The 115,343-nt window shown below is 64.9% G+C and carries 92 protein-coding genes and 1 pseudogene (1 of these 93 cut by a window edge); 41 read left to right on the top strand and 52 right to left on the bottom strand.

Annotated features, from left to right (window positions below; translation table 11 throughout):
- The 6 genes in view from F3J44_RS04050 to F3J44_RS04025 are tightly spaced (at most 9 nt apart) and all read right to left on the bottom strand, a layout consistent with a single transcriptional unit that may run on beyond the window.
- Positions 1-1,625: the 5' portion of an AMP-binding protein gene (locus F3J44_RS04050; RefSeq protein WP_167270732.1), read on the bottom strand. It extends 55 nt beyond the left edge of the window; only the first 1,625 of its 1,680 coding nucleotides appear in the window; the start codon lies at positions 1,623-1,625; its stop codon lies beyond the left edge, outside the window.
- On the bottom strand, positions 1,622-2,167 hold the full coding sequence (locus F3J44_RS04045; protein ID WP_167270730.1) for a hypothetical protein: 546 nt from the start codon (positions 2,165-2,167) through the stop codon (positions 1,622-1,624). The genes F3J44_RS04050 and F3J44_RS04045 overlap by 4 nt, the downstream gene beginning before the upstream one ends.
- Positions 2,164-2,418: an acyl carrier protein gene (locus tag F3J44_RS04040; RefSeq protein ID WP_167270728.1), complete on the bottom strand. Its 255-nt coding sequence runs from the start codon at positions 2,416-2,418 to the stop codon at positions 2,164-2,166. Before F3J44_RS04040 ends, F3J44_RS04045 begins: the two co-directional genes overlap by 4 nt.
- Positions 2,419-2,427: 9 nt before the next feature.
- Positions 2,428-2,700 (bottom strand): phosphopantetheine-binding protein, encoded by a 273-nt coding sequence (locus tag F3J44_RS04035; protein WP_028632001.1) that lies wholly within the window; start codon positions 2,698-2,700, stop codon positions 2,428-2,430.
- Positions 2,669-3,487 (bottom strand): 1-acyl-sn-glycerol-3-phosphate acyltransferase, encoded by an 819-nt coding sequence (locus F3J44_RS04030; RefSeq protein WP_167270726.1) that lies wholly within the window; start codon positions 3,485-3,487, stop codon positions 2,669-2,671. Before F3J44_RS04030 ends, F3J44_RS04035 begins: the two co-directional genes overlap by 32 nt.
- Entirely contained in the window at positions 3,463-4,179 is a 717-nt protein-coding gene (locus F3J44_RS04025) for a beta-ketoacyl synthase chain length factor (protein WP_167270724.1), read from the bottom strand. Before F3J44_RS04025 ends, F3J44_RS04030 begins: the two co-directional genes overlap by 25 nt.
- 313 nt (positions 4,180-4,492) lie before the next feature.
- Between F3J44_RS04025 and F3J44_RS04020 the strand changes: the two genes are divergently transcribed.
- Positions 4,493-5,266 carry a ParA family protein gene (locus tag F3J44_RS04020; protein ID WP_167064590.1) on the top strand — a complete coding sequence of 258 codons (774 nt, stop codon included), beginning with the start codon at positions 4,493-4,495 and terminating at the stop codon, positions 5,264-5,266.
- 92 nt (positions 5,267-5,358) lie between these two features.
- On the opposite strand, the gene trxC is transcribed toward F3J44_RS04020, so the two are convergent.
- From trxC to betI, 7 genes are all read right to left on the bottom strand, one after another.
- A complete protein-coding gene (gene trxC / locus F3J44_RS04015; protein ID WP_167270722.1) occupies positions 5,359-5,793 on the bottom strand; it encodes a thioredoxin TrxC in 435 nt (144 codons plus the stop codon).
- A 131-nt stretch (positions 5,794-5,924) separates the two neighbouring features.
- Complete coding sequence (selO, locus tag F3J44_RS04010; protein WP_167270720.1) at positions 5,925-7,385, bottom strand: protein adenylyltransferase SelO; 1,461 nt, start codon at positions 7,383-7,385, stop codon at positions 5,925-5,927.
- Between the two features lie 78 nt (positions 7,386-7,463).
- On the bottom strand, positions 7,464-10,772 hold the full coding sequence (gene mscK / locus F3J44_RS04005; RefSeq protein ID WP_167270718.1) for a mechanosensitive channel MscK: 3,309 nt from the start codon (positions 10,770-10,772) through the stop codon (positions 7,464-7,466).
- Between the two features lie 34 nt (positions 10,773-10,806).
- Complete coding sequence (locus tag F3J44_RS04000; protein WP_167064579.1) at positions 10,807-12,549, bottom strand: potassium/proton antiporter; 1,743 nt, start codon at positions 12,547-12,549, stop codon at positions 10,807-10,809.
- Between the two features lie 260 nt (positions 12,550-12,809).
- A complete protein-coding gene (betA, locus tag F3J44_RS03995) occupies positions 12,810-14,507 on the bottom strand; it encodes a choline dehydrogenase (protein WP_167064576.1) in 1,698 nt (565 codons plus the stop codon).
- Positions 14,508-14,585: 78 nt separating this feature from the next.
- On the bottom strand, positions 14,586-16,058 hold the full coding sequence (betB, locus tag F3J44_RS03990) for a betaine-aldehyde dehydrogenase (RefSeq protein ID WP_167064573.1): 1,473 nt from the start codon (positions 16,056-16,058) through the stop codon (positions 14,586-14,588).
- 38 nt (positions 16,059-16,096) lie between these two features.
- A complete protein-coding gene (betI, locus tag F3J44_RS03985; RefSeq protein ID WP_167064570.1) occupies positions 16,097-16,753 on the bottom strand; it encodes a transcriptional regulator BetI in 657 nt (218 codons plus the stop codon).
- 477 nt (positions 16,754-17,230) lie between these two features.
- On the opposite strand from betI, the gene F3J44_RS03980 reads away from it, so the two are divergent.
- Entirely contained in the window at positions 17,231-19,234 is a 2,004-nt protein-coding gene (locus tag F3J44_RS03980) for a BCCT family transporter (RefSeq protein ID WP_167270716.1), read from the top strand.
- Positions 19,235-19,326: 92 nt separating this feature from the next.
- Positions 19,327-23,961, top strand: a complete 4,635-nt coding sequence (locus tag F3J44_RS03975; RefSeq protein WP_167270714.1) for a dermonecrotic toxin domain-containing protein — start codon at positions 19,327-19,329, stop codon at positions 23,959-23,961.
- Between the two features lie 28 nt (positions 23,962-23,989).
- Here F3J44_RS03975 and F3J44_RS03970 read toward each other — a convergent pair whose 3' ends face one another.
- The 4 genes from F3J44_RS03970 to gpmI all read right to left on the bottom strand — a co-directional run bounded on the left by F3J44_RS03970 (position 23,990) and on the right by gpmI (position 29,260).
- Entirely contained in the window at positions 23,990-24,769 is a 780-nt protein-coding gene (locus F3J44_RS03970; RefSeq protein ID WP_167270712.1) for a divergent polysaccharide deacetylase family protein, read from the bottom strand.
- Positions 24,770-24,778: 9 nt separating this feature from the next.
- Complete coding sequence (locus F3J44_RS03965; protein ID WP_167270710.1) at positions 24,779-26,110, bottom strand: S41 family peptidase; 1,332 nt, start codon at positions 26,108-26,110, stop codon at positions 24,779-24,781.
- A gap of 79 nt (positions 26,111-26,189) precedes the next feature.
- Positions 26,190-27,497, bottom strand: a complete 1,308-nt coding sequence (locus tag F3J44_RS03960) for a murein hydrolase activator EnvC (RefSeq protein WP_167270708.1) — start codon at positions 27,495-27,497, stop codon at positions 26,190-26,192.
- 227 nt (positions 27,498-27,724) lie between these two features.
- Positions 27,725-29,260 carry a 2,3-bisphosphoglycerate-independent phosphoglycerate mutase gene (gene gpmI, locus F3J44_RS03955; RefSeq protein ID WP_167064552.1) on the bottom strand — a complete coding sequence of 512 codons (1,536 nt, stop codon included), beginning with the start codon at positions 29,258-29,260 and terminating at the stop codon, positions 27,725-27,727.
- Positions 29,261-29,466: 206 nt separating this feature from the next.
- On the opposite strand from gpmI, the gene F3J44_RS03950 reads away from it, so the two are divergent.
- Genes F3J44_RS03950 through secB form a run of 3 tightly spaced genes read left to right on the top strand, consistent with a single transcriptional unit; the run spans position 29,467 to position 30,661 of the window.
- Positions 29,467-29,880 carry a rhodanese-like domain-containing protein gene (locus F3J44_RS03950; RefSeq protein WP_167064549.1) on the top strand — a complete coding sequence of 138 codons (414 nt, stop codon included), beginning with the start codon at positions 29,467-29,469 and terminating at the stop codon, positions 29,878-29,880.
- A 1-nt stretch (position 29,881) separates the two neighbouring features.
- Positions 29,882-30,136, top strand: a complete 255-nt coding sequence (grxC, locus tag F3J44_RS03945) for a glutaredoxin 3 (RefSeq protein ID WP_167064546.1) — start codon at positions 29,882-29,884, stop codon at positions 30,134-30,136.
- 39 nt (positions 30,137-30,175) lie between these two features.
- On the top strand, positions 30,176-30,661 hold the full coding sequence (gene secB / locus F3J44_RS03940) for a protein-export chaperone SecB (protein ID WP_167064543.1): 486 nt from the start codon (positions 30,176-30,178) through the stop codon (positions 30,659-30,661).
- 164 nt (positions 30,662-30,825) lie between these two features.
- On the opposite strand, the gene trmL is transcribed toward secB, so the two are convergent.
- Positions 30,826-31,287 carry a tRNA (uridine(34)/cytosine(34)/5-carboxymethylaminomethyluridine(34)-2'-O)-methyltransferase TrmL gene (gene trmL / locus F3J44_RS03935; protein WP_167064541.1) on the bottom strand — a complete coding sequence of 154 codons (462 nt, stop codon included), beginning with the start codon at positions 31,285-31,287 and terminating at the stop codon, positions 30,826-30,828.
- Between trmL and F3J44_RS03930 the strand changes: the two genes are divergently transcribed.
- Positions 31,286-31,723, top strand: coding sequence for a hypothetical protein (locus tag F3J44_RS03930; protein WP_167270707.1), 438 nt, complete (start codon positions 31,286-31,288; stop codon positions 31,721-31,723). The genes trmL and F3J44_RS03930 overlap by 2 nt on opposite strands.
- 439 nt (positions 31,724-32,162) lie before the next feature.
- Here the strand turns inward: F3J44_RS03930 and ntrC are convergent, their stop codons facing one another.
- The 3 genes from ntrC to glnA all read right to left on the bottom strand — a co-directional run bounded on the left by ntrC (position 32,163) and on the right by glnA (position 36,461).
- Complete coding sequence (gene ntrC / locus F3J44_RS03925) at positions 32,163-33,599, bottom strand: nitrogen regulation protein NR(I) (RefSeq protein WP_167064536.1); 1,437 nt, start codon at positions 33,597-33,599, stop codon at positions 32,163-32,165.
- The gene (glnL, locus tag F3J44_RS03920; protein ID WP_167270706.1) at positions 33,596-34,681 is read right to left on the bottom strand and encodes a nitrogen regulation protein NR(II); all 1,086 of its coding nucleotides are present in this window, start codon (positions 34,679-34,681) and stop codon (positions 33,596-33,598) included. Before glnL ends, ntrC begins: the two co-directional genes overlap by 4 nt.
- A 373-nt stretch (positions 34,682-35,054) precedes the next feature.
- Positions 35,055-36,461 carry a type I glutamate--ammonia ligase gene (gene glnA / locus F3J44_RS03915; RefSeq protein ID WP_167064530.1) on the bottom strand — a complete coding sequence of 469 codons (1,407 nt, stop codon included), beginning with the start codon at positions 36,459-36,461 and terminating at the stop codon, positions 35,055-35,057.
- Positions 36,462-36,953: 492 nt separating this feature from the next.
- On the opposite strand from glnA, the gene thiI reads away from it, so the two are divergent.
- Positions 36,954-38,408, top strand: coding sequence for a tRNA uracil 4-sulfurtransferase ThiI (gene thiI / locus F3J44_RS03910; protein WP_167270705.1), 1,455 nt, complete (start codon positions 36,954-36,956; stop codon positions 38,406-38,408).
- A gap of 128 nt (positions 38,409-38,536) precedes the next feature.
- The gene (typA, locus tag F3J44_RS03905; protein ID WP_167064524.1) at positions 38,537-40,357 is read left to right on the top strand and encodes a translational GTPase TypA; all 1,821 of its coding nucleotides are present in this window, start codon (positions 38,537-38,539) and stop codon (positions 40,355-40,357) included.
- Positions 40,358-40,605: 248 nt separating this feature from the next.
- Here the strand turns inward: typA and F3J44_RS03900 are convergent, their stop codons facing one another.
- Complete coding sequence (locus F3J44_RS03900) at positions 40,606-41,010, bottom strand: YkgJ family cysteine cluster protein (RefSeq protein ID WP_003249225.1); 405 nt, start codon at positions 41,008-41,010, stop codon at positions 40,606-40,608.
- A gap of 186 nt (positions 41,011-41,196) precedes the next feature.
- Here F3J44_RS03900 and F3J44_RS03895 point away from each other — a divergent pair, with 186 nt between their 5' ends.
- The 3 genes from F3J44_RS03895 (at position 41,197) to F3J44_RS03885 (ending at position 45,470) form a co-directional block, all read left to right on the top strand.
- Entirely contained in the window at positions 41,197-43,647 is a 2,451-nt protein-coding gene (locus tag F3J44_RS03895; protein ID WP_167064517.1) for a glycogen/starch/alpha-glucan phosphorylase, read from the top strand.
- Between the two features lie 212 nt (positions 43,648-43,859).
- The gene (locus F3J44_RS03890; protein ID WP_167064514.1) at positions 43,860-44,870 is read left to right on the top strand and encodes a class 1 fructose-bisphosphatase; all 1,011 of its coding nucleotides are present in this window, start codon (positions 43,860-43,862) and stop codon (positions 44,868-44,870) included.
- A gap of 3 nt (positions 44,871-44,873) precedes the next feature.
- On the top strand, positions 44,874-45,470 hold the full coding sequence (locus F3J44_RS03885) for a DUF924 family protein (RefSeq protein WP_167064511.1): 597 nt from the start codon (positions 44,874-44,876) through the stop codon (positions 45,468-45,470).
- 120 nt (positions 45,471-45,590) lie between these two features.
- Here F3J44_RS03885 and F3J44_RS03880 read toward each other — a convergent pair whose 3' ends face one another.
- Positions 45,591-47,483: a methyl-accepting chemotaxis protein gene (locus F3J44_RS03880; protein WP_167270704.1), complete on the bottom strand. Its 1,893-nt coding sequence runs from the start codon at positions 47,481-47,483 to the stop codon at positions 45,591-45,593.
- A 225-nt stretch (positions 47,484-47,708) separates the two neighbouring features.
- Between F3J44_RS03880 and bamE the strand changes: the two genes are divergently transcribed.
- Together bamE and F3J44_RS03870 are read left to right on the top strand one after the other, a co-directional pair.
- Positions 47,709-47,963 (top strand): outer membrane protein assembly factor BamE, encoded by a 255-nt coding sequence (gene bamE, locus F3J44_RS03875; protein WP_043212571.1) that lies wholly within the window; start codon positions 47,709-47,711, stop codon positions 47,961-47,963.
- Positions 47,960-48,532, top strand: coding sequence for a lipocalin family protein (locus F3J44_RS03870; protein ID WP_167064505.1), 573 nt, complete (start codon positions 47,960-47,962; stop codon positions 48,530-48,532). Before bamE ends, F3J44_RS03870 begins: the two co-directional genes overlap by 4 nt.
- A gap of 79 nt (positions 48,533-48,611) precedes the next feature.
- On the opposite strand, the gene F3J44_RS03865 is transcribed toward F3J44_RS03870, so the two are convergent.
- Complete coding sequence (locus tag F3J44_RS03865) at positions 48,612-49,976, bottom strand: formimidoylglutamate deiminase (protein WP_167270703.1); 1,365 nt, start codon at positions 49,974-49,976, stop codon at positions 48,612-48,614.
- Between the two features lie 144 nt (positions 49,977-50,120).
- Here F3J44_RS03865 and hutC point away from each other — a divergent pair, with 144 nt between their 5' ends.
- From hutC to hutG, 7 genes are all read left to right on the top strand, one after another.
- A complete protein-coding gene (gene hutC / locus F3J44_RS03860; RefSeq protein WP_205299689.1) occupies positions 50,121-50,831 on the top strand; it encodes a histidine utilization repressor in 711 nt (236 codons plus the stop codon).
- Positions 50,828-51,397 (top strand): HutD family protein, encoded by a 570-nt coding sequence (locus tag F3J44_RS03855; protein WP_167064496.1) that lies wholly within the window; start codon positions 50,828-50,830, stop codon positions 51,395-51,397. The genes hutC and F3J44_RS03855 overlap by 4 nt, the downstream gene beginning before the upstream one ends.
- Positions 51,398-51,775: 378 nt before the next feature.
- A complete protein-coding gene (gene hutU / locus F3J44_RS03850) occupies positions 51,776-53,449 on the top strand; it encodes a urocanate hydratase (protein ID WP_167064493.1) in 1,674 nt (557 codons plus the stop codon).
- A gap of 69 nt (positions 53,450-53,518) precedes the next feature.
- Positions 53,519-55,051 (top strand): histidine ammonia-lyase, encoded by a 1,533-nt coding sequence (gene hutH / locus F3J44_RS03845; RefSeq protein ID WP_167270702.1) that lies wholly within the window; start codon positions 53,519-53,521, stop codon positions 55,049-55,051.
- 132 nt (positions 55,052-55,183) lie between these two features.
- A complete protein-coding gene (locus F3J44_RS03840) occupies positions 55,184-56,575 on the top strand; it encodes an amino acid permease (RefSeq protein ID WP_167270701.1) in 1,392 nt (463 codons plus the stop codon).
- Positions 56,576-56,590: 15 nt separating this feature from the next.
- Complete coding sequence (gene hutI / locus F3J44_RS03835) at positions 56,591-57,796, top strand: imidazolonepropionase (protein WP_167270700.1); 1,206 nt, start codon at positions 56,591-56,593, stop codon at positions 57,794-57,796.
- Between the two features lie 10 nt (positions 57,797-57,806).
- Entirely contained in the window at positions 57,807-58,616 is an 810-nt protein-coding gene (hutG, locus tag F3J44_RS03830) for an N-formylglutamate deformylase (protein ID WP_167064481.1), read from the top strand.
- A 108-nt stretch (positions 58,617-58,724) separates the two neighbouring features.
- On the opposite strand, the gene F3J44_RS03825 is transcribed toward hutG, so the two are convergent.
- A complete protein-coding gene (locus tag F3J44_RS03825; RefSeq protein ID WP_205299660.1) occupies positions 58,725-64,220 on the bottom strand; it encodes a dermonecrotic toxin domain-containing protein in 5,496 nt (1,831 codons plus the stop codon).
- Positions 64,221-64,370: 150 nt separating this feature from the next.
- Here F3J44_RS03825 and pip point away from each other — a divergent pair, with 150 nt between their 5' ends.
- The 7 genes and pseudogenes from pip to F3J44_RS03790 all read left to right on the top strand — a co-directional run bounded on the left by pip (position 64,371) and on the right by F3J44_RS03790 (position 73,157).
- Complete coding sequence (gene pip, locus F3J44_RS03820) at positions 64,371-65,342, top strand: prolyl aminopeptidase (protein ID WP_167064478.1); 972 nt, start codon at positions 64,371-64,373, stop codon at positions 65,340-65,342.
- Positions 65,339-65,776, top strand: a complete 438-nt coding sequence (gene dtd / locus F3J44_RS03815) for a D-aminoacyl-tRNA deacylase (protein ID WP_167064475.1) — start codon at positions 65,339-65,341, stop codon at positions 65,774-65,776. Before pip ends, dtd begins: the two co-directional genes overlap by 4 nt.
- Before the next feature lie 368 nt (positions 65,777-66,144).
- A pseudogene (locus F3J44_RS03810) lies at positions 66,145-67,563 on the top strand (glucan biosynthesis protein G); the annotation flags it as partial.
- A 205-nt stretch (positions 67,564-67,768) separates the two neighbouring features.
- Positions 67,769-70,342: a glucans biosynthesis glucosyltransferase MdoH gene (gene mdoH, locus F3J44_RS03805; protein WP_167064472.1), complete on the top strand. Its 2,574-nt coding sequence runs from the start codon at positions 67,769-67,771 to the stop codon at positions 70,340-70,342.
- A gap of 246 nt (positions 70,343-70,588) precedes the next feature.
- The gene (locus F3J44_RS03800) at positions 70,589-71,389 is read left to right on the top strand and encodes a transporter substrate-binding domain-containing protein (protein ID WP_205299659.1); all 801 of its coding nucleotides are present in this window, start codon (positions 70,589-70,591) and stop codon (positions 71,387-71,389) included.
- Between the two features lie 78 nt (positions 71,390-71,467).
- Positions 71,468-72,430 (top strand): amino acid ABC transporter permease, encoded by a 963-nt coding sequence (locus F3J44_RS03795; protein ID WP_167064469.1) that lies wholly within the window; start codon positions 71,468-71,470, stop codon positions 72,428-72,430.
- A gap of 10 nt (positions 72,431-72,440) precedes the next feature.
- Positions 72,441-73,157: an amino acid ABC transporter ATP-binding protein gene (locus tag F3J44_RS03790; RefSeq protein ID WP_240158238.1), complete on the top strand. Its 717-nt coding sequence runs from the start codon at positions 72,441-72,443 to the stop codon at positions 73,155-73,157.
- A 74-nt stretch (positions 73,158-73,231) separates the two neighbouring features.
- Here the strand turns inward: F3J44_RS03790 and F3J44_RS03785 are convergent, their stop codons facing one another.
- The 11 genes from F3J44_RS03785 to ubiE form a co-directional block, all read right to left on the bottom strand.
- Positions 73,232-75,175 (bottom strand): methyl-accepting chemotaxis protein, encoded by a 1,944-nt coding sequence (locus tag F3J44_RS03785; protein WP_167270699.1) that lies wholly within the window; start codon positions 75,173-75,175, stop codon positions 73,232-73,234.
- Positions 75,176-75,442: 267 nt separating this feature from the next.
- Positions 75,443-77,359, bottom strand: coding sequence for a methyl-accepting chemotaxis protein (locus F3J44_RS03780; RefSeq protein ID WP_167270697.1), 1,917 nt, complete (start codon positions 77,357-77,359; stop codon positions 75,443-75,445).
- Positions 77,360-77,459: 100 nt separating this feature from the next.
- Entirely contained in the window at positions 77,460-78,167 is a 708-nt protein-coding gene (locus F3J44_RS03775; RefSeq protein ID WP_167068291.1) for a 16S rRNA (uracil(1498)-N(3))-methyltransferase, read from the bottom strand.
- Entirely contained in the window at positions 78,164-78,955 is a 792-nt protein-coding gene (gene tatC / locus F3J44_RS03770; RefSeq protein ID WP_167068294.1) for a twin-arginine translocase subunit TatC, read from the bottom strand. The genes F3J44_RS03775 and tatC overlap by 4 nt, the downstream gene beginning before the upstream one ends.
- Positions 78,952-79,320 carry a Sec-independent protein translocase protein TatB gene (tatB, locus tag F3J44_RS03765; protein WP_167068297.1) on the bottom strand — a complete coding sequence of 123 codons (369 nt, stop codon included), beginning with the start codon at positions 79,318-79,320 and terminating at the stop codon, positions 78,952-78,954. The genes tatC and tatB overlap by 4 nt, the downstream gene beginning before the upstream one ends.
- Before the next feature lie 3 nt (positions 79,321-79,323).
- The gene (locus F3J44_RS03760) at positions 79,324-79,596 is read right to left on the bottom strand and encodes a twin-arginine translocase TatA/TatE family subunit (RefSeq protein ID WP_167068300.1); all 273 of its coding nucleotides are present in this window, start codon (positions 79,594-79,596) and stop codon (positions 79,324-79,326) included.
- Between the two features lie 104 nt (positions 79,597-79,700).
- Positions 79,701-80,036 (bottom strand): phosphoribosyl-ATP diphosphatase, encoded by a 336-nt coding sequence (locus F3J44_RS03755; protein WP_167068303.1) that lies wholly within the window; start codon positions 80,034-80,036, stop codon positions 79,701-79,703.
- A 1-nt stretch (position 80,037) separates the two neighbouring features.
- Positions 80,038-80,430: a phosphoribosyl-AMP cyclohydrolase gene (hisI, locus tag F3J44_RS03750; RefSeq protein WP_167270695.1), complete on the bottom strand. Its 393-nt coding sequence runs from the start codon at positions 80,428-80,430 to the stop codon at positions 80,038-80,040.
- Between the two features lie 72 nt (positions 80,431-80,502).
- Entirely contained in the window at positions 80,503-82,125 is a 1,623-nt protein-coding gene (gene ubiB, locus F3J44_RS03745) for a ubiquinone biosynthesis regulatory protein kinase UbiB (RefSeq protein ID WP_167068311.1), read from the bottom strand.
- Positions 82,122-82,745 (bottom strand): SCP2 domain-containing protein, encoded by a 624-nt coding sequence (locus F3J44_RS03740; RefSeq protein WP_167270693.1) that lies wholly within the window; start codon positions 82,743-82,745, stop codon positions 82,122-82,124. Before F3J44_RS03740 ends, ubiB begins: the two co-directional genes overlap by 4 nt.
- Positions 82,745-83,515, bottom strand: coding sequence for a bifunctional demethylmenaquinone methyltransferase/2-methoxy-6-polyprenyl-1,4-benzoquinol methylase UbiE (gene ubiE, locus F3J44_RS03735; protein WP_167068316.1), 771 nt, complete (start codon positions 83,513-83,515; stop codon positions 82,745-82,747). Before ubiE ends, F3J44_RS03740 begins: the two co-directional genes overlap by 1 nt.
- A 124-nt stretch (positions 83,516-83,639) precedes the next feature.
- On the opposite strand from ubiE, the gene F3J44_RS03730 reads away from it, so the two are divergent.
- The 3 genes from F3J44_RS03730 to F3J44_RS03720 all read left to right on the top strand — a co-directional run bounded on the left by F3J44_RS03730 (position 83,640) and on the right by F3J44_RS03720 (position 85,227).
- A complete protein-coding gene (locus F3J44_RS03730) occupies positions 83,640-83,915 on the top strand; it encodes a polyhydroxyalkanoic acid system family protein (RefSeq protein ID WP_167068318.1) in 276 nt (91 codons plus the stop codon).
- A 108-nt stretch (positions 83,916-84,023) separates the two neighbouring features.
- Positions 84,024-84,443: a phasin family protein gene (locus F3J44_RS03725; RefSeq protein WP_167068320.1), complete on the top strand. Its 420-nt coding sequence runs from the start codon at positions 84,024-84,026 to the stop codon at positions 84,441-84,443.
- A gap of 10 nt (positions 84,444-84,453) precedes the next feature.
- Entirely contained in the window at positions 84,454-85,227 is a 774-nt protein-coding gene (locus F3J44_RS03720) for a phasin family protein (protein ID WP_167270691.1), read from the top strand.
- Between the two features lie 107 nt (positions 85,228-85,334).
- On the opposite strand, the gene F3J44_RS03715 is transcribed toward F3J44_RS03720, so the two are convergent.
- The 14 genes from F3J44_RS03715 to gshB form a co-directional block, all read right to left on the bottom strand.
- On the bottom strand, positions 85,335-85,949 hold the full coding sequence (locus F3J44_RS03715; RefSeq protein WP_167068324.1) for a TetR/AcrR family transcriptional regulator: 615 nt from the start codon (positions 85,947-85,949) through the stop codon (positions 85,335-85,337).
- 13 nt (positions 85,950-85,962) lie between these two features.
- On the bottom strand, positions 85,963-87,645 hold the full coding sequence (phaC, locus tag F3J44_RS03710) for a class II poly(R)-hydroxyalkanoic acid synthase (RefSeq protein ID WP_167270690.1): 1,683 nt from the start codon (positions 87,643-87,645) through the stop codon (positions 85,963-85,965).
- Positions 87,646-87,700: 55 nt separating this feature from the next.
- Positions 87,701-88,552 (bottom strand): poly(3-hydroxyalkanoate) depolymerase, encoded by an 852-nt coding sequence (gene phaZ, locus F3J44_RS03705; protein ID WP_167068328.1) that lies wholly within the window; start codon positions 88,550-88,552, stop codon positions 87,701-87,703.
- A 62-nt stretch (positions 88,553-88,614) separates the two neighbouring features.
- On the bottom strand, positions 88,615-90,294 hold the full coding sequence (gene phaC, locus F3J44_RS03700; protein WP_167270689.1) for a class II poly(R)-hydroxyalkanoic acid synthase: 1,680 nt from the start codon (positions 90,292-90,294) through the stop codon (positions 88,615-88,617).
- Between the two features lie 354 nt (positions 90,295-90,648).
- Positions 90,649-91,026 carry a gamma-butyrobetaine hydroxylase-like domain-containing protein gene (locus tag F3J44_RS03695; protein WP_167068333.1) on the bottom strand — a complete coding sequence of 126 codons (378 nt, stop codon included), beginning with the start codon at positions 91,024-91,026 and terminating at the stop codon, positions 90,649-90,651.
- A 227-nt stretch (positions 91,027-91,253) separates the two neighbouring features.
- Positions 91,254-92,600, bottom strand: coding sequence for an ATP-dependent protease ATPase subunit HslU (gene hslU, locus F3J44_RS03690; protein WP_370526457.1), 1,347 nt, complete (start codon positions 92,598-92,600; stop codon positions 91,254-91,256).
- A gap of 74 nt (positions 92,601-92,674) precedes the next feature.
- A complete protein-coding gene (hslV, locus tag F3J44_RS03685; protein WP_027920652.1) occupies positions 92,675-93,205 on the bottom strand; it encodes an ATP-dependent protease subunit HslV in 531 nt (176 codons plus the stop codon).
- A gap of 221 nt (positions 93,206-93,426) precedes the next feature.
- A complete protein-coding gene (locus F3J44_RS03680; protein ID WP_167068337.1) occupies positions 93,427-94,698 on the bottom strand; it encodes a dihydroorotase in 1,272 nt (423 codons plus the stop codon).
- Positions 94,695-95,699, bottom strand: a complete 1,005-nt coding sequence (locus tag F3J44_RS03675) for an aspartate carbamoyltransferase catalytic subunit (RefSeq protein ID WP_008099987.1) — start codon at positions 95,697-95,699, stop codon at positions 94,695-94,697. Before F3J44_RS03675 ends, F3J44_RS03680 begins: the two co-directional genes overlap by 4 nt.
- A 13-nt stretch (positions 95,700-95,712) precedes the next feature.
- Positions 95,713-96,231: a bifunctional pyr operon transcriptional regulator/uracil phosphoribosyltransferase PyrR gene (gene pyrR, locus F3J44_RS03670; protein WP_167068340.1), complete on the bottom strand. Its 519-nt coding sequence runs from the start codon at positions 96,229-96,231 to the stop codon at positions 95,713-95,715.
- A 55-nt stretch (positions 96,232-96,286) separates the two neighbouring features.
- Positions 96,287-96,724, bottom strand: a complete 438-nt coding sequence (ruvX, locus tag F3J44_RS03665; RefSeq protein ID WP_167068342.1) for a Holliday junction resolvase RuvX — start codon at positions 96,722-96,724, stop codon at positions 96,287-96,289.
- Positions 96,724-97,293 (bottom strand): YqgE/AlgH family protein, encoded by a 570-nt coding sequence (locus tag F3J44_RS03660; RefSeq protein ID WP_167068344.1) that lies wholly within the window; start codon positions 97,291-97,293, stop codon positions 96,724-96,726. Before F3J44_RS03660 ends, ruvX begins: the two co-directional genes overlap by 1 nt.
- A 234-nt stretch (positions 97,294-97,527) precedes the next feature.
- Entirely contained in the window at positions 97,528-98,433 is a 906-nt protein-coding gene (locus F3J44_RS03655; protein WP_167270688.1) for an energy transducer TonB, read from the bottom strand.
- A gap of 91 nt (positions 98,434-98,524) precedes the next feature.
- Complete coding sequence (gene gshB, locus F3J44_RS03650; protein WP_167068350.1) at positions 98,525-99,478, bottom strand: glutathione synthase; 954 nt, start codon at positions 99,476-99,478, stop codon at positions 98,525-98,527.
- A gap of 298 nt (positions 99,479-99,776) precedes the next feature.
- Here gshB and pilG point away from each other — a divergent pair, with 298 nt between their 5' ends.
- The 7 genes from pilG (at position 99,777) to F3J44_RS03615 (ending at position 109,277) form a co-directional block, all read left to right on the top strand.
- Positions 99,777-100,178 carry a twitching motility response regulator PilG gene (pilG, locus tag F3J44_RS03645; RefSeq protein WP_167270687.1) on the top strand — a complete coding sequence of 134 codons (402 nt, stop codon included), beginning with the start codon at positions 99,777-99,779 and terminating at the stop codon, positions 100,176-100,178.
- Positions 100,179-100,225: 47 nt separating this feature from the next.
- Positions 100,226-100,591: a twitching motility response regulator PilH gene (pilH, locus tag F3J44_RS03640; RefSeq protein WP_167068356.1), complete on the top strand. Its 366-nt coding sequence runs from the start codon at positions 100,226-100,228 to the stop codon at positions 100,589-100,591.
- Positions 100,588-101,142: a chemotaxis protein CheW gene (locus F3J44_RS03635; RefSeq protein ID WP_167068359.1), complete on the top strand. Its 555-nt coding sequence runs from the start codon at positions 100,588-100,590 to the stop codon at positions 101,140-101,142. The genes pilH and F3J44_RS03635 overlap by 4 nt, the downstream gene beginning before the upstream one ends.
- A gap of 11 nt (positions 101,143-101,153) precedes the next feature.
- Positions 101,154-103,214, top strand: a complete 2,061-nt coding sequence (locus F3J44_RS03630) for a methyl-accepting chemotaxis protein (protein ID WP_167068362.1) — start codon at positions 101,154-101,156, stop codon at positions 103,212-103,214.
- A 9-nt stretch (positions 103,215-103,223) separates the two neighbouring features.
- Positions 103,224-108,113 (top strand): Hpt domain-containing protein, encoded by a 4,890-nt coding sequence (locus tag F3J44_RS03625; RefSeq protein WP_167270686.1) that lies wholly within the window; start codon positions 103,224-103,226, stop codon positions 108,111-108,113.
- Positions 108,106-108,579: a chemotaxis protein CheW gene (locus F3J44_RS29760; protein ID WP_167270685.1), complete on the top strand. Its 474-nt coding sequence runs from the start codon at positions 108,106-108,108 to the stop codon at positions 108,577-108,579. Before F3J44_RS03625 ends, F3J44_RS29760 begins: the two co-directional genes overlap by 8 nt.
- An 80-nt stretch (positions 108,580-108,659) precedes the next feature.
- Positions 108,660-109,277 (top strand): hemolysin III family protein, encoded by a 618-nt coding sequence (locus F3J44_RS03615; RefSeq protein ID WP_167068374.1) that lies wholly within the window; start codon positions 108,660-108,662, stop codon positions 109,275-109,277.
- Positions 109,278-109,282: 5 nt separating this feature from the next.
- Here the strand turns inward: F3J44_RS03615 and F3J44_RS03610 are convergent, their stop codons facing one another.
- Both F3J44_RS03610 and F3J44_RS03605 read right to left on the bottom strand, forming a co-directional pair.
- Positions 109,283-110,005, bottom strand: a complete 723-nt coding sequence (locus tag F3J44_RS03610) for a 16S rRNA (uracil(1498)-N(3))-methyltransferase (RefSeq protein WP_167068377.1) — start codon at positions 110,003-110,005, stop codon at positions 109,283-109,285.
- A 156-nt stretch (positions 110,006-110,161) separates the two neighbouring features.
- Entirely contained in the window at positions 110,162-111,568 is a 1,407-nt protein-coding gene (locus tag F3J44_RS03605; protein ID WP_167270684.1) for an adenosylmethionine--8-amino-7-oxononanoate transaminase, read from the bottom strand.
- A 278-nt stretch (positions 111,569-111,846) separates the two neighbouring features.
- Here F3J44_RS03605 and F3J44_RS03600 point away from each other — a divergent pair, with 278 nt between their 5' ends.
- From F3J44_RS03600 to F3J44_RS03590, 3 genes are all read left to right on the top strand, one after another.
- Positions 111,847-113,631, top strand: coding sequence for a flavin monoamine oxidase family protein (locus tag F3J44_RS03600; RefSeq protein WP_167270682.1), 1,785 nt, complete (start codon positions 111,847-111,849; stop codon positions 113,629-113,631).
- A 267-nt stretch (positions 113,632-113,898) separates the two neighbouring features.
- Positions 113,899-114,450 carry a cytochrome b gene (locus F3J44_RS03595; protein ID WP_167270680.1) on the top strand — a complete coding sequence of 184 codons (552 nt, stop codon included), beginning with the start codon at positions 113,899-113,901 and terminating at the stop codon, positions 114,448-114,450.
- A gap of 37 nt (positions 114,451-114,487) precedes the next feature.
- Positions 114,488-115,063, top strand: coding sequence for a YceI family protein (locus tag F3J44_RS03590; protein WP_370526458.1), 576 nt, complete (start codon positions 114,488-114,490; stop codon positions 115,061-115,063).
- The last annotated feature ends 280 nt before the right edge of the window (positions 115,064-115,343 follow it).

The raw sequence follows: 115,343 nt of genomic DNA, 5'->3' as shown, positions 1-115,343 counted from the left end.
CAGGTGAAGGCGAAATACAGTTTGCCGCGCTCGGTGTCCAGGCGCAGGGTCAGCGCCAGTTCATCGCCCGGGCGCACCAATTGCTGAAACTTCAGCACTTCCATGCCGGCGAAGCGGCGTTCACCATCGAGCAGCTCAGCGGCCAGGGCGATGGCCCAGTCGATTTGCACCACGCCCGGCAGCACCGGGGTTTGCGGGAAGTGCCCGGGGAAGCAAGCCAGGTCCAGCGGCACCGCCAGGCGCAGGTGCAGTTCGCCACCTTCGCGGCGTTGCTCCAGCACCTCCGGGGCCAGGTTGCGCTGGGCCAGCAGCAGGGCTTGCAAGGTGGCCTGGGGCAGCTTGCCCTGGCTGTTCAGCGGCAGCTGGCGCAGCAGCCGCCAGCGCCGTGGCAGGGCCAGTGCTTCGCAGTGCCCGGCCAGGTGGGCGCGCAGGGTTGCCACCAGTGCCCGGCGGCCCTGGTTACGCAGTGCGTGCAGGCCTGCCGCAGTCGGCACCAGCAGGGCGCCAAGGTAGGCACGGCCTTCCTCGATCATGCCCAGGCGCGCCTCGGCGACCCATGGGTGACTGCACAGGGCTTGCTCCAGCATGGGCAGGGAGATGCGTTTTTCTTCCAGCTTGACGATGCGGTCCAGGCGCCCGAGCAGGCGAAAGTGCCCGGCTTCGTTGAACTCGACGGCATCGGCGCTTTGCTCGACCTGCCCATCCGGCAGGTAAGGCGAGGCGATGCGCAGGGCGCCTTGTTCATCCTGGCTCAGTTGCACCCCGGCGAACGGCTGCCACAGGGCGTCGCCTTGGCGCCAGGCGATGCCACCGGTTTCCGAACTGCCGAGAATTTCCGTGGGCCACTGGCCCAGGCGCTGTTGCAGGCGTTCGGCGGCCTCGGCCGGCAACTCGCCGCCTGAGGAAAACACCTTGCGCACCGGGCCCAATGCCGGCCAGTCGAGGTTGTCGCCCATGCGCTTGAGCAGCGCCGGGCTGGCAACCCAGGCAAATGCCGGGTGTTCGCGGCTGGCGCGCTGCAGGTCTTCGGGGAACGGCAGCTGCCGACGCTCGAAGCCGCGCCCGGCGCACAGCGGCCAGAGCACACGGAACAGCAGGCCGTAGATGTGCTGGGTGGCGACGCTGCCGATGATCCAGGCATTGCCCAGGGTGTTGCCCCACAACTGCTCCAGGGCAGTCACCTCGTTGGCCAGCTGGCAGAGCTGCTTGTCGATGCGCTTGGGTTCGCCGCTGGAGCCTGAGGTGCACAGGCTGATGCGGCAGTGCGCCAGGTCGAGGTCGGCGGCTGGCAGGGCGGTGCCGAGCAGGCTTGCCAGCGTGGCGTCGCCTGGCTGGTCGCTGAGCCACAGGTCGACCTGCGCCTGCCAGCGCGCGCGGGTGGCAGGCTGCAGGTCGGCGGGCAGCAGCACTTCAACACCGGCACGCCAGGCGCCCAGCAGGGCGGCGGCCAGTTGTGCGGCATCGTCCAGGTGCACGGCCAGGCGCGTGATACCGCGCTGGCGCAGGCCGCCGGCCAGTTGCAGGGCCTGCTGGCAGAGTTCGGCGTGGCCCAGGGCCGGCGCCTGGGTCACCTGGCGCGGCGCATCCAGCGGGCGCAGCAGGTGTTCGAGGTTGATCCAGTTCATGAGCGTCCTCGCACACGTTGTCTTATCAGCCATTCGATGGCGAACAGCAGGCCCATCACGGCATAGGCGATCACGCCGTTGTACAGGGTCCAGCAGCTCAGCGGCGCCCACAGCGTCAGGGCCGCGGCGATCAGGCCGTTGAGCAGGAAGAACAGGCTCCACACCTGGGTGACCCGGCGTGTGTAGCGCACTGCCCGTGGTGGCAGGTCAGGGTCGCGCAGGCGCGCCAGGCGTTCGGCCATCGGCATGCCATGCAGCAGGCTGGCGCCGAACAGGGCCAGCATGAAGGCGCTTATCAGCACCGGGTACCAGCGCAGCAGTTGCGGGCTGTCGGACAGCCCCAGCAGGGCGCAGAAGGCCAGGGCGGCCACGGCCATCCACAGGCTGCCCGGGCGGCGCGGCGCGCTCAGGGCGCGGGCCAGCCACAGGGCGCCCAGCAGCAGGCCGAATTGCCAGGGGGCGAAATGGGCCATGCCGAAATGCACCGCGAACGGATACAACAGGCCGGCCAGCAGCAGGCCGAGGCCGATCAGGCGTTTCATGCCGCCGGGGATACCAGGCGGAACACCGCCTCGACCACGTCATTGACGGTACGCACCGACTTGAAGTCGTCGGCGGCGATTTTCTTGCCGGTCTGGCGCTTGATGTGGTCGATCAGGTCGACGGCGTCGATGCTGTCGATTTCCAGGTCCTGGTACAGGTTCGATTCCAGGGTGATGCTGGCCGGCTCCAGTTCGAACAGTTCGACCAGGGCGTCGCGCAGGATGTTGAAGATGTCTTCACGGGTTTGCATGGTGCGGTCTCAGGCGGCCTGACGGGCAGTGACGAACGCCGCCAGGGTGGCGACATTGCTGAAATGGTTGCGGGTGTCCTTGGCGTCGGCATCGATCTTGATGCCGTAGCGTTTCTGGATGGCCAGGCCGAGTTCCAGGGCGTCCACCGAGTCCAGGCCAAGGCCTTCGCCGAACAGGGTCTGTTCATCGTCGATGTCCTGGACGCTGATGTCCTCCAGGCCCAGGGCGTCGATGATCAGCTGTTTGAGGTCACGGTTCAGGTCTTGCTGTGGCGCGCTCATCGGCGGCGAGCTCCTTGGTAAAGTAATTGTGCAGGTAGTCGTTGAGCAGGCGCGATGCCTTCGGCGCCGGGCCCAGGGCGGCAAAGGCCTGGGGGTCGATGTCGGCGCCGACCTTGAGGGTGAAGTGCACGCGGCGGCTGGGAATGCGGTACCAGGGTTCGTTCTTGGTCAGGGTGGTGGGGCTGACCTGGATGGTCACCGGGGTGATGATCTTCGCACCGCGCAGGGCAATCGCGGCGGCGCCACGATGAAAGGCCGGCGCCTGGCCTGGCGCGGTGCGCGTGCCTTCGGGGAAAATCACCAGCGGCTGGCCCTGGCGCAGCGAATCGACGGCGGTGTCGAGCATGTCCAGGCTGCCGTCGTTGCCGATGTACTGGGCTTCGCTGACTGGGCCGCGGGTGAACGGGTTGTCGAACAGGCTCTGCTTGACCACGCAATTGGCCTGGCGCACCAGGCCGATGAGAAACACCACGTCGATCAACGACGGGTGGTTGGCGATGATCATCTGCCCGGGCCGGCCCAGTTGCTCGGCGCCGTCGATCTGGTAGGTGAGCACGCCGGCGGCGCGCATGAAGCGCACGAAACGCCAGAACAGCCAGCTGATGGTGCGCCGTGCGCGCTGGCGATGGCGCTCGGCGCCACCGGGCAGGCAGGCCAGCAGCGGGAATACCAGCAACCGCAGGCACAGCCCGCCCAGGCCGAACAGAAAGAAGCTCGCGGCGGTGGCCAGCAAACGCCAGTAGTAGGCATCGCGTGGCCTGCTCACGGCTGCCGTTGCCAGTTCCATGTCCGACGCTTCCCTGTGTGAGTGAAGGAAGTGCAGCCGGTCAGCATGGCTTTGAGCCAGCTGAGGCCGTGGGGCAATTCCAGTGTGGGGTTGGCAGGCGCCGCTCCGGGCGCCAGTTGCCATTGCTTGCCCGGGGTCAGCAGCAGGCCGAGGGCATAGGCAAAGGGCACGTCATCGATCCACGGGCTGTAGGCCTCGGGGGGCAGCTCCTCGGTGATGATCAGCAGTACGGCGGGTGCGCCTTCGGCCAGCAGCGCTGCCGCTTCCAGCACGCCATGCTCGAAACCGTCGCCGGTCGCGGCCAGGGCGGTCATTTCGCAGGTGGCGCCGCGCAGGATCGACCACAGGCCGATTACCGCGTTGTGCACCGACAGGCTGAACTGGGTGGGCGACAGTGGCTGGCGTGCGGCCAGTTCGCTCAGGATCGAGAAGGTGCGGGGCGTTTCACCGTGGCGCGAGACGAACACCAGTGGCAGTTGCGCGTGGCCTTCGCTCAATGGCCAGCCCACGGCAAAGGCCATGCGCGCCAGGTGGCTGAGGCGACGGCGTTGCATGGCGGGCAGAAAGCTTACGTCAGGCGCGGTGGCGTCGCTGCTCGCAAGGTACTGGCCATTTGCCCAAGACTGCCAGTCGGCAGGCGCCGAGCGGCCAGGGGCCCAGGCGCGCCATTGGCTGATATCGAAGGTAATCACGGTGCTTTCTTACTTCCCGCCCTGAGGGACTTCCATGCCGAGGGAATGACTCGGCGTAACGCTGACAGGGTTGGCGCATTCATCGAGTGGCGCGCATTATCCCGGTGCCGCGCCCATGTATCAATGCATACTGTTTCAATCAGACATTACCTTCACGGCGACATGGCATTCTCTTAAGACGATGTACGCATTTTCCGACAACCGGTCAGGGCAAGGTTGTCGGTCAGGCCGGCGCGATCTTGAGTGAAGAATGCTGGCCAATGCTGCCGCCGCGCCACATACTCGGGCATTCGTTGATACACGGAGGTCAATCATGCGGCGCGTGGTGTTCAATCAGAAAGGTGGCGTGGGCAAGTCGAGCATCGCTTGCAACCTGGCGGCAGTCAGCGCCAACGAAGGCTACCGGACCCTGCTGATCGACCTGGATGCCCAGGCCAACTCGACTCAGTACCTGACGGGCCTGACCGGCGACGACATCCCCATGGGCATCGCCGATTTCTTCAAGCAGAGCCTGTCCACCGGCCCGTTCAGCAAGAAGAACAAGGTGGATATCTACGAAACCCCGTTCGACAACCTGCACGTGGTTACCGCCACCTCGGAGCTGGCTGACCTGCAGCCCAAGCTTGAGGCCAAGCACAAGATCAACAAGCTGCGAAAGCTGCTGGACGAGTTGGACGAGGACTACGACCGGATCTACATCGACACGCCGCCGGCCCTGAACTTCTATGCCGTTTCCGCGCTGATCGCTGCCGACCGCGTGCTGATCCCCTTCGACTGCGACAGCTTCTCGCGCCAGGCGCTGTACGGTTTGCTGGCGGAAATCGAGGAGTTGAAGGACGACCACAATGAAGACCTGCAGGTCGAGGGCATCGTGGTCAACCAGTTCCAGTCCCGCGCCAGCCTGCCGCAGCAGATGCTCGATGAGTTGCTGGCGGAGGGCCTGCCGGTGCTGCCGGTGTACCTGGGGAGCTCGGTGAAGATGCGTGAATCGCACCATGCCAGCTTGCCGCTGATTCACCTGGAGCCGCGGCACAAGCTGACGCAGCAGTTTGTCGAGTTGCATTCGTTGCTTGAGGAGAATGGGTGAGTTTGGCTCGGCAGTTTCAGCGCCTGTGAAATCGAGCGCCGCCCGCGCGGCGCTCGATCTCGCAGGCGCCAAAACCCCCAAGGCGTACGCCCCTAAATCCCCTGACTACGCAACCACTCCAGCAACGACTGCAGGGGAAACGCCCCAGCCTGGCGGCTGACTTCGCGGCCATTCTTGAACAGGATCAAGCTGGGGATCGAGCGGATACCGAGTTGGCCTGCGAGGTTGCGGTTGGCTTCGCTGTCGAGCTTGGCCAGGCGGCAGCGGCCGCTGAGCTGGCGGGCGGCCTGCTCGAAGGTGGGGGCGAAGGACTTGCACGGGCCACACCAATCGGCCCAGACATCGACCAGCAGCGGCAAGTCGCCCTTGACCTGGCTGGGGTAGCTGGCCTCGGTGAGTTCGAACGGGGTACTCAACACCACGCTCTGTTTGCAGCGGCCGCATTTCGGCGCATCGCCCAGGCGGGCAGCAGGCAAACGGTTAAGGCCGTTGCAGTGGGGGCAGGGGATTACCAGTAGGTCGGACATTTCATCTCCAGTATGGCTATCACGGATCCCTGTAGGAGCGGGCTTGCCCCGCGAAGCAGGCGGCGCGGTGGATGGCACCAGCTTCGCCGGTGTTCGCGGGGCGAGCCCGCTCCTACAGTTTCAGGTGTCAATCAGGACGAGCAACTGATTTCCAGGTGTTTGCCCCACTCCGGCGGCCGCTCGGCATAACCTTGCATCCCCGGCTGCTCCTCGAACGGCTTGCTAAGCACCTGGTGCAGCCGCCGCACTTCACTGTAATCCCCCGCCTCGGCCGCTTCGATGGCCTTCTGCGCCAGGTAATTGCGCAGCACATACAGCGGGTTCACCGCATGCATCCGCTGGCGGCGGCCTTCGCCATTGCCGGCTTCACGCTCGCAGCGGGCCTGGTAATCCGCCCCCCAGGCATCGAAGCCGGCCAGGTCGACGAAGTCGTTGCGCACGCTCTGCAGGGCCTCGGCAACCGGCTTGTCGCCAAGCTTGCGGAAGAACAGGTTGTAGTCCACGCCACCGCTCTGCATGCGCTGCAGCAGCTGTTCGACCAGCGCCATGTCCTCGTCTTGTGCCGTGGTCAGGCCCAGGCGCCGGCGCATCAGGTCGAGGTAGTGCGCCTGGTACAGCGGCAGGAACAGGCCCAGCGCTTCCTTCAGCGGCTCCACCTCGATGACTGTGGTCAGGGCCTGGGCCAGGGCGCTGAGGTTCCAATGGGCGATCGGCACCTGGTTGGCGTAGCTGTAGCGGCCACGGTCATCGGAATGGTTGCAGATGAAGTTGGCGTCGAAGTCGTCGAGGAAGGCGAACGGGCCGAAGTCGAAGGTGATGCCGAGGATCGACATGTTGTCGGTGTTCATCACGCCGTGGCAGAAGCCGTAGGCCTGCCAGCGGGCGATCAGCTCGGCGTTGCGCTCGACGATGGTGCGGAACATCGCCAGGTACGGCTGTTCGGCGTCGCGGCACTCGGGGTAGTGCTCGCCCAGCACATGGTCGATCAACACCCGCTGCTGCTCGGGCTGCTTGGTGTAGTAGAAGTATTCGAAGTGGCCAAAGCGCACGTGGCTCTGCGCCAGGCGGGTGAGCATGGCGGCGCTTTCACGGGTTTCACGCCACACCGGGGTGCTTGAACCGACCACGCACAGGGCCCGGCTGCTGGGAATGCCCAGGGCATGCAGGGCCTCTGAGGCCAGGAACTCGCGGATCGACGAGCGCAGCACGGCGCGGCCATCGCCCATGCGCGAATAGGGTGTTTGGCCGGCGCCCTTGAGATGCAGGTCCCAGTGTTCGCCCCGGTCGTTGAGCACTTCGGCCAGCAGCAGGCCGCGGCCATCGCCCAGGCGTGGGTTGTAGGAGCCGAACTGATGGCCGGAGTACACCATCGCCCGCGGGTCGGCCTCTTCCCACAGCTTGTGGCCGCTGAACAGCTCGGCGAACAGTGGCTGTTCGGCCTGGGCGGGGTCGAGGTCGAGCAGGACCATGGCCGACTCGCTCGCCACCACCAGGCGCGGGTCGGCGATTGGCTCGGGCAGGACCTGGGTGGAGAACGCATCGCCCAGGCGGGCGAAGCGGTTGTCGAAGCTGAGTTGGTCGAGGGCTTTCACGGGGCCGGCTCCTGGGTATCGGTGGCAAGGGGCAAAGCCCTCGCAGCATTCTGGGCGTTCATGCCCTATGGAGTCCACCTACACGGGCGGGGTGCCATCCGATTTCGGCTGTTCCATCGGGATCAACTGCTGCTTGCCAGCCTTGGTGTCCATCAGGAACACCTCCACCTGGCGCACCGAAATCTTGATGTTGTGCGCCTTGAACTCGCGGTTGATGTAGCGGTTGAGCTCATCCAGGGTCGGGTTGCGGTCGCCCAGGTCGCGCACGTGCATGCGCAGTTCATGGTCCAGCGAGCTTTCGCCAAAGTTCAGGAAGTACACGATCGGCTCCGGGTCCTTGAGCACCCGTGGGTTCTCGTGGGCGCCCTTGAGCAGCAGCTCGCGCACCAGGTCCAGGTCTGAGCCGTAGTCGATGCCCAGCTTCAGCGTCACCCGGGTAACCGTGTCGGTCAGCGACCAGTTGATCAGTTGGCCGGTGATGAAGGTCTTGTTGGGGACGATGATGTCCTTGCGGTCGAAGTCGGTGATGGTGGTGGCGCGGATGCGGATCTTGCTCACCGTGCCCGACAGGTTGCCGATGGTGATGGTGTCGCCGATGCGCACCGGGCGCTCGAACAGGATCATGATGCCGGAGATGAAGTTGGCGAAGATCTCCTGCATGCCGAAGCCCAGGCCCACCGACAGCGCGGCCACCAGCCACTGCAGTTTGTCCCAGCTCACCCCGAGGGTAGACAAGGTGCTGACGATGCCAACCCCGACGATGGTGTACGACAGCAGGGTAGTGGTGGCGTAGGCGCTGCCCTGGGCCAGGTTCAGGCGCGACAGCACCAGCACCTCCAGCAGGCCCGGCAAGTTGCCGGCCAAGGCGAAGGTGATGCCGACGATCACCAGCGCGCCAAGCAGGTCGCCAAGGCTGATCGGCACCATGCTGGCGGCAGCCCCGGTGCCGCTGGTGTATTCGTACAGGGTGAAGTTGTTGAGGTAGGCGAATACCGAGATCAGGTCCGACCAGACCCAGTACAGGCCAGCGATGAACCCGCCGAGCAGGGCCAGGCGGATCAGGCGCAGCGACTGCTGGTTGACCTGCTCGATGTCCAGGGTCGGCTCTTCGGTGACCACTTCGCCATCGAGCCCTTCCTTGGCCGCCGCACGCTTGCTCAGCGCCCGCTGGTAGGCCAGGCGCCGCGCCGCCACCGACAGGCCGCGAACGAACGCCGCCTCGATCACCAGCCAGAACATCAGCAGGTACAGGGTGTAGATCAGCCGGTCGGTGAGTTTCAGCGCGGTGTAGTAGTAGCCGAAGCACACCGCCACGAACAGGGCGATGGGCAGGGCGGTGAAGGCTACCCCCACTGCCTTGCGGAACAGTGAGGTGTCACGGTGCGCCGGGCTGCTGAGCAGCAGGCGGCTGAGCAGCCAGGCCATCAGCGCGTAGCAGGCCAGTACCACGCCAATGCCGAGCACGTCGTCGGCCAGCGCCGAAGGCTGGTGCTCGGCCACCGCCACCACGCCCACCAGGAACAGCACCACGGTGCCCAGGCGGCGCACCCAGCCGCGCAGGAACTCGACCTGCGGCTTGTGCCAGCGGAAGTGAATTTCCGCCACGCCGCCCGGGGCGAGGATGCGGTAGGCGGTGTAGAACACTAGCCAGGCCTGGGCCAGTTGCCACAGGGCCGCGCCAAGGTTGGCGTTCTGCCCGCGGGCGTCGATCTGCAGGGCGTAGCTGCACAGGGCCAGGCCCAAACTCACCGGCATCGCCAGGAGGATGTTGATCAGAATCGCCTGGGGCGTGTGCCACTGGCTGTCGCGGCGGAAGTGGCCGATGTCCTGGTGCACTTTGCCCAGGCGTTGGTACAGGTACTTGCGCCGCCACAGCAGGCCGCCGATCACCAGCAGCAGCGGCAGGAACAGCAGCGGGCGCTGGATCAGGCCATCGGCCAGTTCCGAAATGCCCGAGCCCCAGGGCAGGCTGGCGACCTGGTCGGCGAAGCGCTCCGGCACGTAGCGCAGCCAGTCCCAGTCCAGTGGCTTGTTGCTGGGAATCCAGAACATCTGCTCGTCGAGGGTGGTGCGCAGGCCTTGGGCGGTGCCGAGCAATTGCTTCTGGTTGAGCTGCAGGGTGATCGATTCGTTGAGCAGCGCCGACAGCTCGCGGTTGAGCCGTTCCAATAGGTCGCTGCGGGTGATCGCCACTTCCAGCAGTGCCTTGCGCAGGGGCGGGGTGACGTCTTCCTGCGGCTGGCTGGCCAGCAGCTTGTCGACATAGGTCACCGGGTTGCTCATCTGCTCGCGCTGTTGGTTGACCTCGAACTGGTACAGGCGAATGTCGGCGATCTGGTCGGCCAGGTCGCGGTCCACGCGCAAGTGCGGCAGGGCCTGCTTCTGCTTGTAGAGGATCTTGGACAACAGCAGGCTGCCCTTGAGCACGCTGATCTGCTCGTCCAGCGCCTGGTCGGCCTGGGTCAGGCTGTCGAGCTGCTGCTTGGTGCGCAGGTTCTGCTGGGTCAGTTCGTTGAGGCGGTCGGTGCTCTTGAGCAGGTAGTCCGACAGCTTGAGGTTGGCCGCGCTCTCGCTGGCCAGCAAGGTGCTGCCGCCGGCTTTCTGCGCCTCGATCGACTGCTGGGTAACGGTTTGCTGGGACTGGGCCAGGCGCTTTTCGTTGATCAGCGTCTGCAGGTCCTGGATTTCCTGCTCCAGGCGCGCGGCGCGTTCGATCAGCAAGTCGTGGCGGGCATTGCCCAGGTCCTGCAGCAGGCCGTTGCCGGCCAGTTCCTGGCGGCGCAGCAGGGTCAGGGCATTGAGCGAGGCCAGTTCGGCATTGAGCTGGTTGCGCTGGTCGGCGTTGACGGGCTTGCCGCCGTCCTTGCCGCTCTTGAGGATGTTGTTGATCTGCTGGGTGCGGGTCTGGTTGCCGCTGATCTCGGCCTGGGCGCGCTCGGGGCGGGTCTGGGAATTGATGATCAGGCTGTTGGCTTCGGACAACGCCTTCTGCAGCTCACCCTGCAAGGTGTTGCGCTCGCTGAGCAGTTGCTCCAGTTGCGGCACCGTGAGGTTGGCATAGCGCTGGGCCACCGGTTGCGGCTTGCTGTCCTTGAGCTTGGCCAGCTCCTTCTGGCTGTCGGTGGTTTCCTTGGGGGCGCTGGCCAGTTGCTGCTTGAGCGCGGCCAGCTTGCTGTCGCTGTCATCCTTGCTGGCCAGCAGCGCCAAGGTCTGTTCAAGCACCTGCTGCAGGGCCTTCTGGTCGGCTTCGGGCAGCTTGCGCTCGGCGATCTTGTCGAGGCTGTTCTGGATGCTGGCGGTGGTCGGGGCTTCTGCCGCGGTGGCGGCAAAAGAGAGGGACAGGCACAGCCCGAGCAGGGCTGCGCGAAGGTGCACGCGCAGGGACATAGGCAGACTACTTAGGATCGGGCGAAAACGCAGTTTAGAGGAACAATCCTGGTCCGGGTCGCGTTCCTTCGGGGAATCTGACGCCCACTTTCTGGATCTTGTTCCCGTCCATGGTCGCCACGGTCCAGATCGTGCCATGCCATTCGACCTGGTCACCTACTACTGGAGCGCCTCCGACCTTTTGTCGGATGAACTGCGCCAGCGGCATTTTTGCGTCCAGGCCATCGAGTTTCAGGCCATAAAGTGCTGCCACTGCGCCCAGCTCGGCATCGCCTTCGAGCACGAAGTCGCCGAAGAAGCGCAGGTCCAGGCCACGTTGCGGCGCCTGGCTGAACAGTTTGCCCAGGGCCGGCAGGTTGTGTTCATGGCCGATCACGCAGAGCATGTCGCCCACTTCCAGCACGGTACTGCCGGAGGGGTGCAGCAGTTGCTCACCGCGAAACAGCGCGGCGATGCGCGTGCCTTCGGGCATCTTCAGTTCGCGCAGGGCGGCGCCGATGCACCACTTTTCCGCGCCCAGGCGGTAGACGAACAGCTCCCACTCGCTGGTGATGTGCACCTCAAGCGCAGAACGGGAAATCGGCGCCGGGTCCGGCGGCACGGTCACTTTCAGCAGCTTGGCCATCCAAGGCAGGCTGGTGCCCTGCACCAGCAGCGACACCAGCACGATGAAGAACGCCAGGTTGAAGAACAGCTGGGCGTCGGGCAGCCCGGCCATCAGCGGGAACACCGCGAGGATGATCGGCACCGCTCCGCGCAGGCCAACCCAGGAAATGAAGCCCTTCTCGCGGCCATGGAAGGCCTTGAACGGCAGCAAGGCGGCCACCACCGACAGCGGCCGTGCCACCAGGATCATCCACAGGGCCAGGCCCAGCGCCGGCAGGGCGATGGGCAGCAGGTCGTGGGGCGTGACCAGCAGCCCCAGCACCAGGAACATGCCGATCTGGGCCAGCCAGGCCATGCCGTCGAGCATGTGCAGGATGCCGTGGCGGCTGCGGATCGGCTTGTTGCCCAGCACCAGGCCGCACAGGTACACGGCGAGGAAGCCGCTGCCGTGCAGGGCGTTGGTCAGCGAGAACACCACCAGGCCGCCGGCCACCACCAGGATCGGGTACAGGCCGCCGGCCAGGTTGATGCGGTTGACCAGTTGCAGCATCAGCCAGCCGCCACCCAGGCCCAGCAGGCTGCCGATGCCAAACTCGCGGACCAGGTGGGTGAGCAGGCTCCAGTGCAGGCCGGTCTGGCCGCTGGCGATCATGTCGATCAGGGTGACGGTGAGGAACACGGCCATCGGGTCGTTGCTGCCCGACTCGATTTCCAGGGTGGCGGTTACCCGCTCGTTCAGGCCCTTGCCGCCCAGCAGCGAGAACACCGCCGCAGCGTCGGTGGAGCCGACGATGGCGCCGATCAGCAGGCCCTGGATCAGGCTCAGGTTGAACAGCCAGGCGGCCACCAGGCCGGTCAGCGCGGTGGTGATCATCACCCCCACCGTGGCCAGCGACAGGGCTGGCCACAGGGCCACGCGGAAACTTGCCACCCGTGTGCGCAGGCCGCCGTCGAGCAGGATGACTGCCAGTGCCAGGTTGCCCACCAGGTAGGCGGTGGGGTAGTTGTTGAAGATGATGCCGCCACCATCGACACCGGCAACCATTCCCACGGCGAGGATGATGACCAGGATCGGGATGCCCAGGCGCGAGGACAGCGAGCTGACCAGAATACTTGCACCCACCAGCAATGCGCCGATCAGGAACAGGCTGTTGATGGTGCTGGCATCCAAGGGCAGGTACTCCGGGTGGCGCGGGAAAGGGACTTGGCCAATTGGCTTTCGCTTTTGACATGGCAAGTCGCGTGCCAATCGATTCTAACCTGATGAATTGGCAGCATGTAAAGCGTTTCTGCAGATGAAAAAAAGGCACCGCGGTGGGTGCCTTTTCTTGTGCTGCGCGGGAGGGCCTGTTCGCGAGCTTTGCTCGCTCCTACGGGATTGACGCAGGCCCGGTAGGCGCGAGCGAAGCTCGCGAAAAGGCCAGGTCGGGCTTACGCCTGCTTCACCTCACGCATCGCCTTGCCCTTCACCGGTGCACCGTTGGCCACGTAGTACTTGGCCGTGCTGCGTGCCAATGGCTTGCGGCCACGGATCTTGTCCGAGATTTTCTCGGCGATCATGATCGTGGTGGCGTTGAGGTTGCCGGTGATGATGATCGGCATGATCGACGCATCCACCACACGCAGGCCCTTCATGCCGTGTACGCGGCCTTCGCCATCGACCACCGCCATGTCGTCGGTGCCCATCTTGCACGAGCAGGACGGGTGGAACGCGGTTTCGGCGTGCTCGCGGATGAACTTGTCCAGTTCCTCGTCGGTTTGCACGTGCTCGCCCGGGCTGATCTCGCGGCCACGGTACGGGTCCAGCGCCGGCTGGGCCATGATTTCGCGGGTCAGGCGGATGCCGTCACGGAATTCCTGCCAGTCCTGCTCGGTGGCCATGTAGTTGAACAGGATGCTCGGGTGCTGGCGCGGGTTCTTCGACTTGGCCTGGATACGCCCACGGCTTGGCGAACGCATCGAGCCCATGTGCGCCTGGAAGCCGTGTTCCTTCACGCCGTTGGAGCCGTTGTAATTGATGGCCACTGGCAGGAAGTGGTACTGGATGTTCGGCCACTCGAACTCAGGGCGGGTGCGAATGAAACCACCGGCCTCGAACTGGTTGCTGGCGCCGATGCCGGTGCCGTTGAACATCCACTCGGCGCCAATGGCCGGCTGGTTCCACCACAGCAGCGACGGGTACAGCGACACCGGCTGGGTGCAGGCGTACTGCAGGTACAGCTCAAGGTGGTCCTGCAGGTTCTCGCCAACGCCTGGCAGGTCGTGCACTACCGGGATGTCGAGGCTTTCCAGCAGGGCACGTGGGCCAACGCCGGAGCGCTGCAGCAGCTGTGGCGAGGCGATGGCGCCGGAGCTGACGATCACTTCCTTGCGGGCACGGGCTTCGACGCGCTCTTCGCTGTCGCCAACCAGGTAGGTCACGCCAACGGCGCGCTTGCCGTCGAACAGCACGCGGTCGCTCAGGGCATGGGTGACGATGGTCAGGTTCGGGCGCTTCTTGGCTTGGTCCAGGTAACCGCGGGCGGTGCTGGAGCGGCGGCCGTTCTTGGTCACCGAACGGTCCATCGGGCCGAAGCCTTCCTGCTGGTAGCCGTTGAGGTCTTCGGTGCGTGGGTAGCCGGCCTGCACGCCGGCTTCGACCATGGCGTGGAACAGCGGGTTGTTGCCCGCCTTGGGCGTGGCCACGCTGACCGGGCCGTCGCCGCCGTGGTAGTCGTTCGGGCCGATGTCGCGGGTTTCGGCTTTACGGAAGTACGGCAGGCAGTCCAGGTAGGTCCAGTCTTCCAGGCCTGGCAGCTCTGCCCAGCCGTCGAAGTCCATGGCGTTGCCGCGGATGTAGCACATGCCGTTGATCAGCGACGAGCCACCCAGGCCCTTGCCGCGGCCACATTCCATGCGGCGGCCGTCCATGTGCGGCTCTGGGTCGGTTTCGTAGGCCCAGTTGTAGCGCCGGCCCTGCAGCGGGAAGGCCAGGGCGGCTGGCATCTGGGTGCGGAAGTCGAAGCGGTAGTCGGGGCCACCGGCTTCGAGCAGCAGTACGCTGACGCCGGCGTCTTCGGTCAGGCGGGTGGCCAGGGTGTTACCGGCAGAGCCGGCACCGACGATGATGTAATCGTATTCTTGGGACACGGAAGTACCCTCGTGTTGGCGGTGAACAGGGAGCGGGAACGCCCGTGCGCAGCGGCACGGGCGTGGCGTGACAAGGCCTTAGAAGACCGAGTTGTAGCCGCCCAGCTCGACCTGGACCGACTTGATGCGAGTGTATTGAGCCAGCGAGCTGACGCCGTTCTCACGGCCCACGCCCGACTGCTTGTAGCCACCGACCGGCATTTCCGCCGGCGATTCGCCCCAGGCGTTGATCCAGCAGATACCGGCTTCCAGCTGGTGGATGATGCGGTGGGCGCGGGAAATGTCGTTGGTGCAGACACCGGCGGCCAGGCCGTAGTCGGTGTCGTTGGCGCGGCGGATCACTTCTTCTTCGGTTTCATAGGTGAGGATGCTCATCACCGGGCCGAAGATTTCTTCCTTGACGATGGTCATGTCGTCACGGCAGTCGGTGAACACGGTCGGGGCCACGAACGCACCGTTGGCGAAGGCGCCGTCGGTCAGGCGCTCGCCGCCGCACAGCACGCGGGCACCTTCTTCTTTGCCCTTGGCGATGTAGCCGAGCACGCTTTCCATGTGCTGGAAGCTGACCAGCGGGCCGAAGTTGGTGTTCTCGTCTTCCGGGTTGCCAACGCGGATGCGGGCAACGCGCTCGGCGATCTTGGCCTCGAAGGCCGCCTTCATTTCAGCCGGGATGAACACGCGGGTGCCGTTGGTGCACACCTGGCCCGAGCTGTAGAAGTTGGCCATCATGGCGATGTCGGCGGCCTTGTCCAGGTCGGCGTCGGCGCAGATGATCAGCGGCGACTTGCCGCCCAGTTCCATGGTCACTTCCTTGAGCGACGAGCTCGAGGCGCTGGCCATGACCTTCTTGCCGGTGGTGGTGCCGCCGGTGAAGGACACTTTCTCGATGCGCGGGTGCTCGGTCAGCCAGGAGCCGACTTCGCGGCCGCTGCCGGTCAGTACGTTGAACACGCCATTGGGCAGGCCGGCTTCGGTGTAGATCTCGGCCAGTTTCAGGGTGGTCAGGGAGGTGACTTCCGACGGCTTGAAGATCATCGCGTTGCCGGCGGCCAGGGCCGGGGCGGACTTCCACAGGGCGATCTGGATCGGGTAGTTCCAGGCACCGATACCCACGGTCACGCCCAGTGGCTCGCGGCGGGTGTAGACGAAGGACGATTCGCGCAGTGGAATCTGCTCGCCTTCGATGGCCGGCACCAGGCCTGCGTAGTATTCCAGCACGTCGGCGCCGGTGACGATGTCGACGTAGCGGGTTTCCGAGTACGACTTGCCGGTGTCCAGGGTTTCCAGCATGGCCAGCTCATCGTTGCGCTCGCGCAGGATGTCGACGGCGCGGCGCAGGATGCGCGAACGCTGCATGGCAGTCATCGCTGCCCAGACCTTCTGGCCGCGCTCGGCGCTTTGCACGGCCTTCTCGACGTCAGCCTCGGTGGCACGTTGCACGTGGGCGAGGACTTCGCCGGTAGCCGGGTTGATGGCTTCGAAGGTGGCATCGCTGCCAGCGTCGACGTAAGCGCCATCAATGTAGAGTTTTTGCGTTCCGAAACGGGCCATAGTGTCCTCGCAAGTGCAGTGTGTGGTTGGCTTGCGCGTCACGCTCCTGCCGGGTTGGCGTGGGCTGTGCGCGTTGGGTCAGCAGCCTGGTCGGTTGTGCCCAGGGTGTGCTGCTTAGCCAGTTGTAGATCCATGTATTCGTTAGCAATCCGTATCGCCTGGTCGGTGTCGAATGCATCACCCGACAGGGCACCACGCAGCCACAGGCCGTCGATCAGGGCCGCCAGGCCGCGGGCAGCCTTGCGCGCATGGTAGAGCGGCAGGGCGCGGCGGAACTGGCAGCACAGGTTTGAATACAGGCGGTGATCGTTGATCCGCTGCAACCTGTGCAAATCGGGCTGGTGCATGCTGGAAGCCCAGAAGGCCAACCAGGTTTTCATTGCCGGGCCGTTCACCTGGCTGGCATCGAAGTTGCCCTCGATGATCACTTTCAGGTGAGCGCGCGGGCTGTCGTCCGTCAGGGCCTGGCGACGTGCTCGAACGCCTTCGTTGAGCATGTTCATGATGTAACCCATCGTCGCTGCGATCAGGCCGTTCTTGTCCCGAAAGTAGTGACTGATGATGCCGTTTGACACACCGGCCAAACGGGCAATCAGCGCAATGCTGGCGTCCCCCAGTCCGACCTGATCGACCGCCTGCAACGTGGCTTCGATCAACTGCTGGCGGCGGATGGGTTGCATACCGACCTTGGGCATCTTGCTATCTCCTCAGGCCTGCGAGCAGACGACAGGCGGCTGACTCGGCGAAGGCCAGTCTATTTTGTTTTGATTGAACGTTCAATCAATAAAGAATAAGCTCTGCGACAATTTGTGCCATTGACAGTTTTTCAGGCGGTCGAGAAGGCACGGATTGACACCCCAGGAAATCGTGTAACCCCCGGAATACAAGGCGTTGACGGGCATCAGCGATGCGAAATGCAGATTCTGCCGTGCGGCCACTGGCCCTGCGACAGGCCCTTGGAGCGGGCGGGGTGATCTGTGGCGAATGCGCGCACCTCGCATGAGGTAACGGCATTTGCAGCAGGCCACCTGTCTGTTTTTTGCAACGTATCGATTCGGGATCACGGTTTCCAGGGTGCTTTTATAACACCTGATGCAGTGGGGATATTCCACCAATTGCTCGGGAAAGACTGATTAGCCTCCACAAGCCGTACTGCCCGGAGCATTCGTGCAATGAGTTCTGCCTCACTTACCAAGCCCCCCGCCGAGAGGGTACGGGTCAACCGCGTGGTGTTCTTCACCTCCGCGCTGATGATCCTCGTTCTGACTGCCTTGCTGATCGCTGTCCCCGAAACTGCCGGCCAGGTGCTGGGCGTTGCCCAGAAGTGGCTGACGCGCACCTTCGGCTGGTACTACATGCTGGTGATCTGCAGTTACCTGCTGTTCGTCGTGTACCTGGCCTTCTCCGACTACGGCAAGCTCAAGCTTGGCGGCAAGGATGACCAGCCAGATTTCAGCTACGGCGCCTGGGCCGGCATGCTGTTCTCCTCCGGTATCGGTATTTCGCTGCTGTATTTCGGCGCCTCCGAGCCGCTGGACCACTACTTCAACCCACCCGAGGGTACCCCTGCCAGCCTTGAGGCCGCGCGCCAGGGCCTGCAGCTGACCTTCCTGCACTGGGGCCTGCATGGTTGGGCGATCTACGCCCTGGTGGGCCTGGCCGTGGGCTATTTTGCCTACCGCCACAACCAGCCGCTGGCCCTGCGCTCGGCGCTGTACCCGCTGGTGGGTGAGCGCTGGGTCAAGGGTGCTGCGGGCAATGCCGTGGACATCTTCGGCATGTTCGTGACCCTGCTGGGCTTGGTGACCAACCTGGGCATCGGCTCGATGCAGGTGGCCTCTGGCCTGGAATACCTGTTCGGCATGGACCACAGCAAGACCAACCTGCTGGTGGTGATCCTGGTGATGGCCGGCGTTGCCACCGTGGCCGCGGTATCGGGCGTGGAGAACGGCATTCGCCGCCTGTCCAACCTGAACATCATGCTGTTCAGCGGCCTGCTGATCTTCGTGCTGCTGGGCGGCAACACCCTGCACCTGCTCAACGGCCTGGTGCAGAACGTGGGTGACTACCTCAACGGCATCGTGCTGAAAACCTTCGACCTCTACGTGTACGAAGGCGAAGCCGGCAAGTCCGAGCGCTGGCTGGGCCTGTGGACCGTGTTCTACTGGGCCTGGTGGATTTCCTGGGGGCCGTTCGTCGGCATGTTCATTGCCCGTATCTCCAAGGGCCGCACCGTGCGCCAGTTGGTCAGCGGCGTGCTGCTGATTCCGCTGGGCTTCACCCTGGCCTGGCTGTCGATCTTCGGCAACACCGCGCTGGACCTGGTGATCAACCAGGGCGCCGTGGAGTTGGGCAAGACCGCCTTGGAACAGCCCTCGATGTCGATCTACCAGCTGCTGGAGTTCTTCCCAGCCGCGAAGATCGTGATCGGCGTGGCAGTGTTCGTTGGCTTCGTGCTGTTCCTCACCCCGGCCGACTCCGGCGCGGTGATGATGGCCAACCTGTCGTGCAAAGGCGGCAAGGTCGACGAAGACGCCCCGCACTGGATGGTGGTGTTCTGGTCGGTGATCATCACCCTGGTGACCATCGGCCTGCTGTTCGCCGGTAACTTCGAAGCCATGCAGACCATGGTGGTACTGGCGGGCCTGCCGTTCTCGGTGGTGCTGGTGCTGTTCATGTTCGGCCTGTACAAGGCCATGAAGCAGGACGTGGCGGTGGAGCAGGAACGTGCCGAACTGGCCGCCCGTGGCCGCCGCGGCTTCAGCGAGCGCCTGACCCAGCTGGAACTGCAGCCGACCCAGGCCGTGGTGCAGCGCTTCATGGACAAGCAGGTCAGCCCTGCGCTCAAGGACGCTGTCGCACAACTGCAGGCACTGGGCTTCGAGGTGGAGTCGCGGGTTGGCCAGTCGCGCAACATGATGGGCCTGCGGGTGATGATGGACGAGGGTAACCCGTTCGTTTACGAAGTGAGCCTGGACGGCTACCTGGCCGCGCCAAGCGAGGCGCCGGTCGAGGGCGAACCCCAGGAGCGCCAGCGCTTCTACCGTGCCGAAGTGTACCTGCACGATGGCAGCCAGGAGTACGACCTGATGGGCTTTGCGCCTGAGCAGATCGTGCGCGATGTGCTGGACCAGTTCGAAAGCCACCGGCAGCTGCTGGGCCGGGTCTACAGCTAAGCCCTCGGGGGGCCAGGCATAACTATCTAGCCCCCTGCAGGCACTTGGCTGGGCGACCTTGGCGGAACATTCTCCGTCAAGGTCGCCCCGCCATGCCTGAATTCCTGCCTGCCGATTTCAAAACCCTCGTCGCGACCCAGTTCGCCACCCGCCCCACCTTGCGCGAGGTGCTGGCCCGGCGCTTGCTGGCCATTCTCGAACACACCTTGCCTGCCATCGCCAGCGTGCAGCCGCCGCTGGGCAGTGCCGAGGCGGTGACGCTGATCAGCCCCCATCCAACACAGCCGCATTGGGTCACCCAGCCGCTGGTGGACGTTGCCCTGCAAGCAGTGCTCGACCAGCAGGCACTGGGTTTCTCGCCCATTGCTGGCCGCGCCTACAAGATCGGCCTGGCTGCACCGCACCGGTTTGCCGGCGATGATGACTCGCTGGGGTATCTGGACCTCGGCAGCGCAGGCTCCGCGATCAATGAACTGCTGGCCGAGCTGCCGGTGTGGTTCCAGCAAGCCCAGGTCGACTACTGGAATGCCATGGGCAGCGCCGGTGTCAGCCGTGAGCGCTGGCTGCAGTTGGTGGTGAAGATGGCCCTGTTGCAGGGCCTGCCCCTGCAAGGCCTGGACGACCAGCAGCAGCGCTGCGTGCGCGGGCTGCTAAAGGGCGGCGACCAGGCACCCACGGTGTTCGCCGTGCAGGCAACCCTCACTGAGGGCGAACGGCGCCGCCAGGTTTGCTTGCCTGCTTTGTTGGTCACGGGCGAATGGGATGAGCGCGAAGTCATCCTTTGGTGCGCACCCTCGGGTGTGATCCGGGCGTTCGACACCCTCGATGCCTTCGCCATCGGGCTGCGTGACCAGTTGGCCGGGCAGTACCGCTTCGAGCACATGAGCTGGGACCGCTACGCGCTGCAAGGGGATGCCTTCGCCTACCAGGCCACGCTGATGCTCGAAGGCCTGTTCGAGCGCCTGGCGCAGGTGCCGTACCCGTTCCTGAAGGATGTGGAGCACCTGCAGCGGGTGTTCCTGGCCTTGAGCGACCCGTCGAGCCATTTCGTCGAAGGCTACTTGGCGCCCCCTGCCGCTGCGCTACCGGCGCCGCCTGGCCTTGCCCGCGCCCGGGCCGCTGACAGCTTCGCCTACCAGTCGGCCTTGTTGGCATTGGCCCTCGACCAACTGGATTCGGACGGCATTGCCGCCCTGGATGGCATTCCCGACCTGCACACCTATACCCGGCAGCGGCTGGCCGAGGCGATGCAGGCAGACCATGCACAGGCGGCACTCTACGACAGTGATGACCTGCTGCTGGAGCTTGCCATCGCCCGTGGTGTGCCAGGTGGCGCCGGGGTTGGCAGTGGCGGCGGTGAACCGCTGGAAAGCCTCGGCCAAAAAACCCTTACCCAGTTCGCCATCGGCAACCTGGGTTCGCTGCACGGCGCCTTCATCAAGGGCATTGCACACCGAACTGGCCGCCGGTTGCCGGGTTGGCTGAACGCCGACTACCTCAAGCGCCTGGTGGGCGAGGTCGACATCGGCGGCCATTACCCGCAAGCGGTGGCGCAGCAACTGGATGAGCGCAGCCAGCGCCCCGAGCGGGTGCGCCGCTTTGCCCGCGAGTGGCGTAGTGCGCTGGTATTCCTGGCGCTGGCGGCAAGGCTTGAGGGTGGCTTGAGTGAGGCGGGCTTGCAGGTCATCGTCGATTACTGCCGGGGCCACGTTGACCGGCAGACGCCGAACATCACGCTGTTCCCGCTGGCCTTCAAGCCACGCCAGGCATCCACCCGGCATGACCTGGTGCGTGGCGCCTACGTGGTGTTTTCGGCCGAGCCGCGCAGGGCGTTGCTGTATTGCCCACTGTTCGAGCAACCCGTGCTCAAGGAGTTCGCCAGCCTTGAGGCGATGCTGCAGGCCATACGCCAAAGCGATGTGCTGCAGCAAAGCCTGCTGGCCTGGATGGCGCCGGACGCACACAGCCTTTACGCAAACGGCGGATTCGCCGACCCCCACGTCGCCATCATCGGCATCGACCCCTACAACCTGCCCGAACAAGGAGCCCCGGCGCTGCTGGATGTTCAGCTCTGGCTGAGCCAGGTGGATGAAAAACTCTATGCTGCCAACCGCGACCTGCTGGTGGAGCTTGCCCAGTTGCAGTCGACCTCCACGGCCCGTAGCCGCTGGGCGCGCCTTGCCGAAGGCGCGTGGCTGCTGTTCGATACCGCGACGCTTCTGATTGGCGGGCCCGTGGCCAGCGTGGCCTGGCTACTGCAGCTGTTCAAGGGGTTGGACGATGACCTGCAAATGCTGGCAGGTCACGATGCGTTCGGGCGTTCGGCGGCGGTGGTCGATGTGTTGCTCAACCTTGGGCTGGCGCTGCTCCATCAGCGCCAGCCCACTGTGCCGGCGCTACCACCGGCGGCGGTGGACCCGGCCCGTCTTGTTCCGCGCCTGCCATTGCGCCCGGTCGTACCCGCCGCCCAGGTGGCGCAGGGGAAAACCGTGCTCGCCGGGGCCATGCCCCTTGCCGCGAGCCAGCTCGACCTGCGTTTCCGGGGCAACCAGGGGTTCAACTACCTGACGGCAGAGAACAAGCGCGAGCTGCAACGCCTGGCTGTGGCGGTCGCCCTCGAAGGCGTGGAGCCCATTGCTTCGGGGGTTCGCCAGGGTTTGCATGAAGTGGATGGCGCCTATTACCTGACCATGGCGGGCTTGACCTACCACGTGGGCCAGGTGGACGGCGGCATCAGGATATTCGATGGCCAGCAGCTGACCGGGCCCTGGTTGCAGTTCGAGGCCGGCGCGTGGCGCATCGACCGTGCCATGCGTGGCCTGGGCGGCATGCCCAAGCGGCGAGTGGAGCGCATGAAAGAGGCCAACATGGCCCTGCTGGAGTCGTTGCAATCCCGCGAGTCGCGCTTGTTGACCGAGCTGAACGACCTGGGCGATAACTTCGAGAAGCACCGAAGCTTCCTTAGAAAGTCCATTGAGGACTTGGATGCCTACCCAGGGGAGGCCAATGACGAGCGACACAGGATCCTCACCAACCTGATGAGGCAATCGCGCTTGCGGCTGCTCACTGACATGAAGCAACTGGTAGAAAAAGGCATCGCCCATGACGAGCTCGTCAGCCAGATCGCGGCCGTGGGGCGAGCACCGGTGAACATGCAGGAGGCGATTCGCCTGCAACGCAATGCCACTCGCCGTGATTTGATCGAACGTTGCGACCTGTACACCCAAGAGCTGAGCGAGCTGATTGCACAGGCGAACTTGCAGGGCCTGGGCGACAGCATTGCCGTGCTGCCGGAAACGGACGCGGAAAAACAGAGCTACCTGGACTATTACCAGCAAGTGGAAGCGGTAGTGGGTTGGCGCACTGAGCTGGTGAACCTGTCCGAGAAGTTCGATGCCTTGCTGGAAAGCACCCTGGGCGACCGCTCGGTGGTATTTAGGGATGAACAGACCGGGGAACGTATTGGCAAAGAGGCGTGGCTTGGGCAAATCATCGAAGAGCGCCGGCTGACCTCGGTCGACCAGCAGTTCGGCCTGTTGATGGACCTGGCCGAAGCCAGCCTGAACCGCCTGGCGCCGATCGATGAGCAGGTCTTGGTCGATTACGCCGACTACCTGGCCAGTGCCGAGCTGAAAAGCTCCGGCAGTGCCCATGGCGAGGTCGCGGCCCAGCCGGACTTGAAGGAGCGGGTCGATATCCTCTCCGGCGTCTTGCAGGATTACCAGCAGGCCGAAGCGATGAGCGACTACCTGGCCAGCCTGGGTGGGGAGGGTATCCGGCAGGCGCCGCTGGCCGCCTACCGCAAGGTGCTCAAAGGCCTGATGGACGCGATTCAGGAAGACCTGAACCAGGCCGTGCGCGAGCTCGAACTGGCCGAGCCGCGCCGGCCACGGGTGACGCTCTACGCCAGCCGTGGGGGCCGGCGCAAGGTGGTGACCACGCGCCGGGGCCATAAAGTGGTGGGTGAGGAAACCGATGTCGACGGCGAAACGGTTATCCAGCAGCTGGACTTTCGCAAGGCGGTGCTCAAGACCTTCCACCAGCATGACGGCCAATGGGTAGAGGACAGCGGCACATCACCGACCAGCCCGGAGCCCGCGCTTCCAGGCGACGACGCGCTAGGCGCGGCGCGGGCCGAGGGCCTGCTGGCACAAGTGGAACAGGTGATCGCCCTGGCCAGGCAGTACGTGAAGTCCGACGAGCCGCGCGGGTTGGAAACGGTCATCGACGGCCATATCGAAAAGCTCGCCGAGTTCACCGGCAAGCTGACGGTGGCCGCGCATGAAACCCTGCACGAGGCATTGAACGACGGCATCGACCGCTTGCGCCTGGCCAAGGACGACCTGCTGCGCGGCCTGTACCTCACGACCCGCCACCCGACGGCAGACAGCCTGCGCTTTCTGCTGCGCAGCGGCGAGGTGACGGTCACCCGCTCGGAACAGCGCAAACCGACCCAGGCCGGTGATTACCTGGACATCTATGAAATCCGCAGGCGCCCGGTGGGCAAGCAGGCCCAGGGCAGTGGCCTGTGGGAAGCGCATTTTCATTATCGGGCGCAAGCCACGCCGGCGCTTGAGTTCGACAAGGGCCACTTGAAAATCTGGTCCGAGCGCAAGCTGGGGCGCAACGCGCAAATGCGTGCTGCGCAAACCCGTAACGAGTTGCTGTTCATCTATCGCGGTGAACTGAAGGCCCAGCAGGTCGCGGACCTGTTCCCCTTCGCGTGAGTGCCGGTACGAGCCGCTGCTGCTCCCGCTAGCGCGGGGCGGCAGCGTTGCTGTAGCGCCCCTGGTGGCCGTGGGCGGGCATCGCCTGGTTGCCACGCTCGGCAATCATCTGCTGCAGGCGGATCAGTTCCACACCGTGGCGCTTGAGCTGCGGGATGGCCTGTTCCAGTACCGCCAGGGTCTGCGGGTAGGGGTGGCCGATCAGCACGGCCGAGCCCTGTTTGCGGGCCAGGGCAATGCCTTGCTGCAACTGCCCGGCAATGGCTTCGGGGGTGCGCACGTCATCAAGGAACACATCCCGCGACACGTGCGCCAGGCCGAGCGCCTGGGCCTCGGCGGCGGCGACCGTGGCGGCGCTGGTGCGGCTGTCGACGAAGAACAGGTGGCGGCGCTGCAGTTCTCCCATCAACCAGGTCATCGGCTCTCGCTGGGCGGTCATGCGGCTGCCCATGTGGTTGTTGATGCCAGCGGCGTAAGGCACCTTGGCCAATGCGGCGTCCAGGCGCCGGGCGAGCTCTTCGAGGGGAATTTCAGGGTGCCAGGCATAGGGGCCGGTGGCCGGGTCCATGGGCATGTGCAGGATCACCGTTTTGCCGGCCTTGTGGGCCTGGCGGGCGAAATCCGTGGCATGGGGGGTGTCGGGCATGATCGCCATGGTCACAGGCCCTGGCAGGGCGAGGGTACGGCTGTCACGCTCGGCGCTTTGGCCCAGGTCGTCGATGATGATGCTCAGGTAGGCCTTGCCGGCCGGCGCCGCTTGCGCGACGCCGGCCAACAGGCAGAACAGCAGACACAGCAGATAACGCATGGGGAAGTATCAGTCGCCTTTGGTGACGTTCAGGCCCTTGAGCAGGCTCAAGGCCTGGCTCAGCTGGTAGTCGCTGTCCTGCGGGCGCTCGGTACGCTTGCCGCTGCTGCCGGTGGGGCGGTCGGCGCCGCCGTTGCCGTTGCCCAGGTGGCCTTGCAGGTCGGCTTCCTTGAAGGTGTCGTTGTCGCTGGCATCGGTGGTCAGCTTGGCCGGGCGCACTTCGATGTCGGGAACGATGCCCTGGGCCTGGATCGAGCGGCCGTTGGGGGTGTAGTACAGGGCTGTGGTGAGCTTCAGCGCTCGGTCGTTGGCCAGCGGCAGCACGGTTTGTACCGAGCCTTTGCCGAAGCTGTCGGTGCCCATCAGCACGGCACGTTTCTGGTCTTGCAGGGCGCCGGCGACGATTTCCGAGGCCGAGGCGCTGCCACCGTTGATCAGCACCACCAGCGGCACGCCTTCGCTGGCGTCGGCGGGGTCGGCGGTGAAGCGCAGCTCGGAGTTGGCGATGCGGCCCTTGGTGTAGACGATCAGGCCCTTGGTCAGGAAGTGGTCGGCCACTTCCACCGCCGCCTGCAGCACGCCGCCTGGGTTGTTGCGCAGGTCCAGCACCAGGCCGCGCAGTTTCTTGCCGTTGTCCTTGCGCAGCTTGGCCAGGGCCTTGCCCACTTCCTCGCCAGTCTTGACCTGGAACTGGGTGATGCGGATGTAGCCGTAGCCGCTTTCCAGCAGTTGGCTCTTCACGCTCTTGACCTGGATCACCGCACGGGCGAGGGTCACGTCGAACGGGTTGCCGCCGTCACGCACCAGGGTCAGGGTGATTTTCTCGCCGATCTTGCCGCGCATCTTGTCGACCGCTTCGGTCATGGTCTGGCCGCGGGTAGGGGCGCCGTTGATCTTGACGATCAGGTCACCCGCCTGCACACCGGCACGGGACGCCGGGGTGTCGTCGATCGGCGACACCACCTTGATCATGCCGTCTTCCTGGCCCACTTCGATGCCCAGGCCGCCGAATTCGCCGCTGGTGCTTTCCTGCAGCTCCTGGAAGTCCTCGGGGCCCAGGTAGGCCGAGTGCGGGTCGAGGTTGCTGAGCATGCCCTTGATGGCGTTTTCCAGCAGGGTCTTGTCGTCAACAGGCTCTACATAGGCGGCCTTGATGCGGTCCATGACCTCGGCGAAGGTGCGCAGCTCTTCCAGTGGCAGCGGCGCCTTGGCGGTCACCTCGGTGGCCGGCACCGCGGCGGGCTTGGCGGCCTTGGCCGGCTCGGCAGCAACGGCCAGGGGAGCGCCGACCACCAGGGCGATGGTCAGGGCCAGCTGGGTGAGGCGAGGCGAGTGCAGCATGTCGAACGAACTCCTGATCCTGTAGGCGCTCCCGTGGGAGCATCGGCGCAGCGCCAGGCGCTACGCCGTCAATGTTGTGTCAGCCTCGGCACCACTGGGCAGGGTCGGTGGGGCGGCCCTGCTGACGGATGGCGAAGTACAAGCCTGCGGCGTCCTGGCCGCCGCTGTCGCCAACGGTGGAAATGGCCTCGCCGGCCTTGACGATGTCCCCGGCGCTCTTGAGCAGGCTCTGGTTGTGGCCGTAGAGGCTCAGGTAACCATTACCATGGTCGAGAATGACCAGAAGTCCAGCGCCGCGCAACCAGTCGGCGAACACCACGCGCCCGCCGTGCACCGCATGCACCTGGGTGCCGGGGCTGGCGCTGATCATCACCCCGTCCCATTTGGCGCGGGCATCGCTGCCGCGGGCATCACCGAAGCGTGCCAGTAATCGACCATTGACCGGCCATGGAAGTTTTCCCCGCGCCGCGGAAAATGCACCGCCGTAGCTGGCGCCGTCGCTGGAAACCATCGGGCCGAGGGTAGTGCGGGCCTTTTTCGGCGGTTCGGCGTCTTCTTTTTCCGCTTTGTCGGCACGGGCCGCCGCCAAGGCTTCCTGCTGGCGGCGCTTCTCGGCTTCCTGCTGGGCCAACAGGGCCTTCTTGCGCGCCTCTTCGGCTTCGCGGGCCTGGCGGGCGAGGGTTTCCTCGATGGTTTTGAGCACCTTGGCAAGGTCGGCCTGGTCTTGCTCGCGGGCCTGCAGCTTCTGGTCGTGGTCCTTGACGTCGCTGTTGAGCTTGGCCAGCACCTGCTGGCGCTTGCCGCGTTCGGCGTCCAGGGCCTGGCGGCGGCTGTCGAGGTCGGCGCGCTGGGCCAGCAGCTGCTCTTGCTGGCGGGAAATATCCTGCTCGACGTTGGCCAGCTGGCGCAGGGTTTCGTTGAAGGCCTTGAGCTGGTCGAGGCGTGCCTTGCTCAGGTAGTCGTAGTAGGTGAGGGTGCGGGCGAATTTCTCGGGGTTCTGCTGGTTGAGCAGCAGCTTGAGGTATTCCTCGCGCCCATTGTTCTGGTAGGCCGAACGGGCCTGGATGGCGATCAGCCGTTGTTGTTCAACGCGGGCGCTCTGGAGTTTTTTTTTCTCGGTATCAAGGCGCTCCAGCTCGCCCTCGGTCTTTTTTAGTGCTTGTTGCAGGGCCTCCACCTGCTTCTCCAGGTTGCCGATATCGGTTTCGGTGGCCTTGAGGTCTTTTTGTACGCCGGCTTTTTCTTCCTGCAGCTTGCCCAATGTCTTCTTGAGCTCGGCAATGTCCTGGCGGGTGGAGTCCAGTTGTTGCTGGGTCTGCGCGCGCTCGTCGGCGAAGGCCGGGCTGAGCAGGCAGGACAAGGCTAGTAGGATCAGGGCGCGTAGCATGGGGTTTGGCGTACCGGGGCTGGAGACCGGCCTAGTATGCCCGTGCGGGCAGGCAAAAAAAACGCCTCGCTGTGGGGACAGGGGGGCGTTTGTCTGGAATTCATGCGTGGGTGGGGCTGCTTTGCGGCCCATCGCGACTTGGCAGTCGCTCCTACGGGGGTTACGCGATTCCCTGGTAGGAGCGACTGCCAAGTCGCGAAGGGCCGCAAAGCGGCCCCGCTCCACAATCAACCGTCAACCAGAATCGAAGTACCGGTCATTTCCGAAGGCTTCTCCAGCCCCAGCAGCTTCAGCATGGTTGGCGCCACGTCAGCCAGCACGCCGCCTTCGCGGACCTGCACCTTGCGCTTGCCAACATAAATGAAGGGCACAGGCTCCGTGGTGTGGGCGGTGTGCGCCTGGCCGGTGCTTTCGTCTTCCATCTGCTCGACATTGCCATGGTCGGCCGTGATCAGCGCTTCGCCGCCGACCTTGTCCAGCGCCTCGACGATGCGCCCAACGCAGCCGTCCAGGGCTTCCACGGCCTTGACCGCGGCCTGGAACACGCCGGTGTGGCCGACCATGTCGCCGTTGGCGTAGTTGACCACGATCACATCGTAGCGCTGCTGCTCGATGGCCTCGACGATGCGGTCGGTGACCTCCGGCGCGCTCATTTCCGGCTGCAGGTCGTAGGTAGCAACCTTTGGCGATGGAATCAGGATGCGCTCTTCGCCTTCGAACGGCTCTTCACGGCCACCGGAGAAGAAGAAGGTAACGTGGGCGTATTTCTCGGTTTCGGCGATGCGCAGCTGGGTTTTGCCGTTCTTCGCCAGGTACTCGCCAAGCACGTTGTTCAGGCTGGCCGGGGCAAATGCCGCCGGGGCCGGGATTTTCGCCGAATACTGGGTGAGGCCGATGTAGGCGGCCAGCTTGGGCAGGCGGGCGCGGGGGAATTCGTTGAAATCGGGCTCGACGAACACGCGCGACAGCTCGCGGGCGCGGTCGGCGCGGAAGTTCATGAAGATCACCGCGTCGCCGTCTTCGACCTTCACCGCCTCGCCAATGCGCGTGGCCTTGACGAACTCGTCGCTCTCGTCACGCGCATAGGCCGCTTCCAGGCCGGCAACGGCGCTGTCGGCGGTGTATTCGGCGGTGCTGTCGACGATCAGGTTATAGGCGGCGCTGACCCGGTCCCAGCGGTTGTCGCGGTCCATGGCATAGTAACGGCCGATCAGGCTGGCGATGCGGCCCTTGCCGAGCTTGGCGAAGGTGGCGTCGAGCAGTTCGATGGACGATTGGGCACTGCGCGGCGGGGTGTCGCGGCCGTCGAGGAAGGCGTGCAGGTAGATTTTCTCGGCACCGCGTTGCACGGCCAGTTCGGCCATGGCCACCAGGTGGTCCTGGTGGCTGTGAACGCCACCGTCGGACAGCAGGCCAAGGATGTGCACGGCCTTGCCGTTGGCGGCGGCCTTGTCGACGGCGCCGGTGAGCACCGGGTTCTGGAAGAACTCGCCATCGCGGATGGCCTTGGTCACCCGGGTGAAGTCCTGGTAGACGACGCGCCCGGCCCCGAGGTTCATGTGGCCGACTTCGGAGTTGCCCATCTGCCCGTCCGGCAGGCCAACGTCCATCCCGGAACCGGAAATCAAACCATGCGGCTGGGTGGCGCGCAGGCGGTCGTAGACCGGTGTGTTGGCGGCGTAGATGGCGTTGTATTCGGGGCTTTCGCTATGGCCGAATCCATCCAGGATGATCAGGACCAGGGGTTTGGGCGTGCTCGTCATCAATCAAACTCACGGTTGTTCAAAGATGATAAAGACACGCATTTTAGGGCAAATGCGCCATCAGCGGCGAATAATCGTCCTGCTCACCGACCAGCGCGGGCCACCTGGCAACATGAAGGTACTTTTACAGCCGGCCAACCGGGCTTTGGTGGCACTGGGGGGCTGTGTATACTGGCCGGCATTTTCAATCGACTGGAACACCGCTGATGGTTGCTCACCTGATTCAATTCGCGACAGATCACTACATCCTGGTGGCGATCTTCGTTGTGCTGCTGGTCGCACTGCTGGTCAATGAAGTCCGCCGTGGTGGCCAGAGCCTGAGCAATGGCCAGCTGACCGCCCTGGTCAACGCCGACAAAGCCCTGGTCATCGACATTCGTCCTGCGAAGGAATACTCGGCCGGCCACATCGTCGGCGCGCTGAACATCCCGCAGGACAAGCTGGCCAACCGCATGGCCGAGCTTGAAAAGCACAAAGAAAAGACCCTGATCATCGTCGATGCAATGGGCCAGCAGTCCGGCACGATCTGCCGCGAACTGCTCAAGGCTGGTTACACCGCTGCCAAGCTGAGCGGTGGCGTTTCCAGCTGGAAAGCCGATAACCTGCCACTGGTGAAGTGATATGAAGCCTGTCATCGTCTATTCCAGCGACTACTGCCCCTACTGCATGCGCGCCAAGTACCTGCTTGAGAGCAAGGGCGTGGCCTTCGAAGAGATCAAGGTCGACGGCAAGCCCCAGGTGCGCGCTGAAATGAGCCAGAAGGCCGGCCGTACCTCGGTGCCGCAGATCTGGATCGGCAGCACCCACGTCGGTGGATGCGATGACCTCTTTGCCCTGGAGCGCGCCGGCAAGCTCGACGCGCTGCTGGCGGCCTGATTTGCACTGCATTCAAAAACATTAGGATAAGGATCTGCCATGACTGACCAACAGACCAACGGCGCTGCTGCAGAAGACAACAGCCCTCAGTTCTCCCTGCAGCGCATCTACGTGCGTGACCTGTCGTTCGAAGCCCCGAAAAGCCCGCAGATCTTCCGCCAGCAGTGGGAGCCAAGCGTTGCCCTGGACTTGAACACCAAGCAGAAAGCCCTGGAAGGCGACTTCCACGAAGTGGTGCTGACCCTGTCGGTCACCGTGAAGAACGGTGACGAAGTGGCCTTCATCGCCGAAGTGCAACAGGCCGGCATCTTCCTGATCGCCAACCTCGACGCTGCTTCGATGAGCCACACCCTGGGCGCGTTCTGCCCGAACATCCTGTTCCCGTACGCCCGCGAAACCCTGGACAGCCTAGTGACCCGTGGTTCGTTCCCGGCCCTGATGCTGTCGCCGGTGAACTTCGACGCCCTGTACGCGCAAGAGCTGCAGCGTATGCAGGAAGCGGGCGAAACGCCGACCGTGCAGTAATTTTTGCCGGTATTGAAAAAGCGCCTCTCGGGGCGCTTTTTTTGGTTTGGGAGCCGGCGCCGCGTGGGCGGCGCATCGCGAGCTTTGCTCGCTCCTACCAGGGTTTGGTACCCCCTGTAGGAGCGAGCGTAGCTCGCGATGCTCAGGCAAGGCCGTGCGCGATCTCAACTCCCGGCAAAGCCATTCTGCCGCCAGGCCTCATACACCGTCACCGCCACGGTATTGGACAGGTTCAAACTCCGGCACCCAGGCCGCATCGGCAGGCGCAGGCGCTGCTCGGCTGGCAGGCTGTCCAGCACTTCCGCCGGCAGGCCACGGCTCTCTGGCCCGAACAGGAAGGCATCGCCCGGCTGGTAGGCCACTTCATGGAAGGGGTGCGAACCCTTGGTGGTGAAGGCGAACAGCCGTGGATTGCCCAGGCTTTCCAGGCAGGCGGCCAGGCTCTCGTGGCGCTTGAGCGTGGCATACTCGTGGTAATCCAGCCCCGCACGGCGCAGGCGCTTGTCGTCCAGCTCGAAGCTGATCGGCTCGATCAGGTGCAGGGCGCAGCCACTGTTGGCGCAGAGGCGGATGATGTTGCCGGTGTTCGGCGGAATTTCAGGTTGAAAAAGGATGACGTGAAACATGCACGGCTCCAAGCATGAAGATGGTGACCATTCTACCCCTGAACCGGACGAGCGTTCGAAGGGCTGGCCACGTGTGCTGCTGTCGCTGGCCATTGTCGGCATGATGGCCGGGCTTATGATCGGCCGCCTCACCGCCCCCGAGGAGCGCGTGCTGGAGCAGGTGGAGGTGGTTCAGGACGGCCTGGACCTGTGGTTCAACGAGGCGCCCAAGCTGCATGGCGAGAACGTTGAAGGCACCGTGGCGCTGCTGTTCCAGGCCGAGGGCAAGGCCCAGCGCGGCCAGCTCGACGTGCAAGGCAAGCCGGTTGCATGGCGGGTGCAGAAGAGTGAGCAAGGGCTGCTGCTGACGGTGGTTGCCGCGCGCCCCCTGCACGGCCAATGGGCCGGTGCAGAGGACGCTGGGCGTTGGCGGGTGCAGGTGAGGCTGCACGAATAAAAGAGGGGATATCCCGGCCTGCCTGTACCGAGGTCCCCAAAAGGGCTTACAGCGAATTAAAGGGGGGATGGCCCGGCCTGCCTGTACCGAGGTCCCCGAAAGTGGCGTTACAGCGAATAAAAGAGGGGTCACCCGGCCTGCCTGTACCAGGGCCCCCGAAACTGGATATGTATTATCTATTGCAGGGGGCGTGCCAAGTTTTCAAAGCCCGGGAATACGGGGCTTTCAGGGCGATTTGGCCGGGGTTTGAGGGGATTTGTGCCTTGGGGAGGTGCACGGGGCACAGGATCGGTGCATCTGGGCAGAAAGGGCTGGGGCCGCTTCGCGGCCCATCGCGACCTGCGGTCGCTCCTACAGGAATATGAACGCCTGTAGGAGCGACCATAGGTCGCGATGGGCTGCGCAGCAGCCCCAGAGGTGTCACAGGTGACGCAACAGGTCAGTGGTCCTCACCCTCATCATCATCCCCGCCATCCACATTCATCCCCAGCTCCTTGATCTTGCGGGTCAGGGTATTGCGCCCCCAACCCAGCAACACCGCCGCATCACGCCGCCGCCCGGCGGTGTGCTTGAGGGCCGTCTCGATCATGATCCGCTCGAAGCTGGGCACCGCGCTGTCGAGCAGGTTCGACTGCCCGCGCGCCAGGGCCTGGTCGGCCCATTGGCGCAGCGCCTGCTCCCAGTTGGTCACCGGCGCCGCGTCCTGGGGCAGGTTCAGCAGCTCTGGCGGCAAGTCGCCGATCAGCACTTCGCGGCTGGACGCCATCACCGTGATCCAGCGGCAGGTGTTCTCCAGCTGGCGCACGTTGCCCGGCCACGGCAGGTTGCGAATGAACTCTTCGGTTTCCGGCTTGAGCAGCTTCGGCTCCACCGCCAGCTCCTGGGCGGCGCGGCCAAGGAAGTGGCGGGCCAGCGCCGGAATGTCCTCGCGGCGGTCGGCCAGGCGCGGGATATGGATGCGGATCACGTTCAGGCGGTGGAACAAGTCTTCACGGAACTTGCCCGCAGTGACCAGCGATTCCAGGTTCTGGTGGGTGGCGGCGATGATGCGCACGTCGACCTTCACCGGAATATGCCCGCCCACACGGTAGAACTCGCCGTCGGCCAGCACCCGCAGCAGGCGGGTTTGGGTATCGGCCGGCATATCGCCGATCTCGTCGAGGAACAAGGTGCCGCCGTCGGCCTGCTCGAAGCGCCCACGGCGCAGGTTGGCCGCGCCGGTGAAGGCGCCTTTCTCGTGGCCGAACAGCTCCGACTCCATCAGGTCCTTGGGAATGGCCGCCATGTTCAGGGCGATGAACGGCGAAGCGGCGCGCGGGCTGTGGCGGTGCAGGGCATGGGCCACCAGCTCCTTGCCGGTGCCCGACTCGCCGTTGATCAGCACGGTGATGTTGGAGTGGCTGAGGCGGCCGATGGCGCGAAACACCTCCTGCATCGCCGGCGCTTCGCCGATGATCTCCGGCGTGCGCGCCAGCACCTGGGGCACGTCCAGGCCTTGCTGTTCCTGGGCGTGCTGGTTGGCACGCTTGACCAGGGAGACGGCCTCGTCGACGTCGAACGGCTTGGGCAGGTACTCGAAGGCACCGCCCTGGTACGACGCCACGGCGCTGTCCAGGTCCGAGTGCGCGGTCATGATGATGACCGGCAGGCGCGGGTGGTGTTCGCGGATCTGCGCCAGCAGGTCGAGGCCGCTGGCACCGGGCATGCGGATGTCGGAAATGATCACGTCCGGCTGCTGCCGGGCCAGGCGGCCCATCACGCCATCGGCGCTGTCGAAGCTCTGGGTGGTCATGCCTTCCTGTTGCAGGGCTTTTTCCAGGACCCAGCGGATGGAGCGGTCATCGTCGACGATCCATACGGTTTCACTGCGGCTCATGAGGCGGTGGCTCCTTGTTCCAGGGGCAGGAAGATCGAGAAGGCGGTGTGCCCTGCGTGGCTTTCACACTCGATCAAGCCCTGGTGCTGGCTGATGATGTTCTGGGTAATGGCCAGGCCGAGCCCGGTACCGTCCGGGCGCCCGCTGACCATGGGATAAAACAGGGTGTCCTGCAGTTCCGCAGGAATGCCCGGGCCGTTGTCGATGATCTCGATACGGGCCGCCAGGCGATGGCGCACATGGCCGATGGTGAACTGGCGCACGGCGCGGCTGCGCAGGCTGATGCGGCCAAGGCGCAGCTCGTTCTGCGAGCTGATCGCCTGCATGGCGTTGCGCACGATGTTGAGTACGGCCTGGATCATCTGCTCGCGGTCGATCAACACATCGGGCAGGCTTGGGTCGTAATCGCGCACCAATGTGATGCAGCCCTGGCTTTCCGCCTCCACCAGGCTGCACACGCGCTCCAGCACCTCGTGGATGTTGGTCATGGCCAGCGACGGCAGTTTGTTCGAGCCGAGCATGCGGTCGACCAGGTTGCGCAGGCGGTCGGCCTCTTCGATGATCACATTGGTGTAGTCGCGCAGGCTTTCTTCAGGCAGTTCGCGCGCCAGCAGCTGCGCGGCGCCGCGAATGCCGCCGAGCGGGTTCTTGATCTCGTGGGCCAGGCCACGCACCAGCATCTTGGTGGTTTCCTGCTTGCTCAGCTGGGCCTCTTCCTTGGTGATGCGCAGCAGACGGTCACGCGGGTGCACCTCCAGCAGCAACAGGGTGGTGCCCTGGTGCAGGATTGGCGTCACGGCGTAGTCGACGGTGATGGTCTGGCCGGTCAGCGAGGTCAGTTGCGCTTCGCGCTTGGTGAACGGGTGCGCCTGTTCCACGGCCTGGCGCAGCGAGTTGAGCGCCTCGGTCGATTCGGTGAACAGCTCGCTGATGAACTGGCCGTGGCTGCGCTGGCCGCTGACGGCCAGCAGCATTTCCGCGGCCGGGTTCATGTATTCCAGGCGCAGCTCGGCATTGAGCAGCAGCGTGGCGGTGGTCAGGTTGTCCAGAAGCAGACGGTGCTGCGCATCGCTGATGGTCATAAGGCGTCGTTGACCTCTTTTGGCGCTTGTCAGGCATGGCGCGGCCAGGGCCGGGCGCGCGGAGGCTCCGCGGATGCCAGTCTCTTCACAAGAAACTGCAAGAAACAAACCAAGGCTCCGAAAAGAAGCGGAATTTTCCCATAAAGGCCTGAAATTGCGCAGATTCGGACCAGAATTCTCGGGTTAAACGTTTCACGTGCCTTTTTTTGGGGTGCATAGCAGGGCGCTCGCCTGCTGCATGCACCAATATAGAGCATAGAGGTTTCAGAGGGTTTAAGGCAGGAGGGATCTGAGGCCACAGAATGCAGAAACAAAAACGGCCTCCCGAGGGAGGCCGTCTTGATCATGCCGTCAGCGCAAGGCGCCGATCAGATCAGCAGCTGTAGTACAGCTCGTATTCCAGCGGGTGCACGAAGGTGCGGACCTTGATTTCTTCTTCGCTCTTCAGCTCGATGAAGGCATCGATGAAGTCGTCGGAGAACACGCCGCCCTTGGTCAGGAACGCACGGCCTTTGTCCAGCTCTTCCAGGGCCTCTTTCAGGCTGCCGCAAACCTGCGGGATGTCCTTGGCCTCTTCTGGCGGCAGGTCATACAGGTTCTTGTCGGCGGCGTCGCCTGGGTGGATCTTGTTCTGGATACCGTCCAGGCCAGCCATCAGCAGGGCCGCGAAGGCCAGGTACGGGTTGGCCGATGGGTCCGGGAAGCGGGCTTCGATACGGCGGGCTTTCGGGCTGCCGACGTAAGGAATACGGATCGAGGCGGAACGGTTGCGTGCCGAGTAGGCCAGCATGACCGGGGCTTCGAAGCCTGGAACCAGACGCTTGTAGGAGTTGGTCGACGGGTTGGTGAAGCCGTTCAGGGCCTTACCGTGCTTGATGATACCGCCGATGAAGTACAGGGCAGTTTCCGACAGGCCGGCATAGCCTTCACCGGCGAAGGTGTTCTTGCCTTCTTTCCAGATCGACATGTGCACGTGCATGCCCGAGCCGTTGTCGCCGTACAGTGGCTTCGGCATGAAGGTGGCGGTACGGCCGTAGGCGTCGGCAACGTTGTGCACGACGTATTTCAGGGCTTGTACTTCGTCAGCCTTCTTCACCAGGGTGTTGAACTTGACGCCGATTTCGTTCTGGCCGGCAGTCGCCACTTCGTGGTGGTGAACTTCGACGGTCTGGCCCATTTCTTCCAGTGCGTTGCACATGGCAGTACGGATTTCGTGGTCGTGGTCGAACGGCGGAACTGGGAAGTAGCCACCTTTCACGCCTGGACGGTGGCCTTTGTTGCCGCCTTCCACGTCAGCGTCGGACATCCACGAGCCTTGCTCGGAGAAGATCTTGAACATCGAGCCGGAGATGTCCGACTTGAACTTCACTTCGTCGAAGATGAAGAACTCAGGCTCTGGGCCTGCGAACACGGTGTCACCGATGCCGGTGCTCTTGAGGTACTCTTCGGCGCGCTTGGCGATCGCACGTGGGTCGCGGTCGTAGCCCTGCATGCTCGACGGGTCGACGATGTCGCAGGTGATGATCAGGGTCGGTTCTTCGGTGAACGGGTCCAGAACGGCGGTTTCGTCAACCGGCATCAGGATCATGTCGGAAGCTTCGATGCCTTTCCAGCCAGCGATGGAGGAGCCGTCGAACATCTTGCCGACTTCGAAGAAGTCTTCGTCCAGGCCATCACGCGCCGGCATGGTCACGTGATGCTGAACGCCTTTGGTGTCCGTGAAACGCAGATCAATCCACTTGACGTCATGATCTTTGATGAGTTGAACCGACTTCGACATGTTGTCCTCCGGATGGTCTAGAGCGCGGTGGGCCGCTGCTCTGGAAAAAGGGTGTTGCCGGGCGCGGATAGTCGGCCAAGCTTACCTGCCTCACAAGGGAGCAAATTGCATGCCAGTGCCCGAAAATGGCGAGGCCGGGATAAAAGGGGGCGTTTGCGGGCATTTGTCGGGCCATGCGTCAGGAAAAATGCACCCTTTGGATGCAGGAAAACAGAGCAAAGCACCAAAGTGGTGCGATGGTTTAGGTGCGTGCGTTCTTTGAGGGCCCTTTCGCGGGCAAGCCCGCTCCCACAGTGATTGTGCGAGGCTGGAATACAGTGCGGTCCTTGTGGGAGCGGGCTTGCCCGCGAAAGGGCAGGTGCAGGCACCACAAAATCCGGCGCCTGGCATTTATCTGAAACCTTCTGATCAAAAGTTGCTCAAATCCTGAGCAATTTCCGCTATAATTCGCGCCCCTCATTTTCGGCAGGCCCTGCGCGCGCTGTTAAACCAATGAAACTTATCGTCAAAGTCTTCCCAGAGATCACCATCAAGAGCCGGCCGGTGCGCAAGCGCTTCATCCGCCAGCTCGGCAAGAACATCCGCAACGTGCTCAAGGACCTCGATCCAGAGCTCGTGGTCGATGGTGTCTGGGACAATCTCGAAGTGGTCACCCGCGTCGAGGACGAGAAGGTCCAGCGCGAGATGATCGAGCGCCTTACCTGCACCCCGGGTATCACCCACTTCCTGCAGGTAGAGGAATACCCACTGGGCGACTTCGACGATATCGTCGCCAAGTGCAAGCAGCACTTCGGCCACCTGCTGGCCGGCAAGCGCTTTGCCGTGCGCTGCAAGCGCGGCGGCCACCACGACTTCACCTCGATGGACGTCGACCGCTACGTCGGCAGCCAGCTGCGCCAGCAATGCGGCGCCACCGGCATCGACCTGAAGGCGCCTGAAGTGCTGGTGCGCATCGAAATCCGCAACCAGCGCCTGTACGTGATCCACAACCAGCACAACGGCATCGGCGGCTACCCGCTGGGCGCCCTGGAGCAGACCCTGGTGCTGATGTCCGGTGGCTTCGACTCCACCGTGGCCGCCTACCAGATGATGCGCCGTGGCCTGATGACCCACTTCTGCTTCTTCAACCTCGGCGGTCGTGCCCATGAGCTGGGCGTGATGGAAGTGGCCCACTTCCTGTGGAAGAAGTACGGCAGCAGCCAGCGCGTGCTGTTCATCAGCGTGCCGTTCGAGGAAGTGGTGGGGGAAATCCTCAACAAGGTCGACAACAGCTACATGGGCGTGACCCTCAAGCGCATGATGCTGCGCGGCGCCGCGCACATGGCCGAGCGCCTGCAGATCGACGCGCTGGTCACCGGCGAGGCGATTTCCCAGGTGTCCAGCCAGACCTTGCCGAACCTGTCGATCATCGACTCGGCCACCGACAAGCTGGTGCTGCGCCCGTTGCTGGCCAGCCACAAGCAGGACATCATCGACCAGGCCACCGAAATCGGCACCGCCGACTTTGCCAAGCACATGCCGGAATACTGCGGCGTGATCTCGGTGAACCCAACCACCCATGCCAAGCGCCACCGCATGGAGCACGAAGAAAAGCAGTTCGACATGGCTGTGCTCGAACGTGCCCTGGAACGTGCCAAATTCATTTCCATCGACCACGTGATCGATGAGCTGGGCAAGGACATCGAAATCGAGGAAGTGGCCGAGGCGCTGCCGGGCCAGATCGTCATCGACATTCGTCACCCCGATGCCCAGGAAGACCAACCCCTGGCCCTGGACGGCATCGAAGTCCAGGCCATGCCGTTCTACGCGATCAACAGCAAGTTCAAGCACCTGGACCCCACGCGCCAGTACCTGCTGTATTGCGACAAAGGTGTGATGAGCCGCCTGCACGCACACCACCTGCTCAGTGAGGGACATGCCAATGTGCGTGTTTATCGTCCGACATAAGACGCCAGGGCTGTATGGCGGCAGCATCCGCCATCGCCCTCCCGACCGCCGGGCCCGCTGAGCCTAAAACCGTACATATTCGCCGCCTACACTAGGTGGCAACCGAATCCTCTGATCGAGATACAGTTGTGATCGAAAATCTGCGTAACATCGCCATCATCGCCCACGTTGACCATGGTAAAACCACCCTGGTCGACAAACTCCTGCGTCAGTCCGGCACCCTGGAGCGTAACGAGCTCAACGACGAGCGCGTCATGGACTCCAACGACCAGGAAAAAGAGCGCGGTATTACCATTCTGGCGAAAAACACCGCCATCAACTGGAACGGCTACCACATCAACATCGTCGACACCCCCGGCCACGCCGACTTCGGTGGCGAGGTTGAGCGTGTAATGTCGATGGTCGACTCCGTGCTGCTGCTGGTCGACGCCCAGGACGGCCCTATGCCGCAAACCCGCTTCGTGACCAAGAAGGCGTTCGAAGCTGGCCTGAAGCCAATCGTCGTGATCAACAAGGTTGACCGTCCGGGCGCGCGTCCTGACTGGGTTCTGGACCAGATCTTCGACCTGTTCGACAACCTCGGTGCCACCGACGAACAGCTGGACTTCAAAGTCGTCTACGCCTCGGCCCTGAACGGCATCGCCGGCCTGGACCACACCGCCATGGGCGAAGACATGACCGCCCTGTACCAGTCGATCGTCGACAACGTACCGGCGCCGGACGTTGACCGTGACGGTTCGTTCCAGATGCAGATCTCGGCGCTGGACTACAACAGCTTCCTGGGTGTTATCGGTGTTGGCCGTATCGCCCGTGGCCGCGTCAAGCCGAACACCCCGGTGGTCGCCATCGACACCAACGGCAAGAAGCGTAACGGCCGTATCCTCAAGCTGATGGGCCACCACGGCCTGCACCGCGTAGACGTCGAAGAAGCCCAGGCTGGCGACATCGTCTGCATCAGCGGTTTCGACGAGCTGTTCATCTCCGACACCCTGTGCGCCCCGGACGCGGTAGAAGCGATGAAGCCGCTGACCGTTGACGAGCCAACCGTTTCGATGACCTTCCAGGTCAACGACTCGCCGTTCTGCGGCAAGGAAGGCAAGTTCGTCACCAGCCGTAACATCAAGGACCGTCTGGACAAAGAGCTGCTGTACAACGTTGCACTGCGCGTTCAGGAAACCGATTCCCCAGACAAGTTCAAGGTATCGGGCCGTGGTGAGCTGCACCTGTCGGTACTGATCGAAACCATGCGTCGCGAAGGCTTCGAGATGGCCGTAGGCCGTCCTGAAGTGATCATCCGCGAAGTTGGTGGCGTGAAGCAGGAACCGTTCGAAAACGTCACCATCGACATCCCTGAAGAATCCCAGGGCAAGGTGATGGAAGAGATGGGTCTGCGTAAAGGCGACCTGACCAACATGGTTCCGGATGGCAAGGGCCGTGTTCGCCTGGAATACAACATTCCAGCCCGTGGTCTGATCGGTTTCCGTAACCAGTTCCTGACCCTGACCAACGGTGCAGGCATCCTGACTTCGATCTTCGATCGCTACGACACCATGAAGTCGGGCCAGATGTCCGGCCGTCTGAACGGTGTTCTGGTTTCGGTCGAGACTGGCAAGGCACTGACCTACTCGCTGGAAACCCTGCAGGCTCGCGGCAAGCTGTTCGTTGAACACGGCCAGGAGATCTACAACGGTCAGATCATCGGCCTGAACAGCCGTGACAACGACCTGGGCGTGAACCCAACCAAGGGCAAGAAGCTGGACAACATGCGTGCTTCGGGCAAAGACGAAGTCATCGCCCTGGTTCCGCCAGTTCGCCACACCCTGGAACAGGCTCTGGAGTTCATCCAGGACGACGAGCTGTGCGAAGTGACGCCTAAGTCGATCCGTCTGCGCAAGAAGATCCTGGACGAAGGCGAGCGTACCCGCGCTGCCAAGAAAGCCAAGAACTGAGTTAGCTCAGGCTGAATGAAAACGCCCCCGGTCGAAAGGCCGGGGGCGTTTTTTTTGGGCGGCGGTTTTTGTGTGGGATGGCACCGGCGGTGCCGGTGATCGCGAGCTGCGCTCGCTCCTACCGGTTTCGTGCTGGCCTGGTAGGAGCGAGCGTAGCTCGCGATGCGCCGCGTGGGCGGCGCTCGATATCCGCCACACCATCACAACCAAGGCATGCACCTGGTCGCCATCACTCAATTACGAGGCGATCACCGCCCAACCACCTTTGGCTTATATGCACAATACCCCGGCCGTGGCCCGACCTTGGGGTGGTTGCGGCAGGTATCCGGGCGTTTGTCATAAATGGTGCAAAGCCGGCTCTTGCGATCCAGGTACATGCAGTCATCGTTGCTCATCCGGGTCAGGGTGAAGATCCCCGACTTCTGGTTGAAGCGCTCGATGATGCCTTCTTTCTGCAAACGCTTGGCCACGTTCTTCGGCGGTTCGTCTTTCTCGAATTCGTCTACCACACCAATGCGGATCAGATCCTTGATCTTCACCTCCACCGGCAGGGTGCAACAGGTCGAATGGCAGCCATGGCACATGTTGCTGGTGTAACGCTGCCAGGTCTCCAGGCGGTCGACTTCGGCGGCGGCAATCAGGGTCGTTTTCATCGTTATGGGGGTGAATCACGGTCTTGGGGCGCGCGATCATACCGGAATTGCTCAATTTATGAACAACCTTTTGACCGATTGCACAAGGGCAGATGAAAACCGTGAACACAGCCTGTCGCTCCCGGTCCAAGCGTCTAGTCTCAACAGTCTCGCTCCGCTTTCGTCAAACTTGCCCGAGGATGCCGCATGTCCCAGGATGCCAAAGCACGTGACGCCGAAGTCGCGGATTTTCGCGCCGCCGTACTGAACAAGCTGACCTATGCGGTTGGCAAGGACCCGGACCACGCCTTCGACCATGACTGGTTCGAAGCCATCGCCCTGGCTGCGCGCGACCACATGGTCGACCACTGGATGGACCACACCCGCCAGGCCTACCGACGCAGCCAGAAGCGGGTGTACTACCTTTCCCTGGAGTTCCTGATTGGCCGGTTGCTCTACGACAGCCTGAGCAACCTGGGCCTGCTGGACATCGCCCGTGAAGCGCTGGAAGGCCTGGACGTCGACCTGGAGCGCATTCGCCTGCTCGAACCCGACGCGGCACTGGGTAACGGTGGCCTGGGCCGGCTGGCGGCCTGTTTCATGGAAAGCATGTCGACCCTGGGCATCGCCGCCCACGGCTACGGTATCCGTTACGAGCACGGCCTGTTCCGCCAGGCGGTGGTCGATGGCTGGCAGCAGGAACAGACCGAGAACTGGCTGGATTTCGGCAACCCCTGGGAGTTCGAGCGGGCCGAGGTGATCTACCCGATCAGCTTCGGTGGCAGCGTTGAAACGGTGCACGACACCCACGGCAAGCCGCGCCAGGTATGGTGGCCGGGCGAGACGGTGCGGGCGGTGGCCTATGACACCCCGGTGGTGGGCTGGCGCGGCGCCAGCGTCAACACCCTGCGCCTGTGGCGGGCGCGGGCGCTGGAAGAGCTGCACCTGGAGCGCTTCAACGCCGGCGACCACCTGGGCGCCGTGGCCGAGGTGGCCCGGGCCGAAAGCATCTCGCGGGTGCTGTACCCGGCCGACAGCACCGAGGCCGGCCAGGAGCTGCGCCTGCGCCAGGAATACTTCTTCGTCTCGGCATCGCTGCAGGACTTGCTGCGCCGCCACCTGAACATGCACGACAACCTGCTCAACCTGCCCGATGCGGCGGCCATCCAGCTCAACGACACCCACCCCTCGATCGCCGTGGCCGAGCTGATGCGGCTGTTGGTCGACCAGCACGAAATTCCCTGGGAAACCGCCTGGGAGCTGACCGTCGGCACCCTGGCCTACACCAACCACACGCTGCTGCCCGAAGCCCTGGAAACCTGGCCGGTGGCGCTGATGGAGCGCATGCTGCCGCGGCACATGCAGATCATCTACTTGATTAACGCCTACCATATCGATGCCCTGCGCGCCAAAGGCCTGCACGACTTCGACGTGCTGCGCGCGGTGTCGCTGATCGAGGAAGACAACGGCCGCCGTGTGCGCATGGGCAACCTGGCGTTTCTCGGTTCGCACAGTGTCAACGGCGTGTCGGCGCTGCACAGCAAGCTGATGAAGAGCACGGTGTTCGCCGAACTGCACAAGCTCTACCCGCAGCGCATCAACAACAAGACCAACGGCATCACCTTCCGACGCTGGTTGTACCAGTCCAACCCGCAACTGACTGAAATGCTGGTCGAAGCCTTGGGGCCGGAACTCAAGGACGACCCCGAAGGGCGCCTGGCGGGGCTGGTGCCGTTTGCCGAGAAGGCAAGCTTTCGCAAGCAGTTCGCCGCCCAGCGCCTGCACAGCAAGCGTGCCCTGGCCGGCATCATCCAGGACCGCCTGGGCGTCACGGTCAACCCGGAGGCGCTGTTCGACGTGCAGGTCAAGCGCATCCACGAATACAAGCGCCAGTTGCTCAACCTGTTGCACACCGTGGCGCTGTACCAGGCCATGCGCAACGACCCCGGCACCGACTGGGTGCCACGGGTGAAAATCTTCGCCGGTAAGGCGGCGGCCAGCTACCACCAGGCCAAGCTGATCATCAAGCTGGCCAACGACATCGCCCGGGTGGTCAACAACGACCCGACGGTGCGCGGCCTGCTCAAGGTGGTGTTCCTGCCCAACTACAACGTCAGCCTGGCCGAAAGCATCATCCCGGCGGCGGACTTGTCGGAGCAGATTTCCACGGCCGGCTACGAGGCCTCCGGCACCAGCAACATGAAGTTCGGCCTCAACGGTGCACTGACCATCGGCACGCTCGATGGTGCCAACGTGGAAATGTGCGAGCAGGTGGGGGCGGACAACATGTTCATCTTCGGCCTCACCGCGCAGCAGGTGGAAGCACGGCGCAAGACAGGTGACTTCGGCGCGAGCACGGCGATTGCTGCTTCCAGCCGCTTGCAAGACGTGCTGCAGGCGATCCGCAGCGGGGTGTTCTCGTCGGACGACCCGTCACGCTACGCGGGGTTGGTCGACGGCCTGGTGGGCTATGACCGCTTCTTGGTGTGTGCCGACTTCGATGCCTATTGGGACGCCCAGCGGCGGGTCGAGGAACTGTGGCACACGCCCCAGGAATGGTGGCGCATGGCGGTGCTGAACACGGCCCGGATGGGCTGGTTCTCGTCCGACCGCACCATTCGTGAGTATGCCACCGAGATCTGGAAGGCATTGGATTGAGGCGAGCCCCTTCGCGGGGCAAGCCTGCGTCTACAGGGCCTTGACTGTAGGAGCGGGCTTGCCCCGCGAAGGGCTGCACAGCAGCCCCAACCGACCACTGGCCGGGCCCTTGCTGAACTCAAGGCCCGAAGTCGAGTCTCTTTGCTCGCTAGCCCGCAACTCTCCCTGTAAACTGCGGGGGTTTATCTCCCCCAATCCTTTCGGAGCCATACATGTCCCGCGTTACCCTGAGTCGCTATCTGATTGAGCAGACCCGCAGCAACAATACCCCTGCCGATCTGCGCTTCCTGATCGAAGTGGTGGCGCGTGCGTGCAAGGAAATCAGCCACCACGTGTCCAAGGGCGCCCTTGGCGGCGTGCTGGGCAGCATGGGCACCGAGAACGTGCAGGGCGAAGTGCAGAAGAAGCTCGATGTCATTTCCAACGACATCCTGCTCGAAGCCAACGAGTGGGGCGGCCACCTGGCCGGCATGGCGTCCGAAGAAATGGACGACGCCTACCAGATTCCAGGCAAGTACCCCAAAGGCGCCTACCTGCTGGTCTTCGACCCGCTGGACGGCTCGTCGAACATCGACGTCAACGTTTCGGTCGGCACCATCTTCTCGGTACTGCGTTGCCCTAACGAGTACCTGAGCCAGAACGAAACCCTGAACGAAAAAGCCTTCCACCAGCCAGGTACCCAGCAGGTCGCCGCCGGTTACGCCATCTACGGCCCGCAAACCATGCTGATCCTGACCCTGGGCAACGGCGTCAAGGGCTTCACCCTGGACCGTGAACTGGGCAGCTTCGTGCTCACCCACGAGAACATCCGCGTGCCGGAAAGCACCGCCGAGTTCGCCATCAACATGTCCAACCAGCGTCACTGGGAAGCCCCGGTGCAGCGCTACGTGGACGAACTGCTGGCAGGCGAGACCGGCCCGCTGAAGAAGAACTACAACATGCGTTGGATCGCCTCGATGGTGGCCGATGTGCACCGTATCCTGACCCGTGGCGGCCTGTTCATGTACCCGCGCGATGCCCGCGACCCAAGCAAGCCGGGCAAGCTGCGCCTGATGTACGAAGCCAACCCGATGTCGTTCATCATCGAACAGGCAGGCGGTGCGTCCACCAACGGTTACGAGCGTATCCTCGACATCAAGCCGGAAAGCCTGCACCAGCGCGTGTCGGTGATTCTCGGCTCGAAGGAAGAGGTCGAGCGCGTCACCGCCTACCACAAGGAGTAAGTCATGCTCGCACCTTGGCAGCCGTTGCTGGAGTGGTGGTTCGGTTGGGGCACCAGTCCCCAGGCCGTGGCTGACGAGAAGAGCACGCTGTGGTTCGGCAAGCATCACGATGCCGAGGCCCAGGCGCTGTTTGGCGACCTGGTCGAGCACGCCCTGGCGGGCGGGCTGGACGAGTGGCAGCAGAGCCCGCAAGGCTGGCTCGGCTTGCTGATCCTGCTGGACCAGCTGCCGCGCATGCTCTACCGCGACACGCCGCGCGCCTTCGAGGGCGACCGGCGGGCGCAGGTGGTGGCCTTGCAGGGCCTGCAGAAGCACTGGGACTGCCAGTTGCTGCCGATTCAGCGGGTGTTCGTGCTGCTGGTGCTGGAGCATGCCGAGGTGCTGGACTGGCAGAACCTGTGTGTCGAGCGCTACCAGGAGCTGCTGGACGAGCAGCCGGAGGCCAACCAGCGCTTGTTCGCAGGCTTCCTCGACTATGCCGAGCAGCATCAGCGGGTGATTGCCCGTTTCGGGCGTTTCCCGCACCGTAACCTGGTGCTGGGGCGGCCGAGTACCAGTGAAGAGATGGACTTTTTGCTGGAGCCTGGGTCCAGGTTCTAGGGGCGGTGGGGCTGCTTCGCAGCCCATCGCGACCTTTGGTCGCTCCTACAGGGAATCGCATACGGCCCCTGGTAGGAGCGACCAAAGGTCGCGATGGGCCGCAAAGCGGCCCCAGCGTCCTCAAATCCTGAAACTGCCCACCAGGTGTTTCAACCGTTCGGCCTGGCGCTCCAGGTCGTTGCAGGCGCGCAAGGTGCTCTGCAGGTTCTGCACCCCTTCCTGATTCAGCGTATTGATCTCGGTAATGTCGACATTGATCGACTCGACCACGGCCGTCTGTTCCTCGGTGGCGGTGGCAACCGACTGGTTCATGCCATCGATCTCGCCAATGCGCACGGTCACGCTGCCCAGCCGCTCGCCGGCCTGGTTGGCGATGCCCACGCTATGGTCGCTGTGCTCGCGGCTCTGGTTCATGGTGCTGACCGCCACCTGGGCACCGGCCTGCAGTTCCTCGATCAGGCGCTGCACCTGCTGCGCCGATTCCTGGGTGCGGTGGGCCAGGTTGCGTACCTCGTCGGCAACCACGGCAAAGCCACGCCCGGCTTCACCGGCGCGGGCGGCTTCGATGGCGGCGTTCAGTGCCAGCAGGTTGGTCTGCTGGGAGATGCCGCTGATGACATCGAGGATCTGGCCGATGTTCGCCGTGTGGGCGTTCAGCGTCTCGATATTGCCGCACGAGTCGCTGATACGCGCCGACAGTTGGTTCATCACCTCGATGGTACGGCCCACCACCTGCTGGCCATCTTCGGCCAGGCCACGGGCTTCGCTGGAGTGTTGCGAGGCCAGTGCCGCGTTCTGGGCAATTTCCTGGGCGGCGGCGCCGAGCTGGTTGATCGCCGCGGCCACGCTGCTGGTGCGGCTGGACTGCTGGTCGGCATTGCTGATCGAGGCGTTCGACGCGCTCACCACCTGGGCCGCCACCGCATTCACCTGGCCGGTGGCCGAGGCCACTTCGCGGATCGAGGCGTGGATGCGCTCGACGAAGCGGTTGAACGACTGGCCGAGGCTGCCGAATTCATCCTGGGCGTGAATGGTCAGGCGGCGGGTAAGGTCGCCTTCGCCTTCGGCGATGTCATGCATGGCCCGGCCCATCAGGTGCAGGGGCTCCATCAGCACGCGAATCAGCACGCCGAGCAGGGCGATGATCAACGCCACGGCAATCAGTGTGGCAACGATGGCCGAGGTACGCAGTTCACCGAGCATGGCGAAGGCCGCGTCCTGGTCGAGCACCAGGGCCACGTACCAGTCGGCCGAAGGCACGCCGTCGACGTGAGTGAAGCTGATGAACTGCTTGTGGCCATCGACCTCCACTTCCTTCAGGCCGCTGCCAATGCGCGGCGTGTCGTTCGGGTAGACGTCGGCCAGGCTCTTGAGCGCAAGCTCGGCCTTGGGGTGGATGAGGATCTTGCCTTCGCCGTTGACGATGAATGCATGGCCCTGGCCGTCGAAGTCCAGGGTGTTGATCAGCTTGCTGATGGTTTGCAGGTCGGTGTCGGCGCCGCTGACGCCGATCAACTGGCCGGCCTGGCGTACCGGGGTGGCCAGGGTGATCACCAGCTTGCCGGCCGAGGCCGAGATGTAGGGTTCGGTGACGATGGTCTGGCCGCTGGCGCTGGCCGCCTTGTACCAGCCGCGCACCCGCGGGTCGTAGTCGGCGGCGCGGTTGCCCGCCGGCACCGACTGCATGCTGCCGTCCTGGCCGCCGAAGTAGCTGAGCTGGAAGTTGTTGCCATACACCGGCAGTGCCAGGCTGCGGCCCAGGCTGGTTTTATCCGGCCCGTCCACGGCAATTTGCTGGGCCAGCGAGTCGAGCAGCTGGATGCGGCTGTCGAGCCAGTTGCGGATGTTGCCGGCGGTGAGGTTGCCCAGGTCCTGCAAGGTGGTTTGCGTGTCGTGGCGCAGGGACTGGCGTTGTCGGTAGTCGTTGAACAGCACGAAACAGGTAAAGGCAAGGGCCACCACGAGGGCGGCGGCCAGCAGGATCTTGTGGCTGAACTTGAGGTTCTTGGTCATTTTTGGTCTGCACAAGGCAAGGCGTAGAAGGGGGGGGCTGCGGCGAGTTGCCACAGCGTGCTCGCTGTGTCGTCGCGGCGCGGGAAAACATTAACCGCCCATGCATGACAAGCCGACCAGCGGTGTACAACGAAAGCCGCCTTGCCAGGGAACCGGGGACCGATTTTTTCGTCGAAGATCACTGCAGGCCACTCGCCTGTCCCCATTTGCCAGGAGTGTGCCTTCATGTCGTTGCGTTCCCTCGCCCTGTTGTCCTTGTGCGTCGTACTGACCGCGTGCAGCAAGATCAATCAGGAAAACTATTCCAAGCTCAAGACCGGTATGAGCAAGGCCGAGGTCGAGCAACTGCTCGGTACGCCAGCCGAATGCTCCGGTGCGTTGGGCATGAGCAGTTGTACGTGGGGGGACGAAAAGAGCTTCATCAGTGTGCAGTACGCGGCAGACAAGGTGCTGATCTACTCCGGGCAGGGCCTCAAATGAGGCGTGTGCACCTGCTGCTGGGGTTGTGCCTGGTCATGCTCCTGGGTGGCTGCGCCACCTCCGCCACCGACCCGCTGACGCCGAAGACCGCCGGCAATGTCGACCTCAAGCGCTACCAGGGCAAATGGTACGAGCTGGCGCGCCTGCCGATGAAGTACCAGGCCGACTGCGCCCAGTCCGAAGCCCACTACAACCTCAAGCCCGATGGCTCCTACGGTGTGCTGAACCGCTGCCGTACCCTGGGGGATGAATGGCTGCGCGCCGAGGGGCATGCCAACATCCAGGAGCCGGGCCATACCGACCGGCTGTGGGTGGAGTTCGACAACTGGTTCACCCGCCTGGTACCGGGCGTGGCCAGGGGCGAGTACTGGATCCTGTACGTGGACGATCACTACCGCACGGCCATCGTCGGCAGCCCAGACCGCAAGTACCTGTGGATTCTTTCGCGCACGCCGACATTGCCGGCCTGGGAGCGCGAGAGCCTGATGTCCAAGGCCCGCCAGCAGGGCTATGACACCAGCCGCCTGATCTGGCGCACCCCCGACAAGCAGATCGTGCAGATGCATTAAATGAACGGGGGCCGCGTTGCGGTCCCCCGTAGGAGCGAGCAAAGCTCGCGATGGGCTGCAAAGCAGCCCCACCTACCGACTACCCCAAAAGCCCCCGCAAAACTTCGGCAAACGCCCGCCCGCTCTCTTCTTCCAACCCATGCCGCCCCTGGCACACCACCCACTGCCCATTGACCATCACATCCCGCACCTGACGGTCCCCCCCGGCAAACAGCCAGCGGTTCAGAATCGCATCCCCCTCCGCTATGGCGATATAGGGGTCCTGCCCATCCAGCACCAGCCAGTCAGCACGCTTGCCCACCGCCAGTTCGCCAATCGGCTGCCCCAGCGCTTGAGCCCCGCCCACCAGCGCCGCGTCGTACAGGGTGCGCCCAACCATCGGCTGATCGCCACGGTACAGCCGGTTGCGGCGCTGGTCGCGCAGGCGTTGGCCATATTCCAGCCAGCGCAGTTCCTCGACCACGCTCAGCGACACATGGCTGTCCGAGCCAATGCCCATGCGCCCACCCTGGGCAAGGAAGTCCACTGCCGGGAAAATCCCGTCGCCAAGGTTGGCCTCGGTGGTCAGGCACAGCCCTGCCACCGCACCGCTGCGGGCCATGGCGCTGACCTCGTCGGCCTCGGCATGGGTGGCATGCACCAGGCACCAGCGCGGGTCCACCTCGACATGTTCATACAGCCACTGCAACGGCCGCAGCCCGCTCCAGGCCAGGCAGTCATCCACTTCCTTCTGCTGCTCGGCAATGTGGATGTGAACCGGGCACTGCCGGTTGCTGGCCGCCAATACCTCGGCAATCTGCCCAGGCGTTACCGCGCGCAGCGAGTGAAAGCACAGCCCCAGCTGCTGGGCCGGTTGCGCGGCCAACAGCGGCGCCAACTGCGCCTGCAGCCGCAGGTACTGTTCGGTGGAATTGATGAAGCGCCGCTGGCCCTCGTTGGGGGCCTGGCCACCGAAGCCTGCGTGGCTGTACAGCACCGGCAGCAGGGTCAGGCCGATGCCGCTGGCCGCCGCGGCGGCGCTGATGCGTAGGGACAGCTCGGCGGGGTCGGCATAGGCGTTGCCCGCTGGGTCATGGTGCACGTAATGGAATTCGGCCACCGAGGTGTAGCCGGCCTTGAGCATTTCGATGTACAGCTGGCGGGCGATCACCTGCAACTGCTGCGGGGTGATCTTGCCAACCAGGCGGTACATCAGCTCGCGCCAGGTCCAGAAGCTGTCATTGGGGTTGCCCGCCACCTCGGCCAGCCCCGCCATGGCCCGCTGGAAGGCATGCGAGTGCAGGTTGGGCATGCCCGGCAGCAGGGGGCCGGCCAGGCGCTCGGCGCCCTCAGCGTTGGCATTGGCGTCGATGCGGGCCAACAACCCGGCAGCGGACACCTCCAGGCGCACATCGCGGGCCCAGCCGCTGGGCAGCAGGGCGCGTTCGGCAAAATAGGCGGGCATTGGCACAAATCCTGTTATTGTTTGACTTGTATATACATATACAGGCGTTTGCCTGCCGGGTAAACTGCGGCAAGCTACCGCTCATTCCATAGCCTAAGGACTCAAGCCGTGCCGACACCTCCTGTCTCCGCGCTGGTTGCCCAGATGGGCGAGGGCCCGGCGCCGCTGTATGCGCGGGTCAAGCAGATGATCATCCAGCAGATCGAAAACGGCACCTGGCCGCCGCACCACCGGGTGCCGTCGGAAAGCGAGCTGGTCAGCCAGCTGGGCTTCAGCCGCATGACTATCAACCGGGCCTTGCGCGAACTCACCGCCGAAGGGTTGCTGGTGCGCATGCAGGGCGTCGGCACCTTCGTCGCCGAGCCCAAGAGCCGTTCGGCGCTGTTCGAGGTGAACAACATTGCCGACGAGATCGCTGGCCGTGGCCACCAGCATAGCTGCCAGGTGATTACCCTGGCCGAGGAGGCCGCCGGTTCCGAGCGCGCCCTGGCCCTGGACATGCGCGAAGGCCAGCGGGTATTCCACTCGCTGATCGTGCACTACGAGAACGGCGTGCCGGTGCAGATCGAAGACCGCTACGTCAACGCGGCCATCGCCCCGGATTACCTCAAGCAGGATTTCACCCGGCAAACCCCATATGCCTACTTGTCCCAGGTCGCCCCGCTGACCGAGGGCGAGCATGTGGTCGAAGCGATTCTTGCCGAGCCCGAAGAGTGCCGCCTGCTGCAGATCGAGCGTGGCGAGCCGTGCCTGTTGATTCGCCGGCGCACCTGGTCTGGCCGCCAGCCGGTCACGGCAGCGCGGCTGATTCACCCAGGTTCCCGTCACCGCCTTGAAGGACGTTTCAGCAAATGACCCAATTGCAGGTGCTGCGTGCACAGGACTACCCGCGCATGCCGTGGAAGAACGGTGGTGGCTTCACCGAGGAGATCACCCGTGACGACGGCGAGGGCCTTGATGGTTTCGGCTGGCGCTTGTCGATTGCCGACATTGAGGAATCGGGTGGGTTTTCCGTTTTCGCCGGTTACCAGCGGATCATCAGCGTGCTGCAGGGTGATGGCATGCGCCTGCTGGTCGACGGCCAGCTCAGCCGGCCGCTGCTGGCCTTCGATGCATTCGCCTTCAGTGGCCAGAGCCAGGTCAGTTGCAACCTGCTGGGCGGGGCGATTCGCGATTTCAACCTGATCTATGCGCCCCAGCGGTATCGGGCGCGGTTGCAGTGGTTCGATGGCAGCAGCCGGTTGTACAGCTCGGCGTCGACGGTGTTGTTGTTTGCGGCCAGTGGCCAGGTTGAGGTGGCGGTGGCGGGGGAAGGGCACCTGCTGGGGCGGTACGATTGCTTGCGGCTGGAAGGTAATGACGGGTTGCTGGAGCTGGATGTGCAGGGACGGGTTTGTTTGATTGAATTGCACGCGCGGTGAGGTTGGCGGTGCATTTTCATTTCCTTTGAGATCGAGCGCCGCCCGCGCGGCGCTTCGCGAGCTTTGCTCGCTCCTACGTTTGTTTTTGGCCAGTAACGCCTGTGACAGGCACACGCGACCGCCTTGTTGGTACGACGCGATATCGCACCATGCGCCAAGGCGTTTCTCAGGACGCACTGGCCCAAAACAAACGTAGGAGCGAGCGCAGCTCGCGAAGCGCCGCGCGGGCGGCGCTCGATCTTCGCCCCACCCCCTAACCCCCGCCATACGGCGAGTTCCGATTATTTTGGTTGTCCATGCTTGTACATACAAGTAAAGGTGTGTTTATCTATTCACCACGACACACCTGCCCGCGGACATCCGCCGAGGACCTTCCCCGTGACCGACAACAACAAATACCGTGACGTTGAAATCCGTGCCCCCCGTGGCAACAAGCTGACCGCCAAAAGCTGGCTGACCGAAGCGCCACTGCGCATGCTGATGAACAACCTCGACCCGCAGGTTGCCGAAAACCCCAAGGAGCTGGTGGTGTACGGCGGCATTGGCCGCGCCGCACGCAACTGGGAATGCTACGACAAGATCGTCGAAACCCTGACCCGCCTGGAAGACGACGAAACCCTGCTGGTGCAGTCGGGCAAGCCGGTCGGCGTGTTCAAGACCCACAGCAACGCCCCCCGCGTACTGATCGCCAACTCCAACCTGGTGCCGCACTGGGCCAACTGGGAACACTTCAACGAACTGGACGCCAAGGGCCTGGCCATGTACGGCCAGATGACCGCCGGCAGCTGGATCTACATCGGCAGCCAGGGCATCGTCCAGGGCACCTATGAAACCTTCGTCGAAGCCGGCCGCCAGCACTACGGCGGCAGCCTGAAAGGCAAGTGGGTACTCACCGCGGGCCTGGGCGGCATGGGCGGCGCCCAGCCGCTGGCGGCAACCCTGGCCGGTGCCTGCTCGCTGAACATCGAGTGCCAGCAGAGCCGCATCGATTTCCGCCTGGAAACCCGCTACGTCGACGAGCAGGCCAGCGACCTCGACGACGCCCTGGCGCGCATCGCCAAGTACACCGCCGAAGGCAAGGCCATCTCCATCGCCCTGCACGGCAACGCCGCTGAAATCCTTCCGGAACTGGTCAAGCGCGGCGTGCGCCCGGACATGGTCACCGACCAGACCAGCGCCCACGACCCGCTGAACGGCTACCTGCCCGCCGGCTGGACCTGGGAGCAGTACCGCGACCGCGCCCAGACCGAGCCGGCCGCCGTGGTCAAGGCTGCCAAGCAGTCGATGGCCGTGCACGTGCAGGCCATGCTCGACTTCCAGAAGCAGGGCGTGCCGACCTTCGACTACGGCAACAACATCCGTCAGATGGCCAAGGAAGAGGGCGTGGCCAATGCCTTCGACTTCCCAGGCTTCGTTCCGGCCTATATCCGCCCGCTGTTCTGCCGCGGTGTCGGCCCGTTCCGCTGGGCGGCGTTGTCTGGCGATGCCGAAGACATCTACAAGACCGACGCCAAGGTCAAGGAACTGATCCCAGACGATGCCCACCTGCACCGCTGGCTGGACATGGCCCGCGAGCGCATCAGCTTCCAGGGCCTGCCGGCGCGTATCTGCTGGGTAGGCCTGGGCCTGCGTGCCAAGCTGGGCCTGGCGTTCAACGAAATGGTGCGCAGCGGCGAGCTGTCGGCGCCGGTGGTGATCGGCCGTGACCACCTGGACTCGGGCTCGGTGTCCAGCCCCAACCGCGAAACCGAAGCCATGCGCGACGGCTCCGACGCGGTGTCCGACTGGCCGCTGCTCAATGCCCTGCTCAACACCGCCGGCGGCGCCACCTGGGTGTCGCTGCACCATGGCGGCGGTGTGGGCATGGGCTTCTCCCAGCACTCCGGGATGGTCATCGTCTGCGACGGCACCGACGCAGCCGCCGAGCGTATCGCCCGCGTGCTGACCAACGACCCAGGCACCGGCGTGATGCGCCATGCCGATGCCGGTTACGACATCGCCATCGACTGCGCCAAAGAACAGGGCCTGGACCTGCCGATGATCACAGGTTGATCGCTGCACCTTGAGTGATACTGAACAACAAGAGGGGCCTGTGGGCCCCCGCCACAATGGAGTAGCGAAGTGACCGAATTGACCCTCAAGCCCGGCACCCTGACCCTGGCCCAGCTGCGCGCCATCCACGCCGCCCCCGTGCGCCTGCAGCTCGATGCCAGCGCCGCGCCGGCCATCGACGCCAGCGTTGCCTGCGTTGAGCAGATCATCGCCGAGGACCGCACCGCCTACGGCATCAACACCGGTTTCGGCCTGCTGGCCTCGACCCGCATCGCCAGCCACGACCTGGAAAACCTGCAGCGTTCGCTGGTGCTGTCCCACGCCGCCGGTGTTGGCGCGCCGCTGGACGACGCCCTGGTGCGGCTGATCATGGTGCTCAAGATCAACAGCCTGAGCCGTGGTTTCTCCGGCATCCGGCGCAAGGTCATCGATGCGCTGATCGCCCTGGTCAACGCCGAAGTCTACCCACACATTCCGCTCAAGGGCTCGGTGGGCGCCTCCGGCGACCTCGCCCCGCTGGCGCACATGTCGCTGGTGCTGCTGGGCGAAGGCAAGGCCCGCTACCAGGGCCAGTGGCTGCCAGCCAGCGAAGCCCTGGCCGTCGCCGGCCTTGAACCGCTGACCCTGGCCGCCAAGGAAGGCCTGGCGCTGCTCAACGGCACCCAGGCATCCACCGCCTATGCCCTGCGCGGCCTGTTCCAGGCCGAAGACCTGTACGCCGCCGCCATCGCCTGCGGCGGCCTGAGCGTCGAAGCAGCACTCGGCTCGCGCTCGCCGTTCGATGCGCGCATCCATGCCGTGCGCGGCCAGCGCGGCCAGATCGACACCGCTGCCTGCTTCCGCGACCTGCTGGGCGATTCCAGCGAAGTGTCGCTGTCGCACAAGAACTGCGACAAGGTTCAAGACCCGTACTCGCTGCGCTGCCAGCCACAGGTCATGGGCGCCTGCCTGACCCAGATCCGCCAGGCGGCCGAGGTGCTGGGCATCGAAGCCAACGCCGTGTCGGACAACCCGTTGGTGTTCGCCGCCGAGGGCGATGTGATTTCCGGTGGCAACTTCCACGCCGAACCCGTGGCCATGGCTGCCGACAACCTTGCCCTGGCGATTGCCGAGATAGGCTCGCTGAGCGAGCGGCGCATTTCGCTGATGATGGACAAGCACATGTCCCAGCTGCCGCCTTTCCTGGTGGAAAACGGCGGGGTCAACTCCGGCTTCATGATCGCCCAGGTCACCGCCGCCGCACTGGCCAGCGAGAACAAGGCCTTGTCCCACCCGCACAGTGTCGATAGCCTGCCGACCTCGGCCAACCAGGAAGACCACGTGTCGATGGCGCCTGCCGCCGGCAAGCGCCTGTGGGAAATGGCCGAGAACACCCGGGGCGTGCTGGCCATCGAATGGCTGGGTGCGTGCCAGGGGCTGGACCTGCGCAAGGGCCTGAAGACTTCGGCGAAGCTGGAGCAGGCCCGCCAGGCGCTGCGTCGTGAGGTGCCGCACTATGACCGTGACCGCTTCTTTGCGCCGGACATCGAGGCGGCTGTCGAGTTGCTGGCCCAAGGGAGCCTGACCGGGCTGCTGCCTGCTGGTGTCCTGCCTAGCCTTTGATGCACCTGGGGCCGCTTGGCGGTCCATTCGCGGGGCAAGCCCGCTCCTACAGGGGGCAGGTTCGCCCGGCGGACAGGGCTGCAGGGCAGCCCCCTCGATCTCACGACCACAAAAACAATTTAAGGACGTGACATGCAACAAGCTCAAGGTCTCAAGCGCGGGCTAACGGCCCGCCACATCCGCTTCATGGCCCTTGGCTCGGCCATCGGCACCGGCCTGTTCTACGGTTCTGCCTCGGCCATCCAGATGGCCGGCCCGGCGGTGCTGCTGGCGTACCTGATTGGTGGCGCGGCGGTATTCATGGTCATGCGCGCGCTTGGCGAAATGGCCGTGCACAACCCCGTCGCCGGTTCCTTCGGCCATTACGCCACCACCTACCTCGGCCCCATGGCAGGCTTCATCCTGGGCTGGACCTACGCCTTCGAGATGGTCATCGTCGCCATCGCCGACGTCACCGCCTTCGGTATCTACATGGGCTTCTGGTTCCCGGAAGTGGCCCGCTGGATCTGGGTGCTGGGCATCGTCTTCGTCATCGGCGGCCTGAACCTGTGCAACGTCAAAGTGTTCGGCGAAATGGAATTCTGGCTGTCGCTGCTCAAGGTCGGCGCCATCGTGGCGATGATCCTGGCGGGCATCGGCATCATGGCCTTCGGTTTCAGCCAGGTCACCGGTGAGCATGCCGTGGGCCTGGGCAACCTGTTCGCCCATGGCGGCTTCATGCCCAACGGCATCACCGGCGTGATTGCCTCGTTCGCCGTGGTGATGTTTGCCTTCGGCGGCATCGAGATCATCGGTGTCACCGCCGGCGAGGCGAAAGACCCACAGCGCGTGATTCCCAAGGCAATCAATGCCGTGCCGCTGCGCATCCTGCTGTTCTACGTGCTCACCTTGCTGGTGCTGATGTGCCTGTACCCTTGGCCGCAGATCGGCAGCGAAGGCAGCCCGTTCGTGCAGATCTTCAGCCACCTGGGCATCGGCTCTGCCGCCGCAGTGCTGAATATCGTGGTGATCTCGGCGGCGGTGTCGGCCATCAACAGTGACATCTTCGGCGCCGGCCGCATGATGTATGGCCTGGCCCAGCAAGGCCATGCGCCGCGCAGCTTCGGCAAATTGTCCAAACATGGCGTGCCGTGGATGACCGTGGTGGTGATGGGCGCGGCGCTGCTGCTGGGCGTGCTGCTCAACTACCTGATTCCGGAAAACGTGTTCCTGCTGATCGCCTCCATCGCCACCTTCGCCACCGTGTGGGTGTGGATGATGATCCTGGTCACCCAGGTGGCCATGCGCCGGCGCATGAGCCGTGAAGAGGCGGCCCAGTTGAAATTCCCGGTGCCGTTCTGGCCTTACGGGCCGGCCATGGCGATTGCCTTCATGGTGTTCATTTTCGGCGTGCTCGGCTACTTCCCCGATACCCAGGCAGCCTTGCTGGTCGGCGTGGTCTGGGTGGTATTCCTGGTGGCGTCCTACCTGTTGTGGTGCAAGCCACGTGCAGGCAAGCACGTGCCTGCCGAGCTGCACCGCTAGCCTAGGAGATTGCACATGAGAACCCTCTGGCAGCACTGCCATGCGGCAACCCTGAGCGAGGGCCGTTACTCGATCATCGAAGACGCGGCCATCGTTACCCACGAGGGGTTGATCGAGTGGATCGGCCCGCGTGCCGAGCTGGCGCCGGTGAAGGCCGAGCGCACCGTCGACCTGGGCGGCGCCTGGGTCACTCCGGGGCTGGTCGACTGCCACACCCACGCGGTGTTCGGCGGCAACCGCAGTGGCGAGTTCGAGCAGCGCCTGCAGGGCGTGAGCTATGCCGAGATCGCCGCCCAGGGGGGCGGCATCGCCAGCACCGTGCGGGCGACCCGCAGCGCCAGCGAGGACGAACTGTTCGCCAGTGCCCGCCAGCGGGTTCAGGCGTTGATGCGCGATGGCGTGACCACCGTCGAGGTCAAGTCCGGCTACGGCCTGGACCTGGCCAACGAACGCAAGATGCTGCGTGTGGCCCGGCGCCTGGCCGATGAGTTGCCGCTGACGGTGCGCGCCACCTGCCTGGCCGCCCACGCCCTGCCGCCGGAGTACGCCGGCAGGGCCGATGCCTATATCGCCCATATCTGCGACGAGATGCTGCCGGCCTTGGCTGGCGAAGGGCTGGTGGATGCGGTGGATGCGTTTTGCGAGCACTTGGCGTTTTCCCCGGCGCAAGTGGAAAAGGTGTTCATCAAGGCCCGTGAACTGGGCTTGCCGGTGAAGCTGCATGCCGAGCAGTTGTCGTCGTTGCACGGCTCAAGCCTGGCTGCACGTTACCAGGCGCTCTCGGCCGACCACCTGGAGTTCATGACCGAGGAAGATGCCATCGCCATGGCCAAGGCCGGCACCGTCGCCGTGCTGCTGCCGGGCGCTTTCTACTTCCTGCGTGAAACCCAGTTGCCGCCGATGGATGCTCTGCGCCGCCATGGGGTGAAAATTGCCCTGGCCAGCGACCTCAACCCCGGCACTTCGCCCGGTTTGTCACTGCGCCTGATGCTGAACATGGGCTGCACGCTGTTCCGCATGACCCCGGAAGAGGCCCTGGCTGGCGTTACTTTGCATGCGGCTACCGCGCTGGGCCTGGGCGACAGCCATGGCTCGCTGGAAACCGGCAAGGTGGCCGACTTCGTCGCCTGGCAAATCGCCCGCCCTGCCGACCTGGCCTACTGGCTGGGCGGCGACCTGCCCAAGCGCGTGGTGCGCCTGGGCCATGAAATCTCCCATTGAGCGAGGCACGATGGACAAGGTACTGAGTTTCCACCAGGGCCGCTTGCCCCTGCTGATCAGCATGCCCCACGCCGGCCTGAAACTGACTCCCGCCGTGGACCAGGGGCTGGTCGAGGCCGCACGCAGCCTGCCCGACACCGACTGGCACATTCCGCGTTTGTATGAATTTGCCCGTGAACTGGGGGCGAGTGTGGTGGCGGCGGAGTATTCTCGCTTCGTCATCGACCTGAACCGCCCGGACGATGACAAGCCGCTGTATGCCGGCGCCACCACGGGCTTGTACCCCTCGACACTGTTCGATGGCGAGCCGCTGTTCAAGGAAGGCCTGGCGCCCACCGCCGCAGAGCGTGAGCGCTACCTGGAGACGATCTGGCGGCCTTATCACAACACGATCCGCAGTGAGCTGGCACGCCTGCGTGAAGCCCATGGCTATGCCCTGTTGTGGGATGCCCACTCGATCCGCTCGCTGATCCCGCACCTGTTCGACGGCAAGCTGCCGGACTTCAACCTGGGCACCTTCAACGGCGCCAGTTGCGACCCGGCGCTGGCCGAGCGCCTGCAGGGCGTGTGTGGCGAGGCGCAGGGCTACAGCCATGTGCTCAACGGGCGTTTCAAGGGTGGCCATATCACCCGGCACTACGGCGCCCCGGCGAACCACATCCACGCGGTACAGCTGGAGCTGGCGCAAAGTACCTACATGGAAGAGTACGAGCCCTTCGCCTACCGCGAAGACCGCGCCCAGCCCACCCAGCAGGTGTTGCAGGCGCTGTTGCAGGCGATGCTGGCGTGGGGCCGGGAGCGTTATGGGAGGCGAGTATAACGGGGGCGGCCCCATCGCGAGCTGCGCTCGCTCCTACGAAGGGCCAGCCTCCCCGGTCCCCGTAGGAGCGAGCGCAGCTCGCGATCACCGGCAACGCCGGTGCCATCTTCACCCGTTATTGACGTAGCCAAGGGTCAGCTCGCGCAGCAGCGCCAGCGCTTCCTGGTCCCTGTCATCCTGCAGGCCTTGCTGCAGGCGTAGTTCCTCCTCCAGTGGATGGTCGGCACCGGCCAGCTCCAACACCCGCTGCCCGAAGCGCGCCTCTATGTCCTCGAAGCGGGCCCTGTGCTCGGCGCGCAGGCGTGCGGTCCAGTCGCCATTGGCCAGCAGGTAATCGATGAACGCCTCACTGTGCTCGCTCTGGCGCACGCTCTCCAACACCCTGGAAAGCTCCCCCCGCGCCAGGTTCGCGGCGCCGCGAAAGCGCATGCTGTCGGCAATCGGCAGGTCCAGCTCCCGCGCCAGTTCCCGGCGGTAGGCCAGGCGCACCGAAACCAGGTCGCCGGAACCTGTGCGCATGCTGGCAAGCTTCTCCAGCTGGCCGATGCGAAACAGCTGCAGCAGGCGCCGATGCAGGGTTTGCAGGGTATCGCCCGCGTCGATCAGCAAGCGCTTGGCCATCAGGTACAGCTCGATGTTGTTGAACTCCTGCAGTGCGCCGTCATGGCAGGTTTGCGTGCCCGTTTCAGGGTTGGGCAGTGCGGCGGCGGCAATGCTTTCCATCACCGGGCGCTCGTCCTGGTTGGCCACGGCCGCCACCAGCATCAGGCGCACGCGCTCGCAGAAACTGGCCTGGGTGGTGGGGTCGACGAACGGCGCGGCATTGTGCAGGCGGCCCACCAGGCGCAACAGGTCGCTGCCTTCGAGTTGTTCCCAGCAGGCCTGCAACGCCTCGTTCTGTGCATCGTTGCCCAGCATCCAGTCTTCCAGCCTGGGGGTATCGTCGCCCAGCAGCGGGAAGTGCGGGTGGCTCAGCGACTCTTCGCTGGAGTTGCTGACCAGCAACAGGTTGTCCGGGATGTCCAGGGCGAAGGAGTAGGTGCGCTGGCTGTCGGAAAACGCCCGCACGCGCAGGATGGTTTCCAGCGGCAAGGGGTTGTCGAACAGGGAAATCGACGAGATCGGCATGGCATCGTTCAGGTTTTCCAGAATGTGCGCCGGCAGGTCGGTGAGGTTGTTCGCACTCAGGTCCAGCAGCTCCAGGGGCAGCAGGTCATTGCACCATTGCGGCCAGGCTTGCAGGTTCATGTTGGTCAGCCCGAGGGAGTTCAGGTTGCTGGACAGGCGGGCCGGCACCTGGGTGATGGTGCCGACCCGGTTGCCGGAAAGGTCCAGCGATGTCAGGTGTTCAAGCCCGGCAAAGGTTTCGAGCATGGCCTGGTCGACTTCCAAGCCCATGTTGCGAAACTCAAGGTACGTCAGCTGCGGCAGGCGCAGCAGCGCCGAGGCGAGCGCCGGTGTTGCACCCTGGTGTGCATCGATGGTGAGGCGGGTGATGTTCGGGAAGCGCGCAAGCAGTTCACTGAGTTGCGAGGCGGTGCCACTGAGGCGGGTCAGTGTCATCGAATGCACGCGGCCACCGAAGAACGCCGGCAGCCGACGTGGGAAGTGCTCGATGGCAACGTCTTCCAGTGCCAGGCGCAGGTATTGCTGGCCGCGTTCCTGGCGCTCCCAGAATTCATTGATCGCGGTGGCGATGCGCTGCCGGTCTTCCAGTGCGGCCTGGGTCAGCGGGTTGTTCGAACTCGATGCCTGGGCCCAGCCATCGATCGCATCGCGCATTTGTTGGCGCTCATTGCGGATAAGAGCCAGGCGCTCATTGAGTGCCGAGGGCTGGTCCACGGTCACCTGGGCCGTTTCGGCGCGCTCGTTGAGCAACAGGCGTTGCAGGTGGGTTTCGTTGATGGCGTTGCCTTCCAGGGAAATGGCTGGCGGCCGGGTGAGCGTGTCTGCCTCGTTGAGCAGGAAGGCGGGTAGCGAGGTGAGGTTGTTGTCCTGCAGCGACAGGTGGCCCAGGCGCCCCAGGGCGTCGCTGCCGATGCCAAGGGGCCACTGGCTCAATTGCATGCGGTTGAGCCCCAGGTAATCCAGGTTGAATGCATGGAAGCTTGGCCGGTCACCGCTTTGCTGCAAGCGGTTGCCACTGAGGTCCAGGTGGCCCAGGTGCTCCAGCTCCGCCAGCGCATTCAGGTGGCTGCCGGTGAAGGCGATGTTCTGGTTGGTCAGTGCCAGCCTGCGCAAGTTGGGCAGGGCCGTGGCGATGCCCGTTACGCTGGGCAGCAGCGAGGGCGTTGCCCGAGGGTGGTAGGGCCGGCTGATCTCCAGGGCTTCGAGTTGCGGCAGCAGCCCGAACAGGCGTTGCATCAGGCGCTCGTTCTGCCCCCAGCCGGCCAGGGTGCCGCTGGGCAGGTCGAGCAGGTGCAGGCTGCGTATGCGCCGGTAGAAGAAACCGGGCAGGGTCATGGGGATGTCGGTCAACGGTACGCCCTGGACGCTCAGTTCGGCGCCGAGGGCGTGGTCATCCTCCAGGGCGGTGTCGTACCAATGCTGCATGATCGCTTCGCGCAGCGTGTCATAGGCGCGGGCGGCCTGGTCAGAGGCGGGTGAAATGGCCTCGCTCCAGTCGTCCAGCCCGCGTTGCAGCGCGCTGCGTTCTTCCAGCAGTGCGGTCAGGTATTCGACGATCTGCAGGCGGTTGCGGCCTTGGCCGGCAATCGACATCAGGATGTGCTCGGCCGGCCTGTTGGTGCGCTCCGGGATGCCGGTCGCCCGCACGGTGGCGAGCAGGTGCTGGCGCGTGCTGCCTTGGGCTGCGTTGTCGCCGCTGCTCAGTGGGTAACCCACGCGGCCATCGGCCAGGCGCATGGGCGAACGCAAGCCGGGGCGAATGGGTTGCATGGCCAGGGTGGCGCGCAAGGCTGGGCGCGGTAGCAGTGGGCTGTGCTGCATCAGGCGCTGCAACGCCTTGCCATCGGCCACCTGCAACTGCGCCATGGCCTCGGGCAGGGCTTGGTGCAGTGCGGTGAAAAGGTCTGGGTGCAGGGTTACCGGTGTTTCGCGCAGGTTCGTCTCACGCACGATGTAACCGGCTTGGGCATGGGTGATGGTGGGGGAAGGCCGGGCGTCCAGCGGGCCGATGGCATGCAGCTGGTCGGGCCAGTGGCTGCGCTGGAGTAGCTGCAGTGTTGTCTCTGCCGGCCAGCCCGGCAGGCGCTGCAGGGTTTGCAGGATCAGGCGGTCGCTGTCCCAGCTTTGCACCCCGGCCAGGTGCAAGCCTTCGTAGGCACGGGTGAGGCGAATACGCTGTTGGTAAACGCGGATTTCCTCGGCCAGGCGCAGGGGGATCTTGCCAGTGGCGAGTTGTTCCCGCTCGAGGGCGCTGGCGCTGTGGATAAGTTCATCCACAACCGGGCTTGGCAGGTTGGGATAGACGCGCTGGATGCTGTCGCTGCTGGCCGCCTGAGGGCCGGGCAGGTTTTCATAGGCGCGGGCGAACTCGCCGGGCGAGAGGTAGGTTTGGCCCAGCTTGAAGCGTTGCAGGGTGTCTTCCAGCAAGGCGGGCAAGCGGCGGTTTTCTGCCAGTGTTCGGCGCAGCACGTCTTCGTCGATATCGCAGATGTCCAGGGCTGCCTGCAGGCTTGCCTCGTCGACCTGGGCGCTCAGGTGGCCCAGGCGACGCAGCAGGGCAGGGCCGTGCCAGGTCTGCGGCTGCTCGGTTTCCAGCAGCCATGCCCCGGCGCCGTTGTGCCGGGCGGCCGGCTGGTAGGCCTGGGGGCGGGTGGGGTGTTCCAGGTGGTACTCATTGCCCGCCTGCCTGACCGAGAATACGCGGTCCTCAACTGGCAGCCAGGTTTTACCGGCGTGGTGAATCAACCCGGAGGCGTCGGGCTTGAGTCCTGCTGGCAATACCTGATCGTGGGCGAAAGGGGCCAGGTCAGGTTTCCACAGGCGGTGCTCGCCGTCGGGCAGCTCGACCGGTTGCAGTTCTTCGATGAACGACGGCGTTTCCACCGGGATTCGTTCCACCACCGGGATGCCTTGGCCCTGGGCCGCAGCAAGCAGCGCCGCCATGATGGCGACGTTGTCGATTACATCCATCAAGTAGTCGAAGGCCTGCTGGCGGTCGCCTTCGAGCCAGCTGTCGATACCCTCGAAGGCTGCATTGGCCAGTTGCAGCACGGTAACGCCGAGCATCACCGCGCCCAGCGGCGGGATGAACAGGGCCGCGATATTGAGGCTGGTCAGCGACAGGGCCTTGAAGTAGCCAAGGTGCCGCTCGGCAGTGATGCCGTCCTGGGTGGCGGTGGGCACCGCGTGGAACAGGGCGTCGTCCCTCAGGCGCTGCTGGCGTTGGGCCGCCAATGCATCGAGGCACGGTTGGGTGAAGGGCTGCACGTGCAAGCGCACGTGGGCATCGGGATCGGGGATACGTTCCTTGAACTGGCCGCTGGCGTTCCAGGTGTAGGGTTCCAGGGTGTCGGTGAGCTTTTCCAGGAAACCGGCCTTGTGGCGGTCGGGTAGCAACTGCTGGTATTCCTTGCGCCGCAGCGCGGGCAGTTGCTTGAGCAGGAAGGCTTCGGCATCGGCCCTGCTGGCATGTTGGGTCAAGGGCTCGGGCATGCCAGGCAGGTACAGCACCAGCCAGCCGTCATAGGGAAACTCAGGCCCCGGCGGGAATCGGCCCGCGCCGGTTTCAACGCGGGCGTCGATGCCAATGGCCATGGCACCGGTGAGCGTGGTGTGCAGCAACTCGACACCCGCGCAGAGTACGGGGCGCCCGTCATGCTCCACCGGGCTATCGCGGTCCAGCGTCAGCAGGGTTGCATGGACGGCGCTGTCGATCTTGCCCAACAGGAAGGCGTGGTGAACCTGCAAGGTAAACGAGGAGCGCTCGGCAGTCTTGAATACCGCCCGGACGGCGTCGGCGTCAGGCTGGTCGGCTGGCGGGTCGAGCGCATCGAGCAGTCCCTGGTACTTGCCACCGATATCCAGCTCGCGCGCCAGGGCTGCGAAGTCCTCTGCGAGGATGGGCAGCTTCTGCGCCCTGGATAACAGGCTGACGTCGTTGCTGTCGAGAATGGCTGATGCATTGTTGCCGGCGCTGAGCCCCCCGGGCTGCGCCTCGAACGCCTCGAAATTCTGCAGGGCACTGTGCAGCAGCGATTGCGTGGCCAGTTTCAAGGCACGGGACGAGGTGGCAAAGGGATCGTCGCCCAGGCTGGACAACGCTTCCTTCAGCTCGGCCACCCGCTGCAGGTTCATCAGGTAGGTGCGTGATACGTCGAGCGCCTGCCCGAAGCGCTGCTTGATCGCCTCCGTCAGCAGGCCGGTGGCGTACGGCTCAAGCGCCGGCACGGTGGCCAGCAGCGCCTTCAGCCCGGCCTCGGCCTGCTGGTGCTTTCCATAAGTGTGCGTCAGCGCCTTGGCCACCGCCGGGTGGGCCAGGCAGGCCCGTTCAAGCTGCGGGTCGCGCTGGCTGGCCGCCTGGCGCATGCGTTGGCGCAGCTCGGGCTGGGCATTGGCGACCCAACCCGGCAGCTTGCTGCTGACCAGCTGGTGGTAGTGGTCTGGGTTGGAGGCTGTGGGTTTGACCGGGTCGAACATGGGGAAATCTCACGTTGGCTGAGTTCTCCCGATGCTATTGAGCGCTGCCTGCGCCCTGCACATAAGATGATCTTGCCGAGACACATGCTCAAAGCGCAATTCAGGTTTATGATGGCCCACGGCCGAATTAATCCTCACACGGAGTGCGCGATGCAGACCCTCTACCCGCAGATCAAACCCTACGCCCGGCACGATCTGGCCGTGGAAGCGCCGCATGTGCTGTATGTCGATGAAAGCGGCTCACCGGAAGGCCTGCCCGTGGTGTTCATCCACGGTGGCCCGGGCGCTGGCTGCGATGCCCAGAGCCGCTGCTACTTCGACCCCAACCTGTACCGCATCATCACCTTCGACCAGCGCGGCTGTGGCCGCTCCACGCCGCACGCGAGCCTGGAGAACAACACCACCTGGCACCTGGTCGAGGACCTGGAGCGCATCCGCAAGCACCTTGGCATCGACAAGTGGGTGCTGTTCGGCGGCTCGTGGGGCTCGACCCTGGCCCTGGCCTACGCCCAGACCCACCCCGAGCGCGTGCATGGCCTGATCCTGCGCGGCATCTTCCTGTGCCGGCCACAGGAGATCCAGTGGTTCTACCAGGAAGGCGCCAGCCGCATGTTCCCCGACTACTGGCAGGATTACATTGCGCCGATTCCGCCGGAAGAGCGCGACGACCTGGTCAAGGCCTTCCACAAGCGCCTCACCGGCAACGACCAAATCGCCCAGATGCACGCGGCCAAGGCCTGGTCCACCTGGGAAGGCCGCACCGCCACCCTGCGCCCGAACCCGCTGGTGGTCGACCGCTTCTCCGAGCCGCAGCGGGCCTTGTCGATTGCCCGCATCGAATGCCACTACTTCATGAACGATGCCTTCCTGGAGCCCGACCAACTGATTCGCGACATGCCGAAAATCGCCCACCTGCCGGCGGTGATCGTGCATGGCCGCTATGACGTGATCTGCCCGCTGGACAACGCCTGGGCGCTGCACCAGGCCTGGCCGAACAGTGAGCTGAAGGTGATTCGCGATGCTGGCCACGCCGCTTCCGAGCCGGGTATCACCGATGCCCTGGTACGTGCCGCCGACCAGATGGCGCGGCGCCTGCTCGACCTGCCCCTGGAAGAAGCATGAGGGGCTTGCTGCAGCGTGTGCGCGGCGCCCGGGTGGAAGTGGGCGGGGAAATCGTCGGCGCCATCGACCAGGGGTTGCTGGTGCTGGTGGCGGTCGAGCCTGAAGATACCCGCGAGCATGCCGATAAGCTGTTGCACAAGCTGCTCAATTACCGGGTATTCAGTGACCCGCAGGGCAAGATGAACCTGTCGCTCAAGGACGTGCAGGGCGGCTTGTTGCTGGTGTCCCAGTTCACCCTGGCGGCCGATACCCGCAGTGGCATGCGCCCGAGTTTTTCCACCGCAGCGCCGCCGGCATTGGGCGCCGAGTTGTTCGACTATCTTTTCCAGCAGGCGCGCCAACAGCACGCCGATGTGGCCAGCGGGCGCTTCGGCGCCGACATGCAGGTGCACCTGGTCAATGATGGCCCTGTGACATTCTTGTTACAAATATGAGGTTAAAAAACCCTTTGTTTGTAGGAAAACAAGGGGTTTTGTACGATAAATAGTTAGTCCAGCCTGATGCGTTGTAACGCATCCTGCTGGATAATCGCGCGCTGCGTGAGCCTGCGTTCGCGGGTTCGTTTCACTCTGACTCGAGCATTGTCTGGATCCGTTTGGGGAATCATTACGCCCTCACGGGGTCCGAACAGTGCTCGCCAACCCGGCATTTGTCGCTGGCCGTTGGTTTCATGATCTGTTTTCGGCGAGGGTTGCTCGTGATTGTTAGTCCCCAAAAAGCATCAAGAATCCCCGGCACCGGGCTGCGCAAGGCCCTGATGGCCAGTGTGGCACTGGTCGGCCTGATGAGCGCGGGCCAGCTGTGGGCATTCAATCTTGACGATGTTGCAGCCAAGGCAAAGGATCTGGCCGGCCAGAAATACGAAGCACCGAAAAGCAACCTGCCTGCTGTGTTCCGCGACATGAAGTTCGCGGACTACCAGAAGATCCACTTCCTGCAGGAAAAGGCCGAATGGGCCAAGGACAAGACCCCATTCAAGCTGTCGTTCTACCACCAGGGCATGCACTTCGATACGCCGGTGAAGATCAACGAGGTCACCGCCAGCAAGGTCGAGGAAATCAAGTACGACGCCAGCCGCTTCGAGTTCGGTGACGTCCCGCACGACCCGGAAACCACCAAGAACCTCGGCTACGCCGGCTTCCGTGTGCTCTACCCGATCAACAAGGCCGACAAGCAGGACGAGATCATGACCCTGCTGGGGGCCAGCTACTTCCGCGTGGTCGGCAAGGGCCATGTGTACGGCCTGTCGGCCCGTGGCCTGGCGATCGACACCGCACTGCCGTCTGGCGAGGAATTCCCGCGCTTTACCGAGTTCTGGGTAGAGAAGCCAAAGCCTGCCGACAAGCACCTGGTGATCTACGCCCTGCTGGACTCGCCGCGCTCCACCGGCGCCTACAAGCTGATCCTGCGCCCAGGCAACGACACCGTGGTCGATGTGCAGTCGCGTGTGTTCCTGCGTGACCACGTCAGCCGCCTGGGTGTCGCGCCGCTCACCAGCATGTACCTGTTCGGCCCTAACCAGCCATCGAAGGTGCTGAACTACCGCCCAGCCCTGCACGACTCCGAAGGCCTGTCGATCCACGCCGGCAATGGCGAGTGGATCTGGCGCCCGCTGAACAACCCGAAACACCTGGCCGTGAGCAACTTCAGCGTGGAAAACCCACGTGGTTTCGGCCTGATGCAGCGTCACCGTGACTTCAAGGACTACGAAGACCTCGACGACAACTACCAGAAGCGCCCAAGCGCCTGGATCGAGCCGAAGGGCGATTGGGGCAAGGGCACCGTCGACCTGGTGGAAATCCCGACCGCCGACGAAACCAACGACAACATCGTTGCCTTCTGGAGCCCGGAAACCCTGCCAGAGCCGGGCAAGCCGTTCGAGTACGCCTACCGCCTGCACTGGACCATCAACGAGGCCCAGTTCCAGGCCCAGGACCTGGGTTCGGTCAGCCAGACCATGCGCTCCACCGGTGACGTCAAGCAGTCCAACCTGATCCGCCAGCCTGACGGCAGCGTGGCCTTCCTGGTCGACTTCACGGGCCCAGCCCTGGCCGCCCTGCCTGAAGACGCCCCGGTACGCAGCCAGATCAGCGTCGGCGACAACGCCGAGGTGGTCGAGAACAACCTGCGCTACAACCCGGAAACCAAGGGCTGGCGCCTGACCCTGCGGTTGAAGGTCAAGGAAGCCAACAAGTCCACCGAAATGCGCGCTGCGCTGGTGCGTGACGTACCTGTCGAGCCGGCCAAGCCTGCCGAGGAAGCCAAGCACGAGAAGGCCGTCGCCAAGCACGCCAAACACGACAAGGCAGCCAAGGCGGAGCCCGCCAAGGCCGAACAACCAGCCGCCGATGCGGCGCCCACCAACGGGACCCCGGCCACCACCGAACAGGTGCTGACCGAGACCTGGAGCTATCAGTTGCCTGCCGATGAGTAACTCAAGCGCAAGGCCAGAATCGCTTGGCGAATACCTGGCCCACCTCCCACTGAGCGATGAGCAGCGTGCGGAACTCGCCAGCTGCACATCGTTTGGTGAGCTGCACCAACGCCTGGCGGCCCACCCGGCCGCCAACGCCACCGAGGCCGTGCAGGCCTCGGTCGGCCCACGCCTGACCGTGGGCAGCGCGGCCGAGCTGGAAGACGCCGAAATGCTCGGCGTCGATGGCAGCGGCCGGCTGTGCCTGAAGATCGCACCGCCGATCAAGCGCACCAAGGTGGTGCCTGAGCCATGGCGCACCAACGTGCTGATTCGCCTGTGGCGGCGCATGACCGGCCGCCCCAACGCCCCGCAACCGCCCAAGCGCGAGCTGCCGGCGGCGCGCTGGCGTACGGTCGGGTCGATCCGCCGCTACATCCTGCTGACCCTGATGATCGGCCAGACCATCGTCGCCGGCTGGTACATGAAGGGCATCCTGCCGTACCAGGGCTGGTCGTTCGTCGACCTCGACGAAGTGCTGCGCCAGCCGCTGTGGGACACCGTGGTGCAGGTGTGGCCGTATGCCTTGCAAACGTCCATCCTGGTGCTGTTCGGCATCCTCTTCTGCTGGGTGTCGGCGGGCTTCTGGACCGCGCTGATGGGCTTCCTCGAACTGCTCACCGGGCGCGACAAGTACAAGATTTCGGGCAGCAGCGCCGGCAACGAGCCGATTGCACCCGAGGCGCGCACTGCGCTGGTGATGCCGATCTGCAACGAAGACGTGCCACGGGTGTTCGCAGGCCTGCGCGCTACCTTCGAGTCGGTGGCCGCCAGCGGCAACCTCGACCGCTTCGACTTCTTCGTCCTCAGCGACACCAACGACACCGACATCGCCGTGGCCGAGCAACAGGCCTGGCTCGATGTGTGCCGTGAAACCAAAGGCTTTGGCCGCATCTTCTACCGCCGCCGCCGGCGCCGGGTGAAGCGCAAGAGCGGTAACCTCGACGACTTCTGCCGCCGCTGGGGCGGCGAGTACAAGTACATGGTCGTGCTCGACGCCGACAGCGTCATGAGCGGCGAGTGCCTGAGCAGCCTGGTGCGCCTGATGGAGGCCAACCCGGACGCCGGCATCATCCAGACCGGGCCGAAGGCCTCGGGCATGGACACCCTGTATGCGCGCATGCAGCAGTTCGCCACCCGCGTGTACGGCCCGCTGTTCACCGCCGGCCTGCACTTCTGGCAGCTGGGCGAGTCGCACTACTGGGGCCACAACGCGATCATTCGCATGAAGCCGTTCATCGAGCACTGCGCCCTGGCGCCGTTGCCGGGCAAGGGCGCGTTCGCCGGGGCCATCCTCTCCCACGACTTCGTCGAAGCCGCGCTGATGCGCCGCGCCGGCTGGGGCGTGTGGATCGCCTACGACCTGCCGGGCAGCTACGAGGAATTGCCGCCGAACCTGCTCGACGAGCTCAAGCGTGACCGCCGCTGGTGCCACGGTAACCTGATGAACTTCCGCCTGTTCCTGGTCAAGGGCATGCACCCGGTGCACCGTGCGGTGTTCCTGACCGGGGTGATGTCGTACCTGTCGGCGCCGCTGTGGTTCCTGTTCCTGGTGCTGTCGACCGCGCTGCTGGCAACCAACACGCTGATGGAGCCGCAGTACTTCATCGAGCCGTACCAGCTCTACCCATTGTGGCCGCAGTGGCACCCGGAAAAAGCCGTGGCGCTGTTCTCCACCACCATCGTGCTGCTGTTCCTGCCCAAGCTGCTCAGCGTCATCCTGATCTGGGCCAAGGGCGCCACCGAGTTCGGTGGGCGCATCAAGGTCACCCTGTCGATGCTGATGGAGATGCTGTTCTCCATGCTGCTGGCGCCGGTGCGGATGATCTTCCACTCGCGCTTCGTGCTGGCCGCGTTCCTCGGCTGGGCAGCGACCTGGAACTCGCCGCAGCGTGACGACGACTCCACGCCGTGGAGCGAGGCGGTGCGCCGCCATGGCCCGCAAACCCTGCTGGGTGTGTGCTGGGCCGGGTTGGTGGCTTGGTTGAACCCAAGCTTCCTGTGGTGGCTGGCGCCAATCGTCGGCTCGCTGGTGCTGTCGATTCCGGTGTCGGTGATTTCCAGCCGCACGCGCCTGGGCCTGGCGGCCAAGGACGAGAAGCTGTTCCTCATCCCCGAGGAATACGCCACGCCGCAAGAGCTGCTGGCCACCGACCAGTACACCCACGAGAACCGCTGGCATGCCCTGCATGACGGGTTCGTGCGGGCTGTGGTCGACCCGCGGCAAAATGCCCTGGCCTGCGCCATGGCCACTGCCCGCCATGGCCAGGCCGCGCCGATCGAGGCGATGCGTGCCGAGCGCGTGGCCAAGGCCCTGGAAGCCGGCCCGAAAGGGCTGGACCTCAGCACCCGCCTGGCGCTGCTCAGCGACCCGGTGGCCCTGAGCCGCCTGCACGAGCAGGTCTGGGCCCAGCACAATGCGGCCTGGATCGACCTGTGGCGTGCGTCGATCAACAACGACCCGCATTCCCCGCTGTTGCCGCTGCACCCGGAGAACGAAGGCCAACCGGCACTCGCCGGCGCCTGACAGGCCGCTATCGCGAGCTGCGCTCGCTCCTACGCTGAACACCTGTAGGAGCGAGCAAAGCTCGCGATGCGCCGCCCAAGCGGCGCTCAATTCCCCGCCATCCCTCGATTTTGGCCAACAAAGTCCCCCCCGGCTCTAGGTCCCAGGGCCGCCATGCGTTAGCATCCCTCTCCGATAATCCGCATCGGCCGGTACGGCCGTGCCAAGACAATAAGATTGGTTTCTTTTTTCCTAAGGGACTTGGTGATGATCAAGAAATACCTTTCGCGCCTGCTGGTCGGTGTCACCGCCCTGGTCGCGGTAACTGCGGCCCAGGCTGGCGCCATCGACGATGCGGTCAAGCGTGGCACCCTGAAAGTGGGCATGGACCCCACCTACATGCCGTTCCAGATGACCAACAAGCGCGGTGAAATCATCGGCTTCGAAGTCGACATCCTCAAGGCCATGGCCAAGTCCATGGGCGTGAAGTTCGAGGCGGTTTCCACGGCCTACGACGGCATCATCCCGGCCCTGCTGACCGGCAAGTTCGACATGATCGGCAGCGGCATGACCCTGACCCAGGAACGCAACCTGCGCCTGAACTTCAGCGAACCCTTCATCGTGGTGGGCCAGACCCTGCTGATCCGCAAGGAACTGGCCGGCGAGATCAAGTCGTACAAAGACCTCAACGACGAGAAATACCGCCTGACCTCCAAGCTCGGCACCACCGGCGAGATGGTGTCCAAGAAGCTGATCGGCAAGGCCAAGTACCACGGCTACGACAACGAACAGGAAGCGGTGATGGACGTGGTCAACGGCAAGGCCGACGCCTTCGTCTACGACGCGCCGTACAACGTGGTGGCGGTGGAGAAGGCCGGCGCTGGCAAGCTATTGTTCCTCGAAGAACCCTTCACCTACGAGCCGCTGGCCTTTGGCCTGAAGAAGGGCGACTACGACAGCATCAACTTCATCAACAACTTCCTGCACCAGATCAAGCATGACGGGACCTACGATCGTATCCACGACAAGTGGTTCAAGAACAAGGACTGGCTGAAGGAAATGGAATAAGGCCCAGGCCACAAGCCCAGGCTCTGACCCCCGACGCGCAGGTAAACCCTGCGCGTTCGCTTTTACGGAAGTACCCACGTGATCAAACACAAGAAAGCCCAGTGGCCCTGGCATGCGCTGACCGCGCTGGTCCTGGTGGGCCTGGCGCTCAGCCTGTACCTGGCCACTTCGATGATTTCCTACGAGTGGCGCTGGAACCGCGTTCCGCAATACTTCGCCTACAAGGCCGAAGAGGCGCAGCGTGCCAGCGGCTACGGCACCGTGCAGGAAATCGTCGTTTCCGGCGATAACGCCCGCGTTACGCTGAAGGACGAGAGCGGTGCCGAGCAGGTGCTGGACGTGGCCAAGGACAGCCTGCAACTGAGCCGCGGCGACGACGTCTCCGAAGGCGACCAGATCGGCGTCACCCGCCACTGGGCGGCCGGCCCGCTGGCCTGGGGCCTGTGGACCACCTTGTGGATCTCGGTGGTGTCTGGCGCGCTGGGCCTGGTGATCGGCCTGTTTGCCGGGCTGTGCCGGTTGTCGAACAACCCGACCCTGCGCGACTTGTCGACCGTCTACGTCGAGCTGGTGCGCGGCACGCCGTTGCTGGTGCAGATCTTCATCTTCTACTTCTTCATCGGCACCGTGCTCAACCTGTCCCGCGAGTTCGCCGGGGTGGCGGCGCTGGCGCTGTTCACTGGCGCCTACGTGGCGGAAATCGTCCGCGCTGGCGTGCAGTCGATTGCCAAGGGGCAGAACGAGGCGGCCCGTTCGCTGGGCCTCAATGCCGGCCAGTCGATGCGCCATGTGATCCTGCCGCAGGCGTTCAAGCGCGTGCTGCCACCGTTGGCCGGGCAGTTCATCAGCCTGGTCAAGGACACCTCGCTGGTGTCGGTGATCGCCATCACCGAGCTGACCAAGAGCGGCCGCGAGGCCATTACCACGTCGTTCTCGACCTTCGAGATCTGGTTCTGCGTGGCAGGCCTGTACCTGCTGATCAACCTGCCGCTGTCGCACATCGCCAGCCGGCTCGAGCGGAGGCTTGCGCAAAGTGATTGAAGTTCGTGACCTGCTGAAAGTCTTCGACACCCGTGGCCAGGTGGTACGGGCTGTGGATAACGTCACCACCCAGGTCGCCAAGGGCGAGGTGGTGGTAGTGCTTGGCCCGTCCGGCTCGGGCAAGTCGACCTTCCTGCGCTGCCTGAACGGCCTGGAGCATTTCGACGAAGGCCATGTGGCCATCGACGGCCTGCAACTGGCCGACCCCAAGACCGACATCAACGCCTACCGCCGCGAAGTGGGCATGGTGTTCCAGCACTTCAACCTGTTCCCGCACATGACCGTGCTGGAAAACCTGTGCCTGGCGCAGAAGGTGGTGCGCAAGCGCAACAAAGCCGAGCGTGAAGCCAAGGCGCGGGCGTTGCTGGAAAAAGTGGGTATCGCGCAGAAGGCCAACGAGTTCCCCTCGCGCCTGTCTGGCGGCCAGCAGCAGCGGGTGGCAATCGCCCGCGCCCTGGCGATGGACCCGAAGGTGATGCTGTTCGACGAGCCGACCTCGGCGCTCGACCCGGAAATGGTCGGTGAAGTGCTGGACGTGATGAAGACCCTGGCCCAGGAAGGCATGACCATGGTCTGCGTGACCCATGAAATGGGCTTTGCCCGGGAAGTGGCGGATCGCGTGCTGTTCTTCGACCATGGCAAGCTGCTGGAAGACTCGGCCCCGGCTGAGTTCTTCGCTGCGCCGAAAGACCCACGGGCCCAGGCCTTCCTGCGCCAGGTGCTCTGACCGTACCGGCCTCTTCGCGGCCAACCCCGCTCCTTGTAGGAGCGGGCTTGCCCCGCGAAGGCCGCGACACGGCACTAGAGGCTGAACCGCCCCACCATCCCCCGCAATTGCTGCCCCAGCTGCTCCAATTCCCCGCTGGAAGCCGCTGTCTGCTCACTGGCCGCGCTGGTCTGGTCCGACACATCGCGCACGCTGATCACGCTACGGTTGATCTCCTCGGCCACCACGCTTTGCTCCTCGCTGGCCGTGGCAATCTGCTGGTTCATGCCCTGGATGCTCGATACCGTGTCGGTGATCTGGCCCAAGGCATGCCCTGCCTTGCGGCTAAGCTCCACGCTCTGTTCCGTCAGCCGCTTGCTGTCGTCGATCAGGCGGGTGACCTCGTCGGTGCCGCTGTGCAGGCTGCAGATCAACTGTTCGATTTCCTCGGTCGATTGCTGGGTACGCTGGGCCAGCCCACGCACCTCATCGGCCACCACGGCAAAACCGCGGCCCGCTTCCCCGGCCCGGGCCGCCTCGATGGCCGCGTTAAGCGCCAGCAGGTTGGTCTGCTCCGACACCGACTTGATCACATCGAGGATGCTGCCAATGCGCTGGCTTTCCCCCGCCAGGTGCTGCATGGCGGCCATGCAGTGGTCCATCTGCCCGGCCAGCCGCTCGATACGTGCAATCGCCTCGCTCACCACCTCATCGCCCAGCTGCGCCTGGTGGTCGGCCTCCGAGGCGGCCTGGGAAGCCTGTTCGGCATTCTGCGCCACCTCCTGCACGGTGGCGCTCATCTGGTTCATGGCCGTGGCCACCTGGTCGGTTTCCTCGCGCTGCTGGCCGATGCGCAGCTTGGTGTCCTCGCTGCTCACCGCCAGCTGCGAGGCCGCCAGTGACAGTTGGCCAACGCCTTTGTCGATGCCGCCGATCAGCTCCCGCAGGCTCAGGGTCATCTCGCGCATGCTGACCTGCAACTGCCCCATCTCATCCCTGCGCTCGACCGTTTCCACCTGGGACAGGTCGCCCTGGGCGATGCGCGAGGCCTGGGCCAGGGTGTGGTGCAGCGGCTGGGTGATCTGCCGGGTAATCAGCCACCCGGCGATCACCCCCACCACCAGGGCCAGCAAGGCCACGCTGGTGAGCAGCGAGCGGGCGGCCAGGGCTTCGCTGTCGCGTTGCGCCACCTTGCGCTGGCCCAGCTCCACGCTCACTGCGCGCAGGTCGTTGCCCATCTGCTCCATGCTTTGCTGCAACTGCTCGACCTTGACCGCCGTCTTGCGGTACTGGTCCAGGCGGGCGCGGTATTTGGCCAGTTCGATGCCGGGCTGGTCGGTCAGTGTGCGCGGCAAGCCCAGCGGGGCCAGCTCCCGAAGCAGTTGCCCAAGGCTGTTGTCGGCGCCTTGCAGGGCGGTGTCGCCCACCTTGGCGAAGTCTTCGAGGGGCGAGAAGGTGTAGGCGGGCACCAGGCTTTGCTGGTTGGCCGTCTCGACCTGGCGGCCCAGGGTATCCATGCGGGTCAGTACGCCATTTTGCTGGCTGTCGGCCGGCATCTTCAGCAGGGCCTGGGTTTGCAGCTCATCGATCACATCGTTGAGCCTCTGCTCCTGCTCCTGCATGGCGATGCGTTGTGCGCCGCGGTTCTCCACCGCCTGTTGCAGGGCGGTGAAGTCGGCCTGCAGGCGCTGCAGCAGTTGCAGCTTCTGGGTCAGCAACTGGCGCGACTCGTCCACGCTGCTGCGCTGTTGCAGGGTGGTCAGCATGCTGTCGAGTTGCTGCAAGGTGGCGGCGATCTGCGCTTTGCTGGTGTCGTCGGCGAGTACGCGGTAGGTGATGCGCTCGGCGCGCAGGTCTTTGGTCAGGTCGTTGATGCGGCCGATTTCACTGAGTTGTTCCGAGCGGGTAATGGCGCCGTCCAGGGCGCGCCAGCCGCTGACCGTGGTGGCCAGGGTGAGGGCCAGGACCACGGCGAAGCCCAGGGCGAGCTTGGCGGCGACACTGATATTGCCGAGCCTGTGGTTGAGGTAGCCGAACATGGCAGGTCTCCTTCCGATTGAGAGGGTGGGGGCGCTGGCGGAGTGCCGGCATCCCATCCCTGCCCATCGGCGGAGGGGCTGTAGGACTTGACCTGAAACTTATGTAGGAAAATTCGCCACAAACAGTGGGAAAAATGTTGAGCCTGCAACCCCCCTGTAGGAGCGGGCTTGCCCCGCGAACACCGGCAAAGCCGGTGCCATCCACCGCGTCGCCTGCTTCGCGGGTCAAGCCCGCTCCTATAATCTTGGCGTTAACACACGCTTGGCTCAGAGCCTGAACCGCCCCACCAACCCCTGCAGATGCGTCCCCAGCCGCGCCAGCTCAACGCTGGAACTGGCCGTCTCCTCGCTCGCCGCGGAGGTCTGGTCGGAAATGTCCCGCACATTCATCACGCTGCGGTTGATCTCCTCGGCCGTGGCGCTCTGCTGCTCTGCCGCCGTGGCAATCTGCTGGTTCATCGCCTGGATCGACGACACCGTATGGGTGATGGTTTCCAGCGAGCTGCCGGCACGGCGGGTCAGCTCGACGCTGCTGTCGGTGAGCTGGCGGCTGGCGTCCATGACGCTGGCCACACGCTGCGTTCCGCTTTGCAGGCCGGCGATCAGCTCCTCGATTTCCTCGGTGGACTGCTGGGTGCGCTGGGCCAGGCTGCGTACCTCGTCGGCCACCACGGCAAAGCCACGCCCGGCCTCACCGGCGCGAGCCGCCTCGATGGCGGCATTGAGGGCCAGCAGGTTGGTTTGCTGGGCCACCGACTTGATCACGTCGAGCACGCTGCCAATCTTGTCGCTCTCGGCCTTGAGCTGGTTCATCGCCTCGCTGGAGTTCACCACCTCGCTGGCCAGCCGCTCGATCTGCGCAACGGCTTCGCCCACCACCCGGTCACCCTCGCGGGCCTGCTGGTCGGCCATCGCCGCGGCCTCCGAGGCCTGCTCGGCATTGCGCGCCACCTCATGCACGGTGGCGGCCATTTCGTTCATCGCGGTGGCCACCTGGTCGGTTTCGACCTTCTGGTTGTTCACCCCGGCACTGGTTTGCTCGGTAACTGCCGACAACTGCTCGGCGGCGCTGGCGATCTGCGTGACGCCGTCGCCGATGCCGCCGATCAGCTCGCGCAGGCCCTGGGTCATGCGCTGCATGCTGGCTTGCAGCTGGCCGAGTTCATCGCGGCGGCTGGACTGCAGGTCCTGGCGCAGGTCACCGTTGGCGACGCGCTCGGCGGCGGCGAGGATCTGGCGCAGCGGAATGATGATCTGCCGGGTAATGGCCCAGGCCGCCAGCAGGCCCAGCACCAGCGCCAGCACGGTGGCGCTGGCGAGCATCAGCTTGGCCTGGTGGGTGCCGGCATCGCGTACCTCGGTTTGCGAAACCGTCATCGCCTCGCTGGTCTGCAGCAACACCGAGCCCTGGTCGGCCATGCGCTGCAGGGCTTGCTCGCTGGCGCTTTGGGCGCTGCTGAACTGGTTCACCGCATCGCGGTAACCGGCAAGCGCCGTGGCGGCGTCATCCAGGCTTGCGGCGTATTCGGCGGGCAGCTTGGCCGGCAGCGCCTTGAGTTCGGCCAGGGCCTGGTCGATGGCCTGCAATGCGGTTTGCTGGTAGTCGGCATTGCCACTGTAGGTGTAGCCGCGCACCTGGTAGCGCGCCTGCTGCACCAGGGCGCTGACCTCCACGGCATACTGGTACTGGCCAAGGTCGCCGGCCTGGAGCAGGCGTTGCTGCACACGGCTGATCAGGGCAACCGCCTTGTCGGCGCTGTCACCCAGCACGCCGCGCGCGGCTTCACGGCGCTGGCCGGATTGCTTGATGTCCTGGAAGGCCTGCTGGTACTGGCTCAGCGCGGCCTGCTGTTGCTGCAGGCGCTGACGGTCGGCGGGCTGGTCGATCTGTGCGAGCATGGTGCTGATCTGGCGCTCAAGGTTGCCCAGGGCCTTTTCCAGCTCGCCGATGGCGGCGTCGTTGCGGTCGCGCTGGTAGTGCTGGCGGGCGATGCGCAGCTCCTGGGTGTACTGGTGGATCAGCGAGATATTGCCCAGCTTGTCACCGCGCTCAGTGACGCTGTTCAAGCCTTGCCAACCGGTCAAGGTAATGGCGAGGGTCAACAGAAGCACCAGGCCGAAGCCCAGCCCCAGCTTGCGATTGACGCTTACGTTGCCCAGCGATTGGGCTAACCATTGGTACATGTTCGACTCCCCGGCAGTGTGGCAGCACGGCTTTATTGTAGTGATGCCACACCATCGGCGCGCGCCGGGGAAACTTGATAGTGAAAAGCTGACCCGCTTGTCAGAAAATCCTTGAGAGCAGGGCAGTTACCGCCGTTTCCACCCGCAGGATGCGCTCGCCCAGTTGCACGGGGGCAAGGCCGGCCTTGCCGAGCAAGTCCACTTCATAGGGAATCCAGCCCCCTTCCGGGCCAATGGCCAGGGTTACCGGGCCTTCGACGGCGCGCGGGCAAGCGGGGTAGGGGCCGGGGTGGCCGACCAGGCCGAGGGTGCCGGCGGCGATGGCCGGCAGGCGGTCCTCGACGAAGGGCTTGAAGCGCTTTTCGATGAGCACTTCCGGCAGCACCGTGTCACGCGCCTGCTCAAGGCCGAGGATAAGGTTGTCGCGGATGCTGTCCGGGTGCAGGAAGGGGGTTTGCCAGAAGCTTTTCTCGACCTTGTAGCTGTTGACCAGGATCAGCCGCTGCACGCCCAGGGTCGCCACCGTCTGGAACAGCCGGCGCAGCATCTTCGGGCGGGGCACGGCCAGTACCAGGGTGAGCGGCAGCTTGGCCGGTGGCGGTTGGTCGAAGGCTACCTGCAGCTCGGCTTCGTGCTGCTCCAGGCGCAGTACCGTGGCCTTGCCCATCAGCCCGCCGATGCGGCCCACGCGCAGGCTGTCGCCCACCGCCACGCCGTGGATGTCCTGCATGTGGGTGAAGCGTCGGTCGGCGAGCACGACGCGGTCGGCCGCAACGAAGTCGGCCTCTTCAAGAAGCAACAGGTTCACGGCAAGGTCGCTGGCGGCTGGTCGTTGTGGTCGTTGCTGGCTTCGTCGTCAGCGTGGCTGCGCTTGCGGATCAGCCCACCGCACAGCACACCGATCTCGAACAACAGCCACATGGGCACCGCGAGCAGGGTTTGCGAGAAGATGTCCGGCGGCGTCAGGATCATGCCGACCACGAAGCAGCCGATGATTACGTAAGGGCGCACTTTCTTCAGGTACTTCACGTCGACCACGCCAATCCACACCAGCAGCACCACCGCCACCGGGATCTCGAAGGCCACGCCGAAGGCGAAGAACAGGGTCATCACGAAGTCGAGGTAGGCGGTGATGTCGGTCATCATGGTCACGCCGGCCGGGGTGGCCGCGGCGAAGAACTTGAACATCAACGGGAACACCAGGTAGTAGGCGAAGGCCATGCCGGCGTAGAACAGCAGGATGCTCGACACCAGCAAGGGAATGGCGATGCGCTTTTCGTGGCGGTACAGCCCCGGTGCGATGAAGCCCCAGATCTGCTGGAGAATGAACGGGATGGCCAGGAACAGCGAGACGATCATCGTCAGCTTGAACGGCGTGAGGAACGGCGAGGCCACGTCGGTGGCGATCATCGTCGCGTTGGCCGGCAGGTGCTCGCGCAGGGGCGCCGACACCAGGGTGTAGATCTGCTGGGCGAAGGAGAACAGCCCGGCGAAGATCAGGAAAATGACGGCCACGCAGCGCAGCAGGCGGGTACGCAGTTCGGTCAGGTGCGAGACCAGCGGCATGGGCTGGTCGTGTTCCGGGTTTTCGCTCATGGGGCTCGCGGCGGTTGAGGCTGATCAGGCGGTGTGGCCGGGGCGGCGGCCTGTTCGGCAGCAGGCGGGGCAGGCGTTGCGCCCGGCTGGGCGGCGGCGGGCGGCTGGGCCGGCGGCGTTTGCGGGTTGAGGATGCGCTTGGCTTCCTCTTCCATCTGCAGGATGTGCTCGTTGTGCAACTGGCGGCGGATGTCGTCGGCGCCGATCTCGCGCTCGACCTCCATCTTGATCGCGTTGAAGCTGCGCTTCAGCCGGCCGATCCAAAGCCCCGCAGTGCGCGCGGCGCCGGGCAGGCGCTCGGGGCCGAGCACCAGCAGGGCAACCAGGCCTACCAGCAGCAGTTCGCTGAAGCTGATGCCGAACATGGGTCAGTCTTTCCGCTGTGGCTCTTGGACCGGCTGGGCCTGGCCCTCGATGGTGTGGCCCTGCTGTGGCTGGGCAGTGTTCTGCACCGGTGGCACGGGCTGGGCAGGCGGCGGGGTTTGCTCGGCCGGCTTGTTCTCTTCGTCGTTCATGGCCTTGCGAAAGCCCTTGATCGACTCGCCCAGGTCGCTGCCGAAGTTCTTCAGCTTCTTGGTGCCGAAGACCAGTACCACGACCACCAGCAGGACGATCCAGTGTTTCCAGTCAAAAATACCCATTTCGTACTCCTGAAAATTGTCTGTTTACCCTGAGGGCTAGTTACCCCGAGGGCTAGCGGTGCACCCGTTGTGGGAGCGGGCGTGTAGTAACGCCCCCGAAACTATCAGGCAGACGGCTGTCGCGCTGCCTTCTCATCGTGCCCGGACAGCCCGAACCGGCGGTCCAGCTCATCGAGCACGGCTTGCGGATGCTGGCCCAGCGCACTGAGCATCACCAGGCTATGGAACCACAGGTCTGCGGTTTCGTAGATGACATCGCTGCAATCCTTGCTCAGCGCCGCATCCTTGGCGGCGATGATGGTCTCGACGGACTCTTCGCCGAGTTTTTCCAGGATCTTGTTCAGGCCCTTGTGGTACAGGCTGGCCACGTAGGAGCTGTCGGGGGCGGCCTGCTTGCGCTCTTCGAGCACGGCAGCCAGGCGGTCGAGGGTGTCGCTCATGTCAGTGTCCTGCGCTGTAGATGGCATCCGGGTCTTTCAGGACCGGGTCGATGATTTTCCACTGGCCGCCTTCGAAGACGCGGTAGAAGCAGCTTTCACGGCCGGTGTGGCAGGCGATATGGCCCAGTTGCTCGACCATCAGGATGATCACGTCGGCATCGCAGTCCAGGCGCAGTTCATGCAGTTTCTGCACATGGCCGGACTCCTCGCCCTTGCGCCACAGCTTGCCACGGGAACGCGACCAGTAGATGGCGCGTTGCTCGGCGGCGGTCAACGCCAGCGACTCGCGGTTCATCCAGGCCATCATCAGCACGCGTCCGGTCTTGTGGTCCTGGGCGATTGCCGGTACCAGGCCATCGCTGTTCCACTTGATCTCGTCCAGCCAGTCTTTCATCGTCGACTCCAAAACGGGCCCGCTCCTGTGCCGGGCCCTTTGCGCTAGTGTGCCAGCCAGCAGCGCGGCTGGCTATTGGCGCACGATCAGGTAAAGGCCGGCGGCCAGCATCAACCAGGCCGGCCAGGCGGCCGGGGCAGCCAGGCTGGCGGCCTCGGCGGCGCTGGCGGCCAGCACCGCACCCCCGGCGAGCAGGCCGGCGCCGAGCAGGCGCAGGGCCCAGCGATCGCCCTGGCGGCGCCGCTCGGGCAGTGGCGGGTCTTGCAGGTGCGGCTGCGACAGGCGTTCGAGCAGGTCGCGGGTCATGCCCGCCAGGTGCGGCAGTTGTTCCGCCTGGCTGTACAGGTTGCCGATCACCGCCTTTGGGCTCATGCGCTCGCGCATCCAGCGTTCGAGGAACGGCTTGGCGGTGCTCCACAGGTCCAGGTCCGGATACAGCTGGCGGCCCAGGCCTTCGATGTTGAGCAGGGTCTTTTGCAGCAGCACCAGCTGCGGCTGCACTTCCATGTTGAAGCGCCGCGCCGTCTGGAACAGGCGCATCAGCACCTGGCCGAAGGAAATATCCTTTAACGGTTTTTCGAAGATCGGTTCGCACACGGTGCGAATCGCCGCTTCGAATTCATTGACCTTGGTGTGTGCCGGCACCCAGCCTGAATCGATGTGCAACTGGGCCACACGGCGGTAGTCACGCTTGAAGAAGGCGATCAGGTTGCGCGCCAGGTAGTCCTGGTCCTCGGCGGTGAGGCTGCCGACGATGCCGCAGTCGATGGCGATGTACTGCGGGCTCCACGGCTTGACCGTGCTGACGAAGATGTTGCCCGGGTGCATGTCGGCGTGGAAGAAGCTGTCGCGGAACACCTGGGTGAAGAACACCTCCACGCCGCGCTCGGCCAGCAGCTTCATGTCGGTGCGCTGGTCGGCCAGGGTGGCCATGTCGGTCACCGGCACCCCGTAGATGCGTTCCATCACCAGCACCTTGGGCCGGCACAAGTCCCAGTACACCTGGGGCACGTACATCAGCTCGGAGCCTTCGAAGTTGCGCCGCAACTGGCTGGCGTTGGCCGCCTCGCGCAGCAGGTCGAGCTCGTCGTAGATGGTTTTCTCGTAGTCGCCGACGATTTCCACCGGGTGCAGGCGGCGGGCATCGGCCGAGGCCCGCTCGGCGGCCTTGGCAATCAGGAACAGCCAGGCCAGGTCCTGGGCGATGACCGGCTTGAGGCCTGGGCGCACCACCTTGACCACCACTTCCTCGCCGCTTTTGAGGCGGGCGGCGTGCACCTGGGCCACCGAGGCCGAGGCCAGCGGCTCGACGTCGAAGCGGCTGAACAGCTGCGCCACCGGCGCGCCCAGCTGCGACTCGATCAGCGCCACGGCCTGCTTGGGGTCGAACGGCGGCACGCGGTCCTGCAGCAGCATCAGCTCATCGGCGATGTCGTTGGGCAGCAGGTCGCGGCGGGTGGACAGCAGCTGGCCGAACTTGATGAAGATCGGCCCCAGGTCTTGCAGCGCCAGGCGCAGGCGTGCGCCGCGGCTAAGCGCCGAGGGCTTGCGGGGCAGCCAGCGCCACGGCATCAGCAGGCGCAGGCTGGCCAGCCACCAGGGCAGCAACGGTTGGTCGAACAGCAGGTCATCGAGACGGTAGCGGATCACCACGCGCTGGATGCGGAAAAGACGGCGGACGGCGAGCAGCTTCATGCGTTATCGCTGGTATCAAGGGATCGGGAGAGGCGCTGCAGGCGCGCCTCGAGGCGTTCGATGTCGAGCTTGAGGCTGTCGAGCTCGCTGAAGGCGGCTTCGGCTTCGCGCTTGCCCACCAGGGTGCGCGACTCTTCGGCCAGGTATTCGGACAGGTTGTCGCTGAAACGTGCCAGGCCCTGGCGGGTCCAGCGTGCGCGCAGGCGAATGTGCCCGGCCAGCATCGCCGTGGCCACCGGGCCCAGCCAGCGTTGCAGCTCGTGCTCCCAGTCCAGCTCCAGGTCCTGCAGCACGCCGAACAGGTCGAGCAGCACGGCGCTGTCGCCATGCAGTTCCACCTGCGGGCTGTGCAGCACGGCGGTTTTGTCGCGGGCCACGGCCAGTTGCACCAGGCTGCCGGCCGGGGCGCGCAGGCTGCAGTCGACTTCACCTTCCCAGTGGGCGGCGAGCATCAGGCCTTCTTCATCGGGCAGGATGAACACCCGCAGGGCGGGCTGGCGGCAGTCGATCTCGATGACCTTGCCTTCCAGCGCGGCCAGGCGCGGCAAGGCCGTGCTGTCCATGCGCAGCACGCGGTTCAGGCCATGTTCGACGCTGGCGAGCAGCCCGGCCAGCAGCATCAGGGCTTTATTCCCCGGTGCACGGCAACGATGCCGCTGGTCATGTTGTGGTAGGTGACGCGGTCGAAACCGGCCTCGACCATCATGCTCTTGAGGGTTTCCTGGTCGGGGTGCATGCGGATCGATTCGGCCAGGTAGCGGTAGCTCTCGGCGTCATTGGTGATCAGCTTGCCGGCCAGCGGCATGAAGGCGAACGAGTAGGCGTCGTAGGCCTTGGACATCAGCTTGTTGGTCGGCTTGGAGAATTCCAGGATCAACAGCCGCCCACCGGGCTTGAGCACGCGCAGCATCGAGCGGATGGCTGCATCCTTGTGGGTGACGTTGCGCAGGCCAAAGGCGATGGTCACGCAGTCGAAGTGGTTGTCCGGGAACGGCAGCTTTTCGGCGTCGGCCTGAACGAACTCGATGTTGCCGGCCACGCCGCGGTCGAGCAGGCGGTCACGACCAACTTTGAGCATCGAATCGTTGATGTCGGCGAGTACCACCTGCCCGCTCGGGCCTACCAGGCGCGAGAACTTGGCGGCCAGGTCGCCGGTGCCGCCGGCGATGTCCAGCACGCGGTTGCCGGCGCGCACGCCCGACAGCTCGATGGTGAAGCGTTTCCACAAGCGGTGCATGCCGCCGGAGAGCACGTCGTTCATCAGGTCGTACTTGGCGGCCACCGAGTGGAACACTTCGGCGACTTTCTTCGCCTTCTGGCTTTCAGGCACGTCCTGGTAGCCGAAGTGGGTGGTGGGTTCGGCGTGTTCGCCTTTGCGCTGGTCGTTCATATCGCTTCACCGGAAAAAATTACCGCCATTCTAGGGCGAACGGGCGGATTTGTCTTGGCGGGGTGTGCCCCGGGGCAGGCGCGGGCATAATGCCCATTATGTCTACATACCCAGGAATACCCGCATGACCCAGATCAGCGTCGAACGCAAACACTCCCTCGGCCGCGAAGCCGCCCGCGCCAAGGCCGAAGCGTTGGTCGACAAGCTCAGCCGCGAATACGACCTCAAGGCCACCTGGAACGGTGACCGGGTGGATGTGGCGCGCAGCGGCGCCAACGGCAGCGTGCACATTGGCGAAGACAGCATCCGCGTGGAGCTGAAGCTGGGCATGATGCTGTCGATGATGAGCGGCACCATTAAGGGCGAGATCGAACGGGCGCTGGACAAGGCCCTGGCCTGAGGCCCTGCCACCTTAGGGTGAAGATTCTAATTTCCCTCTCTACCTTGTGCTCAAGCCCAACCTCCATGGGCGGTTCCTCCCTCCACTCATGAGCATGAGGTACAGAACATGGCCAAAGTGAATGTGAAGCACAAGGACGACGCTCCGGGCACCCTGAGCGAAGTGCGCGGTTATGCGCGCAAGATCTGGCTCGCTGGTATCGGCGCCTACGCCCGTGTCGGCCAGGAAGGTTCCGACTACTTCAAGGAACTGGTAAAAGCCGGTGAAGGCGTCGAGAAACGTGGCAAGAAGCGCATCGACAAAGAGCTCGATGCCGCCAACCACCAGCTCGAAGAAGCCGGTGAAGAAGTCAGCCGCGTACGTGGCAAGGTCGAGCTGCAGCTCGACAAGATCGAAAGAGCTTTCGACGCACGGGTAGGCCGCGCCTTGAATCGCCTTGGCATTCCGTCTAAACATGACGTTGAGGCGTTGTCCATCAAGCTTGAACAGCTGCATGAGCTGCTTGAGCGCGTCGCGCACAAACCATAAGGAGAGCAGGATGGCTGGCAAGAAGAGTACCGACAAAGAAGGCAGCTCCTGGATTGGCGGGATCGAGAAATACTCCCGCAAGATCTGGCTGGCAGGGCTGGGTATCTATTCGAAAGTCGACCAGGATGGGCCGAAGCTGTTCGACTCGCTGGTGAAGGACGGCGAAAAGGCCGAGAAGCAGGCAAAGAAAACCGCTGAAGACGTGGCAGAAAGCGCCAAGTCCTCGACCACCTCGCGGGTTTCCGGGGTGAAGGACCGTGCACTGGGCAAGTGGAGCGAACTCGAAGAAGCCTTCGACAAGCGCCTGAACAGCGCCATCTCGCGCCTGGGCGTGCCAAGCCGCAACGAGATCAAGGCCCTGCACCAGCAGGTCGACAGCCTGACCAAGCAGATCGAGAAACTGACCGGTGCGTCGGTTACCCCGATCTCCTCGCGCTCGGCCGCCGCCAAGCCGGCAGCGGCCAAGGCAGCTGCCAAGCCACTGGCCAAGGCCCCGGCAAAAACGGCAGCGGCCAAGCCTGCGGCTAAAACGGCCGCCGCCAAGCCAGCGGCCAAGACCGCAGCGGCCAAGCCAGCCGCAAAACCTGCTGCCAAGCCGGTTGCAGCCAAGCCTGCCGCGGCGAAGAAACCGGCCGTGAAGAAAGCCCCGGCCAAGCCTGCTGCCGCCAAGCCGGCTGCACCGGCTGCCAGCGCCGCACCGGCGGCTACCCCGGCACCGGCCCCAAGCGCCGCCCCGGCCAGCAACCCGCCATCGGCACCGGCCAGCACCGGTTCGCTGCTCTGATCGCGGCGTGATGCCTTCGCGGCGGTTCGGCGTCCCGACAAGCCCGCTCCTGTAGGAGCGGGCTTGCCCCGCGAATGCGTCGGTGCAGCAACACACCCGTGTCAGGCCTACCCCTCTAGATACCGCACCGCCAACTGCTCAGCCTGCGCCCGCGCCTGTTCCTGCAAATGCGGCGCCACCAGCATCATCACCTGGTACACCACGATCCCCACATCCCCCTCGCGCCCCAGCACCCGCTGGTAATCGAGCGAGAACATCAGGGTCAAGGTGATCTGCTCCACCAGTTGCCCCAGCGCCTGGGTTTCACTGGTCACCAAACCCTGCCCCTTGAGGCTGGCCAGCAAGGCCGCCAGCGTGCGCTTGAGCGCGTTGATCAGGCTGCGCATGCCGCGTGCAAGCTTTGGCAGGCGCCCGGTCAGGTTGGACAGGTCCTGGAATAGGAAGCGGTACTGGGCCATGCGCTCGACGATCAGGTGCAGGAACAGCCAGTAGTCCTCGGCCTCCAGGCGCACTTCCAGCGGTGGGTCCAGCAGGGGCACCAGGGCTTCCTCGAAGCGCTCGAACAGGCCCAGCACCAGCGGCTCCTTGCCGTGGAAGTGGTAGTACAGGTTGCCCGGGCTGATGCCCAGCTCGTTGGCGATCTCCAGGGTCGAGACGTTGGGCTCGCCCTGCTGGTTGAACAGCTGCAGGGCGCATTCGAGTATCCGGTCGCGGGTCTTCATCCAGTCGGGGTACTCATCGGCTCAGGACATACGTGCCTGGCGCAGGGCCCAGCGGTGGGTAGGCGCTGTTGCCCAGCTCGGTGCGCGGCACCTTCAGCGGCCCGGAGCGCGGTGTCACCCACTCCAGCCACAACGGCCACCAGCTGCCCTCGCGGCGCTGGGCGTCGTGGAACCAGGCACGCGGGTCGCTGGACAGCTTGGGGTTCTTGAGGAAATACGCCTTGGGGTTGCCCGGCGGGTTGATGATGCTCTGGATATGCCCACTGTTGGCCAGCACGAACTGGCGCTCGCCGCCCAGCAGCAACGCCGAGCGATACACCGCATCCCACGGGGTGATGTGGTCGTTGCTGCCCGCCACGGTGAAGCTGTCCAGGTCCACCTGTTGCAGGTCGATCGGCGTGCCGCACACCTCAAGCCCGGCGGCATGGGTGAGCGGGTTGAGCTTGAAGAAGTCCAGCAGGTCGCCGTGCAGGGCCGCTGGCAGGCGCGTGCTGTCGGCGTTCCAGTAGAGGATGTCGAAGGCCGGTGGGGTCTTGCCGAGCAGGTAGTTGTTGACCCAGTAGTTCCAGATCAGGTCGTTGGGCCGCATCCAGGCGAAAATCCGCGCCACCTCGCCACCGTCCAGCACGCCGCGCTGGTAGGAGCGGCGCTTGGCCGCCTCGATGGTCTGCTCGTCGGCGAACAGGCTGGCGGGGCTGTCGAACTTGCTGTCGAGCAGGCTCACCAGGTAGGTGGCGCTGCGCACCCGGCGCAGCTGGTGCTTGGCTTGCAGGTGGCCTTGCAGCGCGGCCATGGTCAGGCCACCTGCGCAGGCGCCTATCAGGTTCGGGTCGCGGCTGCCGCTGATGCTGCGGCAGGCGTTCAGCGCTTCCTCCAAGGCCTGCACATAGCTCGACAGGCCCCATTCGCGGTGACGCGGGTCGGGGTTGCGCCAGCTGACCATGAACACCTGCAGGCCGCTTTTGAGCATGTACTGGACGAAGCTGTTGTTCGGCTGCAGGTCGAAGATGTAGTACTTGTTGATCTGCGGTGGCACCACCAGCACCGGCCGGGCGTGTTGCTTCTCGCTCATCGGCTTGTACTGGATCAGCTCCAGCAGGTCGTTGCGAAACACCACCGCGCCAGGGGTGGCCGCCAGGTTGCCACCCACCTCGAAGGCGCGCTCGTCCACCTGGCGTGGCAGGCCGTCGTTGTGCCGCAGGTCGTCGAGCAGGTGGGCCACGCCGCGCACCAGGCTTTGCCCGCCGGTGTTGAACAGCTCCTTCACCGCCAGCGGGTTGAGCAGCGAATTGCTCGGTGCCAGGGCGTCGTTGATCAAGGTGAACAGAAAGTGCGCACGGGCGCGGTCGTCGTCGTCCAGGTGGCTTTCGTCGATCCACAGGCGGGTTTGCTTCTGCCACGCCAAATAGGCCTGCAGGCCGCGCCGGTAGAACGGGTTCTGGCTCCACGTCGGGTCGTTGAAGCGAGTGTCCCGCGGACTGGGTTGGTAAGGCGTGTCGCCGAGCATCACCCGGCCCAGCTGGCCGCCCAGGGCCACCAGGTGGCGGGCGGTGTGCAGGGGGTTGAGCAGGCCGTGGCGGCCCACGCTGCGCAACGTCGAGATCAGGTCACGGCCGCGCACACCGAGGATGGCGTTCTGTACGTTCATGCTGGTGGCGGGAAGCGTTGACGTTCCCTTGGCCGTTTTTTCTTTCATGGCAACACTCCGTTGTCAGGCCACGGCTTGGTTTCATGCAACAGCAAGCAACAAATCAGCCACCGGTGGCGGGGCTGGGGTGCATGACCGCGCGCTGACGCTCTTGCTGGAGAAACTTCATGATGATGGGGGCGACGGCCTCGGCCCGGGTGATCAGGAACAAATGACCGTCGTCGATAATGTGTAGCTGGGCATTGGGAATTCGCCAGGCCAGCAGGCGCATGTTGATCAAGGGAATCAGTGGGTCGTCGTCACCGGCCAGCACCAGGGTTGGCTGCTGGATCTTGTGCAGCCAGTGGACGCTGGTCCAGCCTAGGCCGGCGAACAGCTGCCAGTAGTAGCCCAGCTTGCCGCCCGAGCGCACCTTGGCGGCGTGGTGCATGGCCAGGTCCGGGTTGCGGCGAAAGCCGCCCCCGTAGATCAGCGGCGCGATGCGCAGCACGTGGGACGGCTGCACGTAGCGTCGCGGGCTTGCCATCATCCACAGCACCTTGGGCTTGCCCGGCACCATCACCGCACCGGCGGCGGTGGCGGCCAGCACCAGCTTCTTGCAACGCTCCGGGTAGTCATGGGCGAACTGCTGGGCCAGGGCGCCACCCCAGGACACGCCGATGACGTTGACCTGGCCGTAGTCCAGGTAGTCGAGCATGCGCGCGCACAGTTTGGCCAGGCCTGGGAAGCGGTACGGATGCTTGGGGGTGGACGAGCCACCCACGCCCGGCACGTCGAAGGCGATCACCTCCAGGTCCGGGTCCAGGGCCTCGATGAACGGGAATACCAGCTCCAGGTTGGCGCCGATGCCATTGAAGATCAGCAGCGGCGTCAGGTGTGGCTTGCCTGGGCGCACCGCGGTGCGGATGGATTGATCGTCCAGTTCGACGGTGCGATAAACGTAGGGTTGCGACATGCACGTGGCTCGGTGGTGAAAAAATCGCCGTGGTGCCCAGCGGGCTGCCACGGCATTGCAGCTCAACGCTCGTGGACGTAAGTCCCTGGCGATGCTTCCCCGGCGGCATAGGTGCGGTTGCCCAGGCGGGTCGGGGCCTTCTTTAACTCGCCCGAGCGCTCGCCCAGCCAGGCTTGCCAGTGCAGCCACCAGGAATCGGCATGTTTCTCGGCGTTTTCCTGCCAGGCTGCTGGGTCACCCGGGCGGTCGGCACCGGTCATGTAGCGCGCCTTGGGGTTGCCGGGCGGGTTGAGGATGCTCTGGATATGGCCGCTGTTGGACAGCACGAACTCGATCTTGCCGCCGAACAGGTGCGCCGAGCGGTAGCACGAGTGCCACGGGGTGATGTGGTCGTTGGTGCCGGCGACGCTGAAGATGTCGCACTTGACCTGCTTGAGGTCGATGGAGGTGCCGCACACTTCCAGGGCGTCGGGGCGGGTCAGCGGGTTGTTCTTGAACATCTCGATGAGGTCGCCGTGGAACGCTGCGGGCAGGCGCGTGGTGTCGTTGTTCCAGAACAGGATGTCGAACACCGGCGGCTCGTTGCCGAGCAGGTAGTTGTTCACCCAGTAGTTCCAGATCAGGTCGTTGGGGCGCATCCAGGCGAACACCTTGGCCATGTCGCTGCCTTCGAGCACGCCAGCCTGGTAGGAGTGGCGCTTGGCCGCTTCCAGGGTCTGCTCGTCGACGAACAGTGCCACCTGGGTATCGACCGTGGTGTCGAGCACGCTGACCAGCAGGGTCAGGGCATTGACCTTCTGCTCGCCGAGCGCGGCGTAGTGGCCCACCAATGCGGTGCAGGTGATGCCGCCGGAGCAGGCGCCGAGCATGTTCAAGTCTTTGCTGCCGGTGATCGACAGCACCGCGTCGACGGCTTCCTTGAGCGCATCGATGTAGGTCGACAGGCCCCATTCGCGCTGGGCCTTGGTCGGGTTGCGCCAGCTGATGATGAAGGTCTGCTGCTGCGAGCGCAGGCTGAAGCGGGCCAGGCTCTTGTCCGGGCTCAGGTCGAACACGTAGAACTTGTTGATTTGCGGCGGCACCACCAGCAGCGGGCGGGCATGCACCTGCTCGGTGATGGGGCTGTACTGGATCAGCTCCAGCACGTCATTGCGGTACACCACCGCGCCTTCGCTGGTGCCCAGGTTCTTGCCCACCTCGAAGGCGTCCATGTTCACCTGGCTGGGCATGCCGCCGTTGTTGACCATGTCCTTGGCCAGGTTCGACAGGCCGTCGAGCAGGCTCTTGCCGCCGGTTTCGAAGAAGCGCTTGACCGCTGCCGGGTTGGACAGGGTGTTGGTGGGCGCCATGGCCTCGGTCATCAGGTTGATGACGAACTGGCCGCGGCTGATGTCCTGGGGCGACAGGTCGCTGCTGCCGATCCAGTCCTGTAGCTCCTTGCGCCAGGCCAGGTAGGTTTGCAGGTAGCGGCGGTACAGGGGGTTCTTGCTCCAGGCCGGGTCGGCGAAGCGGCGATCGTCACTTTCCGGCACCAGGCTGGACTTGCCCAGCAACACATTCTTCAGCTCCAGGCCGAAATGCGCCACGTGCTTGGCGCTGTGCAGCGGCTGGCGCACGGCCTGGCGCAACACAGTACGAGCAGAGCTCAGCAGGTCTTTGCGGCGAATGCCGATGACCGGGTTCAGGCCCAGGGTGTTTTCCGAGGCCTGCCGCTGCAACTCATCGTTGTTCTTGTTACTCATCTACGACGCTCCGTTGTCCTGAGACGAGTACCGGTTTGCCAAGGCCTGTGCCCCGGCGGACAGCCCGGTACTGCTACTCGGGTGACCAGTGATAAGGAACAGCGGTGCTGCGGGCCGGATGCTTTCGGCGATGAGCTGCGGGGGATTCTGCGTGTGAAGACAGCCTGCTTTCGCTCGCGACCTTTTACATACCGACCAGTGCCTGATCGCCTTCAAGGCGATGCAGGGAACTTGCCAGCTCCATTGGTTACCCGACTTTCATGTAATGCGCAAGACAGCCCGTTTAAGAGTTGTCTGTAAGGCATTCAAACAGATGAGATTAGAAAATGCGCTCTAAAGCCTGGAAGCGTTGAGCTAGAGCATGAGTTTGACCACGGATTCGGCCGGGTCGCGGGATTTGCCGGCCTTGTGCAGTTCATCCAGGTACTCGGCCCACAGCTGCGCCTGGCGCAGGCACAACTGCTCAAGGTACTCCCAGGTGAACAGGCCGCTGTCATGGCCGTCGTCGAAGGTCAATTTCAGGGCGTATTGGCCGGCAGGTTCCAGGCCGACGAGGCCGACGTTGATCTTGCCAAATTGCAGGATGGGGTTGCCGTGGCCCTGGACCTCGGCGGAAGGGGAGTGCACGCGCAGGAACTCGGCGGGCAGCTGGTAGACCTCGCCGGGGGCGTAGGTGAGGCTGAGGGTCTTGGAGGCTTTGTGCAGGTTGATGGCGGTGGGCAGGCGGGCCATGGCGGGAATCTCTTGTGAGCAGATGTTGCAAGCTTCGGGAGATTTCGGGGATTGTGCAAGGGGGCTGCCTTGCAGCCCTTTTCGCGACCTGCGGTCGCTCCTACCAGGAACCGTGATCCGCCGCCGGACCGTGATCCGCCGCCGGACCGCACTCCTGCGACGGAATGCGATTCTCCGGTAGGAGCGACCGCCAGGTCGCGATGGGCCGCAAAGCGGCCCCTGCGGTCTTACAAAATGTACCGCGACAGGTCTTCGTTCTGCGCCAGCTCACCGAGGTGGCCATTCACATACGCCGCATCGATACGAATCGGTGCTTCGTCGTGGCTGCTGGCCAAATCGCCAGCACTGAACGACACCTCTTCGAGCAGGCGCTCAAGCAGGGTGTGCAGGCGGCGGGCACCGATGTTCTCGGTTTTTTCATTGACCTGGTAGGCGATTTCGGCCAAACGCTTGATGCCGTCGGCAGCGAACTCGATGTTCAGCCCTTCGGTTTTGAGCAGCGCACTGTACTGCTCGGTCAGCGAGGCATGCGGCTCTTGCAGGATGCGCTCGAAGTCTTCCGGGGTCAGCGCCTTGAGCTCGACACGGATCGGCAGGCGGCCTTGCAGCTCCGGCACCAGGTCGCTTGGCTTGCTCAGGTGGAACGCACCGGAGGCGATGAACAGGATGTGGTCGGTCTTGACCATGCCCAGCTTGGTGTTGACGGTGCAGCCTTCGATCAGCGGCAGCAGGTCGCGCTGCACGCCTTCACGGGACACATCGGCGCCGCCGACATTGCCGCGCTTGGCCACCTTGTCGATTTCGTCGATGAACACGATGCCGTGCTGTTCGACCGCTTCCAAGGCCTTGGCCTTGAGCTCTTCTTCGTTGACCAGGCGGCTGGCTTCCTCGTCGCGCACCATCTTCAGCGCGTCCTTGACCTTCAGCTTGCGGCTCTTGCGCTTGCCCTTGCCCATGTTGGCGAACAGGCTCTGCAGCTGGTTGGTCATCTCTTCCATGCCGGGCGGCGCAGCGATTTCCACGCCCACGTTCTCGGCCACTTCGATTTCGATTTCCTTGTCGTCCAGCTGGCCTTCGCGCAGGCGCTTGCGGAACAGCTGGCGGGTGTTGGAGTCGCTGCTGCTTTGTGCCGCTTCCTCGCTGAAGCTGGTGACCCGCGCCTGCGGCAGCAGGGCGTCGAGGATGCGGTCTTCGGCGGCGTCTTCGGCGCGGTGGCGCACGCGGACGATTTCCTGCTCGCGGAGCATTTTCAGGGCAGCATCGGCCAGGTCACGGATGATCGACTCGACATCGCGGCCCACATAGCCCACTTCGGTGAACTTGGTGGCTTCGACCTTGAGGAACGGCGCGTTGGCCAGCTTGGCCAGGCGGCGGGCGATTTCGGTCTTGCCGACGCCGGTAGGGCCGATCATCAGGATGTTCTTTGGCGTGACTTCAGCACGCAATTCGGCAGGCAGTTGCATGCGCCGCCAGCGGTTGCGCAGGGCGATGGCGACGGCGCGCTTGGCGTCGTCCTGGCCGATGATGTGGCGGTTGAGTTCGTGGACGATTTCGCGGGGGGTCATGGACATGATCAATAGGGTCCTTGCACGGGGCTTATCAGCGTGGAAAAGCTCCGCCACCGGGGCGGAGCGCCAGAACAGCTGATTTACTCGGCCAGGTCCTGCTCCTCGATGGTCAGGTTGTGGTTGGTGAACACGCAGATGTCACCGGCGATGTTCAGGGCGGCCTCGGTGATTTCCCGGGCCGACAGGTCGGTCTTGTTCAGCAGGGCACGCGCCGCAGCCTGGGCGTAGCCGCCGCCGGAACCCATGGCGATCAGGCCGTCTTCGGGTTCGACCACGTCACCGTTGCCGGTGATGATCAGCGAGGCGTCCTTGTTGGCCACGGCCAGCATGGCTTCCAGGCGGCTCAGGGAGCGGTCGGTGCGCCATTCCTTGGCCAGCTCCACGGCGGCACGCACCAGGTGGCCGGAGTGTTTCTGCAGTTGGGCCTCGAAGCGTTCGAACAGGGTGAACGCATCGGCGGTGGCACCGGCGAAACCGGCGATCACTTCACCGTTGTACAGGCGACGGACTTTTTTCGCGTTGCCTTTCATCACGGTGTTGCCGAGGGATACCTGGCCGTCGCCGCCCATGACGACTTTGCCGTTACGGCGGACAGAAACGATGGTGGTCAAGGGGAGAGTCTCCACGCAGCGGGGCAAAATTGCCTGATGCAGACTCATATGGGGGTGGGGGGAAGAATTTCAACCGAAGGGGATGAATGGTTGCTGAACCTGGCGCGGCCAATGGTAGGAGCGACCGTAGGTCGCGAAAGGGCCGCTTTGCGGCCCTGGGCGGCTGTGCCGCCCTTTCGCGACCTCTGGTCGCTCCTACCTGAAGCAGCGTGCGTTGCCGGTCAGGCCTCGTGGCAGACGTGGCCATCGACCAAGGTATAACGCACGGCCGCCGGCAGGCAGTGGCCGATGAACGGGCAGTTGTCACCGCGCGACAGCCATTGCTCGCCAGCAATCGTCGAGGCCTTGGCATCGAACAGCACCAGGTCCGCAGCGCCGCCCACTTTCAGCTCGCCGGCCGGCAGGCGCATCGCCTTGGCCGGGCCGCTGCTCAGGCGCGCCAGCAGGGTCGGCAGGTCGAGCAGGCCGTCCTCGACCAGGGTCATGGCCAGCGGCAGCAACAGCTCGACGCTGCTGATACCTGGCTCGGTGGCACCGAACGGGGCCAGCTTGGCATCGCGCTCGTGGGGCTGGTGATGGCTGGAAATCGCCTGGATCACCCCTGACTTCACCGCCTCGCGCAGGCCGTCGCGGTCGGCGGCGGTACGCAGGGGCGGCTGCACGTGGTACAGGCTGGAGAACTCGCGCAGCGATTCGTCGGTGAGAATCAGCTGGTACAGCGCCACGTCCGCGGTCACCGGCAGGCCCAGCTGCTGCGCCTGGGCGATCAGCCGGGCGCCACGGGCGCTGGTGATCTGGGTGAAGTGGGCGCGCACGCCGCTCTGTTCCACCAGCAACAGGTTGCGCGCCAGGGCCACGGTTTCGGCGCTTTCCGGGATGCCGGGCAGGCCGAGGAAGCTGGCCATGGCGCCTTCGTGGGCCAGGCCGCCCTGGGCCAGGTCGCGGTCCTGGGAGTGGAACACCACGGTCAGGTCGAAGGTGGCCGCGTATTCCAGGGCGCGGGCCAGGGTACGGTTGTTGGGGATTTCCTTCAGACCGTTGCCGAAGGCCACGCAACCGGTGTCACGCAGGGCCACCAGTTCGGCCAGTTGCTCGCCTTCCAGGCCCTTGGTCAGGGCGCCGATCGGGTAGACCTTGCTGTTGGCGGCCTCGCGGGCGCGGTCGAGGATCAGCTCGGCCACTGCCGAGGTGTCCAGCACCGGCTTGGTTTGCGGCGGGCAGCACAGGCTGGTGACGCCCCCGGCCACGGCGGCGCGGGTTTCGCTGGCGATGCTGCCCTTGCGGCTGTAGCCCGGCTCGCGCAGCGACACACCGAGGTCGACCAGGCCAGGGGCGGCAATCAGGCCGTCGGCCTGAATCGTGCGGCTGGCGCTGAAGCCTGCAGGCGCGGCGCCGATGGCAGCGATGCGCCCGCCGTCCAGGTGCAGGTCGGTGACCTGGTCCAGGCCGCTGGCAGGGTCGATCACCCGGGCGCCAAGAATGCTGATGGTCACTGGGCGTTCTCCTGGTCGAATTGACGTTGCGCGTTCTGCCCGCTCATGGCCATGGACAGTACCGCCATGCGCACGGCGATGCCGTAGGTGACCTGGTTGAGAATCACCGAGTGCTTGCCATCGGCCACCGCCGATTCGATCTCGACCCCGCGGTTGATCGGGCCAGGGTGCATGACGATGGCGTCGGGCTTGGCGCCGGCCAGGCGCGCGGTGGTCAGGCCGAACAGGCGGTAGAACTCGCCTTCGCTGGGCAGCAGGCCACCGGCCATGCGCTCACGCTGCAGGCGCAGCATGATCACCACGTCGACGTCCTTGAGGCCTTCGGCGAGGTCGGTGTACACCTTCACGCCGTATTGCTCGATGCCGATCGGGATCAGGGTTTTCGGGCCGATCACGCGGATGTCCGGGCAGCCCAGCGCCTTGAGCGCGAGCATGTCGGAGCGGGCCACGCGCGAATGCAGGATATCGCCGACGATGGCCACCGACAGGTTCTCGAAGCTGCCCTTGTGGCGGCGGATGGTGAGCATGTCGAGCATGCCCTGGGTCGGGTGCGCGTGGCGGCCGTCACCGCCGTTGATCACGGCCACGTCCGGGCACACGTGCTCGGCAATGAAGTGCGCGGCGCCCGAGTCGGAGTGGCGTACGACGAACATGTCGGCGGCCATGGCTTCGAGGTTGCGCAGGGTGTCGAACAGGGTTTCGCCCTTGCTGGTCGAGGAGGTCGACACGTTCAGGCTGATCACGTCGGCCGACAGGCGCTGCGCGGCCAGTTCGAAGGTGGTGCGGGTGCGGGTCGAGTTCTCGAAGAACACGTTGCACACGGTCTTGCCGCGCAGCAACGGGACTTTCTTCACGGCCCGGGCGCCGACTTCGAGGAACGAGTCGGCGGTGTCGAGGATCTCGGTGAGCAGTTCGCGGGGCAAACCGTCGAGCGAGAGGAAGTGGCGCAGCTGGCCCTGGTCATTGAGCTGCAGCGGGCGCTTGGCGTCGATTGGCGTCATCGCGAGGGGACTCTTAAAGGGCGGAAGCGGAAGCGAGGTCCTGGCGCTCGAGGGCGAGCGGTGCGGGCCCGGTCAATTTTACCCGTTCATGGGCGGCCAGCGACAGGGTGGCGCCGAGTACATTGGGGCGGATGGGCAGTTCGCCGGCATCCAGGTCGAGCAGGCAGACCAGGGTGACGCTGGCCGGGCGGCCGTAATCGAACAGTTCGTTGAGCGCGGCGCGGATGGTGCGGCCACTCATCAGCACGTCGTCGACCAGCACCAGGTGCTGGCCTTCCACCTCGAACGGCAGCTCCGACGGGCGCACTTGCGGGTGCAGGCCGTTCTGGCTGAAGTCGTCGCGGTAGAACGACACGTCCAGGGTGCCCAGCGGGCTCTGGTCGGCCATGGCTTCCTGGAGGGCCTGGGCAACCCAGACGCCGCCGGTGCGGATGCCGATGTAGCGGGGTTCGCTGATGGCGCGGCGGGCCAGATGGGCGCGTAGGTCGACAGCCATCTGCCGGATCAGCTCGGCGGGATTGGGTAGGCTCATTGCGTATCTCCTGGGGGCGCCGGGGTGTGGTTGCCCCGGCGTGGACGCGGAAAGATCAGGTATTGGCCTCCAGCCAGCCTTGCAGCAGCAGGGCAGCGGCAATGGCATCGACCGGGTTGTCGCGGTAACTGCCGCGCTGGCCGCCGCGGGCCAGGCGTTCGCCCTTGGCCTCGAAGGTGGTCAGGCGTTCGTCGTGGGTGTGCACGGGCAGGTTGAAGCGGCCGTTCAGGCGGCGGGCGAATTTTTCCGCGCGGGCGCTCATTTCGCTGGGGGTGCCGTCCATGTTCAGCGGCAGGCCGACGACGATGGCGTCGGGTTTCCACTCATTGATGAGTTTTTCCACCTGGGCCCAGTCCGGCACGCCGTTCTGCGCCTTGAGGGTGCACAGCTCGCGGGCCTGGCCGGTGATGACCTGGCCCACGGCCACGCCAATCTGCTTGCTGCCGTAGTCGAAGCCCAGCAGCAGGCGCAGCGTAGGGGTTTGTTCGGCCATCAGGCGTGGCCCGCCTGGCTGGTCAGCAGGCTGAGGTTGATCCCCAGGCTTGCGGCGGCGGCGTCCAGGCGCAGGTCGCTGTTCAGGCCGAAGATGATCTCCGGGTCGAACGGGCAGTTGAGCCAGGCGTTATCGGCCAGTTCCGCTTCCAGCTGGCCCGCTTCCCAGCCGGCGTAGCCGAGGGTAATGAGGCTTTGCTTGGGCCCTACACCGGCGGCGATGGCCAGCAGCACGTCCTGCGAGGTGGTCAGCGACAGCCCTTCCAGGGCCACGGTGGCCTGGAAGCTGCATTCGCTGCTGTGCAGCACGAACCCGCGGTCGGTTTGCACCGGGCCACCCTGGTAGATCGGCACCTGCAGCGTGCTGGCCGGTGGCGTTTCGTCCGGGCGCAACTGCTCGAGGATGTCGGCCAGGCTCAGCTCCTGCGGTCGGTTGACCACAAGGCCCATGGCGCCATTGGCGTTGTGCTCGACGATATACGTGAGGGTCTGGGCGAAGTTCGGATCGGCCATGTGCGGCATGGCGATCAGGAACTGGTGCTTGAGGTAGCTCGGGGTGAGGGTTTTCATGGGGGATAGTGTGGCGCCAGGTGGCGAGGCTGACAAGGTGTCATCGCCGGTCTGGGAGGGCGCCGCTGTGCGGCGCATCGCGAGCTGCGCTCGCTCCTACACAGTGCGCGTAGGGCCGGGGGATGATTGGCCCGAAACAAACGTAGGAGCGAGCGCAGCTCGCGATGCGCCGCGCGGGCGGCGCTCGATATCCGCGCCACCCCATGCTGCGAGCCCTGCGCACAGCGGCCCCAATCAATTACTGGACAAACGGTCCCCACGGGCAAAACGCCAGGTGCGGATGATCTCCAGCCGGTCGAACTCGGCCAGGTCGCCGGTGAACGGTGCGAACGGCGCCGCCAGGCGCACGATGCGCTGGGCCGCCTGGTCCAGCACCGGCTGCCCGGAAGACTCCAGCACCAGCACTTCGTACAGCGAGCCATCGCGGTTGATCGACACCATCATCCGCAAGTTGCCGTAGATCTGCTGGCGGCGCGCTTCGTCGGGGTAGTTGAGGTTACCCACCCGCTCGACCTTCTTGCGCCATTCTTCCTTGTACCAGGCGCCCTTGTCGCGCATGGTCGAGGCGGCGTTCAGGCGGTGGATGCGCGGGCGCTTGGCGTACATCTGCTGCTCGTTGGACAGCTCCGCCTCAAGGCTGGCGATCTGGCTCGACAGCTGCGAGCTGTCGAAATCCGGCGTGGCCGCGGCCGGCTTGGGCTGTGGCTTGCTTTCCTTGGGCTTGGGCTCGACCTTCTGCGCCTTGGCCGCCTGGGTGGCCACGGCGGACTTCTGCGGCACCGGTGGCGGCGCCACCTCAGGCTTGGCAGCCGGCGGCGGGGTCACCTTGTTGATCTTGCTGTCCTGGAACGGCGCCACCTCGGTGGTGGTGGGCACCGCTTTCTTTTCCAGGGTGCCGCTGCCTTGCTGGTTCTCCTGGGCCTGGTAATCGGCCTTCTCGGGCGCTTTCTCGCTCTTGAAGGTGGCCAGGGTGATGTCCATGGTCTGGCGGATTTGCGCAGGCTTGACCACGCTGAAACCCACGCCGAGGATCAGCGCCAGGTGCACCAGGGCAGCCAGGAACAGGGTAAAGCCAAGCCGGTCCACCGGGCGAACGCGGGGTGGCAGCAGGTCGGCGGGGATGTCGGCAGGCAGCGTCATCGGGTATCCAGCAACTGCGAAGCGGGGCAGTGGCTCAGTCGAAAAGGACCGGCATCATACCCCACTCCGTGCATTTGCTCTGTGTTGGCGGTCAGCGCGCCTTGAGCTGGCGATCAATGGCATCCATCAGCTTGCCACCGATATCGGTATTGTAGGCCGCATCGATCTCGCGGATGCAGGTCGGGCTGGTGACGTTGATCTCGGTGAGGTAATCGCCGATCACGTCGAGGCCGACGAACAGCAGGCCCTTGGCCCGCAGGGTCGGGCCGACCTGGGCGGCGATCCAGCGGTCGCGCTCGGTCAGCGGGCGCGCTTCGCCCCGCCCACCGGCCGCCAGGTTGCCACGGGTTTCGCCGCTGGCCGGGATACGTGCCAGGCAGTAATCCACCGGCTCGCCGTCGATCATCAGGATGCGCTTGTCGCCGTCCTTGATTGCCGGCAGGTAGGCCTGCGCCATGATCTGCTGGGCACCCAGCGCGGTCAGGGTTTCCAGGATCACCGACAGGTTGGGGTCGCCGGCCCGGTGGCGGAAGATCGAGGTGCCGCCCATGCCGTCCAGCGGCTTGAGAATCACGTCACCATGCAGGGCTGCGAATTGGCGGATGATGTCCGGGCGGCGGCTGACCAGGGTCGGCGGCGTGCACTGCGGGAACAGCGTGGCGAACAGTTTTTCGTTGCAGTCGCGCAGGCTCTGCGGGCGGTTGACCACCAGCACGCCTTCGCCCTCGGCCTGCTCCAGCAGGTAGGTGCTGTAGACGAACTCCATGTCGAACGGTGGGTCCTTGCGCATCAGGATCACGTTCAGCTCGGCCAGCGGGGCGTCCTGTTCCTCGCCCAGCTCGAACCAACGCGCCGGGTCGGCGAACACCTTCAGTGGGCGCATGCGCGCGCGGGCCTTGCCCTCGCCCTGGTAGAGGTCGTGCTGCTCCATGTAGAACAGCTCCCAGCCACGGGCCTGGGCCGCCAGCAGCATGGCCAGCGAACTGTCCTTCTTGTAGGAGATGGACGCGATGGGGTCCATGACAATGCCGAGGCGAACGCTCATGGGGTGGTTCCTCTGGCGGCCGGTGGCCGCGGTCGATCGAAAGAAAAGTGGCTCAGGGTGGCGCTGTGAGCGCCGCAGGTCAAGGGGCGCGGCAGATGGAACGGGCACCCGGAGTGTGCTAAAAATGCCAGTCACAGTGCTGTACAACAGGCCTTTGGGGCTGCTGCGCAGCCCTTTCGCGACACAAGGCCGCTCCCACAGGGTTCGGCGTGATTCTTGTGGGAGCGGCCTTGTGTCGCGAAAGGGGCGCGAAGCGGCCTCGGGCTTTCGGCATCAAACAGCGACGGTAGCGCAAAACATGGAACAACCCCTGAAGGTGATGGTGATCGACGACTCCCGCACGATCCGCCGCACCGCGCAGATGTTGCTCGGCGAGGCCGGTTGCGAGGTGGTCACCGCCAGCGATGGCTTCGATGCCCTGGCCAAGATCGTCGACCAACAGCCACAGATCATCTTCGTCGATGTGCTGATGCCCCGCCTGGACGGCTACCAGACCTGCGCCGTGATCAAGCACAACAGCGCCTACAAGGACATCCCGGTGATCCTGCTGTCGTCGCGCGATGGCCTGTTCGACAAGGCCCGTGGCCGGGTGGTCGGTTCCGACCAGTTCCTGACCAAACCCTTTAGCAAGGAAGAACTGCTCGGCGCGATCAGGGCCCACGTGCCTGGTTTCGTCGCGCTCGAACAACCCGCAACCTGACCGCGCCCCGCCCGGCGCGGCCTTCAATGTCCTGATGGGGAACCAGCATGGCCCGCGTTCTGATTGTCGACGACTCGCCGACAGAGATGTACAGATTGACTGAATGGCTGGAAAAGCACGGCCACCAGGTGCTCAAGGCCGACAACGGTGCCGACGGCGTGGCCCTGGCCCTGCAGGAAAAGCCCGATGCGGTGCTGATGGACATCGTCATGCCCGGCATGAATGGCTTCCAGGCCACCCGCCAGCTGAGCAAGAACCCGGAAACCGCCGGCATTCCGGTGGTGGTGGTGACCACCAAGGACCAGGAAACCGACCGCATCTGGGCCCAGCGCCAGGGTGCCCGTGATTTCCTCACCAAGCCGGTGGAAGAGGACGCCCTGATCGCCAAGCTCAAAGAAGTGCTGGGCGCTTGACCACCCGCCCGCAAGGCGCGTCGCTGACCGCCTTCGAACTGTTGCTGGACATCGACCGGCGCTGCCGCCTGCTGGTGGCCGACCAGCCACCGCAGGACACCCGCCTGCAGCACTGGAGCGGCATCGGCTTTCGCATCGCCGGGCAGTGGTTCGTCGCGCCCATGGGTGAGGTGGCCGAAGTGCTGCGCGAGCCGCGCAGCAGCCGGGTGCCTGGGGTACAGCCCTGGGTGTGCGGGGTGGCCAACCTGCGTGGGCGGCTGCTGCCGGTGATGGACCTGAGCAGCTTTTTCGGCCTGGGCCCGGCCGCACCCGGCAAGCAGCGGCGGGTGTTGGTGCTGGACCATGAAGACCTGTTCGTTGGCCTGTTGGTCGACGAAGTGCTGGGCCTGCAGCATTTCGCCCTGAGCAGCCTGCAACTGTCGCCGCCGCAGCCGTTGCTGCGTGCCGCCGCCCGCTTCGTTCAGGGGCATTTCGCGCGTGAACGTACCTGGGCGATCTTCAGCCCCTTCGCCCTGGCCCAGGCGCCGGGCTTTCTTGACGTGGCGCTATAGGACTTTCGAACGTGAACAAGCCGGCCACCCCCGTCGCCCCCGCCAGCATGACCCCCCGCACGCGCAGCATCGTGCAGATCACCGTGCTGTTCGTGATCCTGATCCTGTCGATCATCCTGCTGTTTGCCAACTTCGCCTACCTCAATACCCAAGCCAACCACGACAAGCAGTACATCGGCCATGCCGGCGAGTTGCGCGTGCTGTCCCAGCGCATCGCCAAGAACGCTACCGAGGCCGCAGCCGGCAAGGCCCTGGCCTTCAAGCTGCTGTCCGATGCGCGCAACGACTTCGAGCGCCGCTGGAGCTACCTGCGCGAAGGCGACAAGTCCACCGGCCTGCCCCCGGCCCCGGTGGCGGTGCGCGATGAAATGGAAACCGTGCGCCAGGACTGGGAAAACCTGCGCAAGAACACCGACACTATCCTCGCCAGCGAACAGACCGTGTTGTCGTTGCACCAGGTGGCGGCGACCCTGGCCGAAACCGTGCCGCAGTTGCAGGTCGAGTACGAAAAAGTGGTGGAGATCCTGCTGCAGAGCGGCGCCCCGGCCAACCAGGTGGTGGTGGCCCAGCGCCAGTTGCTGCTTGCCGAGCGTATTCTCGGTTCGGTCAACACCGTGCTGGCCGGCGACGACAGCGCCGCCCAGGCCGCCGACAGCTTTGGCCGCGACGCCAGCCGCTTCGGCCAGGTGCTCGAAGGCATGCTCGGCGGCAACCCGGCCATCCAGGTAACCCGTGTCGAGGACGCCGATGCCCGGGCGCGCCTGGCCGAGATTGCCGAGCTGTTCCAGTTCGTGGCGGGCTCGGTGGATGAAATCCTCGAAACCTCGCCCGAGCTGTACCGCGTGCGCGAGGCGGCCAGCAACATTTTCAGCCTGTCGCAAACCCTGCTCGACGAGGCCTCGCACCTGGCCAACGGTTTCGAGAACCTGGCCGGCGGGCGTACCCTCGACACCGTGGGGGGTTACGTTCTGGGCCTGCTGGCGCTGGCCTCGATCATCCTCATTGGCCTGGTGATGGTGCGCACCACCCACCGCCAGTTGCATGAAACCGCCGAGAAGAACGAGCGCAACCAGCAGGCGATCATGCGCCTGCTCGATGAAATCGAAGAGCTGGCCGATGGCGACCTGACCGTGACCGTGTCGGTCACCGAGGACTTTACCGGCGCCATCGCCGATTCGATCAACTACTCCGTCGACCAGTTGCGCGACCTGGTGGCCACCATCAACCACAGCGCCGAGCAGGTGGCAGCCGCGGTGCAGGACACGCAGAACACCGCCCGCCAGCTGGCCAAGGCCTCGGAGCACCAGGCCGAGCAGATCAGCGAAGCGTCCGAGGCGGTGGGCGACATGGTCGAGTCGATCGACCGGGTGTCGGCCCATGCCTACGAGTCGGCCAAGGTCGCCGAGCGCTCGGTGGCCATTGCCAACAAGGGCAACGAGGTGGTGCACAACACCATCAACGGCATGGACAACATCCGCGAGCAGATCCAGGACACCGCCAAGCGGATCAAGCGCCTGGGCGAGTCTTCCCAGGAAATTGGCGATATCGTCAGCCTGATCGACGACATTGCCGACCAAACCAACATTCTTGCCCTGAACGCGGCGATCCAGGCCTCGTTGGCCGGTGAGGCCGGGCGCGGCTTTGCCGTGGTGGCCGACGAAGTGCAACGCCTGGCCGAGCGCTCGTCTTCGGCCACCCGGCAGATCGAGGCGCTGGTGCGCACCATTCAGGCCGACACCAACGAGGCGGTGATCTCCATGGAGCAGACCACCGCCGAAGTGGTACGCGGCGCCCGCCTGGCCCAGGATGCCGGCGTGGCATTGGCCGAGATCGAGGGTGTGTCGCAGAACCTGGCCGAGCTGATCCACAGCATCTCCGATGCGGCCCAGTTGCAGACCTCCTCGGCCGGGCAGATTTCCCACACCATGGCGGTGATCCAGCAGATTACCGCGCAAACCTCCGCAGGCTCCGGCGCCACCGCCGACAGCATCCGCCACCTGGCGCGCATGGCCAGCGAGATGCGCCGGTCGGTGTCCGGTTTTACCCTGCCGGCACCTGCCGAGCGCAGTTGAGGAGCGCCCATGGCCGCTGCCGTCACCCCCGAGCGCCACGACACCGTGGCCCTGGCCTGGACCCGGGCCGCCATCCTCGATTGCCTGGGCCAGGCGCGCCAGGCCCTGGAGCGCTTTGCCGGGGAAACCGGCGACCCGTCGATCCTGGCCTTCGTGGTGGACAACCTGCACCAGGTGCATGGCTGCCTGCGCATGCTCGAACTCAGCGGCGCCACGCGCCTGGCCGAGGAACTGGAGCTGCTGGCCAGGGCCTTGGCCGACGGCCAGGTCAGCCCGCGAGGTGACTGCCTGGGGCCGCTGTTCCGCGGCCTTGAGCAGCTGCCGTCGTACCTGGAGCGGCTGCGTGGCGCGCGCCATGACCTGCCGCTGGTGATGCTGCCGCTGCTCAACCAGCTGCGCGCCTGCCGCGGTGTCGAGCCCCTGGCCCAAGCCAGCCTGATCAGCGGCGCCGCCCAGCGCTTTGCCGGTGACGACGACCTGGCCAACCTCGACCTGTCGCTGGGCAACTGGCGCGAGCAGCTGCAGGCTGGCCCTGGTCGCGACGCCCTGCGCTCGGTAATCACCGCCCTGTGCGATGACCTGGTGCGCATCAAGGAGCGCCTGGACCAGTTCGTGCGCGGCGACCGCCAGCACAACGAAGAACTCGATGCGCTGCTGGCGCCCTTGCGCCATGTGGCCGACACCCTGGCCGTGCTGGGCTTCCAGCAGCCACGGCGGGTCATCATCGACCAGGTACTGGCCTTGCAGGCGCTGGCCCAGGGCGAACGGGCGGTGGATGACGCGGTGCTGATGGATGTGGCCGGTGCCTTGCTGTACGTCGAGGCCACGCTCAACGGCATGGTGCTGCCGCTGGAGGAGGGCGGCGCGGGCAGCCTGCCGGGTTCGGACCTGGCGGAGATTCGCCAGCTGGTGCTCAACGAGTCGCTGAATGTGTTGCAACAGGCCAAGGACCTGATCGGCGATTGCCTGGAGTCCGGCTGGCCACGCCAGCGCCTGCAACCCTTGCCGGGCTTGCTGCAGCAGGTGCGTGGGGCGCTGGCAATGCTGATGCTGCCGGCAGCTGCCGAAGTGTTCGGCGGCTGCGCCGGTTATGTGTTGGGCTGGCTGCAGCACCTGGACGTGGAGCCACCCGCGCAGGACCTGACCCACCTGGCCGAAGCCTTGAGCGCCGCCGAGTGCTACCTGCAATGGCGCGTCGCCGACCCACTGGCCGACGCCCAACCCTTTCTCGACATGGCCCGTGCCAGCCTGACCGCGCTGGGCGTGGCCTGTACCCACGCCGGCCCGCAGGGTGGTTGCGAGCCTGGCAGCGACGGCATCGACGATGAGCTGCGCGAGGTGTTTCTCGAAGAAGCCGGTGAGTTGCTGCCGGAGATCGAACGGCACTGGCTGCGCTGGCGCGCCGACAATCGCCTGAACGATGCCCTGGCGCACGTGCGCCGCGACCTGCACACGCTCAAGGGCAGCGGGCGCATGGTGCATGCCGAGGCGGTAGCGGAACTGGCCTGGGGCGGTGAGCACCTGCTCAACCGTGTGCTCGAAGGGCGCATTGCCCTGAGCCCGGAAGGCGTGGTGGCGCTGCAGCGGGTGTTCGTCCACCTGCCGGACCTGCTGGCCGACTTCGCAGCCGGCCAGCTGCCGCAGCTCAGTGAAATCGAACAGCTGGCGGCGCACCTGCATGCCCTGGCCGAAAATGACAGCCCGGCACCAGCCGAGATCGATGGCCTCGACCCACAGCTGCTGGATATCTTCCGCAATGAAGCACAGGGCCACCTGGCCAGCCTGGCGACGTTCCTGCAGGCCGCAGGCGGCCAGGATTGCGAGGTCAACGATGCCCTGCAGCGCGCCCTGCACACCCTCAAGGGCAGCGCGGCCATGGCCGGGGTCATGCCCATCGCCGAGCTGGCCACCGCCTTCGACCGCCTGGTGCGCGAGTACCGCAGCCACCAGCTGCCCTTGCAGGCCCCGGAGCTGCAGTGGCTGCAGGCGGCCCACGGCCTGTTCCGCCAGGGCCTGGCGCAGCTGGGCAGCTCGCCCTTGGCGGCAATTCCCGGCGCGGTGCAGTTGATCGAGCTGGTTGGCGAGGCCGTGGACCTGCGCCTGGCCAGCTTGCACGCCGAACCCCATGCCGGGCGCCGTGGCAAGCGCGACCCGCAGTTGATCGCAAGCTTCCTGGCCCAGGCCATGGACATTCTGCTGGATGCCGAGTCGCTGCTGTCTCGCTGGCAACAGCAACCGGCCCAGCGCGAGCCGTTGGACACCCTGCTCGATGCGCTGACCAGCCTCGGCCATGCCGCGCACCTGGCCGACCTGTGGCAAATGGATGCCGTGTGCGAGGCGCTGCTCGACCTCTGCGGCGCAGTCGAAGAAGGCAGCCTGGGCGCCAGTGCGCGCTTTTTCAGCGCCGTCCAGCAAACCCTGGATGCGCTGTTGGACATGCTCGATGAAGTGGCCGCCGGGCAGGAAATCACCCCGCGCCCAGACTGCGTGGACGCCCTGCGCCACCTGCTCGACGGCGCCCTGGCGCCGGATGCCACAGGGTTGGTGAGCCGTGATGCGGTCACCCCGCTGGATGGGCTGCCTGAGCCGGCCGAAGAGGCCGAAAGCCCCGGGGACAAGGAACTGCTGGAAGTTTTCCTCGAAGAAAGCTCGGACATCGTCGAAAGCGCCGCCGCCGCCCTGGCGCGCTGGCAGGCCGACCCGCGCAGCAGCGTCGAGGTGGAGAACCTGCTGCGCGACCTGCACACCCTCAAGGGCGGCGCGCGCATGGTCGAAATCGCCGCCATCGGCGACCTGGCCCACGAGCTGGAATTCCTTTACGAACTGCTCGCCGCCGGCCGCCTGCCGCCGAGCGCTGCGCTGTTCGCCCTGCTGCAGAACTGCCACGACCGCCTGGCGCACATGCTCGACGCGGTGCGCCTGGGCCAGCCGCTGCACGCGGCCACCGCGCTGATCGACTACATCCGCAACTTCAGCAGCGCCGCGTTGACCGACAGCGCCGCCGGGCAGGTGCAGGCCGACAGCGCACCTGCCGAGGCGCCAACGGTAGCGCCGGAGCGGGCGCCCGGCGACATGGTCAAGGTCGACGCCGAACTGCTCGACGACCTGGGCAACCTGGCCGGTGAGCACTCGGTGATTCGCGGGCGCATCGAACAGCAGGTCAACGACGCCCAGTTCGCCCTCAACGAGATGGAAACCACCCTGGAGCGCATGCGTGACCAGCTGCTGCGCCTGGACATCGAAACCCAGGGCCGGATCAGCAGCCGCCAAGCCTTCGAGGGCGATGCCTACGAGGACTTCGACCCGCTGGAAATGGACCGCCACTCCCAGCTGCAGCAGCTGTCGCGGGCGCTGTTCGAGTCGGCCTCCGACCTGCTCGACCTGAAGGAAACATTGGCCCAGCGCGCCCAGGAGGCCTACAGCCTGTTGCAGCAGCAGGCGCGGGTGAACAGCCAGTTGCAGGAAGGCCTGACCGCGACCCTGATGGTGCCCTTCGAGCGCCTGGTGCCGCGCCTGCAGCGGGTGGTGCGCCAGGTGGCCAGCGAGCTGGGCAAGCAGGTTGAACTGGTGGTGGGCAATGCCGAGGGCGAGCTGGACCGCAGCGTGCTCGAACGCATGGTCGCGCCGCTGGAGCACATGCTGCGCAACGCCGTCGACCACGGCCTGGAAGCGCGTGAGGCGCGTCTGGCGGCTGGCAAGCCAGAGCAGGGCACCATCCACCTGAACCTGCTGCACGAGGGCGCCGACATCGTCATCGAGATGACCGACGATGGCGCGGGGGTGCCCCTGGAAGCGGTGCGGCGCAAGGCAATCAAACGTGGCCTGCTGGACCCGCAGGCGCAGCTGAGCGACCACGAGATCCTGCAGTTCATCCTGCGCCCGGGCTTTTCCACGGCAGAGAAGATCACCCAGATTTCCGGGCGTGGCCTGGGCATGGACGTGGTGCACGAAGAGGTCAAGCAACTGGGCGGCTCGATGACCATCGAGTCGGCCCCGGGCAAGGGCGCCCGTTTCCTGATCCGCCTGCCGTTCACCGTGTCGATCAACCGTGCCTTGATGGTGCATGTGGGCGAGGAGCAGTACGCCATCCCACTCAACACCATCGAAGGCATCGTCCGCGTGCCGCCGGCGGAACTGGCGGCCTGCTACCAGCTCGACGTGCCGCGCTACGTGTATGCCGGCCATGAATACGAGCTGCGCTACCTGGGCGAACTGCTGCAGGGGGTGCCACGGCCGGTGCTGCTGGGGCAGAGCGTGCCGCTGCCGGTGTTGCTGGTGCATTCCCAGGAGCAGTCGTTCGCCATCCAGGCCGACAGCCTGTCGCCCAGCCGCGAGATCGTGGTCAAGAGCCTTGGGCCGCAGTTCGCCGCGGTGGCCGGGCTGTCCGGCGCGACGTTGCTCGGCGATGGCCGGGTGGTGCTGATTCTCGACCTGCTGGGCCAGCTGCGCGGCCAGCAACGGCGCCTGGCGCGCCTGCCGGGTGGCAGTGGCGTGCAGCAAACGCTGTTCGGCCCGGCGCCGCGGCGGGCCTTGCTGGTGATGGTGGTGGACGATTCGGTGACCGTGCGCAAGGTCACCAGCCGCCTGCTCGAACGCCACGGCATGAGCGTGCTGACCGCCAAGGACGGGGTCGACGCCATGGCCCTGCTGGAAGAACACCGGCCCGACGTGCTGTTGCTGGACATCGAAATGCCGCGCATGGACGGCTTCGAAGTGGCCACCCGCATCCGCCGCGACGAGCGCCTGAAGGACCTGCCGATCATCATGATTACCTCGCGCACCGGGCAGAAGCACCGCGACCGGGCCATGGCCATTGGCGTCAACGACTACCTGGGCAAGCCCTATCAGGAGTCGGTGCTGCTGCAGAGCATCGCCCACTGGAGCCACAGCCATGCTTGAACTGATTGCCGGGCAGCGCAGCAGCCTCACGGGGTTGCTGCTGCCCCTGGGTGACCGCACCCTGGTGTTGCCCAATGTGGCGGTGGCCGAACTGATTGGCCAGCGCAACCTGGTGTGCCAGCGCGGCGAGCCGGCCTGGCACCTGGGCTGGATCGACTGGCGCCAGCAGCACCTGCCGCTGATTGGCTTCGAGGCCGCCTGTGGCGGCGAGACGCCGTGTGGCGAGCGGGCGCGCATCGTGGTGCTCAATGCCCTGGGCGATACCGGGCTGCGCTACCTGGCGGTGCTGCTGCAGGACATACCGCGCTCGTGCAAGCTCGACAGCCAGCTCAACTACGTGGATGTGGCGCTGGGCAGCCTGGAGCTGGCGGCGGTGCAGGTGGGCGAGCAGGTGGCACGGGTGCCGGATCTGGCGGGGCTTGAACGGTTGGTGCGTGACGCGCAATTGCAATCTGCGCTTGGGTAGGATGTTGGGGTTGAGGGCCTCTTCGCGGGGCAAGCCCGCTCCTACAGGAACCCAGCCCGGATCAGGAGGTCTGTGTCTGCATGTATTACGGTGAACGCTTCAACGCCTGGACCCACCTGGTCGGTGCCGTCCTGGCCTGTATCGGTGCCATCTGGCTGATCGTGGTCGCGGGCCTGCAGGGCGACCCGTGGAAAATCGTCAGTTTCTCCATCTACGGCAGCACCTTGCTGCTGCTCTACAGCATCTCCACCCTCTACCACAGCACCCGTGGCCGGGCGAAGGTGATCATGCGCAAGCTCGACCACCTGTCGATCTACTTGCTGATCGCCGGCAGCTACACCCCGTTCTGCCTGGTGAGCCTGCGCGGCCCCTGGGGTTGGAGCCTGTTTGGCGTGGTCTGGGGCCTGGCGGTGATCGGCATGCTGCAGGAAATCAAGCCGCGCTCCGAGGCACGCATCCTGTCGATCATCATTTACGCGGTGATGGGCTGGGTGGTGCTGGTGGCAGTCAAACCGTTGCTCAATACCCTGGGCAGCGCCGGTTTCGCCTGGCTAGCGGCCGGCGGCGTGTTCTACACCGTCGGCATCATCTTCTTCGCCCTCGACAGCCGCTTGCGCCATGCCCACGGCATCTGGCACCTGTTCGTGATCGTCGGCAGCCTGCTGCACTTCGTGGCGGTATCGTTCTACGTGCGTTAGCCGCGTCAGGAAAAATCGCCCCACAGCTGCTGGGCCACCGACAGTGCCACCACGGGGGCGGTTTCGGTGCGCAGCACGCGCGGGCCGAGGCGGGCGGCGTGGAAGCCGGCGGCCTTGGCCTGGTCCACTTCGGCATCGCTCAGGCCGCCTTCGGGGCCAATCAGGAAGGCCAGTTTCGCGGGCTTTTGGTGGCTGGTCAGCGGCTCGGCCACCGGATGCAGCACCAGCTTGAGGTCAGCCTCGGTGGCCTTGAGCCATTCGGCCAGGGTTAGCGGTGGGTGAATCACCGGCAGGGTCGAGCGGCCGCATTGTTCGCAGGCGCTGATCGCCACCTGGCGCCAGTGGGCCAGGCGCTTGTCGGCACGTTCGTCCTTCAGGCGCACTTCGCAGCGTTCGCTGACGATCGGGGTGATGGCGTTGGCGCCCAGCTCGGTGGCCTTCTGGATCGCCCAGTCCATGCGCTCGCCACGGGACAGGCCCTGGCCGAGGTGCACGTGCAGGGGCGAGTCGGCCTGGCCGGGCAGGGCCTGGTCGAGGCTTACGCGCACGGTCTTCTTGCCGACTTCGAGCAACTGGCCGAGAAATTCCTGGCCGCTGCCGTCGAACAGTTGCACGGCGTCGCCGGGGGCCATGCGCAGCACGCGGCCAATGTAATGGGCCTGGGCTTCAGGCAGGTCGTGCTCGCCAAGGCTCAAGGGGGCGTCGATGAAGAAGCGGGACAGTCTCATGGTTCAACTCGAAATAAGGTGTGGGCACAGCCCCTGGTAGGAGCGACCGAAGGTCGCGAAAGGGCCACATGGCTAAGTAGAGGTGCCAGGGGGCTGCCTTGCAGCCCATCGCGACCTTCGGTCGCTCCTACCGGGGACTGGCATGTCGCTTGGGGCTTAGCCCGGGTCGCGGAAGTCGGGGTGGAAATTGGCGGGCACGGCCACGCTGACGCTGTCGCGGGTGGCGATGTCGATGCCTTCGCTGGCCACCTCGGCGAGGAAGTCGATCTGCTCCGGGGTAATCACGTACGGCGGCAGGAAGTACACCACGCTGCCCAGTGGGCGCAGCAGGGCGCCGCGGGTCAGGGCGTGCTCGAACACCTTCAGGCCACGCCGCTCCTGCCAGGGGTAGGCGGCCTTGGTGGCCTTGTCCTGGACCATCTCGATGGCCAGGGCCATGCCGGTCTGGCGAATTTCGGCAACATGGGCGTGGTCTGCCAGGTGCGCGGTGGCGCTGGCCATGCGCGTGGCCAGGGCCTTGTTGGCCTCGATCACGTTGTCCTGCTCGAAGATGTCCAAAGTCGCCAGGGCGGCGGCGCAGGCCAGCGGGTTGCCGGTGTAGCTGTGTGAGTGAAGGAACGCGCGCAGGGTTGGGTAGTCGTCGTAGAACGCCTGGTAGACCTTGTCGGTGGTCAGGCACGCGGCCAGCGGCAGGTAACCGCCGGTCAGGGCCTTGGACAGGCACAGGAAGTCCGGGCGGATGCCGGCCTGCTCACAAGCGAACATCGTGCCGGTGCGGCCGAAGCCCACGGCGATTTCGTCGTGAATCAGGTGCACGTCGTAGCGGTCGCACGCTTCGCGCAGCAGCTTGAGGTACACCGGGTGGTACATGCGCATGCCGCCGGCGCCTTGAATCAGCGGCTCGATGATTACCGCCGAAAGGCTTTCATGGTGCTCGGCCAGGGTCTGCTCCATGGCCGCGAACATGTTTCGCGAGTGTTCTTCCCAGCCCATGCCCTCGGGGCGCAGGTAGCAGTCTGGGCTGGGCACCTTGAGGGTGTCGAGCAGCAGGGCCTTGTAGGTTTCGGTGAACAGCGGCACGTCGCCCACCGACATCGCGGCGATGGTTTCGCCGTGGTAGCTGTTGGTCAGGGTGACGAAGCGCTTTTTCGCCGGCTTGCCGATGTTCTGCCAGTAGTGGAAGCTCATCTTCAGCGCCACTTCGATGCACGACGAGCCGTTGTCGGCGTAGAACACCCGGTCCAGCCCCGCCGGCGTCATGGCCACCAGGCGCTCCGACAGCTCGATGACCGGCTGGTGGCTGAAACCTGCCAGGATCACGTGTTCCAGCTGGTCGACCTGGTCCTTGATACGCTGGTTGATGCGCGGGTTGGCATGGCCGAACACGTTGACCCACCAGCTGCTCACCGCATCCAGGTAACGCTTGCCGTCGAAGTCCTCGAGCCACACGCCTTCGCCCCGGCGAATCGGGATCAGCGGCAGCTGCTCGTGGTCTTTCATCTGGGTGCAGGGGTGCCACAGGACCTTCAGGTCGCGTTGCATCCACTGATCGTTGAGGCCCATGGGCACTTCTCCTGGCGTTGCGGCGTGGTTCGAACCTGTAAGCCTAAGCAAAGCCAGGGGGCAGGACAACCGTTGCCGGCCAAAGGCGGCCAAGGTGCGCGGCGCCGTCGCTGCACTGCTGGCCGAAACCTGTGGCAAAAATAAAATTTCCTGTTGCCTGAGGCACTTGATATCGCCGTGCTGGCAGGCCCTCAATAGCTGACGTATTCTTAGCGCATCGCTCTCGGGGCATTCCTGCCTCTTCTCATTCCTGTAATTTCAACTCGGAGTTCGCCGACATGGCTGCTGCTTGGGTGCGCCTGTGCGCGTTGGTATTGATCGGTGTGTCCAGCGCGGGGGCACTGGCGAAGGACAAGACACCCACGGCGATCGTGGTGGGTGGCGGCCTGGCAGGCCTGACCGCCGCCTACGAGCTGCAGAACAAGGGCTGGCAGGTGACCTTGCTGGAAGCCAAGGCGGGCATGGGCGGGCGTTCGGGCCTGGCCACCAGCGAGTGGATCGGCAACGGCAAGGCCCAGCCGGTGCTCAACCAGTACCTGGAGCGCTTCAAGCTCGATACCCTGCCAGCACCGGAATTCGTGCGTACCCCCGGTTACCTGATCGACGGCGAATACTTCAGCGCCACGGACCTTGCCACCAAGCAGCCGGCCACCGCCGAAGCCCTCAAGCGCTACGAGAAAACCCTCGACGACCTGGCCCGCTCGATCGACGACCCGCTCAACCCGCAGGCCACCAGCACCCTGTTCGCCCTCGACCAGATGAACGTGTCCACCTGGCTCGACAAGCTGCAACTGCCGGCCACTGCGCGTCAGTTGGTCAACCAGCAGATTCGTACCCGCTACGATGAGCCGTCGCGCCTGTCGCTGCTGTATTTCGCCCAGCAGAACCGCGTTTACCGTGGCGTCAGCGACCGCGACCTGCGCGCCGCGCGCCTGCCAGGCGGCAGCCCGGTACTGGCCCAGGCCTTCGTCAAGCAGCTCAAGACCATCAAGACCAGCTCGCCGGTGACCGCCATCGTCCAGGACAAGGACGGCGTCACGGTCAAGGTCGGCAGCGTCGGCTACCAGGCCGATTACCTGGTCATGGCCGTGCCGCTGCGCGCCCTGGCCAAGATCCAGATCACCCCGGGCCTGGACGCCCAGCACCTGGCGGCGCTCAAGAGCACCAACTACGGCTGGCGCGACCAGCTGATGCTCAAGTTCAAGCAGCCGGTATGGGAAAGCCGTGCGCGCATGTCGGGTGAAATCTTCAGCAACACAGGCCTTGGCATGCTGTGGATCGAACCAGCGTTCAAGGGCGGCGCGAACGTGGTGATCAACCTCTCCGGTGACAACGCCCGCCTGCTGCAGGCGTTTGGCGACAAGCAGATGGTCGACCAGGTGCTGATCCGCCTGCATGCGTTCTACCCGCAGGCCCGGGGTGCGTTCACCGGTTACGAGGTCAAGCGCTACAGCGTCGATGCCGGCACCGGTGGCGCCTACCTGGCCTACGGCCCAGGGCAGATCAGCAAGTACTGGCGCCTGTGGGAGCGCCCGGTGCAGCGTATCGCCTTTGCCGGCGAGCACACCGACGCGCTGTACCCAGGCACCCTCGAAGGCGCCCTGCGCAGTGGCCAGCGTGCCGCCGGCCAGGTGCAGGACCTGCTGGCCGGCAAGTCGTTCGACCCGGCCAAGGCCGCGGCAGTGGCCGCAGCGGCAACCGCAACCGCGGGCGCAGTGGCTGCCAAGCAGGAAAAACCGGGGTTCTTCTCGCGCCTGTTCGGCGGGGCAGACAAGCCTGAAGTGAAGGCTGAACCGGTGGCCAAGGCGGTAGAAGCAGCGCCAGCGCCTGCGCCGGCACCTGCTGCAGCCCCTGCACCGGTTGCACCGGAAGCGGTGGCCAAGGAAGAACCGGCCAAGCCTGCCGCAACCAAGGCGGCACCGGCCAAGCACGCCCCGGCGCACAAGCCGGCGGCCAAACCCGCAGCCAAACAGGCGCACAAGGCAGTCGAGCCGAAGAAGGCGACGGTCAAGTCTGCGCCGGCCAAGAAGCCTGCCAGCGATTCCCAGGCCAAGGCAGGCTGAGTCCTGCACTGGCCCCTTCGCGGGGCGAGCCCGCTCCTACATTCGATACCATTGTCCATGTAGGAGCGGCGGTGCGGCGACCCGACTTGCCCCGCGAAGGGGCTGCACTGGCATCCCCCCACTCTCCGGCTATCGTTAATGTTTCCTTAATAGCGAACTTGCACACTAATCATCGGATTTCTCGATAATCCAAAGCAATTTTTTAAGCTTTTATTCGATACGTTAACCGATAGTCTGTGCACAGCTCTCACGGGAAACCACGTCATCATGCAAATGCGCAACTCACCCTCTCGCTATGGCGTGGTCAGCATCGTCCTGCACTGGGGCGTGGCCCTGGCGGTCTTCGGCCTATTTGGACTGGGCCTGTGGATGGTCGGCCTCGACTACTACGACCCTTGGCGCAAGGCCGGCCCCGACCTGCATAAAAGCATTGGCCTTACCCTGCTGGCCGTGATGCTGCTGAGGGTGCTCTGGCGCTTCGTCAGCCCGCCGCCACCGGCACCGGCCAACCATGGCGCGTTCACCCGCCTGGCTGCCAAGCTGGGCCACCTGGCGCTGTACCTGGGGCTGTTCGCGGTGATGATCGCCGGTTACCTGATTTCCACTGCCGACGGCGTTGGCATTCCGGTGTTCGGCCTGTTCGAAGTGCCGGCCCTGATCAGCAACCTGCCCGACCAGGCAGACCTTGCCGGTGCCATTCACCTGTGGCTGGCCTGGGGCCTGGTGGTCTTCGCCGTGCTGCACGCCCTGGCTGCGCTGAAACACCATTTCATCGACCGTGACGCGACCCTGACCCGCATGCTGGGCCGCAAAGCTTGACTCTCAACCTCAATTGCATAGGAAGGAACTAAGGATGTTGAAAAAGACTTTTGCCGCTCTGGCGCTCGGTACCGCACTGTTCTCCGCCGGCCAGGCAATGGCTGCCGAGTACAAGATCGACAAGGAAGGCCAGCACGCGTTCGTCGACTGGAAGATCAGCCACCTGGGCTACAGCTTCATCCACGGCACCTTCAAGGACTTCAGCGGCGACTTCACCTGGGACAGCGCCAAGCCTGAGGCCAGCAAGATCAACGTCGACCTGAAAACGGCCAGCGTATGGTCGAACCACGCCGAGCGTGACAAGCACATCGCCAGCAAGGACTTCCTGGACGTCAGCAAGTACCCGGATGCCAAGTTCGTCTCCACTGCCGTCAAATCCACCGGTGACAAGACTGCCGACGTGACCGGCGACCTGACCCTGCACGGCGTGACCAAGCCGGTCACCTTCAAGGCCACCTTCAACGGTGAAGGCAAGGACCCGTGGGGCGGCGAGCGCGCAGGCTTCAACGCCACCACCACGCTGAACCTGAACGACTTCGGCATCAAGGGCCCAGGCCCGACTTCGCAGACCCTGGACCTGGACATCAGCGTCGAAGGCGTGAAGCAGAAGTAATCTGTTCCAGCTGAAAAACCGAGGGGGCCGCTTTGCGGCCCTTTCACAGCAAAAAGCCGCTTCTACAGAAGCGGCTTTTTGCTGTGAAAGGGCTGCCAGGCAGCCCCCTTGGTCTATCGGTCAGCCTTTACGGGTGAGCAGCGCTGGGCGCTCGCCACGTGGGCGGCTTGGCAGGTCGTCCAACTGCTCGGGCGTTGGGAAACGGTCGAGCTTGGATTCCTTGCGGATGATCACCGGCTGGTGCTGTTCGCGGGTGCTGCGTACTGCCGGTTCCTGGCGC

It is taken from the genome of Pantoea sp. Tr-811 (genome assembly GCF_011752535.1).
GTDB lineage: Bacteria > Pseudomonadota > Gammaproteobacteria > Pseudomonadales > Pseudomonadaceae > Aquipseudomonas.
This window is presented reverse-complemented; position numbering and strand designations above follow the sequence as displayed.

Bases quoted from the DNA above. Each gene is read 5' to 3' on its own strand.
- F3J44_RS03870 (WP_167064505.1), top strand. From the start codon at position 47,960: ATGAGGCGTGTGCACCTGCTGCTGGGGTTGTGCCTGGTCATGCTCCTG.
- F3J44_RS03880 (WP_167270704.1), bottom strand. From the start codon at position 47,483: ATGACCAAGAACCTCAAGTTCAGCCACAAGATCCTGCTGGCCGCCGCC.
- hutI (WP_167270700.1), top strand. From the start codon at position 56,591: ATGAGAACCCTCTGGCAGCACTGCCATGCGGCAACCCTGAGCGAGGGC.
- F3J44_RS03895 (WP_167064517.1), top strand. From the start codon at position 41,197: ATGTCCCAGGATGCCAAAGCACGTGACGCCGAAGTCGCGGATTTTCGC.
- glnA (WP_167064530.1), bottom strand. From the start codon at position 36,461: ATGTCGAAGTCGGTTCAACTCATCAAAGATCATGACGTCAAGTGGATT.
- ubiE (WP_167068316.1), bottom strand. From the start codon at position 83,515: ATGAACGACCAGCGCAAAGGCGAACACGCCGAACCCACCACCCACTTC.
- F3J44_RS03885 (WP_167064511.1), top strand. From the start codon at position 44,874: ATGCTCGCACCTTGGCAGCCGTTGCTGGAGTGGTGGTTCGGTTGGGGC.
- ubiB (WP_167068311.1), bottom strand. From the start codon at position 82,125: ATGAAGCTGCTCGCCGTCCGCCGTCTTTTCCGCATCCAGCGCGTGGTG.
- F3J44_RS03715 (WP_167068324.1), bottom strand. From the start codon at position 85,949: ATGAAGACCCGCGACCGGATACTCGAATGCGCCCTGCAGCTGTTCAAC.
- ruvX (WP_167068342.1), bottom strand. From the start codon at position 96,724: ATGGCCGAACAAACCCCTACGCTGCGCCTGCTGCTGGGCTTCGACTAC.
- trxC (WP_167270722.1), bottom strand. From the start codon at position 5,793: ATGTCCGACCTACTGGTAATCCCCTGCCCCCACTGCAACGGCCTTAAC.
- grxC (WP_167064546.1), top strand. From the start codon at position 29,882: ATGAAGCCTGTCATCGTCTATTCCAGCGACTACTGCCCCTACTGCATG.
- bamE (WP_043212571.1), top strand. From the start codon at position 47,709: ATGTCGTTGCGTTCCCTCGCCCTGTTGTCCTTGTGCGTCGTACTGACC.
- F3J44_RS03840 (WP_167270701.1), top strand. From the start codon at position 55,184: ATGCAACAAGCTCAAGGTCTCAAGCGCGGGCTAACGGCCCGCCACATC.
- F3J44_RS03865 (WP_167270703.1), bottom strand. From the start codon at position 49,976: ATGCCCGCCTATTTTGCCGAACGCGCCCTGCTGCCCAGCGGCTGGGCC.
- F3J44_RS03960 (WP_167270708.1), bottom strand. From the start codon at position 27,497: ATGCTACGCGCCCTGATCCTACTAGCCTTGTCCTGCCTGCTCAGCCCG.
- F3J44_RS03975 (WP_167270714.1), top strand. From the start codon at position 19,327: ATGCCTGAATTCCTGCCTGCCGATTTCAAAACCCTCGTCGCGACCCAG.
- F3J44_RS03660 (WP_167068344.1), bottom strand. From the start codon at position 97,293: ATGAAAACCCTCACCCCGAGCTACCTCAAGCACCAGTTCCTGATCGCC.
- F3J44_RS03755 (WP_167068303.1), bottom strand. From the start codon at position 80,036: ATGAGCGACACCCTCGACCGCCTGGCTGCCGTGCTCGAAGAGCGCAAG.
- F3J44_RS03780 (WP_167270697.1), bottom strand. From the start codon at position 77,359: ATGTACCAATGGTTAGCCCAATCGCTGGGCAACGTAAGCGTCAATCGC.
- F3J44_RS03740 (WP_167270693.1), bottom strand. From the start codon at position 82,745: ATGCTGCTGGCCGGGCTGCTCGCCAGCGTCGAACATGGCCTGAACCGC.
- F3J44_RS03785 (WP_167270699.1), bottom strand. From the start codon at position 75,175: ATGTTCGGCTACCTCAACCACAGGCTCGGCAATATCAGTGTCGCCGCC.
- F3J44_RS03610 (WP_167068377.1), bottom strand. From the start codon at position 110,005: ATGAGACTGTCCCGCTTCTTCATCGACGCCCCCTTGAGCCTTGGCGAG.
- F3J44_RS03760 (WP_167068300.1), bottom strand. From the start codon at position 79,596: ATGGGTATTTTTGACTGGAAACACTGGATCGTCCTGCTGGTGGTCGTG.
- F3J44_RS03980 (WP_167270716.1), top strand. From the start codon at position 17,231: ATGAGTTCTGCCTCACTTACCAAGCCCCCCGCCGAGAGGGTACGGGTC.
- phaC (WP_167270689.1), bottom strand. From the start codon at position 90,294: ATGAGTAACAAGAACAACGATGAGTTGCAGCGGCAGGCCTCGGAAAAC.
- pyrR (WP_167068340.1), bottom strand. From the start codon at position 96,231: ATGAGCCTACCCAATCCCGCCGAGCTGATCCGGCAGATGGCTGTCGAC.
- F3J44_RS04030 (WP_167270726.1), bottom strand. From the start codon at position 3,487: ATGGAACTGGCAACGGCAGCCGTGAGCAGGCCACGCGATGCCTACTAC.
- F3J44_RS03855 (WP_167064496.1), top strand. From the start codon at position 50,828: ATGACCCAATTGCAGGTGCTGCGTGCACAGGACTACCCGCGCATGCCG.
- phaC (WP_167270690.1), bottom strand. From the start codon at position 87,645: ATGAAAGAAAAAACGGCCAAGGGAACGTCAACGCTTCCCGCCACCAGC.
- F3J44_RS03655 (WP_167270688.1), bottom strand. From the start codon at position 98,433: ATGACGCTGCCTGCCGACATCCCCGCCGACCTGCTGCCACCCCGCGTT.
- gshB (WP_167068350.1), bottom strand. From the start codon at position 99,478: ATGAGCGTTCGCCTCGGCATTGTCATGGACCCCATCGCGTCCATCTCC.
- dtd (WP_167064475.1), top strand. From the start codon at position 65,339: ATGAGGGGCTTGCTGCAGCGTGTGCGCGGCGCCCGGGTGGAAGTGGGC.
- F3J44_RS03595 (WP_167270680.1), top strand. From the start codon at position 113,899: ATGCAAATGCGCAACTCACCCTCTCGCTATGGCGTGGTCAGCATCGTC.
- tatC (WP_167068294.1), bottom strand. From the start codon at position 78,955: ATGAGCGAAAACCCGGAACACGACCAGCCCATGCCGCTGGTCTCGCAC.
- F3J44_RS04020 (WP_167064590.1), top strand. From the start codon at position 4,493: ATGCGGCGCGTGGTGTTCAATCAGAAAGGTGGCGTGGGCAAGTCGAGC.
- hutG (WP_167064481.1), top strand. From the start codon at position 57,807: ATGGACAAGGTACTGAGTTTCCACCAGGGCCGCTTGCCCCTGCTGATC.
- pilH (WP_167068356.1), top strand. From the start codon at position 100,226: ATGGCCCGCGTTCTGATTGTCGACGACTCGCCGACAGAGATGTACAGA.
- gpmI (WP_167064552.1), bottom strand. From the start codon at position 29,260: ATGACGAGCACGCCCAAACCCCTGGTCCTGATCATCCTGGATGGATTC.
- F3J44_RS03900 (WP_003249225.1), bottom strand. From the start codon at position 41,010: ATGAAAACGACCCTGATTGCCGCCGCCGAAGTCGACCGCCTGGAGACC.
- F3J44_RS03605 (WP_167270684.1), bottom strand. From the start codon at position 111,568: ATGGGCCTCAACGATCAGTGGATGCAACGCGACCTGAAGGTCCTGTGG.
- F3J44_RS04040 (WP_167270728.1), bottom strand. From the start codon at position 2,418: ATGCAAACCCGTGAAGACATCTTCAACATCCTGCGCGACGCCCTGGTC.
- phaZ (WP_167068328.1), bottom strand. From the start codon at position 88,552: ATGTCGCAACCCTACGTTTATCGCACCGTCGAACTGGACGATCAATCC.
- betB (WP_167064573.1), bottom strand. From the start codon at position 16,058: ATGGCCCGTTTCGGAACGCAAAAACTCTACATTGATGGCGCTTACGTC.
- F3J44_RS03930 (WP_167270707.1), top strand. From the start codon at position 31,286: ATGCACGGCTCCAAGCATGAAGATGGTGACCATTCTACCCCTGAACCG.
- ntrC (WP_167064536.1), bottom strand. From the start codon at position 33,599: ATGAGCCGCAGTGAAACCGTATGGATCGTCGACGATGACCGCTCCATC.
- pip (WP_167064478.1), top strand. From the start codon at position 64,371: ATGCAGACCCTCTACCCGCAGATCAAACCCTACGCCCGGCACGATCTG.
- secB (WP_167064543.1), top strand. From the start codon at position 30,176: ATGACTGACCAACAGACCAACGGCGCTGCTGCAGAAGACAACAGCCCT.
- F3J44_RS04045 (WP_167270730.1), bottom strand. From the start codon at position 2,167: ATGAAACGCCTGATCGGCCTCGGCCTGCTGCTGGCCGGCCTGTTGTAT.
- mdoH (WP_167064472.1), top strand. From the start codon at position 67,769: ATGAGTAACTCAAGCGCAAGGCCAGAATCGCTTGGCGAATACCTGGCC.
- betI (WP_167064570.1), bottom strand. From the start codon at position 16,753: ATGCCCAAGGTCGGTATGCAACCCATCCGCCGCCAGCAGTTGATCGAA.
- F3J44_RS03600 (WP_167270682.1), top strand. From the start codon at position 111,847: ATGGCTGCTGCTTGGGTGCGCCTGTGCGCGTTGGTATTGATCGGTGTG.
- F3J44_RS29760 (WP_167270685.1), top strand. From the start codon at position 108,106: ATGCTTGAACTGATTGCCGGGCAGCGCAGCAGCCTCACGGGGTTGCTG.
- F3J44_RS03950 (WP_167064549.1), top strand. From the start codon at position 29,467: ATGGTTGCTCACCTGATTCAATTCGCGACAGATCACTACATCCTGGTG.
- F3J44_RS03730 (WP_167068318.1), top strand. From the start codon at position 83,640: ATGACCCAGATCAGCGTCGAACGCAAACACTCCCTCGGCCGCGAAGCC.
- hutC (WP_205299689.1), top strand. From the start codon at position 50,121: ATGGGCGAGGGCCCGGCGCCGCTGTATGCGCGGGTCAAGCAGATGATC.
- tatB (WP_167068297.1), bottom strand. From the start codon at position 79,320: ATGTTCGGCATCAGCTTCAGCGAACTGCTGCTGGTAGGCCTGGTTGCC.
- F3J44_RS03695 (WP_167068333.1), bottom strand. From the start codon at position 91,026: ATGGCCCGCCTGCCCACCGCCATCAACCTGCACAAAGCCTCCAAGACC.
- hisI (WP_167270695.1), bottom strand. From the start codon at position 80,430: ATGAAAGACTGGCTGGACGAGATCAAGTGGAACAGCGATGGCCTGGTA.
- F3J44_RS03965 (WP_167270710.1), bottom strand. From the start codon at position 26,110: ATGCTGCACTCGCCTCGCCTCACCCAGCTGGCCCTGACCATCGCCCTG.
- glnL (WP_167270706.1), bottom strand. From the start codon at position 34,681: ATGACCATCAGCGATGCGCAGCACCGTCTGCTTCTGGACAACCTGACC.
- thiI (WP_167270705.1), top strand. From the start codon at position 36,954: ATGAAACTTATCGTCAAAGTCTTCCCAGAGATCACCATCAAGAGCCGG.
- F3J44_RS03825 (WP_205299660.1), bottom strand. From the start codon at position 64,220: ATGTTCGACCCGGTCAAACCCACAGCCTCCAACCCAGACCACTACCAC.
- F3J44_RS03720 (WP_167270691.1), top strand. From the start codon at position 84,454: ATGGCTGGCAAGAAGAGTACCGACAAAGAAGGCAGCTCCTGGATTGGC.
- F3J44_RS03675 (WP_008099987.1), bottom strand. From the start codon at position 95,699: ATGACGCCAATCGACGCCAAGCGCCCGCTGCAGCTCAATGACCAGGGC.
- trmL (WP_167064541.1), bottom strand. From the start codon at position 31,287: ATGTTTCACGTCATCCTTTTTCAACCTGAAATTCCGCCGAACACCGGC.
- F3J44_RS03625 (WP_167270686.1), top strand. From the start codon at position 103,224: ATGGCCGCTGCCGTCACCCCCGAGCGCCACGACACCGTGGCCCTGGCC.
- pilG (WP_167270687.1), top strand. From the start codon at position 99,777: ATGGAACAACCCCTGAAGGTGATGGTGATCGACGACTCCCGCACGATC.
- F3J44_RS03615 (WP_167068374.1), top strand. From the start codon at position 108,660: ATGTATTACGGTGAACGCTTCAACGCCTGGACCCACCTGGTCGGTGCC.
- mscK (WP_167270718.1), bottom strand. From the start codon at position 10,772: ATGTCCCTGCGCGTGCACCTTCGCGCAGCCCTGCTCGGGCTGTGCCTG.
- F3J44_RS03725 (WP_167068320.1), top strand. From the start codon at position 84,024: ATGGCCAAAGTGAATGTGAAGCACAAGGACGACGCTCCGGGCACCCTG.
- F3J44_RS03970 (WP_167270712.1), bottom strand. From the start codon at position 24,769: ATGCGTTATCTGCTGTGTCTGCTGTTCTGCCTGTTGGCCGGCGTCGCG.
- F3J44_RS03890 (WP_167064514.1), top strand. From the start codon at position 43,860: ATGTCCCGCGTTACCCTGAGTCGCTATCTGATTGAGCAGACCCGCAGC.
- F3J44_RS04035 (WP_028632001.1), bottom strand. From the start codon at position 2,700: ATGAGCGCGCCACAGCAAGACCTGAACCGTGACCTCAAACAGCTGATC.
- F3J44_RS03800 (WP_205299659.1), top strand. From the start codon at position 70,589: ATGATCAAGAAATACCTTTCGCGCCTGCTGGTCGGTGTCACCGCCCTG.